The sequence below is a fragment of the Planococcus sp. ANT_H30 genome (genome assembly GCF_008369335.1).
Lineage (GTDB): Bacteria > Bacillota > Bacilli > Bacillales_A > Planococcaceae > Planococcus > Planococcus kocurii.
In genome coordinates this window covers 576,378-691,720 of record NZ_VOBJ01000001.1, presented here as the reverse complement: position 1 = coordinate 691,720, position 115,343 = coordinate 576,378, and the positions used below count along the sequence as shown (strand labels likewise).

At 39.8% G+C, this 115,343-nt stretch carries 103 protein-coding genes and 2 pseudogenes (2 of these 105 cut by a window edge); 87 read left to right on the top strand and 18 right to left on the bottom strand.

The annotated features are described in order from the left end of the window. Together FQ085_RS03330 and FQ085_RS03325 are read left to right on the top strand one after the other, a co-directional pair. On the top strand, positions 1-189 hold the end of the coding sequence (locus tag FQ085_RS03330; RefSeq protein ID WP_149455933.1) for a glycosyltransferase. The gene continues 972 nt to the left of window position 1, outside the view; only the last 189 of its 1,161 coding nucleotides appear in the window; the start codon falls outside the window, past its left edge; the stop codon is at positions 187-189. 195 nt (positions 190-384) lie between these two features. After that, positions 385-627: a hypothetical protein gene (locus FQ085_RS03325; protein ID WP_058384531.1), complete on the top strand. Its 243-nt coding sequence runs from the start codon at positions 385-387 to the stop codon at positions 625-627. Between the two features lie 794 nt (positions 628-1,421). On the opposite strand, the gene tagU is transcribed toward FQ085_RS03325, so the two are convergent. Both tagU and FQ085_RS03315 read right to left on the bottom strand, forming a co-directional pair. Continuing rightward, positions 1,422-2,345, bottom strand: a complete 924-nt coding sequence (gene tagU / locus FQ085_RS03320) for a polyisoprenyl-teichoic acid--peptidoglycan teichoic acid transferase TagU (protein WP_149455932.1) — start codon at positions 2,343-2,345, stop codon at positions 1,422-1,424. Between the two features lie 14 nt (positions 2,346-2,359). Beyond that, positions 2,360-3,145 (bottom strand): SGNH/GDSL hydrolase family protein, encoded by a 786-nt coding sequence (locus FQ085_RS03315; protein ID WP_149455931.1) that lies wholly within the window; start codon positions 3,143-3,145, stop codon positions 2,360-2,362. 181 nt (positions 3,146-3,326) lie between these two features. Between FQ085_RS03315 and FQ085_RS03310 the strand changes: the two genes are divergently transcribed. The 25 genes and pseudogenes from FQ085_RS03310 (at position 3,327) to FQ085_RS03190 (ending at position 31,200) form a co-directional block, all read left to right on the top strand. After that, positions 3,327-4,049 carry a YveK family protein gene (locus FQ085_RS03310; RefSeq protein WP_149455930.1) on the top strand — a complete coding sequence of 241 codons (723 nt, stop codon included), beginning with the start codon at positions 3,327-3,329 and terminating at the stop codon, positions 4,047-4,049. 3 nt (positions 4,050-4,052) lie between these two features. Continuing rightward, the gene (locus tag FQ085_RS03305) at positions 4,053-4,754 is read left to right on the top strand and encodes a CpsD/CapB family tyrosine-protein kinase (protein WP_058384535.1); all 702 of its coding nucleotides are present in this window, start codon (positions 4,053-4,055) and stop codon (positions 4,752-4,754) included. A 49-nt stretch (positions 4,755-4,803) separates the two neighbouring features. Then, on the top strand, positions 4,804-5,571 hold the full coding sequence (locus FQ085_RS03300; RefSeq protein WP_058384536.1) for a tyrosine-protein phosphatase: 768 nt from the start codon (positions 4,804-4,806) through the stop codon (positions 5,569-5,571). A gap of 126 nt (positions 5,572-5,697) precedes the next feature. Next, positions 5,698-7,533 carry a polysaccharide biosynthesis protein gene (locus FQ085_RS03295; RefSeq protein ID WP_149455929.1) on the top strand — a complete coding sequence of 612 codons (1,836 nt, stop codon included), beginning with the start codon at positions 5,698-5,700 and terminating at the stop codon, positions 7,531-7,533. Between the two features lie 38 nt (positions 7,534-7,571). Beyond that, positions 7,572-8,168 (top strand): sugar transferase, encoded by a 597-nt coding sequence (locus FQ085_RS03290; protein WP_149455928.1) that lies wholly within the window; start codon positions 7,572-7,574, stop codon positions 8,166-8,168. A gap of 4 nt (positions 8,169-8,172) precedes the next feature. After that, on the top strand, positions 8,173-8,904 hold the full coding sequence (locus tag FQ085_RS03285) for a GNAT family N-acetyltransferase (RefSeq protein WP_188074705.1): 732 nt from the start codon (positions 8,173-8,175) through the stop codon (positions 8,902-8,904). Continuing rightward, positions 8,897-10,057: a DegT/DnrJ/EryC1/StrS family aminotransferase gene (locus FQ085_RS03280; RefSeq protein ID WP_149455926.1), complete on the top strand. Its 1,161-nt coding sequence runs from the start codon at positions 8,897-8,899 to the stop codon at positions 10,055-10,057. Before FQ085_RS03285 ends, FQ085_RS03280 begins: the two co-directional genes overlap by 8 nt. Before the next feature lie 100 nt (positions 10,058-10,157). After that, positions 10,158-11,387 carry a glycosyltransferase family 4 protein gene (locus FQ085_RS03275; protein ID WP_149455925.1) on the top strand — a complete coding sequence of 410 codons (1,230 nt, stop codon included), beginning with the start codon at positions 10,158-10,160 and terminating at the stop codon, positions 11,385-11,387. Between the two features lie 27 nt (positions 11,388-11,414). Further along, entirely contained in the window at positions 11,415-12,296 is an 882-nt protein-coding gene (locus tag FQ085_RS03270; protein WP_188074704.1) for an alpha-1,2-fucosyltransferase, read from the top strand. 45 nt (positions 12,297-12,341) lie between these two features. After that, the gene (locus FQ085_RS03265) at positions 12,342-13,157 is read left to right on the top strand and encodes a glycosyltransferase (RefSeq protein WP_149455923.1); all 816 of its coding nucleotides are present in this window, start codon (positions 12,342-12,344) and stop codon (positions 13,155-13,157) included. 43 nt (positions 13,158-13,200) lie between these two features. After that, the gene (locus FQ085_RS03260; RefSeq protein ID WP_149455922.1) at positions 13,201-14,385 is read left to right on the top strand and encodes a glycosyltransferase; all 1,185 of its coding nucleotides are present in this window, start codon (positions 13,201-13,203) and stop codon (positions 14,383-14,385) included. Between the two features lies 1 nt (position 14,386). Further along, positions 14,387-14,926 (top strand): acyltransferase, encoded by a 540-nt coding sequence (locus tag FQ085_RS03255; RefSeq protein WP_149455921.1) that lies wholly within the window; start codon positions 14,387-14,389, stop codon positions 14,924-14,926. Positions 14,927-14,949: 23 nt separating this feature from the next. Beyond that, positions 14,950-16,164: an O-antigen ligase family protein gene (locus FQ085_RS03250; protein ID WP_149455920.1), complete on the top strand. Its 1,215-nt coding sequence runs from the start codon at positions 14,950-14,952 to the stop codon at positions 16,162-16,164. Then, complete coding sequence (locus tag FQ085_RS03245; protein ID WP_149455919.1) at positions 16,157-17,344, top strand: CDP-glycerol glycerophosphotransferase family protein; 1,188 nt, start codon at positions 16,157-16,159, stop codon at positions 17,342-17,344. The genes FQ085_RS03250 and FQ085_RS03245 overlap by 8 nt, the downstream gene beginning before the upstream one ends. 8 nt (positions 17,345-17,352) lie before the next feature. Next, positions 17,353-18,366 (top strand): glycosyltransferase family 2 protein, encoded by a 1,014-nt coding sequence (locus FQ085_RS03240; RefSeq protein WP_149455918.1) that lies wholly within the window; start codon positions 17,353-17,355, stop codon positions 18,364-18,366. A gap of 57 nt (positions 18,367-18,423) precedes the next feature. Further along, positions 18,424-19,692 carry a flippase gene (locus FQ085_RS03235; RefSeq protein WP_262499762.1) on the top strand — a complete coding sequence of 423 codons (1,269 nt, stop codon included), beginning with the start codon at positions 18,424-18,426 and terminating at the stop codon, positions 19,690-19,692. Between the two features lie 175 nt (positions 19,693-19,867). Continuing rightward, positions 19,868-20,818, top strand: coding sequence for a GDP-L-fucose synthase (gene fcl / locus FQ085_RS03230; RefSeq protein ID WP_149455916.1), 951 nt, complete (start codon positions 19,868-19,870; stop codon positions 20,816-20,818). An 11-nt stretch (positions 20,819-20,829) separates the two neighbouring features. Further along, on the top strand, positions 20,830-21,882 hold the full coding sequence (gene gmd / locus FQ085_RS03225; RefSeq protein ID WP_149455915.1) for a GDP-mannose 4,6-dehydratase: 1,053 nt from the start codon (positions 20,830-20,832) through the stop codon (positions 21,880-21,882). Between the two features lie 101 nt (positions 21,883-21,983). Continuing rightward, entirely contained in the window at positions 21,984-23,366 is a 1,383-nt protein-coding gene (locus tag FQ085_RS03220) for a sugar phosphate nucleotidyltransferase (RefSeq protein ID WP_149455914.1), read from the top strand. Positions 23,367-24,464: 1,098 nt separating this feature from the next. Further along, a pseudogene (locus FQ085_RS03215) lies at positions 24,465-25,004 on the top strand (phospho-sugar mutase); the annotation flags it as partial. Between the two features lie 150 nt (positions 25,005-25,154). Next, the gene (gene istA / locus FQ085_RS03210) at positions 25,155-26,687 is read left to right on the top strand and encodes an IS21 family transposase (RefSeq protein ID WP_149455912.1); all 1,533 of its coding nucleotides are present in this window, start codon (positions 25,155-25,157) and stop codon (positions 26,685-26,687) included. Then, on the top strand, positions 26,684-27,457 hold the full coding sequence (gene istB, locus FQ085_RS03205; protein ID WP_149455911.1) for an IS21-like element helper ATPase IstB: 774 nt from the start codon (positions 26,684-26,686) through the stop codon (positions 27,455-27,457). The genes istA and istB overlap by 4 nt, the downstream gene beginning before the upstream one ends. Before the next feature lie 34 nt (positions 27,458-27,491). Continuing rightward, a pseudogene (locus tag FQ085_RS03200) lies at positions 27,492-28,703 on the top strand (phospho-sugar mutase); the annotation flags it as partial. A gap of 353 nt (positions 28,704-29,056) precedes the next feature. Next, positions 29,057-30,004, top strand: coding sequence for a mannose-6-phosphate isomerase, class I (gene manA, locus FQ085_RS03195; RefSeq protein WP_149455909.1), 948 nt, complete (start codon positions 29,057-29,059; stop codon positions 30,002-30,004). 479 nt (positions 30,005-30,483) lie between these two features. Next, positions 30,484-31,200, top strand: coding sequence for an SEC-C metal-binding domain-containing protein (locus FQ085_RS03190; protein WP_149455908.1), 717 nt, complete (start codon positions 30,484-30,486; stop codon positions 31,198-31,200). 361 nt (positions 31,201-31,561) lie between these two features. Here the strand turns inward: FQ085_RS03190 and FQ085_RS03185 are convergent, their stop codons facing one another. Then, positions 31,562-32,179 carry a transposase gene (locus FQ085_RS03185; protein WP_149455907.1) on the bottom strand — a complete coding sequence of 206 codons (618 nt, stop codon included), beginning with the start codon at positions 32,177-32,179 and terminating at the stop codon, positions 31,562-31,564. A gap of 3 nt (positions 32,180-32,182) precedes the next feature. After that, positions 32,183-33,703: a YifB family Mg chelatase-like AAA ATPase gene (locus FQ085_RS03180; RefSeq protein WP_262499761.1), complete on the bottom strand. Its 1,521-nt coding sequence runs from the start codon at positions 33,701-33,703 to the stop codon at positions 32,183-32,185. A 279-nt stretch (positions 33,704-33,982) separates the two neighbouring features. Between FQ085_RS03180 and FQ085_RS03175 the strand changes: the two genes are divergently transcribed. Beyond that, on the top strand, positions 33,983-34,249 hold the full coding sequence (locus FQ085_RS03175; protein WP_149455905.1) for an AlbA family DNA-binding domain-containing protein: 267 nt from the start codon (positions 33,983-33,985) through the stop codon (positions 34,247-34,249). 139 nt (positions 34,250-34,388) lie between these two features. Here FQ085_RS03175 and FQ085_RS03170 read toward each other — a convergent pair whose 3' ends face one another. After that, positions 34,389-34,853, bottom strand: coding sequence for a magnesium chelatase domain-containing protein (locus tag FQ085_RS03170; protein ID WP_188074701.1), 465 nt, complete (start codon positions 34,851-34,853; stop codon positions 34,389-34,391). A gap of 208 nt (positions 34,854-35,061) precedes the next feature. Here FQ085_RS03170 and FQ085_RS03165 point away from each other — a divergent pair, with 208 nt between their 5' ends. The 4 genes from FQ085_RS03165 (at position 35,062) to darG (ending at position 38,912) form a co-directional block, all read left to right on the top strand. Continuing rightward, entirely contained in the window at positions 35,062-35,544 is a 483-nt protein-coding gene (locus FQ085_RS03165) for a ParB N-terminal domain-containing protein (RefSeq protein ID WP_188074700.1), read from the top strand. 779 nt (positions 35,545-36,323) lie between these two features. After that, positions 36,324-36,905: a competence protein ComK gene (locus FQ085_RS03160; RefSeq protein ID WP_149455902.1), complete on the top strand. Its 582-nt coding sequence runs from the start codon at positions 36,324-36,326 to the stop codon at positions 36,903-36,905. Between the two features lie 434 nt (positions 36,906-37,339). Next, positions 37,340-37,870 carry a type II toxin-antitoxin system toxin DNA ADP-ribosyl transferase DarT gene (darT, locus tag FQ085_RS03155; RefSeq protein ID WP_149455901.1) on the top strand — a complete coding sequence of 177 codons (531 nt, stop codon included), beginning with the start codon at positions 37,340-37,342 and terminating at the stop codon, positions 37,868-37,870. Positions 37,871-37,880: 10 nt separating this feature from the next. Continuing rightward, a complete protein-coding gene (gene darG, locus FQ085_RS03150; protein ID WP_149455900.1) occupies positions 37,881-38,912 on the top strand; it encodes a type II toxin-antitoxin system antitoxin DNA ADP-ribosyl glycohydrolase DarG in 1,032 nt (343 codons plus the stop codon). Positions 38,913-39,159: 247 nt separating this feature from the next. Here darG and FQ085_RS03145 read toward each other — a convergent pair whose 3' ends face one another. Further along, positions 39,160-39,357 (bottom strand): hypothetical protein, encoded by a 198-nt coding sequence (locus tag FQ085_RS03145; RefSeq protein WP_149455899.1) that lies wholly within the window; start codon positions 39,355-39,357, stop codon positions 39,160-39,162. A 540-nt stretch (positions 39,358-39,897) separates the two neighbouring features. Between FQ085_RS03145 and FQ085_RS03140 the strand changes: the two genes are divergently transcribed. Next, entirely contained in the window at positions 39,898-41,295 is a 1,398-nt protein-coding gene (locus FQ085_RS03140) for an alanine/glycine:cation symporter family protein (RefSeq protein ID WP_149455898.1), read from the top strand. Positions 41,296-41,595: 300 nt separating this feature from the next. Next, on the top strand, positions 41,596-41,871 hold the full coding sequence (locus FQ085_RS03135) for an excalibur calcium-binding domain-containing protein (RefSeq protein WP_149455897.1): 276 nt from the start codon (positions 41,596-41,598) through the stop codon (positions 41,869-41,871). A gap of 60 nt (positions 41,872-41,931) precedes the next feature. Here the strand turns inward: FQ085_RS03135 and FQ085_RS03130 are convergent, their stop codons facing one another. Together FQ085_RS03130 and FQ085_RS03125 are read right to left on the bottom strand one after the other, a co-directional pair. Next, complete coding sequence (locus FQ085_RS03130) at positions 41,932-42,921, bottom strand: ATP-grasp domain-containing protein (RefSeq protein ID WP_262499744.1); 990 nt, start codon at positions 42,919-42,921, stop codon at positions 41,932-41,934. Between the two features lie 11 nt (positions 42,922-42,932). Beyond that, positions 42,933-43,991 carry an LLM class flavin-dependent oxidoreductase gene (locus tag FQ085_RS03125; protein WP_149455896.1) on the bottom strand — a complete coding sequence of 353 codons (1,059 nt, stop codon included), beginning with the start codon at positions 43,989-43,991 and terminating at the stop codon, positions 42,933-42,935. 414 nt (positions 43,992-44,405) lie between these two features. On the opposite strand from FQ085_RS03125, the gene FQ085_RS03120 reads away from it, so the two are divergent. The 8 genes from FQ085_RS03120 to FQ085_RS03085 all read left to right on the top strand — a co-directional run bounded on the left by FQ085_RS03120 (position 44,406) and on the right by FQ085_RS03085 (position 52,397). Further along, positions 44,406-45,365 (top strand): S-layer homology domain-containing protein, encoded by a 960-nt coding sequence (locus FQ085_RS03120; RefSeq protein ID WP_188074699.1) that lies wholly within the window; start codon positions 44,406-44,408, stop codon positions 45,363-45,365. 422 nt (positions 45,366-45,787) lie between these two features. Beyond that, the gene (locus FQ085_RS03115) at positions 45,788-46,894 is read left to right on the top strand and encodes a glycosyltransferase family 1 protein (RefSeq protein ID WP_149455894.1); all 1,107 of its coding nucleotides are present in this window, start codon (positions 45,788-45,790) and stop codon (positions 46,892-46,894) included. 16 nt (positions 46,895-46,910) lie between these two features. Continuing rightward, positions 46,911-47,639, top strand: coding sequence for a YveK family protein (locus FQ085_RS03110; protein ID WP_149455893.1), 729 nt, complete (start codon positions 46,911-46,913; stop codon positions 47,637-47,639). Positions 47,640-47,643: 4 nt separating this feature from the next. Further along, positions 47,644-48,297: a CpsD/CapB family tyrosine-protein kinase gene (locus FQ085_RS03105; protein WP_149455892.1), complete on the top strand. Its 654-nt coding sequence runs from the start codon at positions 47,644-47,646 to the stop codon at positions 48,295-48,297. A gap of 34 nt (positions 48,298-48,331) precedes the next feature. Further along, complete coding sequence (locus tag FQ085_RS03100) at positions 48,332-49,582, top strand: O-antigen ligase family protein (RefSeq protein WP_188074698.1); 1,251 nt, start codon at positions 48,332-48,334, stop codon at positions 49,580-49,582. Positions 49,583-49,627: 45 nt separating this feature from the next. Further along, the gene (locus FQ085_RS03095; protein WP_149455890.1) at positions 49,628-50,371 is read left to right on the top strand and encodes a WecB/TagA/CpsF family glycosyltransferase; all 744 of its coding nucleotides are present in this window, start codon (positions 49,628-49,630) and stop codon (positions 50,369-50,371) included. Between the two features lie 55 nt (positions 50,372-50,426). Beyond that, positions 50,427-51,722, top strand: coding sequence for a lipopolysaccharide biosynthesis protein (locus tag FQ085_RS03090; protein WP_149455889.1), 1,296 nt, complete (start codon positions 50,427-50,429; stop codon positions 51,720-51,722). Between the two features lie 210 nt (positions 51,723-51,932). Further along, a complete protein-coding gene (locus FQ085_RS03085; protein WP_262499743.1) occupies positions 51,933-52,397 on the top strand; it encodes an amidohydrolase family protein in 465 nt (154 codons plus the stop codon). A gap of 285 nt (positions 52,398-52,682) precedes the next feature. Here the strand turns inward: FQ085_RS03085 and FQ085_RS03080 are convergent, their stop codons facing one another. Further along, on the bottom strand, positions 52,683-53,270 hold the full coding sequence (locus FQ085_RS03080; protein WP_149455887.1) for a CHRD domain-containing protein: 588 nt from the start codon (positions 53,268-53,270) through the stop codon (positions 52,683-52,685). A 262-nt stretch (positions 53,271-53,532) separates the two neighbouring features. On the opposite strand from FQ085_RS03080, the gene FQ085_RS03075 reads away from it, so the two are divergent. Further along, the gene (locus FQ085_RS03075) at positions 53,533-54,186 is read left to right on the top strand and encodes a class D sortase (RefSeq protein WP_262499742.1); all 654 of its coding nucleotides are present in this window, start codon (positions 53,533-53,535) and stop codon (positions 54,184-54,186) included. 217 nt (positions 54,187-54,403) lie between these two features. Here FQ085_RS03075 and FQ085_RS03070 read toward each other — a convergent pair whose 3' ends face one another. The 4 genes from FQ085_RS03070 to FQ085_RS03055 form a co-directional block, all read right to left on the bottom strand. Beyond that, a complete protein-coding gene (locus FQ085_RS03070) occupies positions 54,404-55,777 on the bottom strand; it encodes an LA2681 family HEPN domain-containing protein (RefSeq protein ID WP_149455886.1) in 1,374 nt (457 codons plus the stop codon). A gap of 625 nt (positions 55,778-56,402) precedes the next feature. Next, positions 56,403-57,374 carry a hypothetical protein gene (locus FQ085_RS03065; RefSeq protein WP_149455885.1) on the bottom strand — a complete coding sequence of 324 codons (972 nt, stop codon included), beginning with the start codon at positions 57,372-57,374 and terminating at the stop codon, positions 56,403-56,405. Then, positions 57,374-58,600 carry a glycosyltransferase family 2 protein gene (locus tag FQ085_RS03060; protein WP_078080643.1) on the bottom strand — a complete coding sequence of 409 codons (1,227 nt, stop codon included), beginning with the start codon at positions 58,598-58,600 and terminating at the stop codon, positions 57,374-57,376. The genes FQ085_RS03065 and FQ085_RS03060 overlap by 1 nt, the downstream gene beginning before the upstream one ends. Next, positions 58,600-59,358 carry a hypothetical protein gene (locus FQ085_RS03055; RefSeq protein WP_149455884.1) on the bottom strand — a complete coding sequence of 253 codons (759 nt, stop codon included), beginning with the start codon at positions 59,356-59,358 and terminating at the stop codon, positions 58,600-58,602. The genes FQ085_RS03060 and FQ085_RS03055 overlap by 1 nt, the downstream gene beginning before the upstream one ends. A 386-nt stretch (positions 59,359-59,744) precedes the next feature. Here FQ085_RS03055 and FQ085_RS03050 point away from each other — a divergent pair, with 386 nt between their 5' ends. The 7 genes from FQ085_RS03050 to lexA all read left to right on the top strand — a co-directional run bounded on the left by FQ085_RS03050 (position 59,745) and on the right by lexA (position 65,948). Next, positions 59,745-60,392, top strand: a complete 648-nt coding sequence (locus FQ085_RS03050; RefSeq protein WP_058384569.1) for a nitroreductase family protein — start codon at positions 59,745-59,747, stop codon at positions 60,390-60,392. Between the two features lie 99 nt (positions 60,393-60,491). Continuing rightward, entirely contained in the window at positions 60,492-60,920 is a 429-nt protein-coding gene (locus FQ085_RS03045) for a MarR family winged helix-turn-helix transcriptional regulator (RefSeq protein ID WP_058384570.1), read from the top strand. A gap of 38 nt (positions 60,921-60,958) precedes the next feature. Further along, positions 60,959-61,255 (top strand): putative quinol monooxygenase, encoded by a 297-nt coding sequence (locus FQ085_RS03040; protein ID WP_149455883.1) that lies wholly within the window; start codon positions 60,959-60,961, stop codon positions 61,253-61,255. A 283-nt stretch (positions 61,256-61,538) separates the two neighbouring features. Continuing rightward, a complete protein-coding gene (locus tag FQ085_RS03035) occupies positions 61,539-61,838 on the top strand; it encodes a putative quinol monooxygenase (protein WP_149455882.1) in 300 nt (99 codons plus the stop codon). 209 nt (positions 61,839-62,047) lie between these two features. Next, complete coding sequence (locus FQ085_RS03030; protein WP_078080640.1) at positions 62,048-62,512, top strand: VanZ family protein; 465 nt, start codon at positions 62,048-62,050, stop codon at positions 62,510-62,512. Positions 62,513-62,789: 277 nt separating this feature from the next. Beyond that, on the top strand, positions 62,790-63,293 hold the full coding sequence (locus FQ085_RS03025) for a DUF6241 domain-containing protein (RefSeq protein WP_149455881.1): 504 nt from the start codon (positions 62,790-62,792) through the stop codon (positions 63,291-63,293). A gap of 222 nt (positions 63,294-63,515) precedes the next feature. Continuing rightward, positions 63,516-65,948, top strand: a complete 2,433-nt coding sequence (gene lexA, locus FQ085_RS03020) for a transcriptional repressor LexA (protein ID WP_149455880.1) — start codon at positions 63,516-63,518, stop codon at positions 65,946-65,948. Between the two features lie 54 nt (positions 65,949-66,002). Here lexA and FQ085_RS03015 read toward each other — a convergent pair whose 3' ends face one another. Beyond that, positions 66,003-66,827: an aldo/keto reductase gene (locus tag FQ085_RS03015; protein WP_058384575.1), complete on the bottom strand. Its 825-nt coding sequence runs from the start codon at positions 66,825-66,827 to the stop codon at positions 66,003-66,005. A gap of 143 nt (positions 66,828-66,970) precedes the next feature. Then, on the bottom strand, positions 66,971-67,288 hold the full coding sequence (locus FQ085_RS03010; protein ID WP_149455879.1) for a hypothetical protein: 318 nt from the start codon (positions 67,286-67,288) through the stop codon (positions 66,971-66,973). 84 nt (positions 67,289-67,372) lie between these two features. Between FQ085_RS03010 and FQ085_RS03005 the strand changes: the two genes are divergently transcribed. From FQ085_RS03005 to FQ085_RS02955, 11 genes are all read left to right on the top strand, one after another. After that, complete coding sequence (locus FQ085_RS03005) at positions 67,373-67,636, top strand: hypothetical protein (protein ID WP_149455878.1); 264 nt, start codon at positions 67,373-67,375, stop codon at positions 67,634-67,636. A 163-nt stretch (positions 67,637-67,799) separates the two neighbouring features. Further along, complete coding sequence (locus tag FQ085_RS03000; RefSeq protein ID WP_149455877.1) at positions 67,800-69,536, top strand: DNA/RNA non-specific endonuclease; 1,737 nt, start codon at positions 67,800-67,802, stop codon at positions 69,534-69,536. 2 nt (positions 69,537-69,538) lie between these two features. After that, a complete protein-coding gene (locus tag FQ085_RS02995; RefSeq protein WP_058386856.1) occupies positions 69,539-70,330 on the top strand; it encodes an ABC transporter ATP-binding protein in 792 nt (263 codons plus the stop codon). Between the two features lie 505 nt (positions 70,331-70,835). After that, entirely contained in the window at positions 70,836-71,015 is a 180-nt protein-coding gene (locus FQ085_RS02990) for a hypothetical protein (RefSeq protein ID WP_058384578.1), read from the top strand. Next, entirely contained in the window at positions 71,012-72,421 is a 1,410-nt protein-coding gene (locus tag FQ085_RS02985) for an amidase (protein ID WP_149455876.1), read from the top strand. Before FQ085_RS02990 ends, FQ085_RS02985 begins: the two co-directional genes overlap by 4 nt. Before the next feature lie 342 nt (positions 72,422-72,763). Then, the gene (locus FQ085_RS02980; protein ID WP_149455875.1) at positions 72,764-73,702 is read left to right on the top strand and encodes an acetamidase/formamidase family protein; all 939 of its coding nucleotides are present in this window, start codon (positions 72,764-72,766) and stop codon (positions 73,700-73,702) included. Between the two features lie 171 nt (positions 73,703-73,873). After that, positions 73,874-74,878: a GNAT family N-acetyltransferase gene (locus tag FQ085_RS02975; protein ID WP_149455874.1), complete on the top strand. Its 1,005-nt coding sequence runs from the start codon at positions 73,874-73,876 to the stop codon at positions 74,876-74,878. Positions 74,879-74,914: 36 nt separating this feature from the next. After that, complete coding sequence (locus tag FQ085_RS02970; protein WP_058384582.1) at positions 74,915-75,904, top strand: GNAT family N-acetyltransferase; 990 nt, start codon at positions 74,915-74,917, stop codon at positions 75,902-75,904. Positions 75,905-76,085: 181 nt separating this feature from the next. Beyond that, entirely contained in the window at positions 76,086-77,012 is a 927-nt protein-coding gene (locus FQ085_RS02965) for a hypothetical protein (RefSeq protein WP_237150122.1), read from the top strand. A gap of 86 nt (positions 77,013-77,098) precedes the next feature. Next, a complete protein-coding gene (locus FQ085_RS02960; protein WP_058384584.1) occupies positions 77,099-77,854 on the top strand; it encodes an SDR family NAD(P)-dependent oxidoreductase in 756 nt (251 codons plus the stop codon). Positions 77,855-78,153: 299 nt separating this feature from the next. Continuing rightward, on the top strand, positions 78,154-79,173 hold the full coding sequence (locus tag FQ085_RS02955; protein WP_078080635.1) for a N(5)-(carboxyethyl)ornithine synthase: 1,020 nt from the start codon (positions 78,154-78,156) through the stop codon (positions 79,171-79,173). Positions 79,174-79,233: 60 nt separating this feature from the next. On the opposite strand, the gene FQ085_RS02950 is transcribed toward FQ085_RS02955, so the two are convergent. Continuing rightward, positions 79,234-79,995, bottom strand: coding sequence for an SGNH/GDSL hydrolase family protein (locus FQ085_RS02950; RefSeq protein WP_058384586.1), 762 nt, complete (start codon positions 79,993-79,995; stop codon positions 79,234-79,236). Positions 79,996-80,193: 198 nt separating this feature from the next. On the opposite strand from FQ085_RS02950, the gene FQ085_RS02945 reads away from it, so the two are divergent. Beyond that, the gene (locus tag FQ085_RS02945) at positions 80,194-80,541 is read left to right on the top strand and encodes a helix-turn-helix domain-containing protein (protein ID WP_149455873.1); all 348 of its coding nucleotides are present in this window, start codon (positions 80,194-80,196) and stop codon (positions 80,539-80,541) included. 188 nt (positions 80,542-80,729) lie between these two features. Further along, a complete protein-coding gene (locus FQ085_RS02940; protein WP_149455872.1) occupies positions 80,730-81,923 on the top strand; it encodes a cation:proton antiporter in 1,194 nt (397 codons plus the stop codon). Between the two features lie 51 nt (positions 81,924-81,974). On the opposite strand, the gene FQ085_RS02935 is transcribed toward FQ085_RS02940, so the two are convergent. Further along, complete coding sequence (locus FQ085_RS02935; protein ID WP_082707587.1) at positions 81,975-84,209, bottom strand: bifunctional diguanylate cyclase/phosphodiesterase; 2,235 nt, start codon at positions 84,207-84,209, stop codon at positions 81,975-81,977. 435 nt (positions 84,210-84,644) lie between these two features. On the opposite strand from FQ085_RS02935, the gene galU reads away from it, so the two are divergent. From galU to FQ085_RS02895, 8 genes are all read left to right on the top strand, one after another. Further along, positions 84,645-85,526, top strand: coding sequence for a UTP--glucose-1-phosphate uridylyltransferase GalU (gene galU / locus FQ085_RS02930; RefSeq protein ID WP_058384589.1), 882 nt, complete (start codon positions 84,645-84,647; stop codon positions 85,524-85,526). A gap of 244 nt (positions 85,527-85,770) precedes the next feature. Beyond that, entirely contained in the window at positions 85,771-86,775 is a 1,005-nt protein-coding gene (locus FQ085_RS02925) for a peptidoglycan bridge formation glycyltransferase FemA/FemB family protein (RefSeq protein WP_058384590.1), read from the top strand. Between the two features lie 195 nt (positions 86,776-86,970). Further along, positions 86,971-87,444 (top strand): VanZ family protein, encoded by a 474-nt coding sequence (locus tag FQ085_RS02920; protein ID WP_149455871.1) that lies wholly within the window; start codon positions 86,971-86,973, stop codon positions 87,442-87,444. A gap of 193 nt (positions 87,445-87,637) precedes the next feature. Beyond that, the gene (locus FQ085_RS02915; RefSeq protein WP_149455870.1) at positions 87,638-87,871 is read left to right on the top strand and encodes a hypothetical protein; all 234 of its coding nucleotides are present in this window, start codon (positions 87,638-87,640) and stop codon (positions 87,869-87,871) included. Between the two features lie 133 nt (positions 87,872-88,004). Then, on the top strand, positions 88,005-89,123 hold the full coding sequence (locus FQ085_RS02910; RefSeq protein WP_149455869.1) for a right-handed parallel beta-helix repeat-containing protein: 1,119 nt from the start codon (positions 88,005-88,007) through the stop codon (positions 89,121-89,123). Between the two features lie 284 nt (positions 89,124-89,407). Then, entirely contained in the window at positions 89,408-90,373 is a 966-nt protein-coding gene (gene galE, locus FQ085_RS02905; protein ID WP_149455868.1) for a UDP-glucose 4-epimerase GalE, read from the top strand. A 233-nt stretch (positions 90,374-90,606) separates the two neighbouring features. Beyond that, positions 90,607-91,572, top strand: coding sequence for a glycosyltransferase family 2 protein (locus FQ085_RS02900; RefSeq protein WP_149455867.1), 966 nt, complete (start codon positions 90,607-90,609; stop codon positions 91,570-91,572). 34 nt (positions 91,573-91,606) lie between these two features. After that, positions 91,607-93,073 (top strand): lipopolysaccharide biosynthesis protein, encoded by a 1,467-nt coding sequence (locus tag FQ085_RS02895; RefSeq protein WP_149455866.1) that lies wholly within the window; start codon positions 91,607-91,609, stop codon positions 93,071-93,073. A gap of 46 nt (positions 93,074-93,119) precedes the next feature. Here the strand turns inward: FQ085_RS02895 and FQ085_RS02890 are convergent, their stop codons facing one another. After that, the gene (locus FQ085_RS02890) at positions 93,120-94,109 is read right to left on the bottom strand and encodes a GNAT family N-acetyltransferase (protein ID WP_149455865.1); all 990 of its coding nucleotides are present in this window, start codon (positions 94,107-94,109) and stop codon (positions 93,120-93,122) included. A 365-nt stretch (positions 94,110-94,474) separates the two neighbouring features. Here FQ085_RS02890 and FQ085_RS02885 point away from each other — a divergent pair, with 365 nt between their 5' ends. The 16 genes from FQ085_RS02885 to manA (FQ085_RS02810) form a co-directional block, all read left to right on the top strand. Continuing rightward, positions 94,475-95,599 (top strand): right-handed parallel beta-helix repeat-containing protein, encoded by a 1,125-nt coding sequence (locus FQ085_RS02885; protein WP_058384598.1) that lies wholly within the window; start codon positions 94,475-94,477, stop codon positions 95,597-95,599. Positions 95,600-95,793: 194 nt separating this feature from the next. Beyond that, on the top strand, positions 95,794-96,705 hold the full coding sequence (locus FQ085_RS02880) for a glycosyltransferase (RefSeq protein WP_149455864.1): 912 nt from the start codon (positions 95,794-95,796) through the stop codon (positions 96,703-96,705). A 576-nt stretch (positions 96,706-97,281) separates the two neighbouring features. Further along, positions 97,282-98,760, top strand: coding sequence for a lipopolysaccharide biosynthesis protein (locus FQ085_RS02875; RefSeq protein WP_149455863.1), 1,479 nt, complete (start codon positions 97,282-97,284; stop codon positions 98,758-98,760). Positions 98,761-98,799: 39 nt separating this feature from the next. Then, on the top strand, positions 98,800-99,951 hold the full coding sequence (locus FQ085_RS02870; RefSeq protein ID WP_149455862.1) for a DegT/DnrJ/EryC1/StrS family aminotransferase: 1,152 nt from the start codon (positions 98,800-98,802) through the stop codon (positions 99,949-99,951). A gap of 17 nt (positions 99,952-99,968) precedes the next feature. Continuing rightward, the gene (rfbA, locus tag FQ085_RS02865) at positions 99,969-100,877 is read left to right on the top strand and encodes a glucose-1-phosphate thymidylyltransferase RfbA (RefSeq protein WP_078080630.1); all 909 of its coding nucleotides are present in this window, start codon (positions 99,969-99,971) and stop codon (positions 100,875-100,877) included. A 13-nt stretch (positions 100,878-100,890) separates the two neighbouring features. Further along, positions 100,891-101,907 carry a dTDP-glucose 4,6-dehydratase gene (gene rfbB, locus FQ085_RS02860; protein ID WP_149455861.1) on the top strand — a complete coding sequence of 339 codons (1,017 nt, stop codon included), beginning with the start codon at positions 100,891-100,893 and terminating at the stop codon, positions 101,905-101,907. A gap of 45 nt (positions 101,908-101,952) precedes the next feature. Further along, on the top strand, positions 101,953-104,070 hold the full coding sequence (locus FQ085_RS02855; RefSeq protein ID WP_262499741.1) for a protein kinase family protein: 2,118 nt from the start codon (positions 101,953-101,955) through the stop codon (positions 104,068-104,070). 21 nt (positions 104,071-104,091) lie between these two features. Further along, complete coding sequence (locus tag FQ085_RS02850; RefSeq protein WP_149455860.1) at positions 104,092-105,567, top strand: MOP flippase family protein; 1,476 nt, start codon at positions 104,092-104,094, stop codon at positions 105,565-105,567. 304 nt (positions 105,568-105,871) lie between these two features. Beyond that, entirely contained in the window at positions 105,872-106,822 is a 951-nt protein-coding gene (fcl, locus tag FQ085_RS02845) for a GDP-L-fucose synthase (RefSeq protein ID WP_149455859.1), read from the top strand. 11 nt (positions 106,823-106,833) lie between these two features. Then, positions 106,834-107,898: a GDP-mannose 4,6-dehydratase gene (gene gmd / locus FQ085_RS02840; protein ID WP_149455858.1), complete on the top strand. Its 1,065-nt coding sequence runs from the start codon at positions 106,834-106,836 to the stop codon at positions 107,896-107,898. A gap of 41 nt (positions 107,899-107,939) precedes the next feature. Next, positions 107,940-108,911 carry a glycosyltransferase family 2 protein gene (locus tag FQ085_RS02835; RefSeq protein WP_149455857.1) on the top strand — a complete coding sequence of 324 codons (972 nt, stop codon included), beginning with the start codon at positions 107,940-107,942 and terminating at the stop codon, positions 108,909-108,911. 58 nt (positions 108,912-108,969) lie between these two features. After that, positions 108,970-110,346, top strand: a complete 1,377-nt coding sequence (locus tag FQ085_RS02830) for a hypothetical protein (protein ID WP_149455856.1) — start codon at positions 108,970-108,972, stop codon at positions 110,344-110,346. A gap of 57 nt (positions 110,347-110,403) precedes the next feature. Next, positions 110,404-111,513, top strand: a complete 1,110-nt coding sequence (locus tag FQ085_RS02825; RefSeq protein WP_149455855.1) for a glycosyltransferase family 4 protein — start codon at positions 110,404-110,406, stop codon at positions 111,511-111,513. A gap of 47 nt (positions 111,514-111,560) precedes the next feature. After that, positions 111,561-112,868, top strand: coding sequence for a glycosyltransferase family 4 protein (locus tag FQ085_RS02820; protein ID WP_149455854.1), 1,308 nt, complete (start codon positions 111,561-111,563; stop codon positions 112,866-112,868). 437 nt (positions 112,869-113,305) lie between these two features. Next, positions 113,306-114,691: a sugar phosphate nucleotidyltransferase gene (locus tag FQ085_RS02815; RefSeq protein WP_149455853.1), complete on the top strand. Its 1,386-nt coding sequence runs from the start codon at positions 113,306-113,308 to the stop codon at positions 114,689-114,691. Between the two features lie 58 nt (positions 114,692-114,749). Beyond that, a protein-coding gene (gene manA, locus FQ085_RS02810; protein WP_149455852.1) for a mannose-6-phosphate isomerase, class I crosses the window boundary here: on the top strand, positions 114,750-115,343 show its 5' portion. The gene runs 360 nt beyond the window's last position; only the first 594 of its 954 coding nucleotides appear in the window; the start codon lies at positions 114,750-114,752; its stop codon lies off the right edge, out of view.

Below are 115,343 nucleotides of genomic sequence, written 5' to 3'. Positions count from 1 at the left end.
TCGTTCTCAGCAGACAGCGAACTGTACAGCGTCCAAGAGCAAATCGAAAAGTTGCTGTCGAGTGAAGCGCATTATGACCAAATCTCCAAATATGGCCGCTTAAAAGCCAACGAATTTGAAAGCAACCACGTCATGGAAAAATTCATCAAAGAAGCAGAAGCCCCAAAATTCTCTTTCCGCTTACATTAGAAAAATAGGCATTTTGACTAACAAATTAAAAAGGACATATTTTCGTCTCTGTAGATACTTGTTTATCAAAATGTCACAATAGTTAATGTGTCATTTTGACTAGTAATATCTATACAAAGCCTTTATAATGGTAATATTAGAGAGAGAGAAGTATATAGGACCTATAAAAAAAGTGGGAAGTGAGATGAAGGACTTATGGTGGACTACGAGTCTTATAAGGAAAAAGTGGAGAAACGCCACAACAAAGCATTAGTAGAAGTCATAAAAGACCTTTACGTCAACGAAGACCTTGGGCCATCAGTGAGTGCAAAGCAACTTGGAATGCCAAGGCAAGCCTTTCTCCATTTCGTGCAGCATTACGATTTGAAGAAACTCAAGTTCGGCGAATCCGAAAAACCAAACAATTCAATCGAGACACCAGACCAACCAATAACATAATCCACAAAACCCCGCCCTTGCATTTCAAGAGCGGGGTTTTGTTGGAAGGGAGAAGGTAACATTTTTCGTGAAAGTCGTGTATAAAAGTAAAAAGAATAGATAGGAATAGCAAACACCCGGGGTTCGAAAGTAGTAAACACGGATAGAAGGAGCAACCGTTTTTGCTCTACCCAAAGCGATCGAAAGCGTCTTCTAAAACCCCACAAAAACTACAAGTACTCTCTTTTGAAAATGTTGTGTAGAACCTTGGCTTGGGAGCACGTCCCTGGGTCGGCCACAAATTAAGGAACATTTGAGTCCGACCCAGGGACGACAACGGTCCAGACACAAATTGGAGAACATTTGTGTCTAGCCCCAAGTGAACATGAAACCAGCCTCACGATAAAAGCGCCGGCGCGTGCACCACCGCCGCCAAGCGACACCAGAACTTCACACCCACTACCCACCCCAAAAAAGTAAGTTCGCTGAGTCTCCCCCAACACCAGCCGAGGCGCGACAGGGGCTAGGCGAAGCAATAAGACAAGTGCACTTCTTGGCTTATTGCGGGAGCCAAGCCCAAAGCGCCCGAAGGCGACTTCTAAAACCTCACCAAATATCTCTACTCACCCAAAACACGATAAAAGCGCCGGCGCGTGCACCACCGCCGCCAAGCGACATCAGAACCCACACCCACTACCCCCACCAAAAAGTATGTTCGTTGAAATCCCCCACAACAACCCTCATCAGCTTATAACCTACACAATTCCCAATAACAAAAAAAGCGCAATCCCACAACAGGACCACGCTCACCAACCTTACATATTCAAATGCGCCTTCAACGTCGACTGAATCTCCGCAAGCTCCGCATCATCCATAACATAATACCAAATCCCATTAATCGTCTCGCCCGTGCCATCCTCCACCATCAACTGATCAACCGTACCGATCGCATCGCGGTAATTCGACTGCACATCCATCATCTCATCAAACGTCATATTCGTCCGCACATTATCACCAAGCGCCGTGAAAATATCCTGGTAATTCAACAAACTATTCACCGAAGCCCCTTTTTTCATAATCCCTTGAATCACTTGCTTTTGACGATTCTGACGACCAAAATCACCTTCAGGATCTTGCTTACGCATGCGCACATACCCCAAAGCCTCTTCGCCATTAAGTGCAATCGTCCCTTTAGCAAACTCATCAAACGCTAGCGTGTTGTTCACTTCCACACCGCCGACCGCATCGACAATATCTTGGAAACCTTCCATGTTCACTTGCATCACATAGTCAATCGGAATATCCAATAAATTCTCAACCGTCGCCATCGACATTTCAATGCCACCAAACGCATAGGCGTGGTTAACCTTATCGGTCGTGCCGCGTCCAACAATTTCGGTATACGTATCACGCGGAATCGAAACCATTTTCGTTGATTGGTCTGCGGGGTTAATGGTCATAACGACCATCGTATCCGAACGCCCACGATCATCTTCGCGTTCATCAACACCGAGCAACAACACCGAAAACGGATCTTGATCACTCAGCACAACTTCTTGGTCCGTCGTGCGCTTATCGGATGCTTCGCGTTCGATCGGTTCATGAATTTCTTCTAAGGTGTTCGTAAAACTCGTATAAACCGTAAACAAATAAATGCCGAGACCGATTACAATGACACCGAGTATGCCGAATACCCATGGCCATTTTTTCTTCTTGTTTTTTTTTTCTCTTCTGCCCATCAAACGAATCTCCTTTAGTTAGCGATAAAATACGCTTCCAGTTCTTGTGCCCATAATGCAGCGCCTTTGTCATTGGGTAACCCGTCTTGCGTTAAATAGTCTTTTAGACCAACATCGTCCGTATCTGGCCATGCAGACCAGTGGTCGATATAAGCATAGCCATTTGTTTCAGCAAATTCACTTAACGCTGTAATCTGCGCCAAATAATAACCCGCACCAAAAATCGGTTGAGAAGGGTGGAGTACGATGGCGGCATCGTCTACCTCATTCGCAAGTCGCGCATCAAACGCTCGAATGTGTTCGCGTTCTTGTTCAATGGCGACGCGGTCGTTATTCATCAAAGTCATGGGCTCAAGAAGTACGACGTCATAACCTGCCGAAAGATCCACCGAGGCAAGTGCTTCAGAAGTTCCTTCCATAGAAGTAACCGCCACATCGATAAATTCCCCATACGCCTCTTCTAACGAAACAGCGAGTCGCTCTGCGTAACCCGGTTCACCAGACTCCAGCGCTGCAGACCCAGCGACGAGTAGTTTTAAGTCATCCCCATTGTCATTTCGGGTAGTAAAAAGTTGCTGTAACTGTTCGTCCATATTGGCAGTCAATCGTTCGATGTTCACAGAATCGACGCTTTTATCCGGCTCTTCTTTGTCTTTCTGTTGATCACCAGCCTCAGCCTCTACTCTTTCTGGTTTCACCAACACGTTATCTAGTTTCTCCTGCCACGTTAAGTAGCTAAAAACTAGCGCAATCACACAAATAATAACAGCTAACACAGCTGCGATTTTATACCATTTCATCTAAATACTCCTTTCAACAATCACCAATACGTATCAATAAACATAGCATAAATCATTCTAATAGCCTATTAAACTTTTTGAAATTGGAAGTTCTTTCTACACTCTCCTATGTTATACTATTTTATGTTGTTTATTGAACAATTATGATAAGAATTTGAAATTTAAAGGAGATAATTACGACATGGAAGAAACCATTAGCTTACAAGACCTGTTTAAAACACTAAAAAAACGGGCTGGATTAATAGCGTTGTTAACCATTTTAGCCATTACGATCGCAGGGGTTGTATCGTTCCTAGTGTTAACTCCGATGTATGAGACTTCCACACAAATCTTGGTTAACCAAGAAGCAACTGAAGCTTCCCAACTGACCAACCAAAACATCCAAACAGACCTTCAATTAATCAATACATATTCCGTCATCATCAAAAGTCCGGCCATCTTAGATGAAGTATCCAGTCAACTAGGTCTTGATATGTCGGTTGAACAGTTAAACAGCAAAATCACAGTTGCGACTGCGGAAAACTCGCAAGTCGTCAACGTCACCGTACAAGACGAAGACCCGGCACTGGCCGTTGATATTGCCAACACCACTGCAAAAGTGTTTGAAGGCGAGATCAAAGAGTTGATGAACGTTGACAACGTGTCAATTTTGTCACCAGCCGTATTAAAAGAAAATCCATCACCTGTCGCACCAAACCCGATGCTGAATATGGCGATTGCCGCTGTCATTGGCTTAATGCTCGGTGTCGGTATCGCATTCTTACTGGAGTATTTGGATACGACGATTAAAACAGAGCAAGACATCGAAGACATTCTAGGCGTTCCATTACTCGGTGTGATTTCACCAATCAAAGAAGATGCAAAACTAGAGCAACCGACAACATCGAAAAGAAGGGCGGGATAGACGATGGCAAGAAAGAAAAAAGTTCTGCAGGAAACTGCACGTAAACTCATCGCATTTACAACACCACGCTCTTTTGTAGCAGAGCAATTCCGTACACTGCGCACCAACATCAACTTTTCGTCACCAGACGCAGAAGTTCATACACTAGTCATCACGTCAGCGGCGCCTTCTGAAGGAAAGTCAACGACGGCTGCAAACTTAGCAGTTGTGTTTGCACAAGAAGGCAAAAAAGTATTGATCGTTGACGGCGATATGCGAAAACCAACGACGCATTATACATTCCGGATGGGGAACACAATTGGTTTATCCAGTGTGTTAACGCGTCAAAATACCATTGATGAAGTGATTCGTCCAACAGCGGTTGAACACCTCGACTTGATGACATGTGGTCCGATTCCCCCAAACCCAGCAGAGCTATTAGCGTCAAGATCCATGACTACTTTAATCGACCAACTCAAAAACCGGTACGACTTGATCATTTTCGATGCACCGCCTGTGTTGTCCGTAACCGATGGACAAATTTTGGCGAACAAATGTGAAGGGACGATTCTTGTCGTCAGTTCAGGCAATACCGAAAAAGACATGGCGGTCAAAGCCAAAGAAGCGATTGAATCTTCGAATAGTCGATTGATTGGTGCCGTATTGAACAATTTCGCGCTGCCAAAAGACAATTATTATTACCAATACTATGGGACAAAAGAGTAAAAAGGACTCCCTTTTTACTTTTTTTAAAGCACTAAAGGAGGAAACACCAATGATCGACACGCACGCCCATATCCTGCCTGGACTTGACGACGGGGCAGAGACAATGGAACAAACAAAACGACTGCTGGAAAAAGCGGTAGAAGAGCAACTTACCGGCATTATTGCAACGCCGCATGCTTTTCATCCGAATTTCACGACCAATCTCGCGGCTTTAAACAAGCAATTAGAGGGGGTCAATAGCTGGATTGCCGAACAGCAATTGCCAATTACCATTTACAGTGGACAAGAATGCCGACTTGGTGAAAAACTTCCTGAAAAACTAGCTGCAAAAGAAGCCTTAACACTAGCGGGATCACGCTACGTGTTGTTGGAGTTGCCGTCTTCTGGTATTCCGGCGTACACGGTGCCCATTATTCAACAGTTAATCATGAAAAACTACGTACCGATTATTGCCCATGCCGAACGCAACCAAGGCATCATCGAAAAACCAGAGCGCTTGAAAAAGCTCTTGCTTCACGGGGCGATGGCACAAGTGACGGCAGGTTCTGTTGCAGGCAGCTTTGGTAAAGCCATTCAACGCACGGCGATGAGCTTGATCGACGCCAATTTGATCCACGTTTACGGCTCCGATGTTCACAGCCTGGACAAACGGCCATTCCTCTTTAACGAAGGCCTCGATTATTTGGAGAAAAAGAACCAGCACGACATGGTGGATATTTTCCTAGAAAACAATGAACGCATTCTATTGGACGAACATTTCCATGTATTAGAGCCTGAAGACATCTCTAAAGGCAAATGGTGGAAACTATTTACTTGATAAATAACAAAAAAGTATTATTTTGTTTGAAAAATCCTATCATTTCCATTTAAACGTATGTTAGAATGAGGGAAGATTTTTACCCAGTTAAGTAGAAAGTACTGGATGATGAAAGGAATGACCCTCATGTCACTGAAAAACCGTGTTTCGTTGTTACTAATCGTTGACTCGATTATTGTCTTTTTCTCTATTTTTGTCGGTTATTATGTGCTTTATCCATATAACGATGTGTTACAAAATCAATTTTTGCTCGCCAGCGCGTTAACGATTTTTATCGCGCATCACGCCCTGGCGATGTATTACGGCTTGTACCGGAAAGTATGGGAATACGCATCCATCGGTGAGTTAACATCGATTTTCAAAGCGGTCACGTGGTCCATCGTAGTCATTGGCCTCGTCCAATTTGTTTACAGAGGCGATGTATTATTCCGTGCCTTACTCATTACGTGGATGCTGCATTTGTTGTTAATCGGCGGATCGCGGTTGTCTTGGCGCTTGTTTCGAGACAATACGATGAACCCGAAAACAGCAGACTTAAAACGCACCTTAATCGTCGGTGCCGGAAAAGCAGGCAGCTTAGTATCCCGTCAATTACTGGCCAATCCTGAAAACGGCTTACTGCCAGTGTTGTACGTAGATGACGACAAAAACAAACAAGGCCTGGATATTTACGGCGTCCGCGTTGTGCACGGCACGACCCAAAACATTGCCGACATCGCGTTAGACAACAAAATTGACATCATCATTATCGCGATCCCGTCACTCGGCAAACAAGAAACAGCCGAGCTGATCAAGACGTGCATGGACTCAGGTGTCCGCACACAAACCATTCCACTCATTGAAGACATCATGACCGGTAAAGTATCGGTAACCGATATTCAAGACGTGAAAATTGAAGACTTGTTAGGTCGCGACGAAGTCAAACTGGACATGGATAAAATCGCCAGTCAACTAACGAGTAAAACCATTTTAGTCACAGGCGCGGGTGGTTCGATCGGTTCGGAAATTTCTCGTCAAATCGCACGTTTCGGACCAAAGAAACTCCTGCTACTCGGACACGGCGAAAATTCCATTTACTTGATCGACATGGAGCTGCGTCAAACCGTAGCACCGGACACAGAAATCATACCGATTATCGCGGACGTTCAAGACCGCGAACGCATTTTAGACATTATGAATACATACAAACCGGATGTGGTATACCACGCAGCGGCGCATAAACACGTCCCGCTGATGGAAAGCAATCCGATGGAAGCAGTTAAAAACAATGTGTACGGCACGAAAAACGTCGCAGAAGCCGCACACATGAGCGGCGTTGGTAATTTCGTCATGGTGTCAACGGACAAAGCCGTCAACCCACCGAACGTCATGGGCGCAACGAAACGTTTTGCCGAAATGATTGTGCAAAACTTAGCAAAACGTAGTGATACGAAATTTGCGGCTGTACGCTTTGGTAATGTGCTCGGTTCTCGCGGCTCGGTCATTCCACTGTTTAAAAAACAAATCGCAGCAGGCGGTCCCGTAACCGTAACCGACCCACGCATGACCCGTTATTTCATGACCATTCCAGAAGCATCGCGTTTAGTGATTCAAGCGGGAACACTCGCTGAAGGTGGCGAAGTGTTTGTCCTCGATATGGGCGAACCGGTGAAAATTGTCGATCTGGCACAAAACTTAATCCGCTTGTCGGGTTACGCAGAAGGCGAAATTGGCATTAACTTTTCTGGGATTCGTCCGGGAGAGAAATTGTTTGAGGAATTGTTGAATGATAACGAGATTCAGACAGAGCAAGTGTTCCCGAAGATTTATATTGGGAAAGCGAATCCGGTTAGTGAGGGTGAGTTGACTTATCTTTTAGAGAAGTTGCCGGAGATGCGGAATGATGAGGTTAAGGATGTACTTGTTACTTTGGCTAATCGGAAGAATGTTGAGATACCGAAGATTAAAGTAGGAACTATGTAACTTTTCATAAATAACTCAAATGAATGGAACGTGTTGTTATGTATAAAAATATAATTAAAAGAGCATTAGATTTCATAACTGCTTTGTTATTTCTACCATTTTTGTTAATTATTATAGTAATTGTTGGGTTAGTTATTAAAATAGAAGACCGAGGTCCTGTATTTTATTCAGCAAATCGATTAGGTAAAAATGAGAGTACTTATAAAATGTATAAATTCAGAACGATGAAGGTTAATGCCCCTGATCTCAGAAATGATGATGGTTCTACCTTTAATTCCGACCAAGATCCACGCCTTCTGAATTCAGGGAAATTCTTTAGAAAAACTAGTATTGATGAACTTCCTCAATTAATTAATGTTCTTATTGGGAACATGAGTATTATTGGTCCACGACCGGATTTGCCGGAACACATTTTTCAGTATACTGAGCCTGAAAAAGAAAAGTTGTCTGTATTGCCGGGAGTAACTGGATACAATCAAGCTTATTTTAGAAATTCAATTGAATGGTCTGAAAGAAAAAAGAATGATGTTTATTATGCGAAAAACGTACGGTTTTTGTTCGACTTAAGAATTTTTCTTAAAACGATCCAAACAGTCCTCTTTAGAAGAAATGTCTTTAATGCAAATGAGGCTTAATGATATGAAATATGATTTTATTGATTTGCCTTGGGATACTGAATACTTCGGAGTTAAGTCAGGGAAAGTTGTAATAAATGAAGAAATAGAACTACACGATATTAAAGAAATCATTAGACTAGCGGAAGCTTACGAATTCATTACAATCAATAATATTAACAATCAGCCTCTAAATAATTTTTTGATTGGAAAATATACTAACGCATTCATAGTAGATACGAACGTTCAATTTGAAATGAATGTTCAGCATAAAAAAGGTGAAAATTATTTTGATGCTATGGATACCTATAAAAAAAATATCGATTTAATAAAGATTGCCGAAAACTCCTTTAACTTTTCTCGCTTTTATAACGACCCCTTCCTTAATATACAACTAAGCAAGCAACTATATTCTAATTGGATAAATAATTCTTTTAGTAAAAAAGAAAAATACTTTATTGTCGCAGAAGTGAACGAAGAAATACTCGGATATCTTCTATTTTCTTTTAATAAGTCGGATGCTTTAACTATTGAACTAATTTCCCTAGATAAAACAGCTCAAGGAAAAGGTATAGGTACAAAGCTGCTAGATTCACTAGTATATTTTGCTGGAAATAATAATATACATAAAATTAAAGTTGGAACTCAAATCGATAATCTACAAGCAATCAATTTTTATATGAAAAAAGGATTTAGTTTAAGCTCTAAATCATCAATTTATCATTTTTGGCCAAGAAAGGAACTTTTAAATGACTGAGAAATTTATTCCGTACTGTCTTCCAGACATAACTGACGCTGAAATTAAAGAAGTTGTAGATACATTAGAATCGGGATGGCTGGCAAAAGGTCCTAAAACAATTGAGTTTGAAGAGAAATTCGCAGAATACGTTGGAGCTAAATATGCGGTAGCAATGAATTCGTGTACTGCAGCGTTACACATAGCTTTAATAGCTGCTGGCGTTGGTCCAGGAGATGAAGTAATCACAACTTCCATGACTTTTGCTGCATCAGTTAACACAATTCTGCATGTTGGAGCTACTCCAGTATTTGTAGACATCGATGCGGATACTGGATTGATAGACGTGAATAAAATTGAAGAAAAAGTTACAGATAAAACAAAAGCTATCGTTCCAGTACACTATGCAGGACAGGCTTGTGATTTGGATACGATATATAAAATTGCAGATAAATATAATCTTTTCATATCAGAAGATGCTGCTCATGCAATCTATACCGAATATAAAGGTAAAAGAATTGGCTACAAACCTCAAGGAGCAGTTTCTTATAGTTTTTATGCCACTAAAAACCTTGCTACTGGTGAAGGTGGAATGTTGGTTACAGATAACAAAGAAATCGCAGACCGTGCTCGTGTTTTGATAACTCATGGTATGAGCAAAAATGCTTGGAATCGTTATGCTAAAGGGGGATCTTGGATGTATGATATCGAAGAGCCCGGTTTTAAATATAATATGTTTGATCTACAAGCGGCACTTGGTTTGACACAATTAGATCGATTAGATGAAATGCAATATAAACGTGAAGAACTTGCTAAAATTTATATTGAAGAGCTTTCTGAGATTAAAGGTTTAGAGTTACAAAAAGTTAATAATCACACATCTAAGCATGCATGGCATTTATTTATTATTAGAGTAACTGAAGATTTCCCCCTTACTAGAGATCAGCTAATAGAGTATTTAGCGGAAAATAATATTGGAACTAGTGTACACTTTATTCCAGTTCATATGATGACAGCATATAGTTCTTACAAAAAAAATGCGAATTTAAGTGAAACCGAAGGATGGTTTAGCGAAATCTTATCACTCCCTCTTTATTCTACTCTTAATAAAAACGATGTAAGGTATATTACTAAACATATTAAGTCTATATTAAAGAGTTCGAAAGTTTACTAAAATCAAGTTGATTTATATACAGAATGAAAGTTCTTTTACTCTTATATAAATATTATTTTATCAATTTTAAAGATAATTTACTGTAAGGAAGAGGTATGATATGAAAAAGGTTCTAGTTGTAGCTCAGTTTACTCAACTTCCTGGAGAAAAAGGTAATAACAGAAGTAGATTTAGGTATATATGTGAAAATTTAGCTTTAGATGGACACCAAGTAACACAGGTGACAAGTAGTTTTAGAGATGTTGATAAGAAACAACGCGCTTGGGAAATTCAAGAGCACACTGATTTACCCTATGAAGTAATTATATTAAATGATCCAGGTTATGAGAAAAATATAAGTTTTCAACGTATAAAGAGTCAAAGGACTTTTGCGATTAATTTAAAAAATTGGCTTACAAAGCAAGAAAAATTTGATTTGATATATTGTTCAGTACCACCACATGAAGCAGGATTAGTAGCTGCAAATTATGCGCAAAAAAATAAAATACCATTCATCATTGATGTCCAAGATTTATGGCCAGAAGCAATGAAAATGGCATTTAACATACCGATAATTAGTAATATTGCTTTTTATCCAATGAAAACCTTAGCGAATAAAGTATATTCAATGGCTGATGGAATAGTAGCTTGTTCCCAAACTTACCTTGATAGAGCGGTCTCTGTATCACATAAAAACCCTGAAAAAGCGAAAGTTTTTTTAGGTACAGATCTTTCAATTGTTGATAAAAGTAGTGATGTTACCACCAACATAATTGAAAAGAACGAAGGAGAAAAATGGATTACATATACAGGTTCATTAAGTCATAGTTATGATATTGGAACGTTAATAGAGGCAATAAAAAACTTGCATTTTTTAAAAGGGGTCAGAAATACAAAATTAATTATTATGGGAAGCGGACCATTAGAAGATAAATTTAAAAAACATTCTGAAGATGCTGGAATAAATGTAGAATTTACCGGATGGGTTAGTTATAACACAATGGTTAATAACCTTAAAAATTCAGATGTTCTTGTGAATGCAATAAAATCTAATGCACCACAAAGTATAACAAATAAAATTAGCGACTATGTCTCAGCTGGAACGCCCATAATTAACGGAAGTCCTAATTTAGAATTTAAAAGAATGATTGAAGAAAAGAAAATAGGTTTTAATTATGTTTCGGAAGACGTTAAGTCAATGGTGGAAGCAATTAATAGAGTACTTTCTTTAACCCCTTTCGAAAAGCAGGAAATGAAGAGGAATTCGAGGGAACTAGCGGAAGAAGAATTTGATCGTCAAAATTCATATAGAAAAATAAATGAGATTGTTAACGTATTACTTTATAGATAAGATGTTCAATCAATGTGGAGGGTTAAAATGATAATTGTTAAGTTATGGGGGGGGTTGGGCAACCAATTATTCCAATACGCTTATGGGTATCAACTCGCGGAAAAACTAAAAACAGGTTTAAAACTGGATATTTCTTTTTATGAAAAACAAAATTTAAGAAAACCGATTATTCTAGAATTTAATTTGAAATTCCCTGAAACTTTGTCTAAAAAAAATCTTTCCCCGATGACAAATTTTTTTAACACAAAAAATGTTAATCGAATCATTCGAATACCTTCCACTTTCTGTCTTCCAATCGAAGATGGATTCAAATACTTAAAAGAAACTAGACATTATTATAAAGAAGAACTTAAAGTTTACAACCGAAATAATGTTTATATTGATGGTTATTGGCAGTGTCCTCTCTATTTTGAAAATATGAGAAGTGAGTTGATATCGCAATTTGAATTAAAAAGAAGTATATCATTAAAAATGCAAGGGTTTATTACTAAGTTCGAAAAAGAGAACAGCATTGCGATACATGTTAGAAGAGGAGATTATGTTAACAATAAAAATCCTTTCAGTAAACTCGTGTTAATTAGTAAGGAATATTATGATGAAGCAATTAAAAGGGCTTATGAAAAAATACCAAATCCTCATTTTTATTTCTTTACAAACGATGTAAAGTGGGTTAAGGAAAATTATAAAAATTTGCCTAATTCTCATATTATTTCAGATGATATCTCCTGTGAAGATTTTGAAGAATTAATATTGATAAGTCGTTGCAAGCATCAAATTATTTCAAATAGCACTTTTAGTTGGTGGGGGGCTTGGCTCAATTCAAATATTGATAAAAGTGTCTGGGCACCTGAGCAGGGTTTTGGAAATAATGATATCCTACCAACCGAATGGTGTAAAATCCCAATATGAATTAATATATTGAAGAGGCAAATTGGATGAATTAGGAGAGAGTGTATGAAGGATATTAAGTTTAGCATAATTATAGTTAGCCTTAACGCAGGAGGTGATCTTGAAAGAACGGTGGAATCTGTGCTTAACCAAGATTATTCGGGATATGAGATTATAGTTAAAGATGGTCTATCATCAGACGGTTCTACACAAAGACTACCCGTCAATAATAGGATATCTATATACTATGAAAAAGATCTTGGTATATATGATGCTATGAACCAGGCTATTCAATATGTCGGAGGTGAATATGTTATATTCTTAAATTGTGGTGATACTTTCTACTCAGAGACTACTCTCTCCGATACAGCTAGAGAGATTTCTAAAAATATAGGAGCTAAAATTTATTATGGTGACAACTTTACGGGAAATAGAAATGTTATTCTTCAAGCACCCCGTAAGATGACAAACTATATCTGCTTTACCAAAATATTATGTCATCAATCTACATTCTATGAAAAAAACTTCTTGCAAAAACGTTTATTTGACACTAAATATAAAATTGCAGCAGATGCACATTTTTACATTTCAGCGTTTAAACTTAAAAACTTCAATTTGAAATATATCCCAGTTGTAGTGTCGTATTATCAGGGTGGAGGTTTTTCTGAAACTATATCAAATAAGAAGCGTGGATTGCTTGAACATAAACAAATTCTTAAAGAAGTTTTTAGTAGAAAAGAATATTTTCTATCTCGTCTATTGCAGATGATTATGCTTTATCCAATAAAACAATGGCTTTCAACGCAACTCTGGTTCGAAAAACCTTATAATAGAATAGCAAATATAGTTTACACTCTAAAAAATCAATATTCTATTAGATAGTAACATTGTTGTTGAAAGCTACATTAATTTTATAGAGGTGCGTATGAAAAAAAGAATTCTATTTATATATCCAGATATGATGATTGGTGGCAGCACAACAAGCTTATTATCGATTTTAAATTTATTTGATTATTCAAAATACGAAGTTGATTTAATTTTGGGTATAAATGATGGACCGCTTTATAATATGATTCCCTCGGAGGTAAATATATTAAAGCAAGCCCACCCCTATCCAAATAGAGTAGGTAGACTATTTAATGTACTATTAAAACCATCAATTGGTTTGGTGTATATTAAAGCTCAAAAATTAGCTATGAAACGTGAAAATTTGCTTATTTCACATCAGATAATGGCATATGAAAAAATTAAAATGGATCGTATTGTCGAAACTTATTATGATGTAGCGATTGGCTTCCTAGAATGCTGGCCCACAGCGTATCTCGCTTCCAACGTTAATGCAGAAAGAAAAATAGCATGGCTACATTTAGATTATTTAGGTAGTGGATTAGAACCGAAGTACGATCAAAAAAGTTATGATCAGTTTGATAATATAGTTGTAGTTTCAGAAAATTGTAAAGAAAGTTTCAATCAATCTTTTCCAGACTATTCTTTTAAGTCATTAGTAATTGAAAATATATTATCAGAGAAAACAATTCTCGAATTTGCAGAAGAAAATGATATTGATTTAAAAATAGATAAAAATTATATAAATATGGTCACGACTTGTAGAATAGTATTTTCACATAAAGGATTGGATAGGGCAATTAAGATTCTTGGTCGATTGAAAAGAGAGCAAACTGAATTTAATATTAGATGGTATATCATTGGAAATGGTCCTGATTATGAAAAATTAAGGAGTTATATTTCAACAGAAAAATTAGAAGAGAATATTTTTCTTTTAGGAGAGCAAAAGAACCCTTTTAAATATATGAAAGATATGGATTTGTTTTTTCTTCCTTCTCGGTATGAGGGGAAGCCAATGGCAATTACAGAAGCTCACATGTTGGGGTTACCATCACTTGTTACTGAGTATGTTTCATCAAGGGAACAAATAGAAGATGGAATAGATGGTGTAATTGTAAATAATGATGATATTAGTTTATATGAATCTCTAATGAATCTTAACAAGAGGCTCTATGATATAGATGAATTAAAGAAAAACATCAAGTTAAGAGAATATTCGAATATAGAAGAATTTGATAAAATAGAAAAATTAATCGAGGGCTAATATGTTAAAAAAACTAACTAACTATTTCTTGCGGCTACCCAAAATAATCTATTGGAATCTTATTTATTTAAATAGGTTGAAAGTTAGTCCATTTCAAAGTGTACATTGGGATACTGATTTGAAAATTAAAGGTAAATCTGAGGTTATAATCAATCATTCACTTGAAACTAGGAGAGGCGTAGCCATACGGGTCGAGTCTGGAAAGCTAGAAATAGGATCCGGTTGTTTTATTAATACAAACAGTAGCATTACTAGTATTGAAAAAATTTCAATAGGAAAAAATTGTAAGATAGGTAATAACGTTGTAATAGTTGATCATGATCATGATTATAAAAACTTGCCAAATGCTCCCCTTGTTTCAACTCCAGTGAGTATTGGGGAAAATGTTTGGATAGGTGCTAATAGTGTAATTCTTCGGGGGACAGAAATTGGTGATAATTGTGTCATCGCCGCGGGAACTATTGTTAAAGGGCAAATACCTGACGATACAATAGTCTATCAAAAAAAAAGTAACATATTTAAAAAAGTAAAAGGTTACTAATAAAAAAGGTGAATGTGCAGAAAATGACTAATATAATTTCTCGGAAAAACTTTTCAAGTTATATTCTAATAGCGTATTTTTTTATGTTACCTTTTGAATATCCTCTAGCTACGTCTTTTGGAAGCTTGTTGAGGTATATTGCAATTTTATATATACCATTTGTATTTATTGATATTGTAAGAAATCAACAAGAAAGAGTTCGTTTTGATAGCACTCAGTTATTATTATTATTATGGATGTTTTATGGTTTTGTTTCATTTTTTTGGGCACCCGATGATAAGGGTTATTGGCAACATTATTATTTAATTTACTTGAAAAATAGCATGATGTTATTTTTGGTTAGTTTCATTAATTATAAATCAAAGGAATACGAACTAATAAAGAGTGCTAGTATTCTAGGAGTAGTGTGCATTGGTCTATATATTATTTTTATACCAAGTGCCACAATGTATGATTCATATGAAGGACGTTTGTTACTGCGAGCGGGAGATAGTGATTTTGATCCCAATTATCTAGTCGCAACTTTCATTTTACCAATGGCGATTTGTGTCGAAAGATTTTTTACCTCACTAAAAAATAATAAAGTTAAGGCTGCAATTTATTTAGTTATTCTTATAATGTTAACGTGGATTTCTTTACTAACGGGTTCACGCGGAGGAATTTTGGGCATTACAGCTATGCTAACTGTAAGTATTTTATTACAAGTAAAAGATTTAAGAAAAACTCTTTCAATTTTAGCTATCACAACTATATTATTTATTTTATTACCGTATATACTAGAAACTTTACCACAAACAATTCAAGCAAGATTTTCTATCGATAGTATGACAGGACAGCGGGATGGTGGGGCTGCTAGATTATTAATTTGGTCATATTTAATAGAACTAATCTCGAAGTATCCAATTTTTGGTGTTGGTGCTGGGAGTACTATACCTGCATTAAAGGAGATTGGTTTTACTCTTGGAGCTGTCGCACATAACACTTATCTAGCGTTATTAGTGGAATACGGTTTCATTGGTTTTATAATATTTTCTATTTACTTATATAAAAATACAAAAGTTATTAGAAAAGAAAGAAAAGGTTTTGAACTAGCGGCTTTGGCGGGAATATTAGTTTCAATTACATTTTTGGACGCGTTTACTACAAAGTTTTTTTGGGGGATGTTAATTTTTCTTACAATACGAAAAAATATGGTAAGTGAAAAATCCATTAAAAGCGAGGTAAAAAGTAATGGATAGAATTAGATACCTCAAATATTCTTGGTGCTTTTTCAAATACCTTGTTGCATTAGTTATATCAGTATTTATGAAGCTAAATAAATCCTATAGAGACGTTTGGTTGATAGCCGAACGTGGGACAGATGCAAGAGATAATGGTGTTGTGTTTTTTAAGTTTTTGAGAGAGCATCATTCTGATATTAACGCATATTATGTAATAGCTCGTAATTCATCTGATTATAATAAAGTTGTTCGAATAGGGCCAACTGTTAATGCTGGTTCTTTTAGGCATTACCTTCTTTTTGCTTTATCAAAAGTTAAAATTAGCACTCATATAATGGGGTATTCACCCAATATAGATTTTTTTACGAGTGTAGAAAAGTATCTGGAAATTGTTTCAGGTATCAAAGTATTTCTTCAACACGGTATTATAAAAGACAATCTTACAACATTACACTCAGATCAAGTCCGTTTAGATCTATTTATTTGTGGTGCAAAACCTGAATATGAATATGTCTTGAAAAATTTTGGTTTTAAACAGGACGTTATAAAATACCTTGGACTAACTCGATTCGACTGCTTACACGATGATTTTAAAATCAAGTCGCAGATTCTTCTAATGCCTACCTGGAGATGGATGCATAATGGAATAGAAGAAAGTAGTGAGTTTAAAAAAACGGAGTATTATAAAAAATATCAAGAATTAATTAATTCATCAATATTGGAAGAAAAATTAAAAAAAACTAATATTAAATTAATTTTTTATCCTCATTATGAAGTTCAAAAGTTTATTAGTTGCTTTAATTCAAACAGCGAAAATGTGGTTATAGCGAAAATAAGTGATTACGATATTCAAGATTTGTTAAAAGAATCTTCAGTATTAATAACAGATTATTCAAGTGTATATTTTGATTTTGCTTATATGAATAAACCGATAATTTATTATCACTTTGACTACGACGATTATAGGAAAACACAATATGAAGAAGGATATTATGATTATGAAAATGACGGATTTGGACCGGTTTGTCAAGATATTAATGAACTATTAGAAGCTTTATCAGAAAGTATTTCTATTAATTACAATATCTCTGAAAAGTACTCTAAAAGGACTGATAGTTTTTTCTTAATTAATGATAAGAAAAACTGTATTAGAACATTTGAAGCAATTCAAGATCTTGTAACTGAAAGAGATAGGTGATTTAAGTCATGTGTTTAATTTCAATAATAGTACCAGTTTATAATGGTGAAAAATATTTAACACGATCATTAGATTCATTAGTAAAAGAAAAAGACCCATTAGTAGAAATAATTGTTGTTAATGATGGATCTACTGATAGCACTAATAGTATACTGGAAAATTATCCTGAAATAAAAGTAGTCAATAAGCAAAACAAAGGAGTTAGTTCTGCTAGGAATTTAGGCATAGAATATTCTAACGGAGAATATCTGATGTTTGTGGATGCAGATGACAAGTTGGCCAGTGAAACAATCGTAAGTTTAGTAGAAACAATCTTATTGAACAAACCTGATTTTATATGTTATCGAAGGCAGGATGTTCATGGTCTTCTTGAAAATGTTTCTATTAAAAATAATGACATTGTCTATTATGAACTAGGGAAGGACAGTTATGTTGAGGAATATCTTAGTACAACGAAGCATACTTTTAGCGTGTGTAATAAAGTATATAAGAAATCTACAATAGTGAACAATAATATTAGATTCGAAGAATCATTAAAACTAAGTGAAGATGCTTTGTTTAATTTAGTTTACTTTTTATATAGTGGAAATAAGATAATTTTTGATTTCCGAGCAGTCTATTTTAGATATTGGAATGAAAATTCCACAATTCATAAACCGATTAGTTCTTATTTTTCGAAGAATATAGTTTTTATTGATAGGTACAAAAAAATCTTGGCGCAAAAAGGAATCGCACATAAAGAATATGAAAGTGTAATTGAAAATTTGTATTATGCTACTGCAAAAGCTTCATTATATCGCTTATATAATTGTATTGATTATTCTTCAGCTAATGAGAGAATAATTGAAATTAATAAAATCATAAATGTTAAAGAGGTATTAAATGCAACTGCGACTATGAAAAAACACTTAGCATTACCTAGTGATAAATTAGTTAATAGATTAATTAAGTTAGGAAATGCTAGATTACTCTATATCTGTTTGATAAGTATAAGGAAATTCAGAAAAATATTAAATGTTTAAATTAGAAAACATTAGATCTTTATTTAAGTAGAATAGAGGATAGAGACGTGATTAAAAATTAAAAGTTTCCTTAACAATACCTTATGGATTATCGGCGGTAAAATTTTTCAGATGATTTTATCTTTAGTGATAGGAATATTCACAGTTAGATACTTAGGTCCTGGAAATTACGGTGTAATTAGTTATATAGAATCTTTCGTGATGTTTTTTACTGCAGTTTCTACACTGGGATTAAATGCAATAATAATTAAGGAGTTTGTTTCTAACGAAAAACAGCAAGGTAAGTTGTTGGGGACAGCTTTAATATTAAGAATAGTTGTTGGCTGCATATCTTCTATTTTGTTAATTTTAATAATATTTTTGACCGGAGAGGGAGATAAGGAATTAATTATTGTAGCATGTATTCAGTCACTAATAATTCCTTTCCAAGCTTTTGAACTTATAAATTTTTGGTTTCAATCGAAGATGAATTCTAAGAAAGCTGTTATTGCTCAAGTATATTCATATATCATATTAATAGTTTATAAAACATTCATACTAATTACTGGAAAATCTATCTTATGGTTTGCTTTCTCTACAACATTAGACATTGGATTAGCAGGCTTGATGCTATTTATTGCATATGTTAAAAATGAAGGGCCTAAATTAGAATTTTCCTTATTCACAGCAAAAAAACTTTTGTCGCAAAGTTATCATTTTATTTTTTCAAGTATGCTAGTAGTAATCTATGCCCAAACTGATAAAATTATGATCAAGTATTTCATGGATGTATATTCAGTTGGAATATATTCAGCGGCATTGAAAATAACAATTATGTGGTCTTTTATTCCTTACGCAATTATTGATTCAGCAAGACCACTTATTATGAGTGCGAAAGAAGTAAATACAGAGTCTTACGAAAAAAAATTAATTCAATTGTATGCTGTAATTATATGGTTAAGTATTTTATATGGAATATTCGTATGTTTTTTTGCAAAAAATATCATCCTAATTTTGTATGGAAATGAATATATAGGAGCCACTTCTGCTTTACAAATATTAGTTTGGTATACAGCTGCTTCTTTTATAGGTAGTATTAAAAATATATGGTTGATATGCGAGAATAAAATTAAATTCGAAAAATATTTTGCCCTTATGGGCGTAATATGCAATATAATGCTTAACCTAATTTTAATTCCTTATTTGGGGATTGTCGGTGCTGCGATAGCTTCCCTAGGGACACAATTCGTTACTAACATATTTGCACCATTGCTATTCCCAGAGACACGAGGACATACGAAATTAGTATTAGAGGGTTTGTTTCTAAAAAGAATATTATGGAATTAGATTTATCAAAATACCCGCTATATTATTGCATAATACATGGGTCTTTCAGTTTGGAAGCCAAAAAATAAAAATATTTAGCTCTTTTTGACTCAGGTCTAATGATAAGTCAAGTGACACTATTTGTAATAGGCATATACTTTGTAAATTTTTTTGGAGAAAGTAGGAGATTATATTGATGGACAAAAGTTCAAAAATATATATAGCGGGTCATAGAGGTTTAGTGGGCTCTGCTATTGTTAAGGATTTAGAGAGAAAGGGATATAGTAATTTAGTTTATAGAAATAGTAAAGAACTTGATTTAACAGAAAGAAAACAAGTAGATAAATTTTTTGAACTTGAAAAGCCAGAGTATGTTTTTCTTGCTGCAGCTAAAGTTGGAGGCATAGTAGCAAATAATGATTTCCCTGCAGATTTTATACGTGATAATTTAATGATTCAGACTAATGTAATAGATGCTTCTTTTCAAAATGGTGTAAAAAAATTACTGTTTCTAGGAAGCACATGTATTTATCCGAAAATGGCTCCTCAGCCCATGAATGAAAACTCATTGTTAACGGGTGCTTTAGAACCGACTAATGAGTCATACGCAATTGCCAAAATTGCTGGAATTAAAATGTGCGAGTCGTATAATAGACAATATGGCACAGATTATATTTCGGTAATGCCAACAAATTTATACGGACCTAATGATAATTTTAATTTGCAAAGCTCACATGTATTACCTGCTTTAATAAGAAAGTTTCATGAAGCAAAACTTCATGAAACTTCCAGTGTAGAAGTATGGGGAACCGGAACCCCAAGAAGAGAATTTCTTTACTCGGAAGATTTAGCGGATGCAACTGTTTACTTAATGAATAATTACAGTGGGAATGGGTTTGTGAATATTGGTGTTGGAAAAGACATTTCGATTAAAGAACTAGCTGAGAAAATAAAAGAAATAGTCGGCTATGAAGGAGAAATAGTATTTAACACTTCGAAACCTGATGGAACCCCTAGAAAACTAGTAGATGTACAGAAATTAAATAGTCTAGGTTGGGAAGCGAAAGTTTCTCTAGATCAAGGTTTAAAACAAGCATATAACTGGTTTTTAAAAAATATTGAGAATGCAACAGATGTTGCTAAATAATGGAGGATAATATGAAAATAGCATTGATTACAGGGGTTACTGGACAAGATGGATCATTTTTAGCAGAATTTTTACTGGAAAAAGGTTATGAAGTGCATGGTGTAATTCGACGTAGTTCTTCTTATAATCAAGAAAGATTAGAAGACGTAGTAAATAATGAAAATTTCCATTTACATTATGGAGATGTAACTGACACTTCAAGTATTATACGTGCTATCAATGAAATTAAGCCAGATGAAATTTATAACTTGGCGGCGCAATCTCATGTTCGAGTATCCTTTGATATGCCTGAATATACACAAGATGTAGATGCAGCAGGGACTCTTAAGATTCTTGAAGCAGTTAGAATTTTAGGACTAATTGATAAAACAAGAATATATCAAGCTTCTACTTCTGAATTATATGGAAAAGTCCAGGAAGTTCCTCAAAAAGAAACTACACCATTTTATCCAAGGTCTCCTTATGGAGTCGCGAAGATATATGGGTATTGGATAACAAAAAACTATAGAGAATCTTATAATATGTTTGCAGTGAATGGTATTTTGTTCAATCACGAGTCAGAAAGACGTGGAGAAACTTTTGTTACTCGTAAAATCACTTTAGCTGCTGCTCGAATTGCACAAGGGAAACAAAAGAAACTTACTTTAGGGAACTTAGAATCATTACGTGATTGGGGGTATGCTAGAGACTATGTTGAATGTATGTGGCTAATTTTGCAGCATGAAAAACCTGAAGATTTTGTAATTGCAACAGGTGAAATGCATACTGTTAGGGAGTTTGTAGAACTTGCATTTAAACAGACGGATATCGAGATTGAGTGGTTTGGAAAAGGGATAGAAGAAAAAGGGATTAACAAGACTACAGGGGAAGTCATTATAGAAGTGGATCCTAAGTTTTTCAGACCAGCAGAAGTGGAACAATTGTTAGGAGATCCGACCAAAGCAAAAACGTTATTAGGTTGGAACCCAACAAGAACTTCGTTCGAAGAATTAGTACAAATTATGATGAAATCGGATATGGAGAAAGTAAAAAAAGAAGAAAAAATAAAAAAAATGTTTGATTAAGTTACAAGATGAAATAATCAAATTATTTTATATAATATTTAAATAGAATTTATAGGTAAATTATAAATATTATATGGATAAATCATTAAGTGAGGGATAGGATGAAATTAATACTACTTTCTGGCGGCTCGGGCAAGCGATTATGGCCATTATCAAATGACACACGATCAAAACAATTTTTAAAAATGCTAGAGAAAGAAAATGGGGAAAAAGAGTCGATGATACAAAGAGTATGGGGGCAACTAGAGTCAGCAGGTTTAGCATCTTCCTCCACTATCGCTACGTCAAGACTACAAAAAGAGATGATTCATCATCAACTAGGCTTGAATGTTCCAATTGTAACTGAACCCGAAAGAAGAGATACTTTCCCTGCAATTGCTTTAGCAGCATCCTATTTATATTCAGTACAGGCAGTAGCCAAAGATGAAATTGTGGTCGTTTTACCGGTTGATCCATATGTTGAGGATGAATTTTTTCATAAAGTAAAAGAATTAGAAGCCTTGGTTCAGGAATCGAAAGCAGACTTGGCTTTGATTGGTGTTAAACCGACATATCCTTCTTCAAAATATGGTTATATAGTTCCTGAAAAGGAAACTTCTGATTTTATACAAGTGAGCCGCTTTACAGAGAAACCTACAGAAGTACAAGCGGAAGTTTTAATGGAAGAGAATGCGCTATGGAACTGTGGTGTTTTTGCATTTAAATTGGGATACATACTAGAGATGCTTGAGGAGAAAGGGTTGTCTCTCGATTATAATGTGCTGAACTCTCAATACGGTAAACTGCCTAAAATTAGTTTCGACTATGAAGTAGTTGAGAAAGCAAATAAGATTGTCGCTTTACCATACGAGGGTTATTGGAAAGACCTTGGAACGTGGAATACTTTAACAGAAGAAATGTCGACTTCGCTGCTTGGTAAGGGGGTAATTTCTTCAAGCTCTTCAAATACTCATCTAATTAATGAATTAGATATTCCGGTAACTATAATAGGTGGTAAAGACCTGGTAGTTGCAGTGAGTCCTGATGGTATTTTGGTCAGCGATAAGGCTTCAAGCCCTCAAATCAAAGATTTAATTAAAGGCTTCACTAATCCGCCAATGTATGAAGAGCGATTATGGGGATGGTCACGAACTTTGGACTACTCTAAATATGAAGATGAGCAAGAAATGATCACGAAACGTATATGTATTTTTGAGGGTAAAAATTCTACCTATCATTATCATAATTTACGAGATGAAGTCTGGACTGTCGTTAAAGGGGAAGGCGAATTAGCTTTGGATGATAAGATTACGCGTGTCAAAGCGGGAGATGTTGTTCATCTTCCGGCAGGGAAAAAACATGCAATTCTTGCGCTCTCAGAATTAGAATTTATTGAAGTGCAAACAGGATTAGGTATTATAGAAGAGGACATCCATAGAATAGCCTATGATTGGAAAGACGTTTTATCTCATTTCAAAAAATCAAAAGCAAGTATCATCTCGTAACAATATGAAAACCATTGCTTACTATATATCTGATTATGGTTTTGGACATGCACCCAGAAGTATTGCAATTATTAGAGAAGTTTTTAATCAGTCTAATAAAAAGTTAAAAATTAAAATTTGTAATTCATGTGCTCATTCTTTTTTAAAGGATTCACTAAGAGGATTAAATGTTGAATTTAAAACGTTCATACTGATATTGGATATGTTTTAAAACCAAATAGTATGGATGTAGATAAAGAAGCTTTGACGAGAAAATACCTAGATTTTACAAAAAATGGAATTTCAAAATTGAGAAGAAAAAGAATTTCTACAAAAGAATAATGTGGATATAGCTATATCAGATATTTCTCCCCTGCCATGTATGCCTGCAAAAGACCTAGGCATACCCACGGTGGGGGTTTCTAACTTCACTTGGTATTCTACCTATGAAGGTTTAATAGCGGAAGAATCTTTACAGGTTTTTAAGCAAGCTTATAACAGTATGGAAAATTTTATGCTTTATCCTGTAGTAACGAACCTGAATGGTGGTCTACGACTAATTATGACTTTATTGCACGAGAAACAAATAGTAAAGCAGTCCTTTCAATAAGACAAATACTTAATCCAAACAAAGATAAGTTAATAATATACTTTAAATTAGACATGAAGATAAACAAAAAAATTGAAGATTTAAAGTTGTGGAAAAGTGACAACTGTACTTTTATAGTTTCAAACAACATTGAAGTAATCTTTCTAGTGTATTTACCATTCCTTAAAATTTTACGGAATCTCAAAACTATTTACCTTCTGCAGATATTGCAATAACAAAAGCGGGATGGGGAACAGTCAGAGAAGTAGTCTTATGCAAAAAACTCTTAATGATTCTTGTATAGAAATAACATAAATGAAGACAGAATTACTATTAAATATCTAAATGCAATTAATGAAGCAACATTATTCAGCTGGAGAGACGTGCAGGATTTGAAAGTTGATACAGCTCTGCTAGAGAAATTAAAGTCATAAACTGATAGCCAACAAAATAATGATACTAAGCGAGTTGCATTTGATTTACTTAAATCTATAATATAGATTCAAATTTATATTTATGGAGTGATTTTTTTGGATTGGCGATCAAATTATAAAAGATGGAAGAACCATGAAAGTTTAGATGGTGAATTAAAAAGAAACTTAGAATCGCTGGAACACCATACTAAGCAAATGGAAGACAGCTTTTACAAAAACCTTGAATTCGGTACAGGTGGAATCCGAGGAGAAATCGGTCCAGGAACCAATCGAATTAATATCTATACGATAAGAAAAGCCGCAGAAGGCTTGGCCCACTACATAGAACAAAACGGAGAGCAGGCTAAAAAATGTGGAGTTGTCATTGCGTATGATTCCCGTTTCAAATCCCCGGAGTTTGCCCTTGAAGTGGCATTGACTCTTGGAAAACATGGAATACAAACCTACCTTTTTAAATCGTTGCGTTCAACACCGGAATTATCATTTGCCCTGCGGCATTTGAATGCTTTTAGTGGAATTGTCATAACCGCCAGTCATAATCCAGCAGAATATAATGGTTTGAAAGTCTATGGCGAAGATGGAGCACAAATAACACTGAATGCTGCTAAAAAGATTATCGCTAAAGTAAATGAAGTGGTGTAACCGCTAAACTAGACTAAACAGTTTTCCACAAATAACGGTAAACAGATTTCACCAATTAAGACACAACAGTTGACCAATACCGATGCGCTTTTAATATACTTGAGAGAGTCTATTGAAAGTGAGGAATGAGGAGTGGAAAAATTTATGATTTACAATGAAATTCATCAACTGCGCGATGTGGGATTTTCAAATAGCGCAATCGCCAAGAAACTGAAGATATCCAGAAATCGGGTGATTGACTACGGAAATATGACGCCCGAGGGTTTTTGTGAATTCGTTCTATCGCTGCAAAACCGGAGCAAGAAATTGGATCCTTATCACGAGGAGATTGTCAGCTGGTTAAAGGAACATCCCGATCTGACGGGAGCACAAATTTTTGATTGGTTGGAAGAGCGACTGGGTGTGAATACAATCGCTGAAAATACCGTCAGGAATTACGTGAATGAGTTGCGTGAGATTTACCACATTCCCAAACAAGCAGCAGAACGAACATTCAGTGCGGTGCCGGAGCTACCTATGGGGCAACAGATTCAAGTGGATTTTGGGCAGAAGAATGTGCTGACAACTGATGGTACGATGAAGCGTTTGTACTTCATCGGATTCGTGCTGGCACATTCGAGGTTTAAGTATGTGGAGTTCCTGGACCGGCCCTTTCGGGCAAGCGATCTGATACACATGCATGAGAATGCCTTTAGCCATTTTGGAGGCATGTCACGAGAAATTGTCTACGACCAAGACCGTTTATTAATCGTCAGTGAGAATTCGGGAGATTTGATTATGACGGCCGAATTTACCAAGTACCAGCAGACGCGGAAGTTCAAAGTCTACCTTTGTCGGAAATCGGATCCGCAATCCAAAGGAAAAGTCGAACAAGTCGTCAAATATGTAAAAAACAATTTCGTTAAAAATCGCACTTTTGATAATTTAATCGATTGGCAGGATACCTGTATGAAGTGGCTGAAACGGACCGGCAATTACAAAGTCCATCATAATATCAAAAAAAGACCCTTTGAGGTGCACGCCCTGGAAAAGCAACACCTACAAAAGGTCTCTGGTACTTACATTTTTGAAAAAGTATTCACCTCGAGTATAACAAGAGATATTCAGCATGACAACGTCATTCGTTTCGGCTCAAACCGTTACAGTGTGCCTCGTGGCACTTATCGTAAAGGCGCGCCAAACATCGCTTATGTTCAGACGGATAACAACTATCTGTACATACGCCTTCAGGAACACGGGGAAGTTTTAGCGAAACACAAATTAGCGAAAGGAAAAGGTGCAGTCATTTCAGACCCTGCCCATCGCGAAAGGAATCAGACCAAACGAGATTTATTAATCCAACAAATTCAAGACCAATTGGGCGATACGGAATTGAGTGCATGGTTCATTAAGCGATTGACCGAACGATATCCGCGCCATTTGATCGACCAACTGGAAGTCGTGCAATCCGTAATCAGAAACTATCCGGACTATGTCGAAGAGGCGCTGGTTACGTTTAAACGACTCGAGATGACGAGTGCCAATGAATTGCGAGACATCGCTATCTCGTTAGAGATAGAAAGCCAAAAGAAACCAAAGGAAGTTGGCACAATCAACGAGAAGTACAAAGACTTCGTGGCACCCGAACGGACAACGGATATTTACCTCTCTGTCCTTCAAGGAGGTGAAAATCGATGAGCCATCCCTATGAAGGATTACAAGACAAATGCCGAACCTTGCGGTTGGCAGAAACGGCCAAAGAATTACCGAATTTTCTTCGCGAAGCTGAGGCGAAGGGATGGACGTATCACGAATTTATCCATGAAGTGCTTAGCTATGAAACGCGTTGCCGAGAACGAAAAACCAGTGAAAAGCTCATGAAATGGGCAGAGTTCCCTGAATTACTGACATTTGAGCAGTTTCGCTTGGAGGAACAGACAGCCATCGGTGAAAAGCAGCTAAATGTGCTAAAGGAACTGGCATGGATTGATGACTGTTTCACGTTAATCATGATGGGGCCGACAGGCGCCGGCAAGACTCATTTATCAACTGCATTAGGTATCCACGCCATCGAGCGTGGGTATCAGGTGTCGTTTATATCGATGGAACGTCTCATCTATGTATTGAAATCAAAAGAATATACGAGCAAGTCAAAGACCAGATATAAACGGATTGCCGCTTCTGATCTAATCATCATTGACGACGTCATGTACATGGCTTATGAGCCTCAAGAGGCTCATCTGTTTTTCCAATTCATTTACGAACTGTACGACAAAGCGGCCTTCATTTTAACTTCAAATAAAGGTCCAGGCGAATGGGGGAAATTCTTAGGCGATCAGACCTTAACAACCGCCATCTTAGACCGCCTGCTTCATCGAAGTGAGATTCTTACATTTGACGAAAAGCAAGACAGCATCCGAATGAGATACAGAAAAACATTATTTAGCAATCAAGGTGTTGAATCTTAATTGTGAAAAACTGTTTGTTTCTACTTGACGGTTACAAGTGGAAAATGAATTGACTGTTGTTGTTGGAGATGAAGAAGAGCTGAAGGCAACGGGATTACTGAAATTAATTGAAAAAGAAGTGGATCAGGCGTATATAAATCAGCTTCAATCTATACCTGTAAATCAAGAAATGATTTCTCAAATCGGCGATGATTTTAGAATCATCTATACCCCTTTACACGGTACGGGTAATATACCTGTAAGAAAAGCATTAGATGCAATAGGATTTAAACAAGTTCAAGTAGTAAAAGAGCAGGAAATGCCTGATTCTAATTTCTCAACAGTTACTTCGCCGAATCCTGAAGAACATGACGCATTTGAATTGGCCATTCAGTATGGCGAACGATATGAAGCGGATATTTTACTGGGAACAGATCCAGATACAGACCGGGTAGGTGTCGCTGTTCGAAACTTACAAAAAAACTTTGAAGTTTTAACCGGAAACCAGATTGGAGCAATACTGCTTCATTATCTAATAACTGAAAAGAAGAAGAAGAACGCACTTCCTGTCAATGCCACAGTATTAAAAACTATAGTTACTTCTGAAATTGGACGGGATATTGCTGCTGCTCATGGACTGGAAACAATTGATACATTAACGGGATTCAAATTCATCGGTGAAAAAATAAAGGAATTTGAAGAAACGAAAGAGAAAAGTTTTCTCTTTGGATATGAAGAAAGTTACGGTTATTTAATCGGTGATTTTGTCCGTGATAAGGATGCTGTACAAGCTTGTTTATTGATTGTTGAAGTAGCAGCTTATTATAAAATATTGGGTATGACTTTATATGAAGGTTTATTGAGCGTTTACGAACAATATGGGTATTACCAAGAAGCTTTAGAATCAATAACCTTAAAAGGAAAAGATGGCGTCCAACAAATCCAATCCATAATGTCAAATTTCCGTGGAAATCCTCCTGAAAATTTGGCAGGAAATCGAATAATCTGTATAGAAGATTATAAAGCTGGTACTAGAAGTGCGGCAGAAGATGGAGTAATTGAATCGATGGATTTACCAAAATCTAACGTCTTAAAATATAAACTTGAAGATGGTTCATGGTTTTGTTTAAGACCATCAGGCACTGAACCGAAGATTAAGTTCTATTTTGGAGTAAAAGCAGAAAATTTAATAGCTGGCCAAGAAAAGTTAAAAGAACTGAAAAAAGCAGTAATGGAACGAGTAGAAAGAAAAGTTCTTGAATTCTAAGCCGATCAGTTGAATAGTGGTCATAAATATTGGAAGTGGAAAGTGTATAAAAAAGAGAAGAAGTTAAAACGTCTTTGGCTGAGAATATCGGTTGCACTAGTTTTATTGTTGGCGATAGCCATGGGGCATACACAATGCGAAAAACCTTTATTGATGTGATCTATGAAACTGTCTTTTTTATAGATTAAGATGCTGTTAAAGAAAAGGTAAGTAAAAAACCACTTCTCAATTTCAATTTGAAATCATTTAGGATACGCAACAGTTAAAAGTATAGAAGATTTTTAATTAGTATTAAGAATTAATTAGAAAAATAATATAATAGTCTATAACAAGTAAATAAGGAAGTGTGTGAATTGAAGCAACCTATCTTTTTAATTCCGATATTCCAAGAAAGAATATGGGGAGGAACAAAATTACGTACTGAATTTGATTATGCAATAGAATCAGATAGAACAGGTGAATGTTGGGCAGTATCAGCTCATCCAAACGGTATGAGTATTGTCAATAATGGCTATTATAAAGGCAAGTCGTTAAATGAACTATGGGAGAAGAATCCTGAACTCTTCGGAAATATTGGTGGAGCAGTTTTTCCATTGCTTACTAAAATTCTTGATGCCAATACTGATTTATCAGTACAGGTCCATCCTGATGATGAATATGCTGGAGTATATGAAAATGGCGAACTTGGTAAAACGGAGTGTTGGTATATCATTGATTGTGAAGAAGGATCGGAACTTATTCTTGGTCATAAAGCTCAGACAAAAGAAGAATTCAACGAAATTATTCAACGTGGTCAATGGAATAATTTATTGCAGCGGATAAAAGTGAAGCCGGGTGATTTCTTTTATGTACCAAGCGGGACGATCCATGCTATTGGTTCCGGAATCCTCATTCTGGAAACCCAGCAAAGTTCCGATACTACATACCGAGTATATGATTACGATCGTATTGGAGAAAACGGTGAAAAACGGGAACTGCATCTTGAGAAATCGATAGATGTCACTACTATTCCACATGAAGATTACACTATTACACCTGTAACGACAATCCTTCCTGGAGCAAAAATTACTCTGTACATACATGAAGAGAATTTTTCCGTATATAAATGGGAGATTAGTAAAGCGACTACTTTTAATCAGAACAAGCCGTTTTTAATAGGTAGTGTATTAAAGGGAAGTGGTAAAATTGTAACGACCGAGGCAACGTTTACGATCGAAAAAGGTGCGCATTTTATATTGCCAAATGGTTTAGGCTATTTTGAAGTGAATGGTGAAGTTGAAATGATTGTTTCGCATCCATAGTACTATTTTAAAGATAAAGAGTTTAAAAGTTACTTTTTTGCACATAGTAACTTTTTGTGGACTGCAGTAAGAACGATGAATGTAGTAAAGATATTGGCCTACCAGAAAATAAAAAGTGACAATGCGCACATACAAAAGTCTTTTCTCGCTACTTGGAAAGAGCGAGAGGACAATCGTAAATATAAGTAAAATCGCGCCCCTGTGAGCGAAACAATTCCGTCTATACAAAGAAGTTGAATAACGAAAACGCCATCTTCAATGAAATCAACCGATTTCGAAGATGGCATTCGTATATTTATTGAGGTTGATAAATAGTCATAATTGAACCGTGCACAGGGAACATTTGGGAACTGCTGGAAAAAAGAAAACGTTCCCTCTTATAAATAAAAACCAAATCTGGTGTGTCACCCTGGGTTGGAAACGATGCTTCGAACCTGTACACTAAAATAAAACAGAACCGACAGGAACGGAGTGGGAACATGGATAGTAAAACCTGGGTGGATTATATCTCAGCGATGGTTAATTTATATGGCATTGTACCTTTTGAGCAAGTGGCGAAGGTGATTTCAAGCCAAAACAAAGAGAGCATAGCAGCTGAGGAAATCAAGGGGTGGATTCAAGATCCATTTGCAGGGGGACTAGCCAAAGCGGCGCTTCAGAACCGGTTCGTCTATGAATACGGTGGAGGATTTTTTGTTGGAGAATGGATCATGGAATTCGAAGCGTTTGATGAACACTGGCTCGCGCAACAAGGAAAGCCCTATTATGTGCCGGAGCGGGACGAACTGCTAAAATGGAGCGACCCTGATTATTTTGAAAAGCCAACAGAATTTTTCATTCTCCAGCAATACATTGCAACGCTTTTTCCGGAAGCAGCCAGCGACAAAGTAGAAGGTACTGTGGAAGATCTGCAGATGATGGCGGAGGACCCCTTTTCACTTGAGCGGATTATTAGGGAATTTGATCGCATGGGGCTGAAGCTTGAAGAAAGTGGGCAATTGAAGAAAGTGGCGGAGCTAGTGATGGATATGCATAACCATACGCGCCTTCAAATTAATCGGGGGTATACTCCGCACGAGTTATTTCAAGAAGAAAAAAAGAGCTTGCTTCCGTTGTCCGAAAAAATTGGCCGGAACGATTCGTGCTTTTGTGGCAGCGGAAAGAAATATAAGAAATGCTGCGGGAAAGTGGCTTAGTAAAAACGCGCTCTATTAAGAAAAATAATTTAATGAACGAATCACGTCTTAGGAAAATGTATAAAGACATAACAGAGTATCGTTTCGGACAAAAAATAATACCACTCCGGACAGATTTTAGTACCATCTCTGCCATCGCAGTACCAGTCCATTCCTTGAGAAATCGCGCCCCTGTGAGCGAAACAATTCAGTCTATACAAAGAAGTTGAATAAACAAAACGCCATCTTCAATGAAATCGACCGATTTCGAAGATGGCATTCGTATATTTAATGGGAGTGATAAATAGTCATAAGTGCACCATACACAGGGACCATTTGGGAACGTCTGGGAGAATGGGAAATACAGGACAATCGCTATTTTCTAAACTTCCCGCTCCATCGCTGGCGGCTCCATGTCCTCCACATGCGGATCTTCCTCCGCGTTCTGCGCATAGGTCAGGCAGTACATGCAATACGCCGTGTTGTTCTTCTCAAACGGTACCGGCAGCAAGCCCCGCAGCAACTCCCGGTCTAAAAAAGCGGGAGCCGGTAGCGTATCGTCCCAGTAGAGGGGAAATGAACTGTACGGATACAGCTCCAGCCGCTCCACCATCGGCTGCTTCGTCTCGATCGGGTTGCGATGGATATAGCTGCTGACGGTGAGGAGGCCCAGGCGCGAATCGACTTCCTTGGCGAAATAACGCTTCTGGTAGATCCGTCCAACGTGGCTGTACCGTTTGGCGTAGGACATGCTGTAGCGCCGATTGATCAGCCCCATGATTTTGTGGAGCGGATCATGTTCGGCTTTGATCAGGATGTGATAATGGTTGGTCATAAAACAGTAAGCGAGAATCTTAAATGGGTAGTCGACATAAATGTGCTGAAAAGCACGTTTCAGTTCGAACATGTCTTCCTTCGTTTTAAAAATCGGCTGGCGGTTATTGCCGCGCATGATGACGTGGTAATAGGCATTTTGGTTGAAAGCACGTTTTCGTGTCATGGCTCACCTCATCAGCGAACTGTGGGTACGCGAAGCACTGATTTTCCATTGCAGCGCTTCATCGACCGCTGTGTCTGTGACCTGATCATCGCCTGCGACATCCGAAATCGTCCGCGCCAGCCGCAAAATTTTTATCGTGGAGCGGCTGCTCAGCTTTTCCTGGAAACTGACCGTTTCGATTTTTGCCAGTTGGGCAGAGGTGAAATGGGTCTTTTCCTCAAACAGCTTAATCGGCACAATGGCATTCGTGTAATTGGCCCCGTAGCGGATTCGCTGCCGGTCGCGTGCAGCCGCTGTCAGCTCCCTCAGTTCTTCGGACGTAGTAGCGGTTGACTGCGCCAACACGCCTTGGTTTTTCATCTCCAGCACAAAATCCACCCGATCGATGATGGGGCCGGTGATTTTCTGCATGTACTTCAACCGTACTTTGTCCCCGCAGGTGCAATACTTTTCGTGAGAGCCGTAATAACCGCACGGACATGGATTTGTCGCGGCAATCAAGTTGATGGTTGCCGGAAACTGGTCGGAGCCTTCGACGCGGTTGACCACAGCGAAGCCCGATTCCAGCGGCTGACGCAACGTATCAATAACACGCCGCGGAAAATGGCCCAGCTCATCCAGGAACAAGACGCCGCGATGCGCCAGTGATATTTCGCCCGGCTTTGGATAGCGCCCGCCGCCGATAATGGCACCTTCCGAAGAAGAATGGTGCGGACTGCGAAACGGTGGACGTTCGGACAGGGATCGCGCCTGCTTGACCATCTGGTAGATACTGTAGACTTCCAGGATTTCGTCATGCGCCAAATCGGGCAGAATCGTGTGGAAGGCATTCGCCAGCAGACTTTTGCCGCAGCCCGGCGGACCGCTCATCAGCACGTGGTGACCACCAGCTGCAGCAAGCAGCAATGCGCGTTTCGCTTCTTCGTGGCCGCGAATGGCCGAGAAACACACATGCGGGATCTTTTCGGTGTCTTCGTAGAGAATTTCGGGTTGCAAAAGGGTAAGGTCGTCGTCAAAAAGGGAAGTCTTTCCGGCTAAGTGGGAAAGCAGAGAGGGCATATCCGGCATACGGATCAATTCGACATCCGCAGCTTGCGCAAAAAGGGAAATTTCAATTGGTGGAATATAGATGCGTTTAAAGCCCAGCAAGATCGCCTGGTGGATGGTGGGAATCATGCTGTGGAACGTCGTCAGTTCACCGTTCAAGGTCAGCGCAGCAATAAAGCAGGTCTTGTCCGGTATCTCCAACGGTTTTTTCGCCATCGCCTGCAACACCGCGAGCAGCATCGCTGCGTCATAAGAAGTGCCTTGCTTTTTGACATCCGCAGGCGACAGGTGGATGGTGATTTTCTTCATATCGATGTCTTCTTTCAGCGCGTGAAGGCAATTCAGAATCCGCTCCCGCGACTCCTTGATCGACACATCCGGCAAGCCGATGATGATGCATTGTTCTTTGTCTTCCCGAACCGTCGCCTCAACACGAATCACTTGGCCGGAGAGCCCGCTCATGCCGACACTGTAGATATAGTTTGATATAAAAATCCCTCTTTTCTATTTAATTTGGTTGTTCCTTTTCATTGTAGGGGATGTGTCTAATATTGTCGAAATATTTCTTTAACTTAAATGAGTACAGATGGTGCTTCCGTATATCCATCAATTCCTGGACAGACAATCCCATCAACTTTTAGACAATATGAAACAGCATTAACATCCTACATAAATGTACAGGAAGAAGAAAACCTCTTTAATTGATTAATCGATTATAATCGATTTACTTAATAGTCGATTTAAAATGGAGGAGAAATACTAATCGGAATTGAAGATGACGGTACAGTGGTTGGCTTGACAAACGCCCAAAAAGACGTGGAAACCGTCAGCAATATCTTGAGGGACAGCATAAAGCCGGATATTTTGGTGTATAGCTCCGCTGAAATCTTGATCATTGATGGCAAGGAAGTAGTGAAAATTGAAATTACACACGGGTCGAGAAGACCTTATCATCTTGCAAGTAAAGGGATGAAGCCTTCCAGTGTTTTTGTTCGGCACGGCAGCCAGTGCGGCATCAGATGAAGCGATTCGTCAAATGATCATAGAGTCAGATGGTACTCAATAGGAGAACATGCGATGCCTCAATCAATCCTTAACTTTTCATGAAACGACTCAATTGTTTAAAGCTGAAGGGCTGGTCTTTTGCGCAATACAGCAAAGATCACTGGGAATCATTAATTCTAATAATTATTATACAAACTTGGGGCAGCTGTTGTTGGAGCAGTGCGAACACTCCATTAAAGCCGCTCGCTATAAAGGGATGACCAAGTTGGATTTTCAGGATCGATAGGGCTTGGTGGATCGTTGGGATCATACTGTGAAACGTCGTCAGTTCACCATTCAACGTCAATGCGGCGATAAAGCAAGTCTTCTCAGGGATGTCCAACGGCTTTTTCGTCATCGCTTGCAACACCGCCAAAAGCATCGCTGCGTCATATGAAGTACCTTGCTTTTTGACATCGGCAGGGGATAAGTGAATGGTGATTTTCTTCATGTCGATGTCTTCTTTCAGTGCGTGCAAGCAATTCAGAATCCGCTCCCGCGACTCCTTGATCGACACATCGGGCAAGCCGATGATGACACATTGTTCCTTATCTTCCCGAACCGTTGCCTCAACACGAATCACCTGGTCGGAGAGGCCGCTCATGCCGACACTGTAGATATAGTTACTTATGAGAATCCCTCTTTTCTTTGGAATAGTTGCATACCGTTTCAGTATAAGGGAAGGGGAGTGAGGTGTCTAAATAATCTGGAATTTAGAAAGAAACTCCACAACAATCCATTCCTTTATCCAGAAAATATGCTATTCTGAAATGAACATAGAAGAAAATGAGGTGCGTTGCATGAAGAAACTAACAGAGAATCCGGACTTTATTCCTTACATAGCAGTTGAAGGGGACGAAATGCTCGGTGGCTTTCCGTTCAATTGGCATGTCACGCGTGCCACTGAATGGATTCAAGCAAATCTGGATCAAGTTGAACGGTCTGTTGTACAGATTGGTCCACCGGGGCCGGGAGCGGATTCGTCGAATCTGGACGAAGAGTTTTTGCCGAAAGCAGATCTGACCCGACCAATCATCATGGTCCGCATGCGTCCGGAATTTTTCCGGCTGATCGACGGCAACCACCGCGTCGCAAAAGCGAGACGTACGGGAATAAAGGAACTGCCCGCCTATTACTTAACGCAAGAACAACACCGCCAGTTTTTTACCTCCACGGATATGGACAAGCGCTACGTGGAGTATTGGAACGGCAAGCTGAAAGATTTTAAAAAAGACAAAGGCCGCTGGGGAGTTGTCGGAGAAGTTCGGGTGTGAGTGGGTGGAATGCGGATGGAATGCAGCCTGATTGTAAGAGATGGTGTCCTAGGAAAGGAAGAGTTCTATACAATGCTCCATGGTGTGGTTCGTTCAGAGCATGAAATAAAGTAGACACGAAATAAAAGAGAATGCCCTTCCGGTTTTTGTCGGAAGGGCATTCTCTTTTTGATCAACGAAAGAGGATGGCGATTGTTGAGCGGAAAAGCATCTTGTTTTATTCGATCTAAAGAAAATCTGTAACGATTAAGTGGAAAACTGAGTAGAAATAGGAAATAGTAAAATAGCACCAAAAAATTATTAAAATAATATTTAAAACAGTTAGACTTTTAAATAGGCATAAATGTATAATAAAGTAAATGAAAAACAGGAGTAAAGACATGTAGGTAGCAATGGAGTAGCAGCGACAATCAACGGATCTACCTATAATCAGTTGGGGAAGAGAAATTATCCGCGCGGAATGATGAACGGAGTTGTTACGAAAGAACAGCCCCTCGTCTATTAGCCAATAGAAGAATAACGGCAAGAGAAAAACAGTGTCAAGTCACTCAGCGTCTGTAGTTTATCCAGCAGGACCACAATAGGACAGCCATACTTGGCTGCAACTCGAAGGAGGTGAGGAAGATGTGAGTAAGCAAATGACGGCAATAGAAAACCCCCGGGTGTGACAGTTTGGACAACGGTCACCCGAGGGAGAATAGCTGGAGTATACCAACTACTTGTTAGTATACTCCAAATAACTTTAAATTTTAAGGGTTAAATTAAAAGGGGGACTACGAGTGAGACAGAAAACAATTAAAAACAGTGAAATGAAACAGGAGTATGGCATCAGTTCCGAGACGATCGTCATCTTGCCGGACTTTGATGAAAATGGATTTTTGAACGCATTGATTTGCAAGAAAGACGAAATTACGAAGGCGGGCTTGAGTCCTTATGACCTGATTGATATGAATTTACGGTTTCGTGGTTCTAGCATGAGAGGGGCATTGGATGGCGCCCGGACCCTCCTGGATAAAAGGTACATGAACCCAGTGATCCTCGACAAAGAACGCGACATTATTTTGTTTCCCAGCAGGTCGCCGTTCCGGGAAGACTGTGTTTGGCTGTCGCTCCGGCACGTCAGGAGTTACAGGCGTTCTGGAACGAGTCATACCCTAGTCGAACTGAGCAACAACAGCACCATTCGTCTCGATGTCAGCTTCCACACGTTCAATAAGAGAATCCAGCGAGCCTACGAACTGCGCTACAAAATGCAGGCGCAGATGATCCGGTTTGAATCGCAAGTTGTGGAGTCGGGTGCTGGGTATCATTTGAAGAAGAGCAAAAAAGGATTGAATTATGTCGGAGTGGAAGAAAAGTAAGCGATCAGGACAGCTTTTTTAGCGATGCCGTTCAGGCAAATGGCGACCTGTGTCAAAGATAACGCGAGTGTTGGCTAACAACCTTATGCAAAAAAAGCCGTATCCGGAAATTCAGCGGAACGGTTTTTTTGTGTGTAGGTGAGTGCTTAAATAGGAGGGGATTGAGGATGATAAAGTGGTGGCTTAAAGACTGCTAAACTGTTTTGCTCGATTGAAAGTTTTATCACGAATGAGCAGCGGGAGAACCTGCAGAGTGAATCAAGAAGAGCTTCATGGAAGTATGATAAAATGACTGAAAAGGTAATCGGTTAGGCAAAAAGAAAAGATGAGTCTGGATCTGTAAAATGGAAACGAATAAATTGCTTTTTCATATGACACATATTAAGAACTTGCCATCTATTTTAAAAAATCAAGAGTGATTAGCTTATTCAGAAATGGCATTGCGCAATACGTTATATCAGGATATTGCCAATCCCCGTATTCAAGAAAGACGATCCACTACTTCTATTCCGCTGGCGCCCCATGGAAGCTTGCATGAATATGTTCCATTTTATTTTGCTGCGCGTTCACCTATGCTGTATTCGGTGCTCCATAATGGAACCAATCAGGAAGAGATGGTGTACTTAGTTACAGATACCGAAACAATCGATCAAAGCGGAGTGCCTTATCTGTTTACAGATGGCCATGCAATCATGGTGATATCAGAATTTTATTCTGACTTAACAGAATTGAACAAAATTGATTGGCCATTGATGGAAGATCCGTTTTGGAAAGACACTGAGGAAGATCCCGATAGAAAGCGGCGGAGGCAAGCAGAATTTCTCGTACATAAAAAAGTTCCAATTCAGCTCTTTACAGGCTTTGCTGTGATAAATCAACTAGCGAAGGATCGAGTAGAAGAACTTTTAAAAAATCATCAAGTCAATAAACCAGTGGGCATACGCAGACATTTCTATTATAAGTGAGGTGAGTGAAATGATTATTCGGTCTTCAGGAAATTTACTGGAAGATTCGGCAGAAGCATATGTGAATACAGTTAATACCGTCGGAGTTATGGGAAAGGGAATTGCACTGCAGTTCAAACAGGCATTTCCAGATGTGTTCAAGCAATATGCAAAAGACAGTAAGCTAGGGCAAGTAAAAGTCGGCAGTATGCACGTTGTTCCTGTAGAAGGATTGACAAACCCTAAATACGTCATCAATTTCCCAACAAAAGAGCATTGGAAAAATCCCTCAAAAATGAATTACATTGATTTGGGACTTCAGGATTTAGTGAAGACCATAACCGAATTGAGGATTCAGACAATTGCCATTCCGCCTCTTGGCTGCGGGAACGGAGGACTGGAGTGGGATAGCGTTCGCGTTAAAATTGAGCAGGCCTTCAAAGATGTTCCAGTGGAAGTTCATTTATACGGACCAGCTGGCTCGCCTTTGCCCGACAAGATGAAAATCGGGACAACGGAGCCTCGGATGACAAAAGGGCGTGCTCTATTGCTTTCCCTGATGGATAGTTATTCTGGACCTGGGTATCGGCTCTCTCATTTGGAGATTCAGAAACTGGCTTATTTTTTGCAAGAAGTCGGAGAACCCATGAAACTGCGATTTCAGAAAAATAAATATGGTCCATATGCAGACAGTTTAAATCATGTGCTTCAACGAATTGAAGGTCATTTTATTCGAGGCTACGGGGACCGGAGCAGTGAAGCGGAAATCTATCTGTTGGAAGATGCAGCAGACCATGCAATTGCATTTCTTCGGAGAGACAGAGAGTCCCTCAAACGCTTGAAAAAAGTGAATGAGATCATTCAAGGATTCGAAACACCATATGGAATGGAATTATTAGCGACGGTCCATTGGGTGGTGAAACAATATCCAGAACGATCAATGGATTTATCTTTTGTGACGGAACAAGTTCAGAATTGGAGCAATCGCAAGAAAGAACTATTTTCAGCGAAACACATTGAAAAGGTATGGCGGTATCTTTTATCGCTGAATCGTGCTTCTTAAGTAACTGGAGTCCTTGCCCAAAAGACCTTCTATTTTATAGACGAAGCTTGAAAATCGCATCTTAAGGAAAGAAGTTGAATAACGAAAATGCCACCTTCAGTGAAATCAATCGATTTCGAAGGTGGCATTGTTTAGTTAGAAATCCTATTAACGACATTCGGAGAATCGCTGATCACCGGAAGTATTCATATGTCGTTGGATTACATAGACAAATATGCGGTTCCTAACTAGAGACGAGCATGCATGTTTAGTTTGTTTTTTTATCAAGTCGTCGCCTGAGTGTTAGCGCTGAAATCGCAAGGATAACGAAAGCCATTGCTGAACCGGCCGTAAGGATCTTCCATACAGTGTCGGATGGCGAGTTGAATAACTGAGCAACCGATAGGATGAGGACAGCACCCGTTACGCCCATTCCTAAAATTGCCGACGCCAAAATTTTGTTCATGCTCTTACCACCTTTCGCTAAAGTAAAAAAAGCTACTCCTGTCATCATACCAGCGCTATGTGCCATTGCAATCATGGACTGCCAGATGTCTAAGGCTAGGGAGGAGGGTAAAAGGGAATTGTTGACTTGCGGAAACTTCTTCTACCAAGATGGGCGATTCTAAAAATAGAGGTGAAGAGGATCGGCCTGCCTGAGCAGCACCGGCCACTTTTTACTTCTATAAGATAGGGAAGAACACTATGTGGCGCATGGGAATAACAACTTTACGAAAGCCAAAGGTCGGTGGGCGTTTTGGAAAAGTGGAAGGTTAACGCATGGAGTGGGAAATTGTATGTCTAAAGCGGGTTGATCGGGTAGCTGTAAAGAACTAATCATAATTTTTTATATTAAATTATTTTAATATTTTGATAATTAGAGTGATGCAAAGTGTCTCTATATAAATTTCTCCTATTTTGTTGGAAAATTTCCTGATTTAAGTTTATTCCTATTTTGATTAGGGAAAAAATCTATATCTTGAAATAGTATTGAGGGGGAAATTCGTTGGAGCATTTTTTGCAGGGGATTGCTGATTTTTCAGCTTGGTTATGGGGAGTTCCACTCATCACCGTGTTGCTCATATCAGGTCTTTACATGACAGTGAAACTTGGCTTTTTTCAATTTCGTTATTTTGGTTACATCGTTGGGCAAACTTTTGGCAGTGTCTTTAAAAAGCCAAAAGGAGAAGGAACGGTTACGCCTTTTCAAGCATTAACCTCGGCTCTGTCTTCGACAATCGGAGCGGCTAACATTGTCGGGGTGCCGGCCGCGATTATGTTTGGTGGACCGGGTGCTGTTTTTTGGATGTGGGTCATTGCGCTGATCGGGATGGCGCTGAAGTTTTCGGAAAGCGTACTTGCTGTTGAGTACCGTGAGAAAAACAGCGTGGGCGAATTTGTCGGCGGGCCGATGTATTACATGACCAAAGGATTGAATATGAAATGGTTGGGGATTTGGTTTTCATTCGCGTTGATGATTGAATTGATCCCGAGCATCATGGTGCAAGGAAACTCCATCGCGACGACAGTCGAAGCGACATTCGCTATTCCAGCGTTGTGGACGGGCATTGCGACAGCGATCCTGGTGTCGATTGTGGTCTTTGGCGGCATTAAGCGTATTGGAAAAGTGACGGAAATTTTTGTGCCGTTTATGGCCTTGGTTTATGTCGGGGGGGCTTTGGTCATTTTGCTGATGAATGTCAGTGCCGTTCCGGAATTCTTTATGCTGATTTTCAGCAATGCCTTTTCGCCTGCACCGGTGATGGGTGGCTTTGCAGGCGCAGCGATTGTGGAAGTGATTCGCTGGGGATTTGCCCGCGGCCTGTATTCAAACGAGGCGGGACTCGGTACGGCACCTATTGCTCACGCAGCGGCGATGACCGATCATCCTGTGCGTCAAGGATTCTGGGCGGTCATTGGGGTAGTCGTCGATACGCTAATTGTGTGTACAGCAACGGCTTTTGTGGTGCTGTCCTCAGGTGTCTGGACAGAAGAAGGCGCAATGGAGAACTCCTCTGCGCTAACGAGTCTTGCTTTTGAATCGTATTTCGGCCAATTTGGCGCCGTTCTCGTTACGATTTGTTTGATTTTCTTTGTGTTGTCAACGATTTTGGTCGTTGTGTTTTACGGGGCTAAGCAGGCGGAGTTCTTGTTCGGCTTAAAGGCTTCTTACGGCATGCAGGTCGTTTACATTTTGGCGGTTGTGTTAGGAGCGGTTGGTGCAGCAGAAGTGATTTGGGGCTTCCTAGACATTATGCTCGCAGCCATTCTGATTCCGAATGTTTTCGCTATTTTGCTGTTGAGTAAGAAGGTAAAGGCGTTGACGGTCGAGTTTTTCACAGCGGATCCGTATTACAAAAAAGACCAACGAGAGAAAAAAGAGAAGAAAGCAGCAGGCGTGTAAAGCTGTGTTTTTGCGAGTAAGTTTGCGGAATTAGGTAATGTAAGTTGTGAAAGCTCTATTGCTGAGGACTTCGTGTTCTTGGGAATGGGGCTTTTTTGTAGAAAAGAAAAAAAGACGATGAATTCCACATGATTTTATTAAATAGCTCTACATAAAAATTATTTATTTGAGGCTATAGTCTTAGGCTTAACTAACTGGTACACTAAGTGAGTTAACAATATTTGGATGACTTTTTTGTCGTGAGTAAAGACGGCGGCGGAAAATTTCAGCGCAAATAATTGCGAAGAGGAGGAAACAATAATGAAGAAAATGGGTTTTGCAATCATGTCATTGATGGTGGTTATTAGTTTTACACTCAGCGCAGCTCCTACGCCAGTAGACGCTGCAGGCGTAAAAGCGAAGACCTATGCCAACTGCACCGAAATCAACAAAAAGTATAAAGGCGGCATTGCTCGTTCTTCCAAAGTGAAAAACAAAGGCGGCGTAACGAAACACAAGCCGTTTGTTTCCCAAGCGTTGTATGACGCCAACAAAAAGAGTGATCGTGATAAAGATTTGATTGCTTGCGAGAAGTAAGCGTTTGGTGTGACTTGTGAGGAAGATGCATTGCATGAAAAAACCGGTGCCAGGAATCACTCAGATTCCTGACACCGGTTTTTTTGTGGGAATTGTTTGGAAGTTGTGTGGGTGCCTGGCACCCACACAACTGCCGAGTAGTTGCGCGAGCTCCAGCATGCCGTATTTACCTGCAACCGCTTCAGCGTCCGCATTGTAATTGGTGTTGGTATTGACGTCGTACGTGAAAATATCTCCATCGCTATTGCGGATAAATTCAATGCCAGCGACCGCAATCTCGTTGAGGCGTAGGAAGTTCTCGTATTTTTCGATGATTGGATCATTGAATCCTTCCACAATTTGAAACTTCGGTTGTTCTTCTACTTGTTCACCGGCAGGGCACAACAGATCGTCAATTCGGCATGCATCTGCTGGGCACAATTCGAATCCTTCTGACGTATCCACTTGTACTGCGTAAACAAATTTTCCGCCCACAAATTCACAACGCGTGATAAACGGTTCGGGAGCTTGGATGTATTCCTGGACCAGCGTGATGCCGTCAATGGATGGCTCAAATTCGTCGCTGTCTAGGTATTGCTTTAGTGCATCGATTGAGTGGAACAAGCGAACGCCGAGCCCTTTGCCAGCGCGGTTATGTTTGGTGATGAACGCCGAAGCACCTAACTTCTCGGCAGCCTCGATGATTTGTTGCTGACCGTTCGCAGCAATTGTTTTTGGCGTTTTTATACCGGCAGCATTCAATGCCATGGACTGATTCACTTTGCTGACTTCGAGACGCAACGCGCGCGTGCCGTTAAAGACCGTTCTGCCATGGTGCTCGAGCCAAGCAAGTAAGGAATCGGCCATTTCCGGCGCAAAACGGTGACCTCTCGTGTGAGAAGAGGCACTCATGCGACTGTAAAAGACGCCTTCAGGAGGGGTGTCGTTCAAATTCACGAGCCCTTCATTGATAAACCAGTCTTCGTACGGCAATTCCAATTCGTCTAGCCGCTTAAATAAATGCGTCGTCCATTCTTCATTTTCGTGTATGACGTAAATCTTTTCAGTCATCAGTATCCTCCTTAGTTGGTAAGTTCTTTAAGAGCTTGTCGTTTTCCTTCAACGAGTGGCATGACTTGTTTTGAAAAGCGCTCCATTTCTTCCAGTTGTGGTGAAAATTGCAGCAGCAGTAAATCCAGTCCCACTTGTTCATAAGCGAAAATTCGCTCAGCGATTTGTTCCGGTGTACCGATCAAGTTCGGGCGAAGACCCCGGTTGGAGACCGAATAATCTTCCAGTTTTACTTGTTGTTCCAGTTGTGATTTGCTGACGAAATCGTCATAACCGACATAGCCGCTCGAATCTTTCATGTCGACAATGCGGGCATATTCCGTTGCCACTTCTTCTTCCGTATCGCGGCACACAACATAAGCGGCCATACCAAATGACTGGAGCGGTGCTTTCCCAGCCAGGTGTCGCAAGTGTTTCATGTCTTTGATCTTCGCTGCGATTTCCTCTACCGTACCGCCGTGCATCACATAAGCGTCGCATGCGTCAACAATCGATTTCTTGCCGCGTGGGCTTTCGCCTCCAGCATAGAGAATAGGATTCGGACGTTGTACAGGCTTTGGTGCCAGACGTGCATTTTGGACATCGTAGTATTTTCCTGTAAATGAAAACTCTTCTTCAGTCCACATGCCTTTGACGATTTGCAAAAACTCATCTGTCCGGTCGTAACGTTCATCGTGCTCAGTAAATTGCCCGCCGTATTGCCGAGCTTCCTCTGCCCACCAAGCCGATACGACATTTAACGTGAAGCGGCCATTGGAGATTTGGTCAATATTCGCTGCCATTTTGGCAGTGACCGCTGGGTTATGAAAAGCGGGACGGATGGCTGTCATGATTTCGATTTTCTCTGTCACAGCCGCAAGTCCTGCTGCGGTCGACCAGGCTTCTAACGAATCAGCGGCCATTCCTTTTATATCATTTAAATTCAGTTCAGCGATCAACGTGATGTCATAGCCCCATTTTTCCGCTGACTGCACCACTTGTTTGGCATAGTCGAACGTAGTCGGCATGTTTTCATCTTCTACATTGCGCAGCCATCCCCCGAAAATCGGTAGCCAAAAACCATATTTCATCTATCAACCATTCCTTTCAGTAGGAGATTCCACTCTCGCAACATTCACTCAATTAGTGAGTGAAACTAGTATACATTAAAACAATCTATTCTTACCAGTAAACTTGGTTTTAAATTGTTTGGAAGTTGTTTGGGTGCCTGGCACCCAAACAACTAAATACCGGTACCTTTTTCTTGAGTAGCATATTATAATCAGAATGTTAGTTAAAATGTAGTTAGAATGGAGTGGGTATAATTTGGTTGTTTAGTATACATTACCTAGATGGATGATAAGAAAAAAAGTGTAAAGAACAGCAATTTTTCATATGAAATGCGTAGACAACAAGTGAGTCTAGTTTCACGTACGGTAAAGAATAAGGTCAATCTCGGTATACTCAAGTCATGCAGTTGTCTGACTCAAATTGGAGGAGAAAAAATGAAAGTTCACTCATCATTACTTACAAAAATTGCCCAATCTTCAGCTTTAACGATGTTGGTTGTCGCTTTTGCGGTTTCACCGGTTTCTGCCGCAACATTCACAGACGTGTCAGAACGCTATGAGCCAGCAGTCAATTACTTGGTCACTCAAGACATTACAAACGGTGTTTCGAAAACCAAGTTTGGCATCGATCAAAACGTTAAACGCGGAGATGCGGCAATTATTTTGGCGCATGCGCTTGGCTTTACAGAAAAAGATGCACCTTCTTCGGGATTTGGAGACGTACCGACACGCGGAGTCGTTGCTATTAACGCTTTGAAAGCAGCTGGAATTGTTAACGGAAAATCTGCTAAGAGTTTTGGTTTTAACGACTTAATGAAACGCGGAGAAATGGCGTTGATGCTAACGAAATCAGCCGCCTATAACATTAAAGGTGACAAATCGAAGCTTACTTTTACGGATGTAAATGACCGTTATGCAGATGCGGTTGCAGCTCTTGTTGATCATAAAATCACGACAGGAAAGTCAGCTGCGAAATTTGGAACAAATGATCTTTTAAAACGTGGAGAATATGCTGTTTTTATTCATAAAATTGAACAAAGTATTGAAAAAGAACCGGTTGTGCCGTTTGCGTTAACAAAGTATCAAGGGCTTTGGGAAACCAAAAGAGCGAATAGCCAAGATCCATATCTGTCTGTGAATATTGAAAACATCAAAGCGAACACAGCTAAGGTTCAAGTCGATTCCATGTCTTCGGGTGCGATGTACATTGGCTCGGTAGACAGTGAAGCAAAATTTGTAGATAACAAAGCGAGAATCTATTACAGCGAAGATGGTTTTAATGGAAGTGGTGTCATCACAATCGAATTGTTAGAAAATGCGGTAGGGGTAACAGTCGTAAAAAGCAATGAAAGAGGCTATCTATTCGAAGGGAAATACAAAGCTTATAAAAAGTGAAAGCTCGGGGGTTGTGATTCTTTAAAAGACAATTCATAAGAACCGTTTTGAAACTAATACTATAGCTAACAAAAGCACCTTTTGGAATTGACTCGATTCCGAAAGGTGCTTTTGTTAGTTTTGTGGATCTATACAACTCATTAAAAACCTAAACTAAATAAAAATAAAATATAAAATAAATAAAACTAAATATTCAGTTTATTTAATTAAATTATGTGTTAATATAAAAATAATTATCTTTTACATGTCATATGACTTATTAAATTCACATTTTAAATTTAATTAAATTTATAGTGTGTGTAAAAAGTACTGAACTATTTATAAATATAATAATAAAAGGGAATTAACAAAAAAATAACAATTTTTTCATACACTAATTACAGAAGAATTTCTAAGCTCAAAAGCGTAAAGGAGGACATGCTATGAAAATACTGGTGATTTCTACAGGGCCGTTTGGAATGGATGGCATTACCAACGTTATTCTCAATTACTACCGGGCTACAGACAAAACAGCTGTTCATTTTGATTTTGTGATTCCCAATGAGATTGGAGAAGCTGTTAGAGTAGAGTTTAAAAAAAACGGCAGTCAAATATTCCAGCTTACTGGACGCATGAAAAATCCTTGGTTTTATACACGAAAGCTAACCAAACTAATAAAAACACAGCAGTACGACATTGTTCATGCACATGGCAATAGCTGCACATTGGCTTTAGAAACTTATGCAGCAAAAACAGCTGGCGTTAATGTCATAATTCCACATAGTCATAATTCCACCAACACATACAAATGGGCGCATAAAGGACTCAGAAGATTGTTTGATTCTACGTATACGCACGGCTTTGCATGCGGTGAGTTAGCGGGACAGTGGTTGTACAACAAGAAGCCCTTTGAAGTTATCAACAATGCCATCCATGTTGAAAAGTTTGAATACGATTCTTCTATACGGGAGAGGGTTCGTCAAAGCTACGGCTATGGCAAGGAACGTATAGTCGGACATATTGGTCATTTTACGTACCAGAAAAACCACGAGTTTGTCTTAGCGGTATTTAAAGAACTTCACAACATAGACAATCGTTACCGATTAATGCTCATTGGTGATGGAGCATTAAGGGACGCGATTGAAAAAAAAGCACAGGCGCTAGGGATAACGCAGTTTATTTTGTTCACAGGTAATACATTGGATGTTCCTGATTTGATGCAAGCGATGGACATGCTGGTTTTACCGTCCCGTTTTGAAGGCCTGCCGTTAACTTTAGTGGAAGCACAAGCTGCCAGTTTACCGTGTTACGTTTCAGATGCCGTATCAAAAGAAGCAGGCATTACTGATTTAGTGAAGTTTTTTCCGTTAGAAAAAAGTCCAGAACAATGGGCTGAATTTATTCACAGCCAGCAAGTTATTGATCGACAGGTAACGAGCAAAAATATTCACACGAGCATTGCTAGCGCAGGCTATAGCATTTCAAGCAATGCCGAACGTGTGACTGAACTATATAAGCAGTACGTAGAACAAGCAGCGACGGCGCGTTAAAAAGGGGGTTAGGACCATGGAAGAAGGAATTAGTTTAAGAGATGTCTTTAAAATAATCGGTAATTATAAAGTGCTGATTTTATCAATCGTCGTTGTCTTCGGTTTAACAGCAGGCCTTGTTTCGCATTACGTATTGCCTCCTGTTTACGAAACGTCGACACAAATAGTAGTTCATCAAAATGACATCAAAACCGGCAAAGAAATCAATCAAAACAATGAAGCTGACTTGCAGTTGATCGAAACGTATAGCGACATTATTGAAAATCCGGGTGTTTTAGCACAAGTAAGTGAACGACAAAATTTAGCGCTGACAGCAGAACAAATGAACAAACAAGTGACTGTGACGACAAACACGAACTCTCACGTAATTAACATTTCGGTCCGAGACAGTGACATTGAACGAGCAGTGGTGATAGCAAATACTACTGTAGAAGTGTTTAGTGAAGAAGTCAGTCGTTTATTAAACGCGAATAACGTATCGGTTATTTCACCAGCAGCTAACATTGGGATTCCTACACCTGTAGCGCCGAATGTCGCATTAAATACAGCGATTGCTTCTTTGATCGGCTTGTTGTTTGGCACAAGTCTTGCATTTTTGAGTAATTACATGAACACGACAATCAAAAATGAACAAGAAGTAGAAAGGCTTCTCGACATCCCGGTCCTTGCCATTATTCCGTTTACCGCAGTCAAAGAAACACGAGGAGAACAGATCCAGACAACTTTTGAAAGAAAAGAGGTGTGAGTGTATGTCCAACAAACAAAAAGCCATTCCTGAAATTATTGTTAACTCAACACCACAGTCTTTTGAAGCCGAACAATTCCGTATTTTACGAACGAGCATCGCACTTCAAACCAAAAAGCAAAAAATCAATTCCATTTTAATCACCTCTCCATCCGCGGAAGAAGGCAAAACCACAACCGCCGTGAATTTGGCCGCCGTGTTTGCAGAAGAAGGTAAAAAAGTATTGCTAGTTGATGGTGATATGCGTAATCCGGCTATTCATAAAATTTTTCATAAATCGAATACACACGGTCTTGCGAGTGTACTGATGCGGCAACTGTCTATAAAAGATGCCATTCAGTCTTCTTTTATACCTGGACTGAAAATCTTAACGAGTGGGCCCGTCCCATTAAACTCAGTTAAATTATTAGGTTCTGGCATGCTCGAAACATTTATCGCCACATCAACTGTTGAGTTTGATCTACTCATTTTTGATTCACCACCTGTATTGTCTTATTCCGATGCACAGTTGCTGGCGGATAAATGTCAGTATTCTGTTTTGGTCATTAACACGAAAGAAACTGAGCGGAATTTGGCGGTAAAAGCGAAAACTCTCCTCGATTTAACAGAATCTAAGCTACTTGGTGCAGTCTTAAACAAAACAATCGCACGACATTAAAACGTTTATGCGTCCACTAAAGGCGGTGAATCGATTGCACACTATACGTTTAAGTAAGTACGATACACAAATGGCATTGTCAGAAATGAAAAACGAAGACAATCGCTTTTTTACAAGTGATTTGTTGTTGTTTTATATGCTTTGGCCAATCCTCATTGTGCCGAAAGAAATTCAATTTTTTCTATTATTGCCGATTGCGTTGATGTTAGTGAAAAAACACAAAATCTATTTTGATTTACTTAGTTTTTTTCTAGGTTCTTATGTGTGGGTATACGTGTTTTCAATTGTTGCCAATTTAACAACGCGCTCTTCTGAGTTTACGCGCATATTGGCAGCTATAAATTCTTTAAGTATTTGGGTATTGGCTATCGTGTTTTATTTGATTTTCAAAAATACACAGCTGCCAATGAAAAACTTTATCAAAATTGGTTTTATCAATTACTTGTTATTGATCGCAATATGGGCAGTGAGCATGGTTATTCATTCACTTACGTCTTTAGGGGCATTATCGTTCCTCGGGCGCACTTTGTATTACACAGAAACCTTTAATCAAGAAGTTGTCGCTCGGTTTGTCGGGTTGATGGATTATTCCAATTTGATCGTGATGTTCTGTCTTTTTTTCTATCCTTTGTATTTTATGCACGTTCGTCAGTTTACTAGCAAAATCGTCCAACTTCTTTTTTTAGTTATCGGCATTTTTCCACTTATTAGCAGTTATTCAAGAAGTGGTTATTTGGTTTTCGGTGCCGCTACCGCAATTGGTGTTGTTTATTATTTGTATAAATCGTTAAACCGAGAAGTATTTTACTTTGGTGCTTTTTTAACGCTGTCGGTCGCCCTTGCGCTTTTTTATACCGCTGATTTAAACAGTGCCGTCCGCTTGCAAGTTGAAGAGTTGCTAACTGCTAGGGAAGGGAGCAATGATAGCAGAACGATCATTTTAGCTGAAAGTATTGACCTCACAATGCAAGACTCACCTATTACCGGGATGGGCATAAAAGATAATTCTTCGACGGGCTATCCTCTAGGTTCACATTCGACGTTTATCGGGTTTTTCTATAAAACAGGGACACTGGGTTTAATGCTTGGAACGTGGTTATTTGTTTTTATCAATTTGAAAATCCTGTTGTTGAAGAGTACATTGGATCGAAAAATTTTGAGTGTCTTTATTTTTATGATGCCGTTGATTTTTATTGTTGAAGATATTGACGGAGCCAATTGGTTGATTTGTTTGTATTTCGTATTTGTAGCAGTGCTGTTCAACGACAGCAATTGGAAAACGTAGAACTCTTTACGACGCTTCCCATTACTTTTACAGAGGAGGAGGACGATGAAAAAGTTCATTGACCGAGAATTGTTTTTGGGTACTCAAAATGATTTGATTGATCTTATTTTAACGAACACCAGCTCAGGGAAAAAAACAATTTATTATGCGCTGAATTCGGATTGCATGCTGATGTATTGGAGGGATGAAAGCTACCGAAAGATTATCAATCAAATCAAAAACATGGTGTATGTTGACGGCATGGGCATTATTTTCGCACAAAGAATACTGGCATTACCGACAGCCAAAGAGCGAATTGCCACAACCGATTTGTTTCCTGCGCTAATGGAGGAAATCAATAGACGGCCAGAGAAAATGAACGTTTTTTTGCTGGGCAGTAAAGGTGATACAGCCGATAGGGTATTAACGAGTTTTAGAGAAAAATACCCACACGTCCAATTTGTGGGGTGTCACCACGGCTATTTTGAAAAAGAGACCGAAAGCAAGCAGGTCATCGCTGCAATTAACAGAACACAATCAGATATATTGTTTGTCGGTCTTGGCAACCCAGCGCAGGAAAAGTGGGTAGACACTCATCAAGACGTTATCCAGACATCCACAATCATTACTTGCGGCGGCTTGTTTGACTATTACTCAAATAACGTAAGGCGTGCCCCATTGTTCATGCAGAACAATGGCTTTGAATGGCTATTTAGGCTATCTCAAGAACCGTTTCGTCTTTTTAGAAGATATGTTTTCGGTAACTTTAGGTATATAATGAAGATTCTTTCATTGAAGATGATTAAATAAAACCTGGAATTAGACAGGGAAAAAGAGAAGCTGTGGTCAAAAGGGGGTCGAACCTATGCGTAAAAAGATGTTGCGATTAGTAAAACGACCTTTTATACGAAATGTGCTTATCATGGGTGGCGGATCAGCAGCCGGTCAAATTATTACGGTGCTGATGTCGCCTATCATTACTCGGCTGTATGGTCCTGAAGCTTACGGACAAATGGGGATTTTTATCTCTTTTTGCTTTCTTGTGATCCCAGCTGCTGCTTTAACGTTTCCAAGTGCAATTGTATTGGCAACAAATGATTCAGAAGCAACAGGCTTAGCGAGAATTTCGGTAAAGGTATCGATTGGAGTCGCACTTTTTTCAGCAGCCGTTCTCTTTTTGTTTAGTGACCTAATTGCGCGAGTCTTTCATCTCGAACAAATCATTTCTTTGTTTTATCTCATTCCATTCGTTATTTTGTTTTCCGGGTATTTGCAAATTCTCGAACAATGGCTTATTCGAAAAGAACAATTCTTGCTAACGGCGAGAGTCGAAGTGGTACAAGCCATGGCGTTACAAGGCAGCCGAGTCGGAGTGGGCTTTTTTTACCCGACATCCTTCATTCTCATCGTCAGCTGGTCACTTGGATTGGCGTTTAAGTCGGCTCTTTTGCATCTGTTTTCTCATTTGTCGGGACCGCACCGACTTTCATTTTCAGCGGAAACTGGGGTGTCACTTAAGGGAATTGCGAAAAAATACAAAGATTTCCCGTTGTTTAGGGCTCCTCAACTGTTGTTGTATTCCCTATCGGAAACCTTGCCGCTGCTATTACTCGCAAGTTTCTTCGGTCCTGCATCCGCTGGTTTTTATTCGATAGGTCGAACTGTGTTGAACGTACCCGCAAATTTAATCAACAAAGCAATCGGTGACGTTTTTTATCAACGCTTTACCGTTGCCGCTAAAAACAACGAAAACCTTTCCTCCCTGCTCATAAAAGCGAGCTTAGCTTTAGGCGCAGTTGGAATCATTCCTTTTGGTACTATTATGTTAGCGGGACCTGAAGTTTTTGTATGGGTGTTCGGGGAGCAATGGGTTGTCGGGGGTGAGTACGGAAGATGGATTGCCTTGTGGTTATTTTTTGTCTTAATGGCAAAACCGAGTACGGTCGCCTTGCCGGTGTTAGCAGCGCAGGGATTCTATTTGGTTTACACTGTTTTGATGGTTCTTGTGTGGATCGGCGGCTTATCAATAGGAGCGTATGTTTTTGACAGTGAGCAAATCACGATTGCCATTTTTGGTGTATCCGGTGCTTTGATGAATCTGGTATTGATGATTCTTACCATGTTTATTAGCAAGCGATTTGAGCGGAACGAAAGTAGCTAGAGTTTGATACAGAGCGAGTTGCATAATTACAGGCGTCACTTTTAAAATCTGCGGATTTTGAAGGGACGTTTTTTTATAGGTGAACTAACGAAAGTTATTGCTTGAAGGAGAATTCTTAAGAAGGACTGGTTTAGAAGAAAGGATAGGGAACAACTAAATTAGCAACAACCGATTTCAGGCAAGTGGATTGAAGTTGCGACAAAGGCAAATTTGCAGAACAACGAGCATGGCTACCAAGCCAGTACCAATTCACCGATTGTCGTGACGCGAACATGTGGTCATATTGTTTCAGTCAACAGCAAAGTACTCGAAGCCGGCATCTCGGTTGCATTTTCTTCCGATGCCCCTGCAACCGCTTGGGCCGACCCGGTTAATCCGTTTGTCGGCATTCAAGCTGCTGTGACGCGCCGGGCCTACGACGGGACAGACACCGGTCAACATGAGCGCATAAGCATCGAAAAAGCCATCGAACTTTATACCAAAGGCGCACAAGAAATTACGCGCATCCAAGGCGTTGGCCAATTAAAACCAGGCTACCACGCAGATTTTATTGTCTTAGAAGAAGACATTTTGGAAATTCCCGAACTGGAGATTGGCAACACGCGTGTTTTAGAAACGTTTATGGCGGGACAAAGCGTTTTCCGTAAAGTTTCAGAGAAAACCTTAGTGGTGTAAAAGAAGAGAAGAGCAGGGAGTGAGTTTTTCCTGTTTAGGTATATTTTTTTGAACGAAAGCATTAGTGAATTGGTCTAAGAAAATGCCTCCTTTGAACTCAATGAGTTTTGAAGGAGGCATTTTGGGATGGGGATAACTGCTTGCAAGTGAAGAATTAAAAATTTTGAAGCGAATCGAAGCAACATCATTTTATGTAATAACCTTTCCGAACAACAGAAAAAAGCTGAACTTGTCTCATAGATGAATGACCGCCCAAGTAGGAGTTCAGCTTTTTAGAGAAATCGCTTATGCCGTTTTCTTCTGATTTCTACCGAAGAGCACCAGTCCGCCCATCAACGCCATCAATACCCCAATCATCGTGTAAAGCGGTCCGTTTGTAGCGGTTGTCGGCATTTCGTCTCCAGCCATTTCAACTTGACCGCGAATTTCGCCATCCGGATATTCTTCTGTATGAAGATTGACGTAAATGTCACCCGCGACCATCGCTTTCGTAAAGTCTTCCCAGCTCATATCTCCGGCAAGATCGGCTTCGGTCAACGTACCCGTCGCGACTTCTCCGTTATAATCCATGGGTTCGTCATTTTTAAACAGCATGATTTCTACAGGTCCGTCTTCTCCCGTAGCGCCACTGTGGAAATGCCCTGCCATCGCGTCGTCCAACTCATTGGCATTGACCGTGAAATCCAAGGACATGCCATCTTCGCTAAACATGATGCTCGCGTCTCCCGTAGCATCGCTTTCGATTTCCATGGTTTCTTGCTCAGGCGTCAATTCCGCCATGAATTCCTGCCCTTCATGAGCCGCAAAAACCGATCCTGCAAATCCTCCGACGGCCAATACTGAAACTAACGGTAAAGCTATGCGTTTTTTCATACATCAGTCTCCTTCTTGCAAATTTCGCCAGTAGGCGATAACATATTATACAATAAAACAATCTTAATTGATTGAATTTTCTGAACAAACGATTACAAGCTACTGGAATAAAACCTTAATTTACCAATTGGGAAGCAATTAAACAAGTCAGCAGTGCAAGAAGCTTTTCTGCGTTTATCATTTCTTTTATTGATAAAAGACTTTGGATCTTGTTAATCAAAACAAATGAATAGTGTTCGAGTAAGTGAATAGGAGTGAAAAAATGAGAAGGAGAATAGGCGTCATACTCATAGTGATGGGCTTGCTGTTCGCTGTTTGGAATGGCTATAAGTGGCTTTTTGACACGTCTTCTGGCCAGCGAGTAATCGGTGACAACGATATCGCACAAGCTGATAAATTCGATAGCGTCGATGTTCCGGCAAAAGTTCTTGTTGAAAAAGAAGCTTCGGAACAGATTAAAAAATCGGTAGAGCCCAAACAACGAACGTATGAAGAATACGATCGCGGTGATGACATCGGTTGGTTGCTGATTCCTTCTCTTGGTAAAAAGTACCCGGTCTATTGGGGAACAGATGACGACACCCTAACGCAAGGAGTCGGATACCATGTGGGCAACTTTACTGTGCCGCCGGATGGTCAGCGCCACACCGTTTTATCCGGTCACAGAGACACGGTTTTTCGCGAACTTGGTGATTTAAAAGAGGGCGACAACCTGTTTGTGCAATTTGAAGGCATGCAATACGAATACAAAATAACGCAGAGTTGGATCACGGCTGCAGAAGACCGCACAGTGATTGTGACAAAAGATGAACCGGTACTAACACTGACCACTTGTTATCCATTTAATTTCCTAGGGGCGGCTCCTGATCGTTATATTATCGAAGCACCACTTGTGAATATAACGGAGATGGATTGATAGAGAAATACTCTTTAGAAAAGGGAAGTTGTTTTATTCCATTTTTTTGTTTTGAAGAAGTATTAAGCGCATATTTGGGTTAAAAAGGTGAACACCCGGATTAACAATACAAGCTCTTTAACCAACAAGCCAATCGACTGTCGATAGCGTTTACACGGAAAGTTCAATTTAAAAAGCGTCTCGGGAGATCAACTAAATCTCCCGAGACGCTTTTTGATTATTTTTTCTCGATTCCAAGTGCAAAGCCGAGATACATCAATGCATTGCGTGCTTTAAACGCCGTCGTCATCGACAGGCGTTCGAGTTCAGCTTGCGTCATTTGATGTTTACGCAATTCACCCGTTTGTGCGACTTCTTCTTTTTTAGTAATAACGTCAACAAAGCTACGTTCCATTTGGTCGCGTAACAACAGGGCACGAACGGTTGCAATATTTTGAACCTTGGATTGCTCGTAGCCAAATAGTTCCTTGCTGTGCCAGAATAACGCTTTTAGTGCACCGTTTTTAGTGTCCCGAATAAACGGCTTAAGCGGATTTTTTGGATCTTCATCTTCAAACCACATGCGTTGCATGCCCGCACGCGAATTTTTCATGTCGAGCTCGTAGTACGAACTGATAAACTGCGCCATTTTTGAAAACAGTGAAAAAGCCTGACGGTAGACGGTTTTTAATTGTTCGTTGCGTTCTGAACTTGGCTCTTGCTCGAGTGCTTCGAATAGATTCCAGCGCAGCACGGTAAATTCCGAAACCATGGAGTCCATAAATGTTTCAAGGAACAGTCCACGTTCTTTGTCATCGGCTTTTTTATGACGGTAGTTTAAGGTATCGACTTTCATCGTGCCTTTTGGATCGATTTCATTGTTATCATTCAGCAGCAACCGGTGTTCTGCACACCAATCACGGTACTCCCGCTCACGGCCGTCAAAAAAGTTCGGCTTGTAATTGCCGGTTAAGTCGATCGGTCCGATGTCCTCTAGCATTTTGACAGCCAGTTTCAATCGGTCTGCGTACAACGCACGACCGTTAACATTGGTGATTTTCTCCAGGCCGTCACGCAGCAAGTCGCGCGACAGGTGAAGCGCCTCGGCTTTTTGTTCTTTGCTCCGTAGAAAAGTGGAATAAAACAACAACCCCCAGCCGCGCTCCGCATCTTGACGTTCGTAAGACGCATCATTCTCTGCTTCAGTCATTTGTTCGAGCACATGAAGCCCGTCAAGTGAGCGGCCGATGTAAATCAAGGCTTCTGCGTAATTCAAGCAGATTTGATTCCATATCGTGGGGGGGACTTTGCCACGGAACTGGGCATAGACACTTTCAAATAAAAACAACTGACGCTGTTTCATCGGGCTGTTCCAGTCTTTTTGCAGCTGGTGTTGAACACCGAGCTGACTTGTTTCCAGTAAAATGGCAAGCGGATAAGCAGCTTGTCCATCTAAACGTTTTTTCAAATGATCGATGACGTTTTGCAGTTTTTCCGGTTCGTTACGTGATTTTTGAAATTCCTGCAGCAAGTGTTGAGCCGCTTGGTACACTTCTTTCAATTCAAACTGCCCGTAATCATCTGACTGGGCAATCTCATGTAATGTCGACATAGAAATTCCTCCTTGGATCGGTGCTTCTGTTCTTATTGTATCGAAGAGCGGGCGCCTGGTCACCCATTTGTCCGAATTTTTGGGGATTGCGTTTGACGAAGTCGCATTAGTGGAGCTTCCGCACGGTTGTGGGGAAATCTGCGCGGTCGGATGGGGCTTACGCACGCTCACAGAGAAATACGCACGCTCACAGAAAAATACGCACGCTCAAAAAGAAATACGCACGCTCACAGAGAAATACGCACGCTCAAAAAGAAATACGCACGCTCAGGAAGAAATACGTACACTCACAGAGAAATACGCACGCTCAAGAAGAAGTACGTACACTCACAGAGAAATACGCACGCTCACAGAGAAATACGCACACTCAAAAAGAAATACGCACGCTCACGGAAAAATGCGCACGCTCAAGAAGAAGTACGTACATTCACAGAGAAATACGCACGCTCACAGAAAAATACGCACGCTCAAAAAGAAATACGCACGCTCACAGAGAAATATGCACGCTCAAGAAGAAATACGTACACTCACAGAGAAATACGCACGCTCACGGAAAAATACGCACGCTCAAGAAAAAATACGCACGCTCAAGAAAAAATACGCACGTTCACCAAAAAAGCCTGCGTCAGAAAGAATCTGTCGCAGGCTTACTGTTTTCAAGCAAGAGCTGATAATGCATATAATCGAAAAAATGAGCTTCATTTAATAGATCATCTGTTCCGAGTGCTGTTGCACGTTGGAAGACTTCGCGGGCTAGTTGTTCTTCGCCGGCAACGGTCAAATAAGCGTGCAAGTAGTAATACACAGCGAGCGATTCGTAATCGACGGTCGGCTGTTGTGTTTTTCGGTTATAGCGGCCGTAAAGTCGTTGATCGCTAGTCCATTCTTTTTTCACCCAGCTTAGAAATGTGGGGGAGGCTTCTCCCAGTTTCTGCCGATTCATCGCAATTAACAATTGATCGATAAGATGGACTTCGTTGCTTTTTTTATACGATTGCTGTTTCGTATCGTAATACTCTGGAAAAAAGATTTCAGTGGACTCGGTGTTTTTCAGTAACGCGAGCGACGTGTCTGAAATCCATTGATTCTCAGAAACATAACTTAAGGTCAGGCGCTGCGCGGGTAACGCAAGTGTCCAGTCGTAAAAATCTACGGTTGAGCCATCTTGCTGCTGAACACTTGCAATGGATTCGCCCAATGTTGTTGCGATTTCTGCGTATTCCTCACGGCTAAACAAAGTTGCCGCTTGTTGCAATGCTTCGATAATGCGCACGTCATCAATCAATGCATTGGTAGTTGCTTGTTCATTTAAACGCCAAAAAACGAAAGAAGTACCGTTTTTACCGGTAACGAAATGTGCTTTTAACAATTCGTATTGCTCGTGAAACGTTTTTTCGTCTTTGATTAAAACCAAATATTCCATATATAAGCCAATGCTTTCTGACAAATATTCGGATTTTGGATCGTCAGGATAGGCATAGATCAAGCCGTCTTCATTTGTGTAGCTTTTTTCAACGTGCTGTTGAACAGAGTCCACACTTCCACACCCACCTATCAGTAATAAAAGAATCAACAGAAAGCCAAGCTTGGTTTTCATTAGCCAATCCCCTTAAAGCGTTTTGTTTTGTCCCAGGCAATGGTTTTGCCTCGCAAGCGGCTCCATAAGTAAGTTGAAAAGCTGCGAACGAGTAGGATAATGAATAATTGAGCGTAGGTAAAGTACATAATGAAAATATACAGGACATTTTTCAATGACACGTTGCGATCGACGACCAATGCGCTCAATAATTGACTGGTGTACACAATGTAACTCATAAACCACAAAATCAATAAAGGCGCGTCCATGTTGGGGAGTTGGTAGCCCGCGACACTCATAACGAAAAATACATCTGAAAATAATAAAACCACGACAAATACCAAATAGGTTAAAACGTGTTGAAGACTGAGGAAAAACGTTTTCCCTTTCCAATGCGACAAGTCTTGCAGTGACTTTTCCAACAAGTAAATATTGCCGGTTAGCCAGCGCGTTCGTTGCTTGATGAAGGTTTTCATTTGTTCCGGTTCTTGTTCCCACGTTCTGGATGTAGGTACTACCGGCAGTAAATAGCCTTTTGCGGTCAAGCGTACGGTTAACTCGGCGTCTTCCGCCAGCGCAAAAACGTCGTAGCCGCCGAGTTCTTCGAGTACCGATCTGCGGAGCAACATATTGGTGCCGGCAAGTGAACCAAGTTTGAACAGTTTCCAACGTCCCGACTGCATCAACAATTGAAACACTTGGAACTCGAGCGCAATCATACGCGTTAAGGTGTTGGTTTCTGCGTTTTTTGTTTTCACATAACCAACAGCACCGGCAGCATCTTTTGTTGTTTCTGCTGCACGAACCAATTTGTCTAAGGCATCAAATTCCGGTTCATTATCCGCGTCGTAAACCACAAAGTATTCCGAGTTTGAAATACTGAGTCCGTAATTTAATACGCGTGACTTTCCAGAAGGCGAGCCGGGTGGCACTGGGATATAGTGAATGCGTGAAAATACCGAAGCGAATTCCATAGCGATTTCCGCTGTGTCGTCTTTGGAGTTGTCATCGAGTACGTAAATATCGAGTTGTCCTTTGTATTCGAGTCGCGCCATGGCACGCAATGTATGTTCAATCACAATGCCTTCGTTATGGGCTGGAATGAGTAAAGCCACACTTGGATAAACGTCTAACTCGTCGCTATCTTTAAAGGTCAAACGAAACCAAATGCCCGCGATGGTGACGAGTGAATAGAAGATGAGCAATATCCAGAAAAAAGCCATGATGATCATGATGATGGAACCCATTATAGACGTCCCACCAAACTAGCCAGTTGGCCCGCATTTTCAACGACTGTTTTCATAAATGAAAACGGAGGATCAATAAAATTCAAATCGTTTCGTGTTTTATCTTTGAAACGCTCAATCATTTGTTGTGCGCCTTCAGCATGCGTATTTTTGAGTAGCACGTAAATAACCCCATTGCTGCTAGTGATCAAATCAAATTTTTGGCGAATTGTTTGCAGCGCTAAGCGTTCGATGTCTTCCTGCAAATTGGCTTTGGTTCGTTTGTTTGAAAAGTGAATGTCGATTTTCACAAGCCACACTTCTTCTTTATTGCGCTCAGTTGATGTCAACAGCCACTGGGCTTGTTCATTAAATTCAGTAAGCGTTAATAACTTGGTCACGCCGGTATATTTCTGCAACAATTGCACTTGTCGCTGAAGTTCTACGTTTTCGTAACCTGTTTTTTTAATCGAATTCATCAAAATCCAATACAGCAACAGAAAGCTCGTTAACAGTAAATGATCGTACATATACAACAATTGCACTTCTTGTGATTTCAAGTTCACAAAAGAATAGGTAGTTAAAAATCCACCATATACGAGTGATACAGCAATGGCGTACAAAAAGACGAAACGTTCATGAATAACGGTCATGATGACAAGCGACAGACCCGCGATCAGGAGGACTGCGTAATAAAAAGGCAGAGCGAAATAAGCAATCGCCCAACCGTTAATCAAAACACCTAAAATCAAAGTAGCCATAATTACATTTTTTTTCATTTTTTCATCCCTTTTTGTCTAATGATTTCAAAAACCTGTGAAATAAATCTTAATGTGGTTACATAATACCATCGTATCTTTTTTTTCCCATTTATTTAGTCTTGACGCTACTAACCACTTGTACCCTCTCCTTGTGGTGAAAAAAGTAGGGCAGCGAGTATAACTAATATAAATCGGGTAAAAAAGGTGGATTTTTGTGAAATGGTGCCTGGCACCCACACAATACCCAAACAACTCCCCCAAAAAATACCCGCATCCAAGCCAGGCAGTTCAAAGTAGTTGCAAATCTCTTTCTTTCGTATTATATTAAATGAGGAGTCAAAAGTTGAGGTATCAATCATTGATGCATCACGCAATAATACACACGAAAAAGGAGCACGTCTAACATGCAAACTACGCAAACGTATCAAAAAACAAATGATTTTAATGACATTTTAACGAATCGTCGTTCGATTAAACAATACGACCCATCGGTGAAAATCAGCCGTGAAGAAATGAGCCAAATCATTGAACAGGCATCAACAGCACCGTCATCTATTAATATGCAGCCTTGGCGTTTTGTGGTCATTGACAGCGAAGAAGGAAAAGCGAAAATCGCACCACTGGCTTCATTTAACTTGGATAAAGTGATGAGCTCATCTGCTGTAATCGCTGTTTTTGCAGACCGCAAAAATATTGAATACGCGGAAGACATTTATGGCAAAGCGGTTGAACTGGGTTATATGCCTGAAGAAGTTAAACAAGCACAACTGGATTATTTCAAACCGGCTTACGAAAACGCACCTGACGATCAAATGAAAGACATTATCATGCTTGATGCAGGTCTTGTGTCAATGCAATTGATGTTAGTGGCACGTGCTCACGGATATGGTACGAACCCAATTGGTGGCTATGACAAAGAAAACATCGCAGAAGTTTTGGATATGGATAAAGATCGCTATGTTCCGGTGATGTTGATAACAATCGGGAAAGCATTAAATGAAGGATTCCCATCGTACCGTTTGCCTGTTGACACGACTACACAATGGAAATAAGTTGAAAACCGATTGATTTTAGCTTATGTTTGAGAATAGGTCAATGAATAGTGGACACTGCTATAAATTGATCTTGGAAATTACGTAGGAGGTCAATTTATGCCATGTTCGTTTTCAAAACAAGAGCAAGTTTTACAGTTAGTTAAAGGCCTCAACAATCAAATCAGTCCTAAATTTGAACGCTGTACAGGCATTAGTGCATCGCGCTATGAATTGCTTTATCAGCTTTATAAAACAGCAGAAATCAACCAGTCCACATTGCAAAAAGCCGTGAACATCGACGGTGCTGCCATTACGCGTCATTTAAAACAGCTTGAAGCAGACGGCATGGTAACAAGACGTAGAAATCCTGCGGACAATCGCGTGATCTTTGTCAGTTTGACTCAACAAGGCCGCGAGCAAATTGTCGGCTACCGAAAAGAAAATGTCGGCTTTGTCACGCAAATGCTGAACGACTTCACAACGGAAGAAGTCGACACACTGTCAGACATGCTGACGCGCATGCAACATAACATTATCGACTACTGATTTTTTTCAGTAACTACACTCAAAAAGGATGGATCCCATTGATTATTATTCACGCGAACTTACAAGTAAGAGCAGACCAAGAACAAGCATTTCTAGAAGCCAGCAAAGCACTGGTTCAAGCTTCAAGAACAGAAGAAGGCAACATCAGCTACGAATTAAAAAAATCAACTGAACAAGACCAGCACTACACAATGGTTGAAGTTTGGAAAGATCTACAAGCAACTGAAGTTCATAACAAGAGTGAACATTTCACAGCCTTTACGCAACAAGCACCAGGCTTCATGGCTGCACCAATGGACCTACACGTATTCAGCGGCGAGGCTGTAGAAGCGTAAGAATTTTGAAAGTGAATAAGCAATTTCAGAAAAAGAGCAGCCTCGGCTGCTCTTTTTGTTTTGGTAAGAACACGGCAGTGGCTCATATGAGTAAAAATATTTACAGTAGATTAAATGTTCAGTTTATTCAGGGCCGAAATAGCATCAAACAATAAAACGGACTAACAATCGTGTAGTCTTTAGTCGTTCAAATCGAGGGAAAATCCTAGTGGCTGCTCAAAGACTTCAAGCTACTTGAAAAAAGTTAATCTTGCTTCAAAATTGAGTGAAAGGATGGATACTCATGATTATTAATTATGTCCATTTGCACCTACAGCCAGGCCAAGAACACGTATTTCTAAAAGCGAGCAAACTACTTATTCAAGCATCAAGAGCTGAAGCTGGCTACGTAAGCTACGATTTATTGAAATCTACTGAGCAAGATTTTCGTTATCACGTAGTCGAAATTTGGAGAGATGCACAAACTTTTGAAACGCATATTGCTACCGAGCATTTGGCGACTTTCCTTCAACAAGCACCCAGATTCCTTGCTGCACCAATGGACATGCATGCTTTCGATGGACAACCTTTACATCTACAATAAAACTTAGTTCCCTTTCTTTAAACGACTGCACGCGATGGGTGGACATCTCAAAAAAGTGGCTCTGTCCACTTTTTTACTTATCCACAAACTTGCACTAGTTATTTAAAATCAACCGACATATAATAAGCTTAGAGAATCTACTGGAATTTTTATGTCATATATAGTGAACCGCTAGTCTACACAAAAAGGGGTTCGAAGGGAAGAATGTTTTGAAAACTAAGTACATACCGGTTGTCCTGTGGGGCTTCTGCATCCTGTTAGCTACCAATAACTACAACTTCCAAGCCTTGTTGTTCGCACAAGAAATAGATTTTCATATTCGCTTGCTTCCCGATTTCTCGGATTTGTTCATCACGAGCGACATCCAGTTAGACAGTAAAACGTATGTGTTCCAAAAAATAGGCCATGCGTTGTCTTTCGGTATTCTTTTTCTTTTGCTAGCCAAAACAATTGGAAGCAATGCGAAAGCCATCGTGTTCTGTAGCTTGTTCGCTTATTTCACGGAATTCCTGCAGTTGTTTTTCCTGCGAAGCGGAAGAATCTCCGACGTTTTGATTGACATCGGCGGTATTTATTTGGCTTATCGTTTGACTGGTTATGTCGAATCACAAGGAGGGCTATCTGCTGTTTTCGGAAAAATAGCAGATAGTTTTATAGATGACAAGTCACGCTAAAACGAGATATCTCTTAAAAAAAGAGAATCATTGAAACCTATCCGCTGTGTCGCTTCTTAAAATCTTCCACATGTTAAGCCTGATTCAATAAATCGAAAAAAGCTCCTTCACAAGGGCTTTTTTTCTTTAGCTATGGAGAAACGAACAAACCCTCGTTACTCGAGTTTATTCAATTGCCAAACAATGGTTGAAAACTGCCGAACCGTGCTACATAATAAAAAATAGGAGTATAGTCACGACCGGAACAAATAAGAAATAGAGTAAGGAGTTGCAAAGAATGAGATCAATTCTAAAAACGATCGCAGTAAGCGTCGCGGTATTGGCATTAGTAGCAGCTGGAGGGTATTACTTTATCACGAAGCAGTCCTCTGGCGGCAAAGAAATTCAGCAAGTCGCAGAGAAAATCGAGGAGCGTCAAAGTCAATCGACTGAAAAAGCGGGCAATAAAGACAGCCGAGCAGACATGGAAGAAAGAGAAGTACAGATTCACCTCCATCAAATGACGCATCAAAAAGTCGTCGATAAGGAAAAAAACGGTGCTGTCGAAATGACAGATGAAAATATTGAAGGCCTACTAACGATCGTAAACGCCAATAAACACTATTATGAGAATGGCGATTACTACGAACAAACCTTAATTTCTTGGCAGCAAGATGATTTTTCCACTATCGTGAGTGCTCACAATACGGTTTGGAGTTGGTACAGCGGCACCGCGGGTAGAGCAACAGGGCGACTGAGTGCAGAGGAAGAACAACAGTTTATTGAGAAAAATTTTAGGTAATCGGAATTTACAACCATAACTTTAAAAATAACCGCAATCAACTGGAGAGTAACTTACCTATAGGCAGAAAATGCTGTTCCCTAATTATATTGGGGGACAGCATTTTTTCAATATGACGACGAATCAAGAGATAGCGATTATTTGACTTGAAATAGTTTTTGCTATTATGATTCAATATTCTTATAATATAGGTAGAAGTTGTAAAATCGAGGAGGTAGTGCTGTGAAGCTGAATATGGAACAACGTCGCATTGTTGAACTAGAACCATCAGGACCGATGCTCGTAAAAGGGGTAGCGGGATCAGGCAAGACGACCGTTGCGATTCGGAGAATCCATTTTTTGATGGATCATTATTGTCACGAAGAAAATGATGAAATTCTACTAGTAACTTACAACAAAACCTTACTTTATTATATTAAGCATCAGTATGAGCGTATGGCTGAAAAAGAACTGCAAGAAGCCGAACGTTTTTTCTCATCAGATGCAGAAGTAGAAATAACAACAATTGATCGCTTGATGTATAAAGAGTTTAGGAAATATCAAAAACGTATAGGCAAAAAGCTTGAAATCGCTCCTAATGATCAAATTCACAAACTAATGGTGCAAGCCGTACACGAAGTGAAAAAAGCGTACCCTGAAGTTAAACTGCTGTTGCCAAAAAACAGTAAATTCCTATTAGACGAAATAGAATGGATCTATTCTTGTTCAATGGTGGATCTTGAGACGTATCAATCGGTAGATCGAATTGGCCGTGCTTCAGGAAACAGCGGAACGCCACAAAAATTATTGAAAAATTCGCAAACCCGTGAAGCTATTTATGAAGTCATGACAGTGTTTGGTCAATTGCTTGAAAGAGCAGGACTGACAACGTTCAAACAAATGAACCTCTATGCGTTAGCAGAATTACGCTTGGGTGCTGCTGGACGATACACGCATATTATTATTGACGAAAGTCAGGATTTAACGCGCGTTCAGCTGGAGTTTCTGAAAGAGTTATATAAAGAAAAGGAATATTCTTCGCTCATGTTTGTTGCAGATAACACGCAAAGCATTTATCCGCAATCTTGGCTCGGGAAAGGACGTCCGTTTACGACCATTGGCTTTGATATGAGCGGGAAATCACGTACATTGAGCAAGAATTACCGAACGACAACGGAAATTTCGACAGCGGCTTTCAATTTGATTGAAGCGGATGAAAGCATCCAGTCGAATGTCGATTTTGTGAAACCGGCCTTGATTGATCGTCACGGGCATCCGCCGATTTATCGCTTCTTTTTAACGCCTCAACAGCAGGTCCATTTTCTAGCAGAGGAAATCGCATTGCTAAAAAATGATTACGCCTTATCCGAGATATGCATTGTGGCGCGAGGAAAGCGAAATATTGAAAGTGCAGCTATCGATTTAGAGCAGGTCGGAATCCCTTGTGAAATTTTGCAAAGTAACGATCCGGATTTTGAATCCGATAAAGTAAAACTCGTAACAATGCATTCGATTAAAGGGTTGGAATTCAAGGTGATTTTCCTAATCGATTTAAACAGTGGATTGATTCCACAGGATTTGTATGCAGATGCTGAAGATCAAAAAACAGTCGAATCAGATGAGCGAAAATTGCTGTATGTAGGCATGACACGAGCAAACGAGCTTCTGTATATGTCTTCAGTAAAAAAACCATCTAGCTTTGTCAAAGAAATTCAACGAAATCATTTACGAATGAAAAAAGATGCATCTCTCCGGCCATTTGAATCCATCAGTATGACAGAATACCAGATGACGGATCAACTTGTTGATATCCATGCGAAAGAAGAAATTACTCGTCAATGGCTCATCCGAGAGTTGCACGAGACATATGGCTATCCGTATGAACTGATGGAACTGGAATTTCCTGTTCAGCAGTTTTCCAGAAAAGGGTATTGTGATATTGCGGTGCAGGTTTATACAGGAGAAGAAGCAAGGCCTTACATTCTTGCAGAAGTCAAACGTTTTGGCAGCGGAATCGAAGACGCCATTAAGCAGCTGACGAGTTATATGGAAGCCGATAGTCGCGCTTTTTACGGCATTGCGACCGATGGGCTTGAAGTCAAAATAATCGATCGAAAAGGTGAAGAAGTACAAGATTTGCCGAAATGCCGTGCCCAATTCTTACCAGATACGAAAAGTCGGCGTATCTATAAGAATCTTAAGAATGGCAGACAATACAATTATGCAGAAGATCGTGATTCGCCAGGACAAATTGAAATAAGTGAAGCTGGGCAAGAAGTGCTCACGCAAGTACATGAAACTGTGGCAGTCCCACTGATTGGGAACGTTGCGGCGGGCTTGCCAATTTTAGCGACTGAATCCTACGAAACATTTCATACGCTGCCACGTGAATGGCTAGTATCTCCAACTGAAACGTTTTCATTAACAGTGACAGGAGACAGCATGAACGGCGCTGGCATCGACAAAGGAGACGTCGTCTTTGTTCATCAGCAAAATAATGCTGCTAACGGCGACATTGTTATAGCCGTTATCGATGGCGAAGCGACCATGAAAAAATACATGCCAATGGGCAGTGAAATCATCCTGGTGTCCGAAAATCCAAGCTATGAACCAATTATTATGCGAAGTGAAGATGTCTTCATTAACGGCAGAGTGATTGGTGTGCTAAAACAATAAGCAGCAAGCATATAAAAAGCCGCCTCTTCAATCGCTGAAGAGGCGGCTTTCTAGTTAACGGCTATTCATTTCATTGGGATGCGGACCATTGCGACGTTCTTTGTTTAACGCGTCGATCGCCGCCATTTCGTCTTCTGTTAACTCGAAATCAAACACATCAAAGTTTTCTTCAATGCGCGATGGAGTAACAGATTTCGGAATGGCGATGGTGTTGTTCTGCAAATGCCAGCGCAACACAACTTGAGCGGGTGATTTGTCTTTTGACTCCGCAATGTTGACTACGGTAGGATCCTTCAGCACATCGCCCCCTTGTTCAAGCGGACTCCAAGCTTCTAAGAAAATATCATGCTTGGCACAAAATTCTTTTAAGTCCTTTTGCGCCAAGTAGGGATGACACTCCACTTGGTTCAATACTGGTGGAACGTCGCATTCGTCCAGCAATCGCTGCAAATGCTCAATTTCAAAGTTACAAACGCCAATCGCTTTTACACGGCCATCGTTATACAACTTTTCTAATGCTTTATACGTTTCAACATAATGATCAAACTCCGGAGTCGGCCAGTGAATCAAGTATAAATCCACATAATCAAGACCCAGACGCTCTAAACTTTCATCGAATGCACGCAAGGTATTGTCGTATCCTTGATCGCTGTTCCACACTTTGGTCGTGATAAACAAGTCTTCACGTGGCACCTTGGTGTCTTTTAAGGCGTTCCCCACACCGATTTCATTTGTATAAATCATGGCAGTATCAATTGACGTATAACCCGTCTCTAATGCTTTGGCAACGACTTTTGTCGCCTCGTCATTTTCTACTTGCCAAACACCAAAGCCTAGCTGTGGCATTTTCAATCCATTATTCAATGTAATAAAATCCATTGTGCATAGCCCCTTTTTATGTAGATTCCGTTGCAGTAACTATATACCCGAAGCTTCGGAAAGCTAAGCATCCCAAGTTCAGGAAAGCGCCATGGCGTTTTCCTGAACTTGGGCATTCTGAAGGTTTTTATGGGAGGAATTGGTCATACTGTCGGATTGAGAGCAAATACTGTCCAAATTAGAAAAATACTGTCGAAAAAGCGCCCTATACTGTCCGTATCGCCAAAATACTGTCCGCTCAACGATACAAGCAATCCAGCAACAAGCAAGTCTAGCATCTCAGCTAGCGGAAAGCGCGCTTTCCATGGGCTTGCATCGCTAATTCTTTTCGTTTTTTTGGGGTAATCTGGGAATACTGTCCGAATCAGTTGAAATACTGTCGGATTTGACGCGAATACTGTCCGTTCAAGCCGGAATACTGTCCAAATCTGAAAAATACTGTCCAACCCCAAATCTAACACCTCAATTCCACTTTCTCTAAAAAAGAGTATCTCTTTGCACACCGGGTAAAGTACAAGCAACTATACATTCAGGAGGAATGCACGATGACAAATAATTCACAACACAAGAAAGACGATCACGACTCCACGTTTGAAAAAATCGTCGAGAAAACAAGCGAGGTGCTGAGTGGTAGCGATGAAGGCTGGGAGTCTGACGGTCAGAACGGCAGCCGTGAAGTCGGCGAAGAACATCAACCGACACCGGACGAAAGCACAGGAGATGTTCCAACAGAAGATAAAGTGGTTCGGGATTCAAAAACGGGTGAAAAGACCGTGATTAAGAATGACAATAAAAAATGGACACGTTAACTGGACTTGAAAACCCGCTCCATCCAATGGAACGGGTTTTCTCTATTCACATGTGATAAACTTTTTATAAAGTAAAAAAATAGAATATTTAATTTTATTTAGAAAATAGAACTAGTAAGCACAAATCATAATTTCTTTAGGAATCGGAAGGAGCTGGAGGAAGATGACTGACAAAATGAAACAAATTCAACAAGAAGCGTTGCAACGCTATTTGAAATTCGAAAAAGAGCAGGAAACAGCAAGCTTTACTGCGGCGTCGACAGAGAAAATGATGACGCGGTCGAGTATTATCAATCATCACGACAATTTGGCGATTGAACGCATTATCAACAAAAGCGACTTGTTTCCGATTGCGCATTTACAGGCCGGACTCGACGTTAGTAAAGCAGTATGCCGCATCGCCATTCGTGGCAAAAACGGACAGCTTGAAGGCTACGGTACGGGATTTCTTGTGTCGCCGAATTTATTGCTGACAAACAATCATGTACTGGAAACGGCAGAATCAGCGATGTATGCAGTGGCTGAATTTAATTATCAAGACGATGTCCATTTTATGCCGCTTGAAATCATTAGTTTCAGACTGGATCCTCGCCTGTTTTTCATCACCAATGAAGCGCTTGATTTTACGCTGGTTGCAGTGGAACCGAATAATTCAAACGCGGTACCGTTGTCGAATTTCGGCTATTTGCCGCTGCTGCCAAAGCCAGGGAAAATTCTTGAAGGTGAGTACGTCACCATCATCCAACATCCAAACGGGGGGCCAAAAGCAATTACCATTCGTGAAAACGAAGTCAAGTTCATTTCTTCTGATTTTGTTCAGTATGTCAGCGACACAGAACCCGGTTCGTCTGGCTCACCTGTTTTTAATGATCAGTGGATGGTCGTCTCGCTGCACCACGCCGGAATTCCCGACCCGAATGACAACAGCGTCTGGATTGCCAATGAAGGCATTCGCATCAGTTCGATTATTCAACATCTCAGTGACAAGCGGGGCGGAATAGAAAATGAGGAGTCGCGTAAACTACTAGATCAGTTGCTTTCAGTGGTTATGCCGGGATCAACGGCCACACCGATGGAAGTAGGGGTGCTGGACGCCGATTGGTATGCTGGTGCAACAGGTTATAACCCCGCATTTTTAGGCGAAAGATTCACTGTAGCGTTGCCTGGTTTAAGTGACGCCATGCTAGCAGACGTAGCGAAAACGACAGATGGTAAGCTCGAACTGGATTATACGCATTTCTCGATTGCGATGAGTCAGTCGCGGCGTCTTGCTTTTTTCACAGCCGTTAACATCGATGGCAATCAACTCGTAGACGTCAAACGAAGCAGAGACCGCTGGTATTTTGATCCACGTATTGATGAATCGTATCAACTCGGCAATGATTTTTACCAATCAAATGATATTGACCGTGGCCATTTGGTGCGTCGACGCGATCCAAACTGGGGCATTGATGCCGTAAAAGCCAATGAGCACACGTTCCATTTTACCAATAGCTCTCCGCAGCATAAAAATTTCAATCAAAAAGTATGGCTTGATTTAGAGGATTACCTGCTCGATAATGCGCGCGATCACGACATGAAAGTGTCGATTTTTACAGGACCGGTGTTCCGTGACAGCGACCGGATTTACCGAGGTGCAAAAATTCCAAGCCAGTTTTGGAAAGTGGCTGTAATGGTGAAAGACGATACAGAGCTATCAGCAACGGCTTATGTGCAAACACAAGAAGATTTGATTGGCGGTAATTTGGAATTTGTCTACGGAAAATTCGAAACGTATCAAGTGCCGATCGAACAAATTGAAAAACTGACAGGACTGAATTTTGGTGAGCTGCAAAAAGCTGATCCACTAGCAGCGGGGCAAGTAGCTTTAGTCCAGAGCCGTGAGGACATTCGTTTATGAAAATGATGGTGGAACTCGAAGGCGTAACGCGTCGCAGAGATGACAAACTGCTGTTGGACGGAGTAGATTGGCAAGTCCAACGAGGCGAGCACTGGGTGTTATACGGCTTGAACGGTGCCGGTAAAACCTCGTTATTGGATTTAATCAATGCCTATTTTTTCCCGACACAAGGAAAAGTCACCGTGCTCGGCCTAGAGTTCGGTAAGACTTATCTGGCGGAAAAATTGCGCAGCCGAATCGGTTTTGTGTCAGCGTCTGTTCAGCAAAAGTTGCCGACTCATGATAATGCTTACGAAGTGGTGTTAAGCGGAGCGTTTGCTTCACTTGGTCTTTACCAGGAAACGACAGAAGCAATCGATCAACAAGGTGTCGATATTCTCCAAGAACTCGGCTGCCTTGAGTATGCCAATCGACATTATCACTCGCTGTCGCAAGGTGAAAAGCAACGCGTGCTAATTGGTCGCGCGTTAATGGCGAATCCTGAGTTACTCATTCTCGATGAGCCAACTGCCGGACTCGATTTTATCGCACGCGAAGAACTGCTTGAGTCGATCGCGGCCATCGCTAAAAAACCAAATGGCCCGACCATCATTTACGTTACGCATCATATAGAAGAAATTTTACCGGAATTTAAAAAAATCCTGTTGCTTAAAGCGGGCCGCGTCTTCGCTTCTGGAGATACCCAAAAACTCGTCACCAGTGAACAACTTAGCGCATTTTTTGAACTGCCGGTAAACGTCATGTGGAATGATGGACGTCCTTTGCTATCAAAAGCCAGAAGTAACAACGACTGAATGGCTAAGGGCAAGGTTCCAAGCCAAACTGCTTGGAACCGACCAATACATGCGTTCGGCGTTCAGGTTTTAGCGGAAAGCGCAGTGCGCTTTCCTTTTTTTTAGGTAATTGGATGGGGTTTGAGGCTTTGGACAGTAATGCACTCGATCTGGACAGTATTTTCGTTTATTGGACAGTATTTGGAGCGATTTGGACAGTATTTAACTCGAATCTGACAGTATATCCATTTAACTGGGAAAAGGCGATCGAAATGAAAAAAATATTCGAAATCAAAACGAATAACTAGGTAAATGGCAATTCCTTCTTGTCATGATGAACATATCGAGTTTGCTAGACGCTACCCGTTATAAAGACCTTGTCGGCGAAAAGAACATTCTAGCTAGTAAGGTTTTCATTTTGCGAATCGTTCCAAAAAGACTGAACTATCTGTGAACTGTGTTAAACTTTCGGTAGACAGCTAAGATTCTCAGACGTTTTAAAATCATCCAAATGGGGGGACTTTCGATGGTAGAGGGCATTCACAAGATTTTAGAAGAGCGGGGAATTCGAGTACCGGAGGAACATCAGGAAATGCTGGTGCAGCAGATGCAAGCTGTACAAAAGTTACGGGAAACAGTAGACAGCTCGAAGTTAAAAGATTTTGATATGGCACTGACACATGTACCAGGAGGTGAGCGTCCATGAATAACGAGTTAGCAGCACAATCGATTGGAGAACTGGCACCTAAATTGCGCGACAAGCAGCTATCACCTGTTGAATTAACGGAAGCAGTCTTAGCGAATGTGGATGCTCGTAACAAAGACATCAATGCTTTTATTGTTGTTCAAAAAGAGCAAGCACTGGAATCTGCGAGACAAGCAGAACAAGAAATCCAAAGCGGTAATTACCGCGGTTTTTTGCATGGGATTCCAATGGCATTGAAAGACATTCTGTATTTTAAAGATGAACCGGCGACGATGGGTTCAAAAATCCACGAAGGGTTTATTGCTGATTTTGATGCGACCGTGGTTTCAAAACTCAAGATGTCCGGTGTGACGTTTCACGGCAAACTCAATATGCATGAGTATGCGTGGGGCGCAACGACGACCAATCCGCATTATGGTGCTTGTCGAAATCCTTGGGATCTCAACCAAATTCCAGGCGGCTCGAGTGGTGGCTCAGGTGCTGCGGTGGCTGCAGACATGGCCATTGCCTCACTCGGAACCGATACCGGTGGATCAATTCGGATTCCGGCGGCGAGTTGTGGCATCATTGGCTTAAAGCCGACCCATGGCCGCATTAGCAAGTATGGTTGTTTTCCGTTAGCTTGGAGCCTTGATCACATTGGCCCCATGACAAAAACCGTTTTTGATGCGGCGCTGTTACTAGAAGTGCTCGGTGGTTACGACCCGAAAGATCCCACTTCGGTTGACCGGCCAACGCAAAATTATTCTGGTTTATTGAATGAAGACGTCAACGGATTAGTCATCGGTATTGAAGAAGGTTATTTTTTCAAAAATGTCGATAGCCGTGTTGATGAAGCTGTCCGAAATGCGTTGCAACAGCTAGAAAAGCTAGGCGCACGGATCGAAATTGTTCAAATTCCGTCATTGGCACAAGCAGAATTCGCGGAACTGGTGACCATTACGACCGAAGCGAGCGCCGTCCATCATGACAATCTCGTCAAACAGCCGGAGAAATTTGGGGAGGATGTTCGCTTTTTGTTAGAAGTAGGCGAGCTCATGTCGGGTGTTGACTACGTACAGTCCCAGCAAATTCGCCGCAAGCTAAATCTCGAATTTGCCGCGGCATTTGAAAAAGTGGATGTGCTCATTTCACCGACTTTGCCTTTTTTGCCACCGTCGATTGGTGACAGCATGGTCAATATTAACGGTCAGTCATTGAGTTTCTTGGATGAAGTGATTCGTTTTACGGGACCAGGCAATTTGACAGGATTACCCGCACTCAGTATTCCGTGCGGTGTTCGTGACGGATTACCAATTGGCCTGCAAATTATGGGTCCTGCGTTTCAAGAAGAAAAAGTTCTCAACGTGGCCTATGCCCTCGAGAAGCTGGAGCTAATGAAAGGCCAGAAGCCAAATTTGAAGTAATTCATTGAGTGCGAAACCTGAAGTTATGAGGGGGATCAACCAATCTCCTAGCTATGAAATAAAAGCTATTATGCACAAAAGTAGTTTAGCCTCCAGCAAATTTGTGTGGAAAGCGCAAACTTTTGTTTGCCATTTTGCGGATAATCAAACGGATTTTAGAGCGTTGGACAGTATTTCACTTGTTTTGGACAGTATTTTCATTTATCGGACAGTATTTGGAGCGATTCGGACAGTATTTCACTCCAATCGGACAGTATATCCATTTAACTGGGAAATCCAGTAGAGAATACACGCGCTATAGCAGCTCCAAATACAACTTTGACCAAAGAAAGGATATCCTATATGACCACTACCCATCAATTTCCAGAAAACCGCGTTCATTATACGTGGGACAAAGACCCGCAGCCCGTACTCACGATCAACAGCGGCGATCAAGTGGAATTTTCCACACGCGAAGTGGCTGATGATCAATTCAATAAAGACTCCGTGACAGAAGACATTGCTAGACTCGACTGGGCGAGAGTGTATCCACTCGCGGGACCCGTCGAAATTCGAGATGCCGAACCCGGAGATACGCTGGAAATTGAGATCGTCAAGTTGGTTCCCGGAAGCTGGGGCTGGATGTCGATTCTGCCGGGACTTGGTTTATTGCCTGAAGAGTTTCCGGAGGCCTACTTACGAACTTTTGATTTGAGTGACGGGCAATTCATCCATTTTAGCGACAACATTAAAGTACCCATTACACCATTTCTCGGCACGATGGGTGTTGGTCCCCAAAATGCGGAAGGGCAAGCCATTATGCCGCCTGGCACATTTGGTGGCAATATGGACACGCGGCATTTAACTGTGGGCACGAAATTGTATTTGCCTGTGCAAGTAGCGGGGGCGATGTTCAGCTGTGGGGACGCTCATGCGGCACAAGGAGACGGTGAAGTTTGCGTCAGTGCTGTGGAATGTCCGATGCAGGCATCGTTAAAATTCCGATTGATTAAAGGCAAGACAATTCCAGCACCGCAGTTTCAAACAGCTGGCGCACTGACGCCAAAAGTCGACCACAAAGGATTTTACGGCACAACAGGAGTGGGACCTGATTTGATGGAAGCTGCGCGCGACGCTATCCGCGCGATGGTGGAACACATTTCTGAGAATTACGAAATGGATCCCAAAGATGCCTACTTGCTGTCAAGCGCCTGTGTCGACCTTAAAATCTCCGAAATCGTCGATGCGGGGCAATACATCGTTAGTGCGCTATTACCACTCGCTGTGTTTACAGAGGAATAGCCTAAAACGCTGCCAAATTCGGTGGCGTTTTTTAATACACAAATTTAAAAAGATTTCTTAATTATCTGTATTATTAGTTAACTAGGTGGTAAAATGAGAACAGCATCCTTAGTAACTGGGAAAATGAAATAAATTCCAGAAACAATTTTCAGTAAGAAAGAGGGCCTCTAAATGAACGATATTTATTTTAACAAAGAGTATGGCCGTTTATATGAAAAAATTGAAAAAGGTGAATGCCAAGAGTTTATTTTTGAACATATGTTAGGAAAGATACAGCATTTGTTTATCAAGTGTGAAATTCCACACAAATTAACTGGTCAGGTGTTTTATGATTTGGTGACACCTTATGGCTATGGAGGTCCAAGAATTGTTAGCGGCGAAAATAGCAACAAGGTAGCATTGGTAAGTGCTTTTGAAGAAGAATTTGCAAAGTATTGCGCTAACCACCACATTGTTTCCGAATCGGTTCGTTTTCATCCAGTTATCAAAAATCATCTAGACTTTGAATCGTGCTACGAACTGAACTTCAGGCGTCAGACGATTCAAACGAGACTGGCAGGCATCGATGATCCGATTCTTACGGAATATTCGGCTTCTTGTAGAAGAGATATTCGTCACGGTTTAAAAGCTGGCGTCACGTATCGCATCATCGAACATCCGAAAAATTTAGAGGATTTCAAGAAACTTTATTATTCCACAATGCAACGCAATGCTGCAAAGACGATCTATTATTTTAATGATGAGTACTTTCAGCAATGCATAGACCGGTTGAGTGATTATTTGGTAGTCGTTGAAGTGACGTACGAAGAACAAATTATCGGCATGAGTTTAAATTTTGTCGGTGACTCGTTTATTCACGTCCATCTCACAGGTACATGCCAGAAGTTTCATCAGCTGGCGCCGGCTTATATTCTTCAATATGCTCTTGCGTTGTGGGGAAAAGAGCAAGGCAAAGAATTAATTCATCACGGCGGTGGTCGGACGAAAGACATGGATGACAAGCTGTATCTTTTTAAAAAGAAATTTGGACGGCGCTCAGAATTGACGTATTTTATAGGTCGCAAAATCTGGAATAGAGCGGTTTATGAACAACTGTGCTACATAAATAACGCATCAACGGGCAGCGACCAGTTTCCTGCATACCGTAGCTCGGGATCACCAGTACCTGTCTATTAGTTCAAAAAAACGCAAGTCGATTTAGGAGGAGAGCATATGGCCACTGTCATGCCAGATATTTATTTTTTGCCTGAATGGGGCAAATTTTTCGAAACAAAAGAACAAGATGGCAAAGTCCATTTTTTTGAAATAAACAATGAATTAGGCCATATTTTTTATCAATTTATCGTTCGTCCAACACCGGTACAAATAGAAGAAGAGACGTATTACGATATCATTACGCCGTATGGTTTTAGCGGACCCATCATTCTATCAGGTGACCTAGAAAATAAACCCCAGCTTATAAATCTTTTTGAGAAAGAATTTGGCGACTATTGTGACGAACACCGAATCGTTACGGAATATGTTCGCTTTAGTCCATGGTTAAAAAACCGATTGGATTTCGAATCGCTTTACGAATTTCGAGACAATGGACATGTGTTGTATATCGATTTAAGGGAAGAAGATTTTTTTATGCAACAATTTGCTTCTGTTACAAGAGGACAAGTCAGAAAAGCTTTAAAAAAAGATGTAGAAATTGAATTCGATTTTACTGGTGAACATGTTGAAGAATTTCACCGTTTGTACATGCTGACAGTTAAAAAAAATCAAATCGAACCGTATTATTTATTTTCAATAGAATCTCTTCGCAGCTCTTTTGAAAAATTTGGAGGGAGCCAATTTCTGTTGTTTGCGAAGCACCAAGGACAGTATATTTCGGCTACATTTGTACTTCACCACGGAGAGTACGCTCATTATCATTTAACAGCGAATGACCCGGAATACTCATCGCTATCCGGCAATAGTCTCATCGTATATGAACTTTGCCGCTGGGCAGTCGAGCATGACAAGAAGGAAGTTCATCTTGGAGGTGCGCCTAACGAAAATCTCTACCGTTTTAAGCGGAATTTCACCAAAGCAGAGCCACTCGAATTATTGATGGGAAAGAAAATCCATAACCAGCAAGCTTATGACCAATTGGTCGAAGCCAAGCGTCAAAATGGCGGCATAGAACTTCCCGGTTATTTTCCGTTATACCGAGGATGATATGCGAGGTACGGTTTAGTGACTGAGGTGCGGAAAATACGCTGCGAGGTGCGGAAATGGTTGATTGAGGTGCGGTGTTGACCATTTGAGGTGCGGAAACTAGCATAAAAGGTGCGGTCAGACATAAATGCAGAAGATGAAAGGGCGATCTAATATGAGAGAACTAGGCGGATACTTTGGCATGGAGAAGTTAATCCACGATGAATTTTATAGCGAGTTGCTGGCGTTAAATAGCGGCAGTAACGCATTGTTGTATTTATTGAAAGCACGTGACATGAAAAAACTCTACATCCCCTATTATTTATGCGACTCGGTTAGTAATCTGTTGACTAAATACGGCTATGAATATGAGTATTATTCTGTTGACGCACAGTTTCAACCGATTTTTGACAAGCCGTTGCTGCAAGGGGAGTATTTGTATGTCGTTAATTTGTATGGCCAAGTCACACAAGAAAAAACGCGTGCGCTAAAAACACGCTACGACCAACTGATTTTAGATCATAGTCAGGCTTTTTTCCAGAAGCCAATAAAAGGCGTCGATACGATTTACTCTTGCCGCAAATACTTTGGCGTGCCGGACGGTGCTTATTTAGCGACGGACGTCGTACTAGCAGAAACACTCCAGCAGGACGTTTCAAAAGACCGCATGACACACGTACTTGGTCGCCTTGAGGGAACAGCTAGCGACTATTACGCAGATTTTCGCAGCAGTAACGACAAACTTTCTGAAGCACCGCTCCGGACGATGTCAAAACTCACAGGCAACATTATGGGCGCTGTCGATTATGAACAGGCCAATCGACTACGAAATGAAAACTATGCCTACCTAGACAAACAATTGGGACAAGAAAATTTGCTGAAACTAACAATGCCAGAAGGGGCTTTTGCTTATCCACTCTTAGTAGAAGATGGTGTCGCCAGTAGAAGTAGACTCGCCAAGCAGAAAATTTACATTCCGTTGTTGTGGCCAAATGTTCTCGATGACTGTCCAGAAGGAAGTACCGAATACCAATACGCTGCCAACATCCTGCCACTGCCTTGCGATCAGCGCTATACTGTAGAGGACATGGCGTATTTGGTGGACATGATGAAAAAGCAATTGGTTTAACTGAGAGAAAGAACATGCAAATAGTTTAAAGGTAATTAGTTTAGTGTTAAACTAGTTGCGATAAACTAATTAAGGAGCTGTTCGGATTGAATAAATTACAAGACAAAGTAGTCATTATCACCGGTGGAGCTGGAGGAATTGGCGGAGGAATGGCAAAAGCAATGGTTAAAGAAGGCGCAATTGTCGTTGTTGTCGATTTAAACGAAGAAACAGGTAAAGCGATGGAGCAAGAGTTGCAGGCAATTTCTCCAAAGTCTATGTTCTTAAAAGCCAACTTGATGGAACGTGACAAACTAAGTGGCATTATTGATACTGTAATTGAGAAATACGGTAAGCTAAATGTCTTAGTGAACAATGCGCATGCCTCTAAACAAAAGTTAATTGAAGACACTACGCAAGAAGATATTGATTTATCATTTGGTACTGGCTTTTATCCGACATTTTACCTGATGCAAGCAGCACTTCCTTACTTAAAAGAAACGAAAGGAAGTATTATTAATTTTGCCTCAGGAGCTGGTTTAGAAGGTCATGCAACACAAGTGGCTTATGTAGCTGCTAAAGAAGCCATACGGGGGATCTCGCGTGTCGCTGCAAACGAGTGGGGGCAATTTGGCATTAATGTCAATGTGATTAGCCCAGTAGCTGACTCACCGGGTGTACGGGAATGGGCCAAAGCGCAACCTGAATACTATGAAAGAGTGAAAAACAACATTCCACTCGGCCGGTTTGGCGATTTGGAACATGATATTGGACCGATTGCTGTATTCTTAGCTTCGGAAGATTCCAAATACATGACGGGACAAACATTGATGGCCGATGGTGGTTCCATTATGTTGCATTAATTAAGCACACTAGAGCGTTGAAACCTTGTTGGTTTTCAACGCTTTTTTTGTTGAATCGAATAAAAAAGAACAACCAAGGGCTAGAAAATAACTGTCTTTGCGGTAGTTACTTTGCGTCGCGGATCAACTGTGAACACGTTTGATCTTTATTTTTAATTCGTGTTACACAATACTTATAATGTTCCCGAAATATGGTATGATGCTGAGTAGGTCAGCTTTACGGAAAAGATATAAATATACAAATTTGCTCGGCAATTTTTGACTATTGTCCGGGCACTTCTATATGAACTGTCGATTATTTGCAGATCAGTATTTACTTTATTTCATCAATTGGAGGTTTTCTTATTACTACTATAGGATTTGTTATTAGTCATAAAAACAACGAAAAACGAAGAGCGCTTTTACCGAAGGACATGCCGAATATCAAAAATATCGAGCAATTGTTTTTTGAAGTGGGTTACGGTGACGCACTTGGCTATGCAGATGCGGAATATGCAGTTTCTGGTGCACAATTTGTATCGCGTGAAGAAGTACTAAAATGTGACGCCATTGTCGACGTAAAATTAGGCAACGCAGATTATTTTGATCAATTATCACCTGGGAAATTATTGATTGGCTGGGCTCATGCAGTTCAAGATATCGCTTTTACAGATTCTGTACTTGCGGGAGACCACACCGTCATTGCTTGGGAAGAAATGTTCGAAGACGGACGTTATATTTTCTATCGCAACCGTGAAGTAGCAGGAGAAGCTGCTATTTTACAAGCTTACCAATATTGCGGCAAAATGCCGTACGAAACGAAAGTAGCGGTTCTCGGTAATGGTCACACGACTAAAGGCGTACTGCGCATTCTTCATGGTTTAGGTGCCGATGTCGATGTATATGGCCGTAAGCTCGAGTCGTTGTTTATGAAAAATATGGGCAATTACGATGTTCTTGTTAACTGTGTTATGTGGGACACCAATCGTACCGATCGCATTATTTACAAAGAAGATTTAGTGCGTCTTAAAAAGGGCGCAATGATCGTGGACGTTAGCTGTGATCCAAACATGGAAATCGAGACATCGCGTCCATCGACGATTGATGATCCCGTTTATACAGTGGATGGCATCATCCATTACACAGTAGACAACACGCCGGCGATGTTCCCACATACCGTTACTAAAGTATTGAGCGAAGGGTTTTCGCCGATGGTTGATAACTTTATCGAAGGCAACTGGACAGAGATGATTCAAAAATCGATGGTGATTGAAAAAGGCCATATTCTTGATCGTCACATTCGAGAGTTTAGAGAAGCTAGAAATCTATTAGTGAAGTAAAAGAAAAAGAGTCTCAACCGACAGCAATTGTCGGTTGAGACTCTTTTTTAGATGAATCATTTACTGGTTAATGAACGCTGTCGTCAAATAGTTTTTGAATTCACCAAACAAATAAGCTTGTCCTTTTGTGTTCGGGTACAACTTATTTTGTATCAAATCGGTTTGTGCGATTTTCTTCGTATGAACGTCATTTGACATCACTTGATAAAAATCAAATAAATAAACTTTGTCTTGTGAAGCGAGTTTACTGCTTGCTCGCATATAAGGCAGCATTTTTAAGTTGTCTTTAAAGGAAGTCGTAGGATTTGGTGTTCGAATTAGCACTTCCGTTTCACCATTCGCGATAATTTCTTCCACAATCAGTCGGTAATTTTTGGCGTATTCCTCAACAGGAATTTTCCAATCACCAAGTGCATCGTTTAGCCCAGCGGAAATAATGACCAAATCAGGAGCGTGAGTTAAAACGTCACTGGCGATTCGCTCTTTCATATGAGAAACGGTATTGGCGTTCATTCCTGCGTTGATGACGGTTATTTGCTCCGGGTATTTTTCATCCAACCATTCAGTCAACAGAGATACGTGATTGGGGTGGCCATCCGGCAATGAGTCAGCAGACGTCACGTAGTCACCTAAAAAGACAATCGTCACAGGATTCCCCGCAGCCAACTTTTCTGAAAAGCCAATAGGCTCTGCTTGTACTTTTTCTATTGTAGGAAGGAATGCCACTTCTTCTGATAGCTTGACGCTATTTAAATTTTTTTCTCCAGCTACAACAATAAAAATAAGAGCAATAATTAACAAATAGATTAATTTTTTTAGCATCTTAATACCTACCTTTCTTTTTTGAAATTAACTCTATTTTACCACAATTGTGCATTAAATTAGTTGAAATTTCAGAATATTTATGAGTAATTTGTAGTCAAAACAGTTATGAAGCTGTTTTAGCAGTTTTAATGCAAGTGGAAAGGGGATAATAGACCGACAATATAACTCTTATCGCAACAATAGGGGGCGTTTTAAATGAAGCAAATTGGCGGTAAATTAAAGCAAATGAGAGAACAAAATCAATTGAGCGTGGAAGACTTGGCGAATGCAGCAGGATTTGCCAAAACCGTCATCTGGGGATATGAAAGTGGTAAAAAGCAAGTAAGCGTTGCTCATTTAGAAAGTCTAGCTAATTACTATAAAGTATCAGTAGATTTTTTACTAGAACGCAACCAAGCAGTTACTGAGCTCGACTTTCTAAAAGTGTTGGATTTAGAATCCATCAAGTTAGTAGTAGATGACCGACCGGTAAACGATGAAGAACTGACAGAAGTTGCTTCTTACTTGCAGATTAAACGCCGCTTGCAACAACAAGACTCGTAGACCGAAAAAACAGTCTGCAACATAAACGTTAATGGATTGTTCACTCAAAAGAAGCTATCTGTGAAAACACAGATAGCTTCTTTTGAGTGAACAAATACTGTATAGTTCCTGTGCTCGGCTAGTTTAAAAAGCTATGTTTCAGGGAAATCTTTGACTTATGGATGCTTTAAATTTTGGAGGAGATGGCAATGTCAGCTGCACTCGTAACCCTACTGTTAGGTATCGGTTATTTGGTATTTACAATTGATAAAAAACAAGAAAACTTTCCTGTACCGGTAGTGCTCGTATTAATTGGGATCGGCTTGTCATTTGTTCCTTATTTTAATCAAGTAGAAGTAACGGAAAATTTAATTTACGATGTCTTTTTACCCGGCTTATTGTTTGTATCGGCTTATCAATTTTCAACAAAAGCGCTACGAGAAAATGCTGGGATGATCGGTTTGTTGAGTACAGTTGGCCTCGGGCTGACAATTGTACTTGTGGGACTGACGATCTTTTGGATCGGCGGCTGGTTTTTCTCGATTTCACTGGCTGGTGCATTCGTAGTTGCAGCGATTTTAGCACCTACTGACCCCGCATCGGTCGTTTCCATTTTGAAAAAATCAGCGTCTGATAAAAGTATTGCGGATATTGTCGACGGTGAGTCAATGATTAACGATGGCACCAGTATTGTCTTATTCACTGTTTTGTCGAGTATGTATCTGCAATCACAATCGCTCGATATAATCACTGTTTTTGGTGATTTTCTTTACGTTTCACTGGGAGGAATCCTACTGGGAGTTGCTGTAGGCTGGGTGATGAGTAAAGCGGTTCACATTACGCATCATCGTGATTATCAAGTCATGCTTAGTATCGTGCTCGCTTATGGTGTGTTTCAATTGGCTGAGAGCTTCGGATTTTCAGGCGTATTAGCAACCGTTTTTGCCGGCATTATGTTATCTTGGGAATTTTCACATACGAATAAAGAAGATCATTACCGAGAAGCGCTTTCAGGCTTTTGGGAAGTGGTTGAACCATCGCTGTTGTCGCTGTTATTTTTACTAATTGGCATCGAAGCAACCAAATATTTATCATGGGATAATTGGCTACTGGCAATCCTCATCTTGTTTGTGAGCATTGCGATTCGATTTCTTGTTGTCGGTAGTACATTTAAGGTAGTAGCTGGCAAAAAACACAAATCCATTTGGAAAAAGTCTCTCGTCATTTCGTGGTCTGGCATCCGTGGTTCGATGTCTGTATTCTTACTCCTACAGTTGGAAACGCTAGCGACTGGGGAAGCGGCAGCAGAATTGATTTCGTTAGGGTTTTCAGTGGTCATCTTGTCCTTGATTATTCAGAGTCTTGGCATACATCCGTTATCAAAGCTGCTCGCTAGCAAATAAAATAGCGCATGCCAAGAAACTGAACTTCTGGCAGACGCTATTTTTAACGATTTATCTAGTTTTTACTTTCAAATACAATTCCTCTATTTTTTCAGGCAATAAAGGCTTTTGAAAATAATAGCCTTGAGCTTGATTGCATCGTCGAGCTTTTAAAAATGTTAGCTGTTCCAAAGTTTCCACGCCTTCAGCGATTACATTCAATCCTAGATTACGAGCCATTTGGATGATTGTGTCGACCAAAGCTGCATCTTTTGAATCAATGAGAATATTGCGTGTGAAATGTTGGTCAATTTTTAATGTATCAATCGGGAACAATTTTAAATAGCTTAAAGAAGAGTAGCCAGTACCAAAATCATCAATTGATAAATGAATGCCCATCGCTTTGAGTTGTTGCATTTTTGAAATGGCGGATGTAGCGCCTTGAATGATGCTTTCAGTTAATTCGAGTTCAAGAAATTCAGGTGCGAGTCCCGCATCGTCTAAAGCTAACGTGATGACTTCGGCAATATTCCCTTGTGAAAACTGCTTCGCTGAAATATTGACAGCTACGCGAAACGGCTCTACTCCTGCATCTTGCCAATCTTTTGTTTGTTGACAAGCAGTTCGAAGAACAAATTCACCGATACGCAGAATCATGCCACTTTCTTCTGCAATTGGAATAAATTCAGCAGGAGAAATGGTTCCAAGCTTCGCATGATGCCAGCGAACCAACGCTTCAACACCAATGATTTTTTCGGTTTCAAGATCAAATTGTGGCTGATAATGAACCGAAAATTCGTTCAGCTCTAAGCCTTTTCGGATACTCATAGCAATTTTTGATTTCCGAGCAATCAGTTCATTCATCTCAGAAGTAAAAAATTGAAAGTTGTTTTTGCCTTCTTCTTTCACGCGGTACATCGCAAGATCGGCATTTTTCACTAAAGTTTCAGCATCTGTGCTATCCGCTGGAAATAAACTAGCACCGATAGAAGGCGTAATAAAAACAGCTTCGTTGTTTAATTGGAAGGGGTTACTTAACATCTCTAAAATTTTCTGTGCGGTAGTTTGAGTTTTTTCATCGTCCGTGTTGGGCAGCAGTAAAACAAATTCATCACTGCCAATCCTCGCAAATGTATCATTTTTGTGGATACAGGATTTAATGCGATCGGCCACTTTCACTAACAGCTGATCCCCTAGTTGATGACCATACGTGTCGTTGACCATCTTGAAATGGTCTAAGTCAAGGTAAAGTACAGATAAAACCATCTTACTTTCTAGTGCTTGATTGATTGTCGAACGAAGGCGATCATTGAACAATCGGCGATTTGGCAAGCTCGTTAACGAATCCAGGTAGACCAGGTTGCTGATTTTCTCTTCGTTTGTTCTCCGGTCAGTGATGTCTCGAATAATCAGGCTGTAGTAGTTGCCTTTGGCTGTTTCCCAAGATCCTATGGATAATTCAACTGGAAACTGGCTGCCATCTTTTTTTGAGCCAATTAGCTCAAGCGTTTTTTGAGTGATTGATGCTTCGACGTATTGACTCGGATCCTGGCGTGCTTCAGGAAAAATTAAACGAACATCTTCGTAAACAATTTCCTTTTTGTTGTAGCCAAAAAGAGACTGTGCGCCTCCATTCCACTGGATGATTGTGCCTTTTGCATCTGTTACGACAATCCCATCTGTTGCGGATTCGATAATCGATTGAAATTGACGATTGTATTCATCAAGTAATGATTTTACTTTGTTGTCGCTGCGAATGCTCAGTACAGCAATCAGCAAAATTAATGCCATGCCAATCCCAACATTATAAGCAAGATAACTACTGTTCATTGAAGGAGCTGTTGTTACGTGATGAGTAGACGCTTCAAATCGTGCAGCTAACATGCCGATGTAATGCATGCCTGAAACACCGATCGTGATCAGCGCAGCGCTGGCTATTTTTGACCAAGAAAATCCGTGCCGGTCTCTCGAATAATGCAGTAAAAACATGGCTAATAGAGCAGCGACTAACGCGACCACTACTGACAATATCCACAGTACGGCATCATAGTAGACAATCGCCTGCGTTTGCATCGCGGCCATCCCAGTGTAATGCATGGCAACAATGCCGGTTGCAATTAAAACAGCACCAGCGATTACCTCGAATTTTTGGACGACGGGTTTACTGATAATGCTGAAAGCAAGTCCGCTTGCGAAAAGAGCCGGAAAGATTGAAATAACAACCAACGCTGTATTATAGGTTACTTCCATCGAGAGATGAAAAGCCAGCATACCGATAAAATGCATAGACCAAATGCCAAGTCCCATGACGAGAGCTCCGAACAAGATCCATTTTATTCGTGCTTTTCCAACGGTCTCGTGCAACATTCCGCTGATGTTCAAGGCGATAAAAGAAGAAACGAAAACGACAGCGACCGAAAGAAAGATTAATCGTGGATCGTAAGACAATGGTAAAACGTTCAAGTAATTTACACTTCCTTTATTTAGTAGAGAGTAAAAAGATAGAGTTATTTATAAAAAAATAGAAATTATTGAATGTAATTAAGGACGTATGACTTATTTATCTTAGCACAGCTATCAATAAAATTGATTTATTTTCAAAATTTATTAATAAAATATTTTCATGTTAAAAGCGATTCGTCGTGCTAAGGCTGAAACGGTTTTATAACAATAGCTTTATAATAGAGAACTGTTATTATTAAACAATAAAGGCTTAGAAAATAAGAATGAGAAGGTGAAAAGATGCAAGTTAAAAAAGCAATAATTCCAGCTGCTGGTCTTGGAACACGATTTCTTCCGGCAACTAAAGCAATGCCAAAAGAAATGCTACCTATCGTCGATAAGCCAACAATTCAGTACATAGTGGAAGAAGCAATTGCTTCTGGAATTGAAGACATTATCATTGTTACTGGTAAAGGAAAGCGTGCCATTGAAGATCATTTCGACCACGCCTTTGAATTGGAAGACACCTTATTAAAAAAAGGCAAGATTGACATGCTTGATTCGGTTCTAGAAACTTCCAATGTGGAAATCCATTACATTCGTCAAAAAGAACCACTTGGACTTGGTCATGCCATTTGGTCCGCGCGCCGCTTTATTGGCAATGAACCATTTGCCGTATTGCTAGGCGATGATATTGTAGAAAACGACGAGCCTTGTCTTGCTCAGTTGATGAAGCAAAACGAGTTGACTGGTAAAAGTGTCATCGGCGTTCAGCAAGTTCCAGAAGACGAAACGCATCGTTATGGCATTATTAATCCCGTTTCAATTGACGGAAAGCTAATTAAAGTTGATAACTTTGTGGAGAAGCCAGAAGCGGGAACTGCTCCATCCAATTATGCCATTATGGGCCGTTACATTTTGACACCTGAAATTTTCGATTTTTTAGGACAGCATCAGCTTGGTGCAGGCGGCGAAATTCAATTAACCGATGCTATCCAACAGCTCAACGAAGTACAGTCTGTCTATGCTTATGAATTTGAAGGACAGCGCTTTGATGTCGGTGAAAAATTTGGCTTTATTGAAACGACTATTGAATTTGCTTTAAAACGCCCTGAACTTAAAGATCGATTGTTAAAGCTTTTTGAGGAAAAGTTAAAACAGTCATACATTAGCGAGAAATAAGCAGAAGGCCATAAAAATCGTTTTATCCAATCGGGTGAAACGATTTTTATTTGTGTCTACTGATCAACGGTATCTTTGTATGAATAGCTTAAAAGGTGAATAATCTCAAAAATCTGATTTCTTTAGTGAATAAACAAAAAAACTGTGGTAGACTATTTGATGAAGAGTGGAAAATCTTAACAGCTAGCTTTTATGATCAATCTGTCAGTGTTTTTTAAATCCAGGTGAAGGAGGCATCTTTGAGGTGAATGATATTTACTTTGAACCAAATTATGGTCGACTCTATGAAAAAATTGAACAAGGAACGTGCGAGGTTTTTGAATTTCATCATGATTTAGGAACAGTCAATCACATGTTCATTAAAAGAGCTGTTCCAATAAGCATCAATGAAGAACCCTATTTTGATATTACGACACCTTATGGCTATGGTGGTCCTCGCATTACGAAATGTGAAGAAGTCCATAAGCGTGAGCTAGTTCAAGCTTTTCAGCTTGCTTTTAAAGCGTATTGTCAAAAAGAAAATATTGTTTGTGAGTTTGTACGTTTTCATCCTTTGTTTACGAATGCGCAAGATTTTGAAAGTTGCTATGACTTAACATTTCGCAGGTATACAACAGGAACCAACTTGAAAGATCACGACGATCCTGTCAAATCAGAATTTTCGAAGTCAAAGCAAAAAAGTATTCAAAAAGCTTTACAAGCAGGTGTAGAATACCGAGTAACAGTCAATCCTCCAGATTTAGAGGAATTTAAACGTCTTTACTATTCAACGATGAAAAGAAAAGACGCGGATGCTGTCTACTATTTCAATGATGCCTATTTCAGTAAATTGCTGGATACTTTAGGAGAACACATCGTTCTTGTAGAAGTATTGTACGAAGAAAAGGTTATTGCAGTTGGCTTAAACTTGATTCACGAAAAATTTATCCACATTCACTTATCTGGAACACTCAAAGAATACCAACACCTGTCTTCTGCTTTTATTATGCGATACGCGCTCGTTAAGTGGGGGAAAGAGAATGGCATGGAGCTGACTCACGAAGGTGGCGGTGTAACAGGAAACGCGGACGATCCTTTGTATCTATTCAAAAAGCAATTCGGTAAAAACACAGAATTCAAGTACTACATTAGCAATAAAATCTGGAATCAAAAAATTTACGATTTACTGTGCACAACAGCATGGGTGGACAAAGAATCAACATCCTTCCCAGCTTATCGCTCAAAAGTAACACAAGCAGTACATAAATAAACTGCTTCTACTAATTATTTACGCGTAAAACGAGAGGTCTGCTTTGGAGCAGACCTCTTTTTGGGTTGTCTAAAAGCTTCAGGGATTCAGAAAACGACTCTTCCTATCGATAGGGCTGGTTTTCGCTTTTTAAACTACCTGTTATAATAGACTTTATTGAATATGAACTAATTTCAACAGAAAAGGACTTATCATATGACTACTTATAAATTTTTTTCATGGATAGCAGCGTTGTTCTGGATGGCGGTTATTTTTTATCTGTCTCATCAACCAGGTTCTGCATCAAGTAATTTAAGTTCGGGCGTTGTAACGGCATTGTTAGACCTCCTTAATCTAATAGCACCGCAAGTAGAATTAGATGTGGAAACATTTCATACCTTTATTCGAAAAAACGCTCACTTTTCCGCTTATTTTCTGCTGGGTCTGTTAAGTTTGAATGCCTGGAGAAGCAGTGGATTTACTGGACTCAAACAACTAATTCTTGGACTTGGCATGTGTATATTGTTCGCAACAACTGATGAGATCCATCAATTGTTTATTGAAGGACGAAGCGGAGAAGTTAGAGATGTCATGATTGATAGTGCTGGGGCAACTTTAGGCGTTTTAATCTATAGCTTGTTTGGGTATTTATGGGATTCGATGAAAGAAAAGACGTTAAAAAGAAAGTAAAGATGTAAAAATGACAACTTTATGACTGGATTAGGTTCAAAAGTCATAGATAATTCTGGTGCGCTGATAGATATGAGACTAGTAAATGTTGAGAATTTAGCGTAAGATAGTATCAATTAGCAATAATAATGGAAATTATAAGGAGTAATGCAATCATGTCAGCAATTAGTTTGCCAAAAGAGAGGTGGAGTCCATGTGGGCTTTACTAACAGGTGGTTTTGTATTCGTTGCGGCCATCATTTTTTCGTTGGGAAAAGCAAGCTCAAAACGAGAAGATGCTAGCCATCGCCATCGCGAAGAACTATTGGCACGTAACAAAGACACTGTCGCAAAAGAAACGGTTGTCACTATTTTAGAACCACAACCAGCAGAACAACAAAAATCACATAGAGAAAACAAGACACGGCATCCTTCAGAGCAACTATGAGGTGTCGTGTTTTTTAGTTCTTAATGACTAATTATGATTTTTATTTGAATTTTCAGTTTTTTAATTGTTATTTCCAGTCAACTATCTGTATGATAAGAAGTGAAGACATTTTATGCTGTAGGGGGTGATTGGGATGAACATAAGGAAAATAGGTTTTGTGCTGCTATTGCTTCTAGGCGTCGCGGGGGGTAGTTATTTCTTTTTAATAATGGAAAAGCTACCGCAAGAAGTTGAAGTTGAAAACGGAAGTGAAAGCAATCGTGCAGCTTTAGACGAAGCAGTCGATAAAACGACAGAAATTCAAAAATCCATCGACGAAACACCAGCTGGAGGAACGTTGGAAATTCCACCGGGTGTTTACAAGCTTAGCAAAAACCCAGATTTGAAAGCGGTCACTGGATATGGTGACAGTTATTTTGCATTAAAAATTTCAAAGCCAATCACTATTGTAATGGACGAAGTTATATTTCAAACAGATACAGATGACGAATACGGTGTGTTTTGGGTGAATGAAACAGAAGATGTTCATTTAAAAGGTGGTTTTCTTATGGGAGAACGTTTACCAGAAGAAGGCTCTTTAACCTCTCATATCGCAATTTTGTTTTTGTATACGAACAACAGTTCAATTGAAGACACTTACATGAAAAATTATTCTCAAGGCGTGCATCTCAACCATTCAGATCATAATATTGTTCGAAAAGTAACCTCCGAATTCAATTATGGATCAGGGATTATCAACTTTGACTCTGATCAAAATGTCATTGATTCATGCGTCGTGCGAAATTCGGGTGATGGCCATATCTCTCTTTATGGAGGTGGCAGTGACAACCGTGTAGTTAACTGCATGGTTACTGAAGATCGGCCAGGTTATGAGGATCAACAAGGAATTACTGTGGAAAGTGAAAAGGCTAGCACGATTGAAAACAATACAGTAAGCGGATTTTACTATGGCATTGATGTCAAAAATGCTTCAGAGTCGAACATCATTGAATCGAACATCGCTTTTAATAACGAATACAATATCGCGGTAAGAGGAGGAGATGGTGGTGAAAACTTAGAGTTGCCAAGCTACAATACACAGATTCTTAACAATATGGTTGTGGACCCGCGAGGTAAATCCTCCTATGGAATTTATGTTGGTGCAGGTGACGGCCATGTCGTGATTGGAAATACGTTAAATGTCGACAATCTCATCATTCCAGAAAAAGATTTAGAAGTTTATGAAAGCCAAAACTTTTTTGTAGAAGAATAAAATCAAACACGTTTCCTTTTAGAGCGGATAAAAGCTTGGGGAATCGTGTTTTTTACTGCCTGCTGTAAAGTGAGGTGCGGTTATAGACGTTCGGGGTGCGCTTCTAGCCGTTTGGGGTGCGGTTTAGTCGAATGGAGGTGCGCTTCTAGCCGTGCGAGGTGCGGCTTTACCCGTTTCAAGTGCAGTCAGTTCTCATCAATAAAATAAACGCTCTTACAAATTTTCTACAAATGATATAATTGACAATAAGACAATGTTAAACAGCTAAAGGAGGAAAATAATCTATGGCAATTTTAGTTTGTGGGGGCGCAGGATATATTGGCAGTCACACTGTTAAAGAGTTGGTAACTACATACGAGGTAGTCGTGCTCGATAATTTGACGACTGGCTTTGAAAGCTTAGTTGATAAGCGAGCAACTTTCGTCAAAGGTGATTTGGGCGATCCGGAAGTAGTAGACACAATCTTCAAAACGTATAGCATTGACGCAGTCTTTCATTTTGCGGCGAACAGCTTAGTGGGGGAATCAGTAGAAAATCCGCTAAAATACTACCGCAATAATGTCGGTGCCACTTTGGTGCTTTTGGAGAAAATGATCGAGTACAACGTCAACCGCTTTATCTTTTCATCAACAGCGGCGACTTATGGCATACCTAATTCAGAACTGATTACCGAAGAAACTGCCACCAATCCGATCAATCCTTATGGACGCTCGAAACTGATGATTGAACAAATTTTGGCTGATATGGCTCGCGTTCACGATTTTCAATACGTCGTGCTGCGTTATTTTAATGCTGCAGGTGCGCATCATTCGGGAGAAATCGGTGAGAGCCATGATCCGGAATCGCATTTGATTCCAATTGTACTTCAGCATCTTCTTGGAGAGCGTGAGCAAATTTCAGTGTTTGGTACGGATTATGAAACAAGTGATGGCACATGTGTCCGTGACTATATTCATGTAACTGATTTGGCACGTGCGCATATTCTTTCTTACGAAGGAATGACCGGTGGGGAAATTGCGAATCAAACCTATAATCTTGGTAACGGTGCAGGTTACTCGGTCAATGAAATTATCGAAACGTGTCAACAAATTTCAGGCAAGCAAGCAACGATTAACTATGCGCCGAGACGTGCAGGAGATCCAGCAGCTTTAGTTGCCTCATCCGATAAAATTAGCAAAGAATTAGGATGGCAACCAACATTCGATTTGACTGCTATTATATCGAGCGCGTGGGCATGGCATTCGAAATAACAAAACCCCTTTGAGCATAGATTGCTCAAAGGGGTTTTAAAAATGTTACAAAGCTATTTTATTTCTGAAAAGTTAGAATTTTTTGTATTTATTTTTTCATTGTATGCTAAAATGAAAAAGATACTAAGCTAGGAGTATAAAGCGATGATTTGAGCTGTCATCTCTGCTCGGTATTTCTAAAAAAACCTGTTAAACTCGTAATCTATCTTACTCAAAATTGAGGAGTGAAGCGCATGACAACTACCCCGCTAGTCAGCATTGTCTGCACGAGCTACAATCACGGAGATTATCTGGCTGACGCGATTGATAGCTTTCTTATGCAAGAAACAACATTTGATGTGGAAATCTTGATTTACGACGATGCCTCAACTGATCATAGTCCTCACGTAATCAAACAATACGAAAATAAGTATCCCTCTTTAATTAACCCAATCTACCAAACCCATAATCAATATTCAAAAGGAGTTCGAGTTGAACTTTTTAATCACAACCGGGCCAAAGGAAAATACATTGCTGTTTGTGAAGGTGACGATTATTGGACAGATCCCTACAAATTGCAAAAACAAGTTGACTATATGGAGGCTCATCCTTCTTGTAGTATGACGGTGCATGCGGCAGACCGTGTGCTTTCAGACAAGAAGAAAGTTCTATCTACGGTAAGACCGGCGCATGGGAATGCCGTTTTTTCCATGGAACGCGTGATAGAGGGAGACGGCGACTTGATTGCGACAAACTCCATGGTCTATTCAAAAGAAAAAATAGCTGTACTTGCCCCATTTTACTTGAATGCAGTAGTAGGAGATTACCCGTTGGTTATTTTAGCCGCGCTTCATGGAACAGTAGATTATTTGGATGATAATATGTCGGCTTATCGAGTAGGAGTTAAGGGCTCATGGACAGAACGGGAGTTAGCGACCAGCACAAAGCGGATCAACCATTATCATCATATGGAAGAAATGTTCGACGAGATTAACGAATACACCCATTTTATGTATAACGATGCATTGATTAAGGCGAAAAATCGCTATCAGTTTTTACGTTTACTGGATCAGGGAAAATTTAAAGAAATAAAGCAGGGGGACTACCGAAAAACTTACTTAGAGCTCAGCATGAAAAAACGAATAGTTTTGGAGATGAAACGGTATTTTCCAACCATCACAAATACGCTCCGAAAAGTAAAGTGGAAAATGATTCGATAAGGATAAGGCGAACAGGAGGATAGGAGATCGGTAAATGGAACCACAATCGTCAATGAAAAAAAAGACAATCGGCGGTCTGCTGTGGAGTTTCGGGGATTTAGTCGGCAATCAAGGCATTCAATTTCTTATTCAAATCATTTTGGCACGCATGCTGTTGCCTGAACATTTTGGGTTAATAGGCATGATACTGGTGTTTATTGCATTGTCTAATTCCTTAGTCGACAGTGGATTTACGCAAGCCTTAATACGAGAACGCAACGCGAGTCAAACGGATTATTCAACGGTTTTTTACTTTAATTTTTTGATTGCTGTCCTGATTTACTGGATTCTCTACGCGGCAGCACCAAGTATTGGTCGCTTTTTTGATGAGCCACAACTCGTACAGCTTGTTCGCGTATTGTCTATCGGTATTATGATCAACTCATTTGCCGTTATACCCAAAGCGATGTTCGCTAAAGAAGTGAATTTCAAGGTCCAAGCAAAAATTAATTTGAGTTCCAGTATTCTATCGGGACTTCTCGCGGTTGGACTAGCGATGGCAGGATATGGTGTTTGGAGTTTGGTGCTACGGCAATTGTCGATGAACACCATTCAATCCCTGTTGTTTACGCTATCGAAAAAGTGGATGCCTTCATTCGTGTTTAGCGTCACCTCGTTCAAACGATTATTCGGTTTTGGCTGGAAGCTTCTCGTCTCAGGTTTGATCGATACTTTCTATACCAATGTTTATTTCTTGATTATCGGCAAGCAATATTCCACTGCACAATTAGGGTACTATACAAATGCATCTCGTTTTAGTGAAATTGTTTCACAAAATTTAGCTGCTACTATTCTACGGGTGACGTATCCAGTGCTTAGTCGCATTCAAGATGATAATGAACGCTTAAAACAGTCTTATAAAAACATCACGAAGCTCGCAGCTTTTCTTATCTTTCCGATAATGGTAGGTATGGCAGCTGTGGGTGAGCCGCTAGTACTTCTCGTGTTTGGTGAAAAATGGCTTCCAATGATCACTTACTTCCAATTGTTATCCATCGCGGGAATGCTTTACCCAATTTTAGCTCTCGATCTGAGCATTTTCCAAGTAAAAGGCCGATCTGATTTGTATCTTCTTTTGGAAATAATCAATAAAACCTCATTGACCGTGCTATTGCTGATTGCCATTGGACTAGAATTTGGAGTTATTGGGTTGATCGTAGCTGCGACCTTAAATACGTACCTTGAATTTTTCGTTAACTGTCATTTCTCTAAAAAAGAAGTGGCATATCCAGCGAAAGAAAAAGTGCGTGACTTACTTCCAATGTACTTGCTGTCTTTAGGAATGGGCGGTGTCGTATGGACACTTGGCGAAATGTTGAAAACGCCAGTTCTTTTCCAACTGACAATCCAGGTTACGGCTGGAATAGTCGTTTATGTGACGGCCTGTTGGATTGCAAACGTCGGAGAACTGAAGACGGTCTATAAACTAATCATGTCTATTCCTTCATTAAAAAACCGGTAAGCAGGATTAGCTGCTTACCGGTTTTTTGGGACTTCTTCATTTATGTTTATGGCCATCGATAGGCTGGGAAAAGTTCGCTTTCAATATTGGAATCTGTTTCTTTTAGTAATTGCTGGTAAACTTGTTGGTCCCATATTTTATTGCCAACATAGTAGTCAAATTCCGTATTCTTCCCAAATTTCTTTTTGAATAAATACAGCGTGTCATCGGGACCAGGATTAACACCACCACCTGAATGAATATATTCCACGCCTTGTTCTTTAGCCCATAACACAATGGCGTAGGTCATGACGTAAACAGGTGACAGGTGATTAAAGTCGCCGTCAACGGTGCCAGAAAGATGAGTATGGATGACATTGCCGGAATGGAAATGGAGCTCTGCGCCAATCACTTGGGAATCGAAAATGGCCTCAACTAATAGTAGTTGATCACCAAAATTATCAAGGATTTTTGAAAAGTATTCACGATCAAACAAGTAGAAATCGGCGGCACCAACGCGTTTCATTGTGGTGAGATAAATATCTTGAAATTGATCTAAGTTAGATGGATTCAATGTAATTCGATAAGTCACACCGTCTCTTAATGCTTTTCGAATTCTCTTGCGTGTTGAGCCTGAAAATTCTTCCTGTACAGGATCTTCAAACCCTTTTAACGTGACGCCTGTAGTATGGCGCCTGAAAAGAACCGTATAACAGGACTTGAAATCTTCAGCATTGCCGGCAATCGGATGAAAGCGAACAAACTCACTGACGATATTGTGTCTTTGACAATAATCTTGAAAAGCTTGAGAAAATTGCGTAATCAGTTCATCCTTACCAGTTTTGTCCGCTAAATCGGTAATGACAGGACCTCCGTAGCCATAAGGCGTCATAAGGTCAAAATAAGGACCACCTTCTAGTGAGACCGGAATTTCTCTTTTGATAAATTGGTGATAGACCGATCCTAGAGGATGTTCGAATTCGAAAACTTCGCAGCTTCCTCCTTCCATCTTTTCATAAAGTTCAATATAATCTTTTGTCAAAAATAAATCCCTCAAAATAAAACCTCATTTCTTCAAATTGGTAGGATACATTTTAACCTTCATCTTCTCTATTCTAAGTTCAGTCATGCAGAATCCGTTTTCTTGTTAGATATAACTAAATTTTCAATTAAATTAAACTCTCTATCGATTATAGCTGATAGTATAGGTAAATGCGAGGGGGTAAATCATTTGTTTATCCAACAAACTACATAAAAATTTTAAATACAGTACAAAATGAAGGAGGAAATGGTTATTTTTTAAAGAAAATAGTATTCAGAAAAATGTGCATTTAAAGAAAAATTAGCTTATACTAGCATTAAACAGTGTGTAACAATGCTATAACCTTTCGATGTAGTGGGGAGGTGGAAGGAGAAATGTTGATGACCTACAAGAAGATTTTTCGTAGGCTTCTTTGTGTACTAGGAATTTGTGGGATGGTTGCTGTATTTATTATGGGACAAAGCTCTTTCTTACCTGAAGAAAAAATTGATGCAAAAATACAGTTTGGAGCAGAAGGTGATGGTGTGACGGATGACACGAAAGCAATACAGCGAGCTATTGATGAAACGCCAATAGGTGGGACGATGCATATTCCACCGGGGATTTATAAATTGACCAAAAATCCTAATTTAAAAGCCAGTACAGGATATGGAGATAGTTTTTTTGCCTTGAAAATTTCCAAGCCGATTACGATTGTGATGGATCAAGCGATTTTCAAGACGGAATCAGCAGGGCAATATGGTGTTTTTTGGATTATGGCTACTGCGGATGTCCATTTAAAGGGTGGTTTTTTGATGGGGGATAAACTACCGGATGGATCATTAACTTCCAATATTGCCATCCTGCTTCAAGACAGCCAAGAAAGTTCAATTGAAAACGTCTATACCAAAAATTATTCTCAAGGCATTCACTTGCACCACGCCAATAACAATATTGTTCGAAATGTGACGAGTGAATCCAATTATGGTTCCGGTATTATTAATTTTGCATCAGATTACAACACAATCGAGTCCTGCGTCGTTAGAAACTCTGGAGATGGCCACCTTTCGTTATTTGGGGGAGGTAAGAAAAACCTGGTGACAGGCTGCGTAGTGACAGAAAATCGCCCAGGCTATACCGATCAACAAGGCATTACGGTAGAAAGTGAAAAAGGCAGTAAAGTTGAAAAAAATATGGTTAGCGGTTTTTATTATGGTATTGATGTCAAAAATGGAGCAGAGTCGAATGTCATTAAAGGAAATTTAGTCTACAACAATGAATACAATATCGCTGTCAGGCCGGGTGACGGAGGTGCTAATTTGATGACGCCGAGTCATCATATTAGCATTCTTCATAATCTGGCAATCAATCCGAGAAAAAGCTCGGAGCGTGGAATTTATATCAATGTTGGAAACGGACATATCGTGCAGGGCAATACGGTTGAAAAAAACAACCTGATTCTGCGCGATGAGAGCCTAAGAGTAAAATACCAGCAAGAGAATTTCATTGTCATTGACAAACAGTAGTTGGCAGCTTGGATAATTGTAAATTTTTTGTTTATTTTTCAGAATAATCAATTTATATTTAGTTTCTGTGATAAGATATAAACTGTGTAAATGAATTGGTAAAATTTTGTTCAGCTGAATCTGACAGTGGAGAGTTGGACGAATTCATTATAGCTGCTGACAAAATATGCTTAACTGGGAAGGGGCTGTAATTTATGACAAATGAGATAATGGTGAGTATTGAATGCAACAGTTACAATCATGAAGCTTTTATAGCGGAAGCATTGGACAGTATATTGATGCAGAAAACAAATTTCGCTTTTGAAATTTTAATTCATGATGATGCGTCTACTGACCGAACAGCTGATATCATCAGAAAATATGAACGGCAGTATCCAGATATTATTAAACCATTCTATCAGACCGAAAATCAGTATTCCCAGGGTATTCCTTTTGAGTTACTTGCTAACGAACGTGCATTAGGGAAGTATATGGCGGTTTGTGAAGGAGATGACTACTGGACCGATCCAGAGAAACTGCAAATACAAGTGGATTATATGGAAAGGCATCCTGAGTGCAGCATGTGCGTACATGCTGCAGAAAAGGTCTCTGCCGTAACTAAAAAAACGATTGCTGCGGTTCGGCCAAGTTATAAGAACAAAATCTATTCGGTAGAAGAAGTGATTGAAGGAGGAGGAGAACTGTTCGCCACCAATTCAATCCTCTATTCTCGTAGTAGAATTTCCGAGATGCCTGAGTATTACCTAAACGCCACAATCGGTGACTATCCACTGGTTATCTGTGGGGCATTAAACGGGACGGTTTATTACATGGACCGGAATATGGCTGCATACCGAGTAGAAGTCAAAGGCTCTTGGACGGATACACAACTCTGTGGCATCTCTGCAAAGAAAAAACATCTTCAAGATGTTGAAAACCTACTCGATGAAGTTAATAGCTATACTCATTTTAAATACGATAAAGTCATCAATCGAACAAAACGTCGGGATCGTTTTTATGTGCTGTTAAAACAGCTAAAAATAAAAGAAACATTGAAGGCAGGTTATAGACAATTTTACGTAAAACCTGAATTTTTCAGAAGAATCTTTAAAAAAATCACAATTTGAAGTACTTGTTAGCTAAAAAAGCTTGCTTACTAACGAAAAACAAAAAGGAATTGGTTGTTTTATAACCAATTCCTTTTTGTTTTGACTTTTAATTAGCAAAATAGACCTACAACGAGTCTGAAAATATAAATTCGATGAAAATAACAAGAAACAGGAAGGATATAACAGAAAAAAACTGAATTTTACGCGTGAAATTTATCAAAAAAAGAATATGTTTTCATTTGGTCAAAATAAAGTGGAATAATTTGCTTAATTAAAATAAAAAATAATCTAAATTATCTGTTATTTATGACATGTAGTGTGATAGAATGAAAATTAAGAATTAGAATTAAGCACAAAGTAGTGTATCTGAAATGGAGGACTAATAATTTGAATGTTAAATAGATTTTATTTACCTAGATTTGATTGAAAAATAAAATCCGGCCTTAAAAATCTGAGTATTAAGTTTTTTGAAGCGTTTTAAGTAAAGTTGTTTTTCTTAATGTCTCGAACATCAATAACAATAGATGGGGACTATTAATTCGACCAAGTTACCAATAGGTTTGAGTAAATAGCTTTTCAGATAGGAGCCAGCAGATGAAACAGGAAAATTCATTGAAGAAAAAGACAATCAGTGGACTGCTGTGGAGCTTCGGAGACTTGATGGGGAATCAGGGCATTCAGTTTATCATTCAAATTATCTTGGCACGTATACTCATGCCGGAGGATTTTGGGATTATTGGAATGATTTTAGTCTTTGTTGCGTTATCAAATTCACTTGTAGACAGCGGATTTACACAAGCGTTAATCCGTGATCAAAAAGCCGACCAAACCGATTATTCGACGGTATTCTATTTTAATCTAGGTGTATCCATCGTCATTTATGCTGTGTTATTCTTTTCTGCTCCATTAATTAGCGGTTTTTTTGAAGTCTCACAACTAACATCCATTATTAAAGTATTGGCGCTAGGCGTCATCATTAATGCATTTTCAATTATTCCCCGGGCAATGTTTACAAAAGAAGTGAACTTCAAAGTGCAGGCAAAAGTCAATATGGCTGCCAGTATTCTATCAGGCGTAGTTGCAGTTGCAATGGCAATGACAGGATATGGTGTCTGGAGTTTAGTCATCCGCATGCTCTTGATGAATTTAATTCAAGCGCTACTTCTCGTTTTTTCTAGAAAGTGGCTGCCTTCGTTAACGTTTAGCATGACATCATTCCGAAAGTTATTCGGATTTGGTTGGAAACTTCTTGTTTCTGGATTAATCGACACTGCCTACAACAATGTGTACTACATGATTATTGGTAAACAATATTCAGCCGGTGCCCTCGGGTATTACACCAATGCTGCAAAATTTAGCGATGTCGCGACACAGTCGTTAACGGCGACAATTCAACGTGTGACATACCCGGTGTTAAGTGGTATTCAAGATCAAGAAGAGCGATTAAAACAAAGTTTTAAGAAGGTTATTAAGCTTTCAGGATTTTTAATCTTTCCACTCATGGTAGGTGTTGCAGCTGTTGCAGAGCCACTCATTCTTTTAATATTTGGTGCCAAATGGATAGATATGGTTCCTTATTTTCAGCTTCTAGCCATTGCCGGTATGCTTTACCCGATTCATGCCTTAAATTTAAATATTTTACAAGTAAAAGGACGCTCGGATTTATTCTTATACTTAGAAATTATTAAAACGATTGTTCCAACACTATTGATTATTACCGTTATTTGGATGGACTTAGGTCTCACGGCATTAGTAGCAACGGTTGTATTAGATTCGTTTATATCACTATTTATTAATGTTTATTTTTCGGGACGTGAAATCTCTTACAGTACGAAAGAACAATTCCTGGATTTGTTACCGATTTTTACAATTTCAGTTGTTATGGGATCTGTTGTATACGGGGTTGGCAATCTCTTGCCGTTTACAGAACTTTTAACGCTCATCATACAAATTGGAATAGGAGCGGTTCTGTACATTACGATGTGCAAATTGTTTAACATCAAAGAATTCGATACGGTCTACAAGTTACTGGTACCGGTCATAAAAAAGATAAAACCCGCTAAGACGGGATGATTCAGAAAAAAGTAGGTTGACATTGAGGGAGGGAATGGAATGGCAAAAGTTTTTGAACATCCGATTTATGTGACTCGACCGTTACTGCCAGACATCACAGACGTTACAGCACGGATAAAGACGGTGTGGGACAGTAAGCAATTAACGAATTTTGGTGCACAACACAATGAGTTGAGTGACAAGCTGAAAGTTTACTTAGAAGTGGATCACTTGTCTATGTTCAATAACGGTACGTTAGCGTTATTGCTCGGATTGAAAGCTTTAGCGTTAACAGGTGAAGTCATTACAACGCCATTTACATTTCCAGCAACTGTACAAGCACTAGATTGGAACAACTTGACGCCGGTATTTTGCGACATTGACCCTGTTACTTTTAATATTGATGCCGATAAAATCGAAGCCTTAATTACTGAAAAAACAAGTGCTATTTTGGGTGTTCACGTATTTGGTAATCCGTGCGATGTGGAAAAAATCCAAGCAATTGCGGATAAGCATGGGTTAAAAGTAATTTACGACGGCGCTCATGCTTTTGGCTCAAACATAAACGGTATACCGATTAGCAGTTTTGGAGATATGACCATGTTCAGTTTTCACGCGACAAAACTGTTCAACACAATTGAAGGTGGAGCACTAGTTTATCAGGATCCAGCGCTCGTCAAAAAACTGGATTTACTGAGAAACTTTGGAATTGCTAATTCTGAAGAAGTAGTGCTGTCAGGGTTAAATGCTAAGTTGAACGAGGTCCAGGCAGGCGTTGGGCTAGAAGTTCTGAAAGTAATGGACGAAGAACGAACCAAGCGCCATGCCGTTAAAAAAGTCTATGAACAGCATTTAGCAGCTATTGAAGGCATTAGAGTCTTGACGACTCTTGAGGATAGAGCGAGCAGCTATCAGTATTTTGTTATTGAAATTGATGAGGCTAAATTTGGGAAATCGAGAGACGATGTTCATCGCGAACTTCAAAAACACAATGTATTTGCCAGAAAGTACTTTTATCCTTTATGTAGTGATTTTGACTGGTACAGCGATTTACCGTCAGCACGACCGGAAAACTTGCCGAATGGTCAGAAGGCTGTTCAGCAAGTGCTGGCCATGCCTTATTACGGGGCATTATCAACCGATTCGGTCGCAGCGATCTGCGGCATCATCCAAGAACTTCATGTGACGCAAAAAAGTCTATCTCAACTATAAGAAATGAGGGAGTTATGATGAAAGGAATAATTTTAGCTGGTGGAACGGGTACGCGTCTTTACCCGCTAACAAAATCGATTTCCAAACAAATGCTGCCTGTCTACGACAAGCCCATGATTTATTATCCACTGTCTGTTTTAATGCTTGCGGGAATTAAAGAAATTTTAATTATTTCAACACCACGAGATATTTCTGGATTTTTAAGCTTGCTCGGTAATGGGCAAAAATTAGGAATTAAACTGGAATATGCAATCCAAGAAGAACCGAACGGATTGGCTGAAGCATTTACGATTGGTGAGAGTTTTATTGGGGATTCAACGGTTGCGCTCGTATTGGGCGATAACGTTTTTTATGGCTCGGATTTTGGTAGCAGGTTACAAGAGTCTGCAGAATTAACGAAAGGTAGCATTATTTTTGGCTGTCACGTAGCGGACCCGAGAGCGTATGGGGTAGTTGAAATAGATGATGAATTAAATATCGTTTCTATAGAAGAAAAACCAGAACAGCCAAAATCTTCCTATGCTATTCCAGGTCTTTATTTCTTTGACAATCAAGTTGTTGAAATCGCTAAAAGCATAACGCCTTCAGCGCGAGGAGAAAAAGAAATTACTTCTGTTGTCGATGAATATTTAAAGCGCGGGGAATTGAATGTCAATATTATGGGGCGTGGACTAGCGTGGTTAGACACTGGGACGCACGAAGCTTTGCTGGAAGCTTCAAACTTTGTCGAAGCTATTCAAAAAAGACAGGGGTTATATGTCGCTTGTTTAGAGGAAATTGCTTATAGGAGAGGGTATATTAGCCAAGCACAATTGATTGAGTTAGCGCAGCCTTTGAAAAAAACAGATTACGGGCAGTATTTATTAGATATTGCTTCTGAAAAATCGTTGTTGCCGAGAAATACATTGTTGCCCAATAACTCATAGAAGGAGCACACCTATGGAAAACCTATTAGTAACCGGTGGGGCGGGTTTTATTGGGGGGAACTTTGTCCAATATATGGCCGACAAATATCCGAATTATCATATTTACAATTTAGATGTACTAACATATGCAGGAGATTTAACAAAACATCAGAAAATCGAAAATGGAAAAAATTATAGCTTTGTTCGTCTTGATATCGCAGATCGGCAGGCAATTAGTGAACTATTTGGGCAAATAGATTTTACTTATATTGTTCATTTTGCAGCAGAAAGCCACGTAGATCGTTCGATTACAGAGCCAGAAGTTTTTATCCGGACGAATGTGTTAGGCACACAAGTTTTGCTAGATGCTGCGAAACGATCAACGATCAAAAAGTTTGTCCACGTTTCGACGGATGAGGTATACGGAGAGTTAGATTTCGATCCGACAACTTTTTTTACCGAAACAACACCGTTGCAGCCAAGTAGTCCTTATAGTGCCAGTAAAGCGTCATCGGATTTATTGGTCAGAGCTTATTACGAGACTTACGGTTTGCCAGTTAACATTACGCGTTGCTCTAATAATTATGGTCCTTATCATTTTCCAGAAAAGCTAATTCCGTTAACAATTTCACGCGTATTAAATGACCAGAAAGTGCCTGTTTATGGCGATGGCAAAAATGTTCGTGACTGGTTGCACGTTCTGGATCATTGTTCAGCGATTGATTTAGTGTTGCATAGCGGGGAAATTGGCGAAGTTTACAACATCGGCGGTCACAACGAACAAACGAATTTGGAAGTGGTGCGGACGATTATTGAGACTTTAGGCAAATCAGATGACTTGATCGAGTTTGTTGAAGATCGGTTGGGTCACGATAAACGGTATGCAATCGATCCGACAAAAATTGAGCAATTGGGTTGGCGACCTGTTTATGATTTTGAAACAGGCATTGCTCAGACAATCGATTGGTTTATGGAAAATAAGGAATGGTGGCAACAAATCATCAGCGGGGAATACCAACAGTATTTCGACAGGCAGTATGCAAGAAAATAACAAAATGTGCATAGTCTAGTATGCCGGTGGACGAGGAGGAATGGAATGATGGCAAATCAGCCAACAATCAGCGAGTATATAACGGCTTCTTATCCGAACAAACAAGCAGTGAAAATACTGGAATACAATGCTGAAACCAGCAGTTTGAAAAAACAGCTAGCAACTTCAGGATATAAAAACTTTCTTGGAATTTGTCGACGTAAATCAAGTGGTAAACAGGATCCAGAGCTGTATTATGCGACTGAAAAGACGCTAACTTATAAAAACAATGCCGAAGTATTGATTATGAATAACGCTGATTTTTTAGATTTGAAAAATGCGTTTCATTCATCAGCAAATTTAATTCTTTTCATTCCGTCTAACATTGTTGATCGTGCCAGTTTCTTGCCGCTTTGGGCTTACAAACTAGCGAGAAAGAAAAAATGGACGTTCTATTTTGAATCCTTTATTGACGGTTTGGGAAAAACAAAAGCGACCGTTGTCTTTAAACGAGATCACCAAAAGGACAAAGAAGCCCGACAATACTTGTCACCGGAACTTGGACTTGATTCTTTTTTTAAGCTTCTCAACGAACGCCAACTGGATTACGTTGTATTGCGCTGGTTTGATGAACTTCCTTTTCTAGACCTTAACGAAGATGTCGATCTGCTAGTTTCAGATAGACATATTGAAAAAGTCAGAGAACTGTTAAATGAGAAAGTCGGCATATTACCGTTTGATATTTATAGCGTAGGGGGGCTGACAGGCAGTAACTTTAAGAATATTGCCTATTACCCACCTTATCTTGCTGAAACCATATTGGACCAAAAAAAACTGTGGAACAACAAGTATTACGTACCGTCTAACATTCATTATTTTCTTAGTCTGATGTATCACGCAGTTTATCATAAAGGTGAAAAATCAGGAATTCCAGCAAACGTAGAAGGCCGTGTTAAAAAAATGCCTCAAGATCATGATTATCCAGCAGTTCTTCAGCAACTTGCAGCTGAAACGGGTAATTCTCTTGAAGAAATTAGTTTGCCTTATTTTCATCATTTTCTGGAGGAACAAGGCTGGGCACCTTCGACAGATACCATTCGGAAGCTTATTGAAGTCAGTGGCAATTGGTTAGAGTCTGTTATCAAGTCAAGTGAACATCATTTTGAGAAGGATGGCGAATTAATGGTTTTTGTCGTTCGGGAATGGGCAGAACAGCGGCAACTGACAGATTACATGATCGACTGGTTTGAACGTAATGGTCTATGTTTAATTCGTGCAATCAAACTCGATGATGAACAAAAAAGAAACGCTGCTCAAAATTTGCGAGGAGGAAATTGGGGGCAAGGTCCATGGCCAGTTAGTGGAGGTAAGCCTTCCACTTTACTGGTCATGTATGATTATCATCCAAAACAACTCGATTCAAAAATGAAGAAAAAGTATCCGCATGTCTCAAATGAACATTACTTACTAAAAGAGCAGCTGCGCTCGGAAATTAATGGTTCATTGTCCAAAGAACAACGTGCTAATCCACTTCACAGCGCCGATGATGAAATTGAAGCGCTGGATTATATCGCTGCAGTTGCTCCTGATCTCGTAAATGAAGTTAAAAACGTCATCAATTGTTGGGATGAAGCTTATCGAACGCAGGAAAAAGTAATTGCAGACGTTTCAGAAAAAAAGCGACGCGCTAAAGTAGAGATTATTGAATATCTAGGAAATAAAGCGGTGAAGAAAACGTATAAAGCGGGTAGAGAACGATTTTTGGAACGAGAAAAATTTGTTTACGGAGAATTGAGTAAGGAGTGTGATTTTATTCCGAAGCTGCTAGACAGTGGGGAGAATTACATTATCGTTCCGTACTTGAAAACCAAACGACTGACTGAAAGTTGGCATATTAAAAAGCAAATTCTAAAACGAAAACATAAGCAGGAGATTTTTACGATAAATGAATTTTTCTACAATAAAGGCTATGCGCTAATTGACTTTCATCCCGGAAATGTCTTGCTGAGCTCTGATGGATTAAAACTTATTGATTTTGAGTTTTTGTATCAATATGAACAACTCCCACCAAATGTTAATGATTCATTTGACCTGAATGGATTTCCAGAAGATTTTGCAGCAGACAAACCTTATGGAATATTTCCAAAGCAGCGCCGGAATATGTGGAAGAAGATTTTATATTAAACGCGATTAGAGGAATGACTTATGGCGTCTTTGAAAAACCAAGCAGTAAGCAGTGTAAAACTCACTTCCATCTCCATGCTCGTAACCAGTGTCCTTCAAATCGCTCAATTGCTGATTTTAGGTAAAGTATTGGGGCCAGAAGTTTTCGGACTAATTGCGATGGTCCAAATTGTCATTCAGTTTTCTCAATTATTTCTGGAGATGGGAATAACCGATGCCATTATTCAGAAAGAGAAAATCACCAAAATTGAGTTGTCAAGTTTGTATTGGTTTTCTATTTTTGTTGGACTGGTGCTATTTATTGTCTTGTTACTTGCGGCTCCTTTAATCGCAGGGTTGTTTGATCAACCGAGCTTAACGTCGATGATTCAAGTAGTGGGCATTAGCTTTCTCATTTTACCGTTTGGATTACAATTCCAAACACTTGCCACAAAAAAATTGGAGTTTCTGCAGATTACAAAAAATGAAATTTTAGCAACAACTGTTGGTGTGATGCTGACTATTTGTTTGGCTATTTTTACAGATCTTGGTCCGTGGTCTTTAGTGTATGGCCATATCGTTATGTCAGTGTTTAGGAGTGTTCCGTGGGTAATTGAAGGATACCGAAATCCAGAAACGAGGCCGCAATGGCTATTTTCTTGGACCGCTATTAAAGGATTTGTCGCATTTGGTATGTATCGTCTAGGATCGACCAGCATCAATTATTTCACGACGAAAATTGATCAAATGATTGTCGGCATTGTTCTTGGTTCAGCGGCACTTGGTTATTACAGCATGGCCATGAACCTAATTATGCAGCCGGTTCAGAAATTAAATTCCATGATTAATCGGGTAGCCTTTCCGGTGTTTTCGAAAATTCAGCTGGATAAAAGCAAGTTGCGTAGAACCTATTTATTCATAACCCATATGTTAACGAGCTTTAATGCACCGTTATTGGCAGGAGTAGTAGTGTTAGCACCGTATGCAGTTCCAGTAGTGCTTGGAGATGACTGGAAACAAAGCACAGTCATTATTCAAATCCTTTGTCTATATGCTTTGTTCAAAGCTTTGGGTAATCCAAGTGGCAGCTTATTTATTGCAGTGGGGAAAGTAAGATGGAGCTTTTACTGGCAATTGGTTCAATTAGCGATTATTCCAATTGTTGTCTTTTTCGCCGGTTTATCAGGAAGTGTCGTTATTGTTGCCTTAGCGGTTGGTGTACTCAGACTGGTTTTATTTTATGTCAGTTATTTTGTCAGGATTCGTCAAATTATTGGTGATAGTTTAAGTGAACTAAATAGAGCAATTGCTAAGCCGGTCATTCACTCAGTTATTATGTTAGCGCCTTTGTATATTCTAAATACTCAGCTAACGAAAGTTGGGCCACTTGGTATTATGACGATCGATGTCATTATCGGAATGCTAATTTACAGCTTGTTAGTATTCTTAAATCAACGTGAGCTAGTAATAGAAGTAAAGAGTTTTTTTCAAAAAAGAACAGCGATTAAAGAAGGGTGAAAAAATACGGCAAACAGCTGGGGGAGACGAGTCTAATCGCTATGCATGAAAAAAGTTTTAGCAGATTGGTTGAAAGTTTGTTGTTAAAATAAAAGAGAATTCATATTAATTATCAAATAGTCTAAATAATCTGTAATATTTAGGTTATTATGTGTTAGAATAAGAAAAAAATCAATTAGTAAGTATATAGTCTTGGGTACAAAGGTTTTATAGTTAGTAATTATCTTTTTTCTGAGGAACATGTAATAAATTCCAGCATCCATGAACTCATAATGGCATAGGCTGAAAAAAAGGTGGGGTACTTATGAAGTTAGATTCAAAAATTTATGTAGCTGGACATCGGGGCCTTGTAGGCTCTGCAATTGTGAGAAACCTACAGAAAAATGGGTATACGAATCTCGTATTTCGGACTAGCCAAGAATTGGATTTGACAAAAGCCGGTCAGGTTAGTGCATTCTTTCAAAAAGAGCGACCTGACTATGTATTTTTAGCTGCTGCAAAAGTAGGTGGCATTGTTGCTAATAACGATTATCCAGCAGATTTTATTCGAGATAATTTAATGATTCAAACAAATGTGATTGATACAGCTTACCAAAATAATGTGAAAAAACTACTGTTTCTAGGCAGTACGTGTATTTATCCGAGACTAGCAGCACAGCCGATGAGAGAAGACTCGTTGTTGACTGGTGAACTTGAGCCGACGAATGAGCCTTACGCAATTGCCAAAATTGCCGGTATTAAAATGTGCCAATCCTATAACCGTCAATACGGCACTGACTTTATTTCGATTATGCCAACAAATTTATATGGACCGAATGATAATTTCGATTTAACGAGTTCCCATGTTCTACCCGCATTAATTCGGAAATTCCATGAGGCGAAAATGAATCACATAACGACTGTGGAGGTATGGGGAACGGGAGCGCCAAAACGAGAATTTCTTTACTCAGATGATTTGGCTGATGCTGCGGTTTACTTGATGAATACTTACAGCGGCAATGATTTGGTTAATATCGGAATGGGGAAAGATATTTCGATTAAAGAGTTGGCAGAGAAAATTGGGGAGACGGTTGGGTACCAAGGAGAAATCGTTTTCAATACATCAAAACCTGATGGAGCTCCGCGCAAATTAGTAGACGTTAGTCGTCTAAAAAATCTCGGATGGGAAGCGGGAATTTCGTTAGATGATGGCTTAGAGTTAGCTTATAAATGGTTTTTAGAACATGTAGAAAAAAATACAACCATAACCACTTGAGGGGGAAAATCATGAAAAAGGCATTGATCACAGGAGTTAACGGGCAAGACGGTTCGTTTCTATCAGATTTCTTACTAGACAAAGGTTATGAAGTCCACGGCATTATTCGTAGAAGTTCTAGTTTTAATACGGGACGTATTGAACACCTATATATTGAAGAACTAAAGTCGAGTGAGAATTTTTATATTCATTACGGGGACATGACCGATACATCTAATATTATTCGGTTAATCAGCGAAATTAAACCAGATGAAATTTACAATTTAGCAGCAATGTCTCATGTAAAAGTATCCTTTGAGACGCCTGAATATACAGCAGATGTGGATGGTATTGGAACTTTACGTATTTTAGAAGCAGTACGTATTTTAGGGCTAGAGAAAAAAACACGAATTTACCAAGCTTCTACTTCAGAACTTTACGGCAAAGTGCAAGAAGTTCCACAAAAGGAAACGACGCCATTTTATCCTCGTTCTCCTTACGGTGTGGCGAAACTTTATGGCTACTGGATTACGAAAAACTATCGTGAATCTTATGATATGTTCGCAGTCAATGGGATTCTGTTCAACCACGAATCAGAGCGTCGTGGTGAAACCTTCGTAACGCGAAAAATTACGATGGCAGTCGCACGCATCGCCAGTGGCAAACAAGATAAACTGTTGCTTGGTAACCTGGATGCTAGGCGGGACTGGGGTTATGCCAAGGATTATGTGGAATGCATGTGGCTAATTTTACAGCATGAGACGCCTGAAGATTTTGTCATTGCGACAGGAGAAATGCATACCGTTCGTGAATTTGCGACGCTTGCGTTTAAATATGCAGGAATTGAAATTGAATGGCAAGGAGAAGGAATTGACGAAAAAGGCATCAATGCAAAAACAGGAGACGTTGTGCTGGAAGTCAATCCCGAATATTTCCGTTTGTCAGAAGTTGAGCAACTAATGGGAGACCCTTCAAAAGCGAAAAAACTACTTGGGTGGAATCCAACTGCGACGTCATTTGAAGAACTTGTAGAAATCATGGTCACGCACGACTGCAATTTGTTGAAAGAAGAAAGAACTACGATCGTTGAGTATTAGTCGAAGGGAAGTTCCTTATCCGAGTGGGGGGATCGAATGTAATGGTGGCTTCAAATGATAAAGTTAGCGTTATTATTCCGACGTATAATCGTTCAGAGTTGCTGAAAAAAGCGGTGAAAAGTTTAGAGAACCAAAGTCATCAGAACTTGGAAATCATTATTATTGATGATTTTTCGACAGATGATACAGCGAAAGTCGTAGAGAAGATGGCGGATGAACGAATTATTTATCTTAAACACAGTAAGAACAAAGGGGGATCGGAAGCTAGAAACACTGGGATCAAACGAGCCACAGGAGATTATATTGGCTTTTTAGATTCAGACGATCAATGGCTTCCGAAAAAATTGGAAAAACAACTAAAACAATTTGAAGGAAAACCGAATGTAGGTGTAATCTACACTGGAGTTCAAGTAGTGGACGAAAACAATCAATCTACTCGTAAAATAACTCCTGAGTTTCGAGGTGATATATTAGCCAAATTGTTTGAATTTAATTATATTGACACGACTTCTTCTGTATTAGTGAGAAAAGACATATTAGATCAGACGGAAGGTTTCGATTCTAGTTTGCCCAGTTGCCAGGACTGGGATTTGTACATAAGACTAGCGCAAATCACTGAGTTTGATTTTGTTAAAGAAAGTCTTGTGCTGTTTTATCATCACAGTGGTGAACGCATCACAACGAATGTAAATTCGGTGCTCAGTGGTCATTTGAGTATTTTTGAAAAGTACAGAGAGTTAGCGGGAAAACAACGCAAAGCCACTTTTCATCGTTTTGCTTTAACTATTTGGAAAGTTATTTTCAGAGCTGGTATTACGGATCAAAACAAAGAAACGATAAAGCTGTCTAGAAATATATTGATAGAAGCGTTCAAAAATAATCGAATGTCATTAAAGTTTCTCTTCTATTATATTTCTACTTTTTTAAATTTGAAGATTTTAGTCTATCTCTATACACAATCCAAAAAAACCAATAAAAAATCTCATCTTCTATCTGTGGATGCACCTTCTTGAAATAGGTAGGTAAAAATTGGGTTGTTGCAAAGGGAATCATAAATAAAGGGATGAGACGATGGAAAAGCATATTGAGGCCGATGATCGATTTGAAAAAGTCCTGTTTATCATCGTTAATTTAATAACTGGGATTTCAGTGATCTATTATTTACTTCACTTAGGCCAGACTTTCAATAGTGAAGATCCATGGAACCTGTTCATTTTGCTTATTTTTTCTCTTAAATTAGTTATGGACATCTACATCTTCAAAATAGGTTTTGCTTCTTTTTCGCTAGTGCTGTTGTTTTTACCCATTATTAGCATACTCGGTTTTGCACCGATAGGAGAAGTGCAAGCATTATTCAATGACCGCACTCACCTCATTGAAAAACACTTTTATACATTGGCATTTAGTGCGCTGTTTTTCTACTACATTTGGTCGATACTGCTGTGGATGACCAATAAAACCTATAGCAATTACGATGCTAAAATTTTGTCCTATTATTCAGGGACGGTCCATAGTTTATTGGCGACATGGGTGTTCAGTGCATTAGCTATCGTCTCTTCTATTATCTATTTACCTGATCTGCCAGGCTTAGCCTATAAGGATTTGTCGCCTAGCTTATTGCCGGGAAATGCTTGGAATTCTGTCGTCGTAATTTCCTATTTCTTTGTGCTAATGGGTGTTAAAGGCAGTGCGATTCGAAAATTTGCGTTATTATTTGTACCGTTTTGGTTGTTATCGCATTATGCGAGAGTTGATATTTTAGGGTTGTTGCTCATTCTGTATATGTTGTTAACTGCAACTAAAAAGCTGGATGTGGTGAAGTCAAAATTTTCCTTTAAAAAAGCAGCGTTGATTGCAGGAGGATTGCTGGTGTTTTCTTATTTGGGTTTGGTTAGGCATTCAGGACTCATTTTTGATGTAGAAGCAATTGTGGATTCTGTATCAATTCTCATTAATTACCCGACTGTTCAAGATTTGGTTTATTCAACAGCGGCTGCCATTGAGGTCACTCAAAGCTATGGCAATTACTATACGCTCATCGATTACATCCCTCAGCTCATTCCGTCTTTTTTTGGAATTGAAGCCCAGAGTCCGCAAGCGGCTCATCTCGTTGCTTCGCTGATTCATACAAATTATGGCTTGTTTGTATATGGTGAATTTTACTTGAATTACGAAGTCCTTGGACTGATTGCAGCGCCATTTGTTACGTATGCAGTTATTTTCATACCAGCCTTTGTACTAAAAAAACTGTTTGGGAAATTTGGTTTGGCGCTAGGCTATTACTGGATTGTGCTAACCATTGCGCGCGTATTTTGGTATGGTTTTATTTATTTCATTAAGCCGTTAGTCATTATCTTACCTATTTTTATTCTTATTTATTTTATTATTTCATCGTTCGAAAAAGATTTAGTAGACAAACCTGCGTTAAACTCTACTGATTCTCATTAGCATTTGATACACATGAATAGCGGGCAAGCAGAGCTTAGTTCAAGGAGGGGATTTAGAATGACTAGAACACAAAAAAGGGATTTAATATTTGTTGGACCTTTGCCACCTCCGATATTAGGAGAGAGTATCGCTCTTCAATCTTTATACAATTCTGACAGGCTACACAGGCAATATAAAGTGAAAAAAATCAATTTAAGTCGCAAAGATTTTGAACATCCTGGCGCTCTTTCTTTTGATAAATTGTTTCACGATTCTTTTGCCATTGGTTATTCGATCTTGCTGTCCCTTCGGATGAAAAATCCGATTTTGTATATTTCAATTTCACAGACAAAAATGGGACTTTTACGAGATTGTGTAATGATTCAAGCCTGTAAAGTAGTAGGACGCGGCAAAGTAGTGAGTCATTTACATGGGAATAATTTAGGTGGGACGATTGACGCAACTTCTGGAATCACAGAAAAATTTGTTGTTAATACGCTGAAAAAAATTGATGTCGGCATTGTGTTAGGTGAAAAATTGTCAACTAATTATCGCGGTTATGTCGATCGCATTGAAGTAGTATCTAACGGCATACCTGCAGACTTCATCTTAAAAAATGAAGTGGGTCAAGAGAAGAAGAGTGGACCACTTTCTCTCTTGTATTTAAGTAATCTGATGTTCGAAAAAGGCTATGTCGAACTAATCAAAGCAACGACTGCTTTGATCAAAGAAGGCCATAATCTTCGGTTAGACTTAGTTGGTGGAATTCAAAACGAAAGTGAATTTCAAGAAGTACAACGCTATATTGCGACAAATGAGATGGAGCAGCGTATTCAATACCATGGTCTCAAGCAAGGAGAAGAGAAAAAACGTTTTTTCCTAGAATCAGATATGATGGCTTTGCCAACTAAATACAAAGTAGAAGGTCAGCCGATGTCTATTATCGAAGGAATGGCCGCTGGATTGCCGATTATTTCTTCAGACCGGGGCATCATCGCAGAATTAATCAAAGACTGCGGGGTTGTTATTGAACCGACAGTTGAAGGCGTCAAAACTGCGATCAAAGCTTTGGTATCCGATGATGCAGAACGTATGCGCCTTGGAAGAGTGAGCCGAGAAACATTCGAAGAATTTTATACGGAAGACAAATACACCGATTCTGTAGTTGCCATTTTTGACAAACTTTAAATGGAGACGGCTTTTTTTTGCATGCTCTCTGGAAAAGGAAGTGCCATATGCTACGTAAAAAGAAAATTACTTTTGTGATTAATTATTTTTATCCTGATTTAGCTGCGACCAGTCAGTTGATGACAGAGCTGACTGGGTATCTTCAAAAAGATTTTACGATTACGGTAATTGCAGCGCAGCCAGGGTATGCCGGCGAAAATCATCAAAGCAAAAAACTCTTTGAAGAAGGATACGTAGAAACGATTAAAGTAGTTCGCATTAAACTACCCGAGGTGAATAAAAACTCGAAAGTTAGTCGATTAAAGTATATTTCTTCTTACTTTTTCTTGGCCAATATTGCTTTATTGAAGGAAAAAGGAACTGATGTCATCTTCACGATTTCTCAGCCTCCTGTATTAGGTGGATTGATCGGCACTATCGGTAAGTTGTTGAAACGTTCGAAGCATGTTTATAGTATTCATGACTTTAATCCCGAACAAGCTCAGGCAGTGGCCTATACTAACAATCAGTCCGTTTTTAAAATCGCGAAAATAATCGATAAACTAAATTGCAGTTACGCAGACCAAGTGCTGGTCGTCGGTGAGGACATGGCGGAAACCTTGAGAGGCCGTTTTGAAGATGAGACAGTGCCAAATTATACCGTTATTAGCAATTGGACAGATGAAGATGCTATTGTGCCAATTGAAAAAAGCGAGCCTGCGATACGTGGATTTTTGGAGACGCATGGCTTAAAGGACAAGTTTATTGTCATGTACTCAGGAAATCTAGGGCTCTACTACGACCTAGAGAACTTGATTCAAGTGGCGGACAAATTTAGGGAGCAGCCTGATATTGTCTTCTTATTCATCGGAGAAGGCGCTGTAAAAGAGCGGATTCAACGATACGCAGCTGAAAAAAATCTAGAAAACGTGAAATTCTTACCTTATCAACCGAAAGAATTTCTCAAGTATTCATTGAATTCGGCGGATGTTCATTTAGTTGTCAATCAAAAAGGCATTAAAGGTGTTTCTGTGCCAAGTAAAATTTATGGGGTTATGGCAGCTGGAAAACCAGTTCTCGGTGTTTTGGAACAAGGAAGCGAAGTGCAACGTTTGATTTTTGAAAGTGGAGCAGGAGTGGTCATTGAACCGCAAAATTATGAGGGTGTTATTCACGCCATTCATTATTTGCATAGCTTAGATCCAGGGGAACTAAAATCGATGGGCTTAAAAGGTCGTGCTTATCTTGAGGAAAATTTAACGAGAGCTACCTCTATCAACAAATATCGTCAAGTACTCCAAGCAGTGGCAGACAACTCACCGCTTGAACATACTTTTCAACCAAAGCAATATAAAGAAGTTGTCCACAAAAAATAATTACAGTTTAAAAAACCACTTCTGAGAAATCATTTGATTTCTCAGAAGTGGTTTTTTAATGTGGATTTTTGATAAGCAAACAAGTAAATTGCAAACACGTGATGTTTAGACAGCTAACAAACTAAAAAATGCCTTTAATTTCTAAAAAAAAAGAATAATAAAACAACTTAGAAAGCTTGATTTAATAGCATTCGGGATGTTAAATAGGTAAATATATCTGATATTTCTAATTTATTAGAAAATTACATTGAAATATTAGGTATTTATATATATAATAGGGTCATACCTCACTAAAAAGAATGAAAACAGTGGTTACTTAGTTTTGCTTTAGGATAAAAATTACCTATGTCATTTTTGTGCGTTGGTTATTTTAGTTATAAAATAAGTACAAAGGACTATTTTTTGATGGAGTTGGATAGAGAGAAGGAGGACTTACTATGAGATTAGTTTTGTTATCAGGAGGATCAGGAAAACGCTTGTGGCCACTTTCTAATGATGCACGGTCAAAGCAGTTTCTTAAAGTATTGAGTGATGAAGATGGCAATAAAGTTTCTATGGTTCAGCGGGTTTGGAAACAAATCGAACAAACAGGAATGGCTGAAAACTCCATTATCGCTACGAGTAGCTCACAAATAGATATGATCAAAACACAATTGGGGCAAGGGGTTCATGTCGTTACTGAACCAGAGAGAAGAGATACATTTCCAGCAATCGCTCTTGCAGCTGTTTATCTCTATTCTGTCCAAAAGTGCGGATTGGATGAAGTGGTAGGAATGCTGCCAGTAGATCCTTATGTTGAGAATCGATTTTTTAATCGTGTTCAGGATCTGGAAAAGGCATTGCTGGAGTCTGGCGCAGATTTAGCATTAATGGGAGTGAAACCAACGTACCCTTCTGCAAAATACGGTTACATTATCCCGAAAAATCAAGAGGATAATTCCTATTTGACAGTAGATTACTTTAAAGAAAAGCCAACTGAGCAGCAAGCGGAAGAGTTAATCGAACAACATGCTTTATGGAATTGCGGAGTATTCGCCTTTAAATTGGGCTATATCATAGATCTGTTAAAAGAAAGAGGAATGCCAATCGAATACGCTCAACTGCTGAGAAACTATCACCGCCTTCCAAAAAACAGCTTTGACTATGAAGTTGTTGAACGTACAGCTCATATTGTGTCGCTGCCCTATGATGGGTATTGGAAGGATTTAGGAACTTGGAATACGTTGACAGATGAAATGGCAGTCCAAATAACAGGCAAAGGAGTTATTGGCAAAGGAGTAGAAAATTCTCATATTGTCAATGAACTTGACATCCCAATTACTTTGCTGGGATTAAGTAATGTTGTTGTAGCAGCAAGTCCAGATGGAATTTTGGTGACAGATAAAGACGCTAGTACGAAAGTAAAAGAATATGTAGAAGGCTTTAACAGCCGTCCGATGTACGAAGAGCGACGGTGGGGGTGGTACCGTGTATTGGAATATACACGGTATGCAGAAGGTAATGAAGTATTGATCAAGCGGCTGGGCATAAATGCAGGGAAAAACCTTAGCTATCAGATGCATTATAAACGCAGTGAAGTGTGGACCATTGTTAAAGGGGAAGGGATTTTTGTTTTTAATGATCAATTAAGCCATGTCAGAACGGGCGATGTCATTCACATCCCTTTAGGTGCTAAGCATACATTAAAGGCCACAACCAATATGGAAATTATCGAAGTTCAAACTGGTAGTGAACTAATTGAAGAAGACATTTTCCGTACTTCGCATGAATGGGAAGAAATTGAAGAAATTTGCAAAGAGAAGTTAATTGCTCGCTATGGATAATGTAAGAAAAATTTTAAAGTATAAGTGACTTGCTATTTCCATGATGGGAGGAAATCTCATGTATAAGGAACCGGTTTTTTTAAAACCGATTTTTCAAGAAAGAATTTGGGGTGGAGGCAAACTACAGGAATTGTTTAATTACGATATTCCTTCTCAGACGACAGGAGAAGCATGGGTCATATCTGCTCATGAAAATGGACCGTCTATTGTCATGAATGGTGAACTGCAAGGAATGAGCTTATCGGAAGTGTGGTGGAATTACCCACAGTTATTCGGTTCAAGAATCACCGATAGTGAGTTTCCATTACTCGTAAAAATTCTCGATGCAAATGACCAGTTGTCCGTCCAGGTACATCCCAATGATCAATACGCTAAAGAGCTTGTTGACAAGCCTAGTGGAAAAACAGAATGTTGGTATATTTTGGATTGTGAAGAAGATGCCGAAATTATTATTGGGCATCAAGCGCAATCGAGAGAAGAGTTTCAGCGGCTAATGGTCAAAGGAGAATGGGGAAAGTTGTTTCAAAGTCTCAAAGTGAAAAAAGGAGATTTTGTGTATGTTCCGAGTGGGACGCTGCATTCGATTGGTAAAGGCATTGTAATTTTGGAAACACAACAAAGTTCTGATATTACATTTCGTCTATATGATTAT

Bases quoted from the DNA above. Each gene is read 5' to 3' on its own strand.
- FQ085_RS03325 (WP_058384531.1), top strand. From the start codon at position 385: ATGGTGGACTACGAGTCTTATAAGGAAAAAGTGGAGAAACGCCACAAC.
- tagU (WP_149455932.1), bottom strand. From the start codon at position 2,345: ATGGGCAGAAGAGAAAAAAAAAACAAGAAGAAAAAATGGCCATGGGTA.
- FQ085_RS03315 (WP_149455931.1), bottom strand. From the start codon at position 3,145: ATGAAATGGTATAAAATCGCAGCTGTGTTAGCTGTTATTATTTGTGTG.
- FQ085_RS03310 (WP_149455930.1), top strand. From the start codon at position 3,327: ATGGAAGAAACCATTAGCTTACAAGACCTGTTTAAAACACTAAAAAAA.
- FQ085_RS03305 (WP_058384535.1), top strand. From the start codon at position 4,053: ATGGCAAGAAAGAAAAAAGTTCTGCAGGAAACTGCACGTAAACTCATC.
- FQ085_RS03300 (WP_058384536.1), top strand. From the start codon at position 4,804: ATGATCGACACGCACGCCCATATCCTGCCTGGACTTGACGACGGGGCA.
- FQ085_RS03295 (WP_149455929.1), top strand. From the start codon at position 5,698: ATGTCACTGAAAAACCGTGTTTCGTTGTTACTAATCGTTGACTCGATT.
- FQ085_RS03290 (WP_149455928.1), top strand. From the start codon at position 7,572: ATGTATAAAAATATAATTAAAAGAGCATTAGATTTCATAACTGCTTTG.
- FQ085_RS03285 (WP_188074705.1), top strand. From the start codon at position 8,173: ATGAAATATGATTTTATTGATTTGCCTTGGGATACTGAATACTTCGGA.
- FQ085_RS03280 (WP_149455926.1), top strand. From the start codon at position 8,897: ATGACTGAGAAATTTATTCCGTACTGTCTTCCAGACATAACTGACGCT.
- FQ085_RS03275 (WP_149455925.1), top strand. From the start codon at position 10,158: ATGAAAAAGGTTCTAGTTGTAGCTCAGTTTACTCAACTTCCTGGAGAA.
- FQ085_RS03270 (WP_188074704.1), top strand. From the start codon at position 11,415: ATGATAATTGTTAAGTTATGGGGGGGGTTGGGCAACCAATTATTCCAA.
- FQ085_RS03265 (WP_149455923.1), top strand. From the start codon at position 12,342: ATGAAGGATATTAAGTTTAGCATAATTATAGTTAGCCTTAACGCAGGA.
- FQ085_RS03260 (WP_149455922.1), top strand. From the start codon at position 13,201: ATGAAAAAAAGAATTCTATTTATATATCCAGATATGATGATTGGTGGC.
- FQ085_RS03255 (WP_149455921.1), top strand. From the start codon at position 14,387: ATGTTAAAAAAACTAACTAACTATTTCTTGCGGCTACCCAAAATAATC.
- FQ085_RS03250 (WP_149455920.1), top strand. From the start codon at position 14,950: ATGACTAATATAATTTCTCGGAAAAACTTTTCAAGTTATATTCTAATA.
- FQ085_RS03245 (WP_149455919.1), top strand. From the start codon at position 16,157: ATGGATAGAATTAGATACCTCAAATATTCTTGGTGCTTTTTCAAATAC.
- FQ085_RS03240 (WP_149455918.1), top strand. From the start codon at position 17,353: ATGTGTTTAATTTCAATAATAGTACCAGTTTATAATGGTGAAAAATAT.
- fcl (WP_149455916.1), top strand. From the start codon at position 19,868: ATGGACAAAAGTTCAAAAATATATATAGCGGGTCATAGAGGTTTAGTG.
- gmd (WP_149455915.1), top strand. From the start codon at position 20,830: ATGAAAATAGCATTGATTACAGGGGTTACTGGACAAGATGGATCATTT.
- FQ085_RS03220 (WP_149455914.1), top strand. From the start codon at position 21,984: ATGAAATTAATACTACTTTCTGGCGGCTCGGGCAAGCGATTATGGCCA.
- istA (WP_149455912.1), top strand. From the start codon at position 25,155: ATGATTTACAATGAAATTCATCAACTGCGCGATGTGGGATTTTCAAAT.
- istB (WP_149455911.1), top strand. From the start codon at position 26,684: ATGAGCCATCCCTATGAAGGATTACAAGACAAATGCCGAACCTTGCGG.
- FQ085_RS03190 (WP_149455908.1), top strand. From the start codon at position 30,484: ATGGATAGTAAAACCTGGGTGGATTATATCTCAGCGATGGTTAATTTA.
- FQ085_RS03185 (WP_149455907.1), bottom strand. From the start codon at position 32,179: ATGACACGAAAACGTGCTTTCAACCAAAATGCCTATTACCACGTCATC.
- darT (WP_149455901.1), top strand. From the start codon at position 37,340: ATGGCATTGCGCAATACGTTATATCAGGATATTGCCAATCCCCGTATT.
- darG (WP_149455900.1), top strand. From the start codon at position 37,881: ATGATTATTCGGTCTTCAGGAAATTTACTGGAAGATTCGGCAGAAGCA.
- FQ085_RS03145 (WP_149455899.1), bottom strand. From the start codon at position 39,357: ATGAACAAAATTTTGGCGTCGGCAATTTTAGGAATGGGCGTAACGGGT.
- FQ085_RS03135 (WP_149455897.1), top strand. From the start codon at position 41,596: ATGAAGAAAATGGGTTTTGCAATCATGTCATTGATGGTGGTTATTAGT.
- FQ085_RS03130 (WP_262499744.1), bottom strand. From the start codon at position 42,921: ATGACTGAAAAGATTTACGTCATACACGAAAATGAAGAATGGACGACG.
- FQ085_RS03125 (WP_149455896.1), bottom strand. From the start codon at position 43,991: ATGAAATATGGTTTTTGGCTACCGATTTTCGGGGGATGGCTGCGCAAT.
- FQ085_RS03120 (WP_188074699.1), top strand. From the start codon at position 44,406: ATGAAAGTTCACTCATCATTACTTACAAAAATTGCCCAATCTTCAGCT.
- FQ085_RS03115 (WP_149455894.1), top strand. From the start codon at position 45,788: ATGAAAATACTGGTGATTTCTACAGGGCCGTTTGGAATGGATGGCATT.
- FQ085_RS03110 (WP_149455893.1), top strand. From the start codon at position 46,911: ATGGAAGAAGGAATTAGTTTAAGAGATGTCTTTAAAATAATCGGTAAT.
- FQ085_RS03105 (WP_149455892.1), top strand. From the start codon at position 47,644: ATGTCCAACAAACAAAAAGCCATTCCTGAAATTATTGTTAACTCAACA.
- FQ085_RS03095 (WP_149455890.1), top strand. From the start codon at position 49,628: ATGAAAAAGTTCATTGACCGAGAATTGTTTTTGGGTACTCAAAATGAT.
- FQ085_RS03090 (WP_149455889.1), top strand. From the start codon at position 50,427: ATGCGTAAAAAGATGTTGCGATTAGTAAAACGACCTTTTATACGAAAT.
- FQ085_RS03080 (WP_149455887.1), bottom strand. From the start codon at position 53,270: ATGAAAAAACGCATAGCTTTACCGTTAGTTTCAGTATTGGCCGTCGGA.
- FQ085_RS03075 (WP_262499742.1), top strand. From the start codon at position 53,533: ATGAGAAGGAGAATAGGCGTCATACTCATAGTGATGGGCTTGCTGTTC.
- FQ085_RS03070 (WP_149455886.1), bottom strand. From the start codon at position 55,777: ATGTCGACATTACATGAGATTGCCCAGTCAGATGATTACGGGCAGTTT.
- FQ085_RS03065 (WP_149455885.1), bottom strand. From the start codon at position 57,374: ATGAAAACCAAGCTTGGCTTTCTGTTGATTCTTTTATTACTGATAGGT.
- FQ085_RS03060 (WP_078080643.1), bottom strand. From the start codon at position 58,600: ATGGGTTCCATCATCATGATCATCATGGCTTTTTTCTGGATATTGCTC.
- FQ085_RS03055 (WP_149455884.1), bottom strand. From the start codon at position 59,358: ATGAAAAAAAATGTAATTATGGCTACTTTGATTTTAGGTGTTTTGATT.
- FQ085_RS03050 (WP_058384569.1), top strand. From the start codon at position 59,745: ATGCAAACTACGCAAACGTATCAAAAAACAAATGATTTTAATGACATT.
- FQ085_RS03045 (WP_058384570.1), top strand. From the start codon at position 60,492: ATGCCATGTTCGTTTTCAAAACAAGAGCAAGTTTTACAGTTAGTTAAA.
- FQ085_RS03035 (WP_149455882.1), top strand. From the start codon at position 61,539: ATGATTATTAATTATGTCCATTTGCACCTACAGCCAGGCCAAGAACAC.
- FQ085_RS03025 (WP_149455881.1), top strand. From the start codon at position 62,790: ATGAGATCAATTCTAAAAACGATCGCAGTAAGCGTCGCGGTATTGGCA.
- FQ085_RS03015 (WP_058384575.1), bottom strand. From the start codon at position 66,827: ATGGATTTTATTACATTGAATAATGGATTGAAAATGCCACAGCTAGGC.
- FQ085_RS03005 (WP_149455878.1), top strand. From the start codon at position 67,373: ATGACAAATAATTCACAACACAAGAAAGACGATCACGACTCCACGTTT.
- FQ085_RS03000 (WP_149455877.1), top strand. From the start codon at position 67,800: ATGACTGACAAAATGAAACAAATTCAACAAGAAGCGTTGCAACGCTAT.
- FQ085_RS02995 (WP_058386856.1), top strand. From the start codon at position 69,539: ATGATGGTGGAACTCGAAGGCGTAACGCGTCGCAGAGATGACAAACTG.
- FQ085_RS02990 (WP_058384578.1), top strand. From the start codon at position 70,836: ATGGTAGAGGGCATTCACAAGATTTTAGAAGAGCGGGGAATTCGAGTA.
- FQ085_RS02985 (WP_149455876.1), top strand. From the start codon at position 71,012: ATGAATAACGAGTTAGCAGCACAATCGATTGGAGAACTGGCACCTAAA.
- FQ085_RS02980 (WP_149455875.1), top strand. From the start codon at position 72,764: ATGACCACTACCCATCAATTTCCAGAAAACCGCGTTCATTATACGTGG.
- FQ085_RS02975 (WP_149455874.1), top strand. From the start codon at position 73,874: ATGAACGATATTTATTTTAACAAAGAGTATGGCCGTTTATATGAAAAA.
- FQ085_RS02970 (WP_058384582.1), top strand. From the start codon at position 74,915: ATGGCCACTGTCATGCCAGATATTTATTTTTTGCCTGAATGGGGCAAA.
- FQ085_RS02965 (WP_237150122.1), top strand. From the start codon at position 76,086: ATGGAGAAGTTAATCCACGATGAATTTTATAGCGAGTTGCTGGCGTTA.
- FQ085_RS02950 (WP_058384586.1), bottom strand. From the start codon at position 79,995: ATGCTAAAAAAATTAATCTATTTGTTAATTATTGCTCTTATTTTTATT.
- FQ085_RS02945 (WP_149455873.1), top strand. From the start codon at position 80,194: ATGAAGCAAATTGGCGGTAAATTAAAGCAAATGAGAGAACAAAATCAA.
- FQ085_RS02940 (WP_149455872.1), top strand. From the start codon at position 80,730: ATGTCAGCTGCACTCGTAACCCTACTGTTAGGTATCGGTTATTTGGTA.
- FQ085_RS02935 (WP_082707587.1), bottom strand. From the start codon at position 84,209: ATGGGACTTGGCATTTGGTCTATGCATTTTATCGGTATGCTGGCTTTT.
- galU (WP_058384589.1), top strand. From the start codon at position 84,645: ATGCAAGTTAAAAAAGCAATAATTCCAGCTGCTGGTCTTGGAACACGA.
- FQ085_RS02920 (WP_149455871.1), top strand. From the start codon at position 86,971: ATGACTACTTATAAATTTTTTTCATGGATAGCAGCGTTGTTCTGGATG.
- FQ085_RS02915 (WP_149455870.1), top strand. From the start codon at position 87,638: ATGTGGGCTTTACTAACAGGTGGTTTTGTATTCGTTGCGGCCATCATT.
- FQ085_RS02910 (WP_149455869.1), top strand. From the start codon at position 88,005: ATGAACATAAGGAAAATAGGTTTTGTGCTGCTATTGCTTCTAGGCGTC.
- galE (WP_149455868.1), top strand. From the start codon at position 89,408: ATGGCAATTTTAGTTTGTGGGGGCGCAGGATATATTGGCAGTCACACT.
- FQ085_RS02900 (WP_149455867.1), top strand. From the start codon at position 90,607: ATGACAACTACCCCGCTAGTCAGCATTGTCTGCACGAGCTACAATCAC.
- FQ085_RS02895 (WP_149455866.1), top strand. From the start codon at position 91,607: ATGGAACCACAATCGTCAATGAAAAAAAAGACAATCGGCGGTCTGCTG.
- FQ085_RS02885 (WP_058384598.1), top strand. From the start codon at position 94,475: ATGACCTACAAGAAGATTTTTCGTAGGCTTCTTTGTGTACTAGGAATT.
- FQ085_RS02880 (WP_149455864.1), top strand. From the start codon at position 95,794: ATGACAAATGAGATAATGGTGAGTATTGAATGCAACAGTTACAATCAT.
- FQ085_RS02875 (WP_149455863.1), top strand. From the start codon at position 97,282: ATGAAACAGGAAAATTCATTGAAGAAAAAGACAATCAGTGGACTGCTG.
- FQ085_RS02870 (WP_149455862.1), top strand. From the start codon at position 98,800: ATGGCAAAAGTTTTTGAACATCCGATTTATGTGACTCGACCGTTACTG.
- rfbA (WP_078080630.1), top strand. From the start codon at position 99,969: ATGAAAGGAATAATTTTAGCTGGTGGAACGGGTACGCGTCTTTACCCG.
- rfbB (WP_149455861.1), top strand. From the start codon at position 100,891: ATGGAAAACCTATTAGTAACCGGTGGGGCGGGTTTTATTGGGGGGAAC.
- FQ085_RS02855 (WP_262499741.1), top strand. From the start codon at position 101,953: ATGATGGCAAATCAGCCAACAATCAGCGAGTATATAACGGCTTCTTAT.
- FQ085_RS02850 (WP_149455860.1), top strand. From the start codon at position 104,092: ATGGCGTCTTTGAAAAACCAAGCAGTAAGCAGTGTAAAACTCACTTCC.
- fcl (WP_149455859.1), top strand. From the start codon at position 105,872: ATGAAGTTAGATTCAAAAATTTATGTAGCTGGACATCGGGGCCTTGTA.
- gmd (WP_149455858.1), top strand. From the start codon at position 106,834: ATGAAAAAGGCATTGATCACAGGAGTTAACGGGCAAGACGGTTCGTTT.
- FQ085_RS02835 (WP_149455857.1), top strand. From the start codon at position 107,940: ATGGTGGCTTCAAATGATAAAGTTAGCGTTATTATTCCGACGTATAAT.
- FQ085_RS02830 (WP_149455856.1), top strand. From the start codon at position 108,970: ATGGAAAAGCATATTGAGGCCGATGATCGATTTGAAAAAGTCCTGTTT.
- FQ085_RS02825 (WP_149455855.1), top strand. From the start codon at position 110,404: ATGACTAGAACACAAAAAAGGGATTTAATATTTGTTGGACCTTTGCCA.
- FQ085_RS02820 (WP_149455854.1), top strand. From the start codon at position 111,561: ATGCTACGTAAAAAGAAAATTACTTTTGTGATTAATTATTTTTATCCT.
- FQ085_RS02815 (WP_149455853.1), top strand. From the start codon at position 113,306: ATGAGATTAGTTTTGTTATCAGGAGGATCAGGAAAACGCTTGTGGCCA.